We start from the raw sequence: 115,343 nt of genomic DNA on the forward strand, positions 1-115,343 counted from the left end.
CAGCGCCGATGGTAGTTGGGGGTCTCCCCCTGTGAGAGTAGGACGTCGCTGGGCACACAAAAAAAAGTCGTTACCGAGTAATCGGTAGCGGCTTTTTTGTTATGTAGAGTAGTTTAAACTATGGGAGGAACAATCCCATTGGAGTACTATTAAGATTAAGAATAAGATCAGTTGTGAAAAAATCTAATTTGGTTGCTCTTATGGACAAATTGGTTGCGTTCGACGAGGAATGGTTGCTCTCATGCTAAAATTGGTTGTCCTCGCAGAGCAACTGGTTGCGTTAAGCCATTTATTTCAAAATTATTGTCTCTTTTATTGGAAGAATTTTATCTCTAGTAGGCAACCCAGTTTTATTTGGTTGCATTGAGGACTAAATTGGTTGCCTTTGAAGTGTAATTGATTATGCTATTGCATTCCAAGTGGAATCTTCTTTAATTGACATCCTTGATAAAGTAAGCAGTCCAATCTAATTGGTTGCTCTCACAGGGAAACTGGTTGCTTTGGGAGAGAATTTGGTTGCTTTGAGGAATAAACTGGTTGCCCCTCGCAGAACAACTGGTTGCGTTAAGCTATTTATTTCCAAATAACAGCTTCGTTTATTGGACAATTGTTCTACTAGAAAGCAACCTAATTTCAATTAGGTGCTTTCCCAGTAATATTGGTTGCCCTCGTAGTGCAATTGATTGCGTTAAGCCATATATCCCCAGAACATTGCTTCTTTAATCAGACGTTTGTTCAATGTATAAGAACCGTAATTACCTAGCTTTCATTATCAAAAATTACAAACCAGAATGAGTAGGGTGAGGAAAGTGATACAGTCGCTTCCTCACCCTTTTATCATTTTTGGCATAAAGAATCGTGGGAATATATAGACATTCTAATCAATTTACTATATACTACATTACAACACTAATGTACTGGTTTTCGTGAAAGGAGAATAACCAATTGAATTTAAATGCAGATAGCACGAAACCCATCTATATTCAAATAGCAAATTGGATAGAGAATGAAATACTGGCAGATCGTTTTCAGAGCGATGAAAAAGTACATTCTCAATATCAACTAGCGGATCTATTCAATATTAATCCTGCCACTGCTGCGAAAGGTTTAACGATACTTGTGGAAGAACAAATTTTATATAAGAAAAGAGGCCTTGGAATGTTCGTAGCTTTGGAAGCTAAAAATATGATTTTACATAAGCGACGTAACGAAACACTTACAAATATGGCGATGGAACTCGTTTTAGAGGCAAGAAGACTTGCTGTTACCGAGGAGGAACTTATTCAGCTAATCAAAAAATGTGAGGAGGAACAAAAGTGACCGTTATTGATTGCCAGAATCTGCGAAAAAAATATAAGAGTGTAGCTGCACTTGATGGAATAACCTTTCAATTAGAAGGCCAAAAGATTACTGGTCTGATTGGACGTAATAGTGCTGGAAAAACGACATTATTGAAAATATTAGCTGGTTTTATACGAGAAAACTCAGGAGACGTTAAAGTATTTTCAAATAAACCGTTTAATAATCTGCGTGCATCAGCAAACAGTATTTTAATAGACGATCAAATGAGTTTTCCTGATTCATTGAAATTAGCGGATATATTAGAGGCGGCACCGAACTTTTATAAGAGATGGGATGCAGAGTATGCAACTAAATTATTTCAATACTTTGGGTTAAATCCTAAACAGGTGCATTCAAAACTATCAAAAGGTACAAAAGCAACGTTTAATATGATTTTTGGCTTAGCAACACGATGCGAGTTAACAATGTTTGATGAACCTACAAATGGGATGGATGAAGCGGTTCGAACGGATTTTTATCGGGCATTATTAAAAGACTATATAGCGTACCCTCGTACAATTTTGATTTCAAGTCATCATTTAGCCGAAATGGAACATTTGTTGGAAGATATTTTACTGATCAATAAAGGGAAGGTTGTTTTTCATCAATCATTAGAGGTAGTAAAAGAGTATGCAATCGCTCTCCAGGGTCCAAATGACTTAGTAGAAAAAATGACTGCTGGAAAAGAAATTCTACATAAGAAGCAATTGGATAGCTTGCGGACTCAGGTAATAATTAGAAAGGAAAACGTCTCGCTAATAGATGGAGTTACGATGCACCCGGTGTCAGCTAGTGATGTGTGTATGTTTGTAACGAGCGATGGAAATGGGGGAATCGATGATGTTTTTAAGTAACAACACATTAGGAGAGATTGTTAGGACGCAAGTGAAATTTAAGATGAGTGCATATTCGGGAGCAATTGTATCACTTATTTTTGTTCAGTTACTTGGGCTATTATTCTCGATGAATGGGTTTAGCACGATGAGTACTGGTGTTAATAATGCGACGGTTCACATCATTACAATTACGTCGGATACTGTTTTTGCCTTTGTAGCTATTTGGGCACTATTTGTTGGAAAGTTGATGACGACAAAAGCGTATCGTTATGATGATTTTTCTTATGTAGCAAGTCGGTTAAGTAGTAATTTGGCAAATATTTCAGTTCTTTGCTTGATGAGCATTTTTGCAGGGGTAACAGCGTTTTTATCCAACTATCTTTTACGTGTAGTGCTGCTTCTTTTCGGTGAATCAGACTATGTGAAAAGCTCCAATGTTTTAGAAAATCCGCTTGGTTCAATAGTTACTATCGGAGTAATGATCGTTCTTCTAATAGTAATCTCAGCTGGAGGATATCTATGGGGAATGCTTGTTGAGATTCATAAAGCATTTACATTTCTTTTGTTATTATTAATTGTCATAATGCTGGCTACAAAGACTGGTCAGACGATTCTTCAATACGTATTTATGGAAAATGAATCTATAGTAATTTTGGCAATCAAATTCATTGGTATATCCATTGTATTCTTTACATTAGCAATTTTATGTTCGAATCGATTGGAGGTTAGACAATGAATATGAGTACTTGGGCAGTTGCTATTATTCCCCTAATTATTTTGCTATTTCTCATATGGTTATTTCTTCGATTTGGCAGAAAAGCAACGAAACATATTAATTGGACAAAGCGAGCAAATAAATGGATCGTGTATATTTACGTATCAGTTCTGTTGCTAGCTGTAATTGCATATGTATTTATCCCAACAAAGGGGAATGAAATTGTGACCCCAAAAGAATATACGAAGCTTAAAAAAGAAAATGAAGTATTTCAACAAGCATTTGGAAACAAGGAGGAAAGTAAACTTGATCCGAAATTTCTAGTAAAAGAATGGACACAACAATTAAAAGGAGATACGTTAGAAATAATATCAAAGGGCTCTAATTTCCCGTCAGAAATGATGAGCATAGAATGGACGGATTCAAAAGAGCAATTGGTGGATATCAAGATGTACAGGACATATTCATACATGGATGGACTTAACTTGGATGGTGAAATTCCATTATCAACGATTGAAATGAAAGATGATCAAATAATATTGACAGCCCCTCCTCTAGCAGAGCTGACATATTACCGTTTTTCCAATGAGTTAGCTTCGATTTCAATGATGGAAAGCATGGATGATTGGAAACAAAGAGGCATTTTAGGAAACACCTATATATATTTAAAAGTTCCAAAGAATATAAACGTGATAGATAAAGACGGATTACAATTCTATTGAGTAAAAGTGCCTTTTCCCATGAGGCACTTTTATTTTAGTTTTACATCAAACAAAAACTTCAAACGCCAGAGTAGCAGTTTGGAAGGAATGAAGGGGAATAGAAAATCACGAGTACTAGCAAGTGCTTTTGAGCGAAGTTGTGCAGTTAGACCAATTTGTCTAGACAAATTAATAACTTTTGCGGTGCGTGCTACGCGTTTTTCTTCATAGAAAGCGAGTACCTTAGGTAAATCTTCAAATTGATGAAATCCATTACCGAGCACAATAGCATCTTCTATCGCTTGCCCAGCCCCTTGTCCCATGTTGGGGGTAGTAGCATGAGCTGCATCGCCTAATAAGATAATTCGACCAAAAGAAAATTGCTTAAGTGGCTGTATATCCAAGATATCATGATGGAGTATTAACTTTGTTGGTGTATCTCGGATGATTTGTGTCACTATTTCGGGGAAATCATTAAAAAGATTAGCTATTTCTTTCCGCTCAAGCTTTTGGTAAAACGGATCCTGTTCACGAGCATTTATACAGGCAAACCAGTAAACTTGTCCATTTTTCATCGGCGCCATGCCAAAGCGACCGGCAGTGGACCATATCTCTGTGGAAGTAAATTGGTCTACTCGTCCGTTATTTTCTGTAATTCCTCGCCAACAAGTATAGCCGGAATAACGAGGCAGAGAATTGGTAACTAGCTTTTTTCGGATAGACGAATGGATGCCATCAGCAGCAATTAGTAAATCAGCATTCACAACCATTCCATCATCGAAATATGCAGTAACTTTTTCTCCTAGTTGTTCGACATTCATGCATCTTTTATTGTAAGAAACTGTATTTGGTTTTAATGCTTCTAAAAAAGTACGATGCAAATCGGCGCGATGAATCGTAATATTTTCTTGTCCAAATCGTTCTTTGAGGATGGAGAAGTCAATTGTATTCAGTGTTTTACCTTGTGCATTTTGAAAGACTTGTGCTTGCAAAATATGCCCTTCTTGAAAAATCTTCTCCCCAACACCTATTTTCATGAGCGCTTGCATCGCGTTTGATCCAATCCCAATACCGGCTCCTACAGGTTGAAATGTCGAAGAAGATTCATATACTTTTACGGAAAATCCTTGTTTTTGTAAAGCTACAGCAGCACAAAGTCCTCCGATTCCACCACCAATAATTGCGATATCCATATCACTCATCACCTTTCTTATCATTAGTTTAACAAAACAGGTAGAAATTTTTGTGTTATGCTAATAAAAAATAAATTACTGGAGGAAATATTGTGATAGAACTTGTAATTTACGAAGATAAGTATCAAGCAGCATTAGAGGATTACCCACTGTCGGAAGGGGATTTGGCGTTTACTGGGCACCCACTCGAATTGTTGGAACGAAGTAAAATACATTCTACTTATAAACCGGTTGTTATATTAAAAGATAATCAAGTTGCAGGATTCTTCGTACTGGATGAGGGCGATGATAAATTTAATTATACAGACCATCAAGAGAGCATTTTACTTCGAGGGTATTCCATTCACCCATCTTTTCAAAGGCGCGGTATAGCGAAAGGTTCTTTAACTTTATTGCCATCATACATAATGAAACATTTTTCATATATAGACCAAGTTGTGCTTGGGGTGAATGAGGCGAATAAAGCAGCACACTCATTATACATAAAAACGGGCTTTATAGACGAGGGTAAGCGATTTAATGGAAAGTCAGGACAACAAATCGCAATGTGCCTGAAACTGAGAAAGTAATTTTGATAAGTTTTTCTGATGGCAATTCATAAAAACTATTAAATTTACTTATGAAATGGAGGAGAGTATGCTTGATTTAAAGTTAATATAATAGAAAGAAGGCTTGACTATGGAATTCATCCTCTTTTTTATTGTGGGAATCGTGGGAAATATCGTAGGTACTTTAGTTGGAGGAGGAGGACTAATCAGCTTACCTACCATGCTGCTAATGGGCCTGCCTGTTCACTCGGCGATAGGTGCAAACAAAGTATCCAATACAGTCAGTTCGCTATCTGGTTTTCTCGTTATTTTCAAAGGAAAAGAAATTTCAGGGAAAGAAGCATTAGCGGTCATTGGTTTTTGCCTAGGGGGTGGGGCCATTGGAGGACTTATTGCTTCGTTTTTAAGCGGAGAGGTGTTAACAATTATCGCAATTTTATTGTTAAGCTTTGCATTTATAACGTCATTCATGAATAAAGGAAATTTTGATGGAACAGAACCATTACGATTGAATAAAAAAATAGGTCCTGCATTGCTGGGAATTGGAATATACGATGGCATGTTCGGACCGGGGAGCAGTACACTTGCACTCTATTTATATGCTAGTCAAAAAATAGCTTATATTCGAGCTGTTGGCTTAGCAAGAATCGGTGTATTTGCAAGCTGTTTTGGAGCATCCATCACGTACATCTCCACTGGGAAAATCATTTGGCCAATTACTATTGCATTAATGCTTGGAGCAGTTGTTGGAGCTCAACTTGGAGTGCGACTGGCACGCAAATTGAAGTCTGAACATATCAAGCCGCTTCTGAGATTGGTTACAGTATTATTGATTGTTCAAATAGTAGTGGATTATTTGAAGTAATAGGGAGGGGACTTTGCATGAAACTTCGTTGTGCAGTATTAGATGATTATCAAAATGTAGCATTAAAAAAGGCTGATTGGTCAAGTATTTTAGATAAAGTGGAGGTAAAAACCTTTCATCACCACTTTGAGCGCGAAGAGGAGTTAATAGAAGCGATTGGTGATTTTGAAATAGTAGTCATTATGCGAGAGCGAACACCTTTTACTGCTTCAATCTTTGAGAAAATACCAAAACTTAAATTACTCATAACCTCAGGAATGAGAAATGCTTCGATTGATCTTGCTGCGGCAACAATTCATGGTGTAACTGTTTGTGGTACAGCCAGTATGTCAGAACCGCCAACTGAGTTAACCTGGGCTTTATTACTAAACATAGCTCGTCATGTCACAAAAGAGAACAAAGAACTACGAGAAAATGGTATGTGGCAAAATACTGTGGGTATGGATTTATATGGTAAACGACTTGGACTACTGGGCCTCGGTAAGATTGGAAGTCGTATGGCGGTAATAGCAAAAGCATTTGGCATGGAAGTTATGGCATGGAGTCAAAATTTAACGAAAGAGCAAGCGGATGAACATGGCGTATGTTTAGCATCATCCAAAGAAGAATTATTAGAAATGGCCGACTTCGTTTCCATTCATCTTGTACTCAGTGGAAGAACAAGAGAGTTAATTGGTACAAAAGAATTGCGGCTTATGAAAACTTCTGCCTATCTTATTAATACATCACGTGCAGCGATTGTAGACCAAGAGGCGTTAATCGAAGCACTACATGAGAATTGGATTGCTGGAGCTGCGATAGATGTATTCGAGGTCGAGCCGCTTCCAAAGAATCACCCATTCCGCACTCTTTCTAATGTCCTCGCGACACCGCATTTAGGCTATGTGAGTGAACAAAACTATAGTACGTATTATCGAGAAACGGTAGAAGACATTCAAGCATTTCTGAATGGGAAGATTATGCGCCAGTTAAATAGCTAATGACAACTGAAAAATCGATGGTCACTAAAGAGTAGGGGAGCTCCACCTAAAGAAAGGTGAGTTTCACCCAAGAGAGATGGGTTTAACCCAAAGAGAGGTGAGTTTCACCCAAGAGAGACGGGTTTAACCCAAAGAGAGGTGAGGTTCACCCAAGAGCGACGGGTTCCACCTAAAGAGAGGTGAGGTTCACCTAAGAGAGACGGGTTCCACCTAAAGAGAGGTGAGGTTCACCCAAAGAGAGGTGAGTTTCACCCAAGAGAGACGGGTTTAACCCAAAGAGAGGTGAGCTTCACCCAGGAGCGACGGGTTCCACCTAAAGAGCATGGAGCTTTATCGCATACCAAATTTCGCTAAATAAAAAAGCTGTTCCCTAAGCCGCATAAACGCCTGAGAGAACAGCTTTTCTCAATTATTTCAATTCATCTAACATTTTTCCTAGTTCTTGAATACTTGATATCTCATCTGATACTGTCGTTTTTAATAGTTCTTTTTGTCTTTCTAGGGCACTATTCAATGTTTCAATTTCTGTAGAAACATCGGCATTGGCATCTTCTCTTTTTTCCTTCAATGAATGAATCGTGTCAAATAAATCTTCATGATCAACGATTCTGCCAGCACCCCACATAAGTTTTTCTTTTGGCGCTTCTAACACATAATTCGTGAAGTAATTGTATACATCTTTCTCGAAGGCATAAGCATACCAATTGTTGTCGATTGCGTATAAGTACTCGTCCAATGGGGCAGCAATATTTCCTTCGTTTAATGCATCAATTGATGAAGCTAAATTTTGAATATTATTTTGTGGGTGCTCGTGAGGGAATATTGGTTCATCTTCCCATGTCAAACGGACAAATTGATCTTCTGCATATTTAAATGCAGCAAGTAATCCACTATTCAATTCTCGGCTTTCTTTATACAGTTTCTTAGCTAAATCAGAATCATCTTTCGAAAGTGCAGCTAAATAATCATTATTTACTTTCGAAACTTTCTTATTTAAGGATTCAGCGATCGCAGTCACTTCATCTATTTCGGCTACAAGCTCATCCGAAGACATACCAGCTTTTTCAAATGCTTCTAAATTCAAATTTTCTTTTAAGGCATGTAATCGATTTGTAAAATCCAAAGGAACGACAGCTGTTTCATCGTAGTGCATTGCAAGTAATCCATATAAATTCAAGTGGAATTTTAATGCATCTGAATTGAATGCTTCTTCACTATCAAATTGGGAATGATAGTGAGAATGCATAAACTCGCTATCTTGGAAATCATTGCGAAGTGAAGGAACACCAGCAATACCAAAAGAGAAGTCATCGGACCATGTACGTAGTGGTGAGACAACTGAAATGCCATCTTTATAAACACCAGTAACGCTTGGCACCGCCTCTGCGAAATTTGTTAAAAATGTATTCAATTCATAAACGGAACGGATTTCGTCCTGTGTTGTATGTTCATATGCGGGAAGTTCAAAGTTCATATTGGCAAATGCTTTTCCAACCCACTCAGGATGGATATTAAAGATTTGGTTGTAAGCCCCGGTTGACCAGTCGTAGCGAGAGTTCGAAACTCCCCACTCTTCTGCAGCCAGTGCATTGAAAATGATTGTTTTTTCTGGTTGATATCCGCTATCTATTAATCCTTTAGCAACACCCATCATTAGAGCGATTGCAGCGTTATCATCTTGGAATCCAGCAAAATAAGAATCATAATGTGCAGATAGAATGATATAGGATTCAGGATCTTTTCCGATAATTTTACCGTAATAATTATACGATTTGCCATCCATTTTCACAGTAGATTTTGCATCAAACTTTACGGTAAGCGAACCTTTTTCACTAGCTTCTAATGCTTTCTTCAGCTTCTCTGCATCTGTTTGGGACATAGAAAATGCAGGGGCATCATCCGGTCCACAAATATCCTGTGCATTTAAAGCATCTGGATCAACTTCCCCATAACCTGCTTCTTGGACAGCAATTACTGCAGCGGCCCCTTTTAAATGTGCTTGATAAGCTGGGTAGTTAATCCACCATTCTTCGCGTTGATTGATATCTATTAAAACAAGTTTGCCTTCGATATCAAGTCCATCCAAGTCTTCCGCAGTCCCTTTTCCAGCATAGACAACGTCCAGTTCCTTTACACCATTTGTGTCGAAGTTAACTTGATATCCTCCTAAGACAGCGAGATGTTCTTTGCCTTCTGTGTCAGTGAAGGTTAAATCTGCTTTTTCGAACTCCCATGTATCCACTTTGAACTCATCTTTTGTCACTTCTTCAAGTCCAATTTTTTTCATTTCGTTCCCAATTTTCTCTCCAGTTTTCAATTCTGCTTTCGAGCCAGCAGTACGATAACCTAGTTTCTCATTGGTCTTATATTCTTCTAGACTTTTAGCAAATTGAAAAGCATAATCCACATCAACTGCTGATAAGTAGTTATTCTTTGTATCTTTAACAGAAGCTTTTTTCCCATCTTGAACTGTTTCCTCAGTTCCTTTTTTTGTTTCTTCTTTTGGAGTACATGCCACTAATGTCATGCCCACTAACATTGACAAAGTCAGATAGCTTACGAACTTTTTCATTCATCACATTCCTTTTCAAAAATTATTTGAACTAGATAATTAAACGACAATTATAGAATATTAGCAATACAAATTATTAATAAATACTTGATAATTTTATAGTTCCACAAAATTAAGCAATTAAACTATAATTAAAAGAGGTTAAAAAGGAAGAAAAGGACATGTTAAAAAAGCTAGCTTCAGATGCACTAGGACTATCAGATATAGGAATGGTTATTCCAAAATCGGATTTTGACAAGACAGAATCGGATGATTTTGTTATGCACGAATCGGGGGAAGTTATCTATTTACTCATTAAAACAAAAGCAGACGAGTATTGCTTTACAAATCAAGCACTTATCCATGTGGATGGTCAAAATGCAATAAGCAAGAAAAGATTGCTTAGAAGATATGATTATGCCTATTTTCCGATTACAGATGTTGCCCTTGAAACAGCAGGTACTATCGATTTAGATGTAGAAATAAAATTCACAATTGGGAATACACCGTTATCCATTGATATACACAAAAAGTTTGCCACTGAAATAAAAGACCTATACAAAGTAATTCATGCAATGTCAATCGAAATGAAAGAAAATACAAAGAAATATGAAATAGCACAAAACAGCTTAAATTATGCTGCACAATCCATAGGAAAAATCGAAAGCCGTGAAGTCACACCTGCAAGTTCCTTCGAAGCGATTACTCGCTTTGCGAAGGATTGGATGATTGATCAAAAAGACAAATACAATAAGAAAGATTTTACGGATTTATTTGAACTATATATCAATCAGTAAGACTAGATGAGCTCTTCACACGATTTTAATCGTAGAATTTAATTAGAAAATAGTTTTATAAAATATGAAAAGGATGCATTCAGTCAAATTAAATTGACTAAGTGCATCCTATTGTATTAGGTAAATTTTTTAAAAAAAAGGTATAGCCTATGTAGGTCAGAATTCCAAATGTTATCACCATATTGCAGTACTTATCGTTGAATGACGCTTTGTGACACCTATAGTTATTTCAATAAAAGCAATAAGATGAGTCCCGAAATTAGTTTTAATACGAACCTTAGTTACATTGAATCAAACTCTACTTTAAAGCAATTCCAGTTCCTCATTCAATTTCTTCATTTGTCGTTTAAAATACAGATAAAATGAGGTCCAGAAGATCAGGTAAAAGCAGATGAAAAACCCTACCGCAAACAAGAAACTAATCAAGTTAAAAGGGATCCACCCGATCACAAATGCTAAAACAAAATATAAAATAATGACCGTCACAAAATGCAAGGCAGTTTGCTGGGAAAGGCGTAAATTTGGATTTTCAAAATAGAGGGCACTTACTGTGAAAAACCAGCCACAAAAGATAGAGCCAAGTGAATTTTTCAGAAATAATGTTCCGTCTAGCATTATATGTTCATTTGAAAGTACATACAGATTTGTAATAATAACAGAAAGAAATGCCCCGAAGAATATACCGATCATGCTTCTAAATAAAAAGGTTTTCACTCGCTTTTCCTCCTATTCATTTTCAGTGCCTCTTTTATAGAATTTACATAAGTCCGAGAGACGTATTCTTTTGCCCCTGATTTGAAATATACACAAAGAGTCCCATTGAATGATGCTTCAAATCGACTTAACTCATGGAGATTGGCAATAACCGATTTGGAGAGTCGAATAAATTTATGGGAAGGAAGGATTTGTTCTAGTTCATAAAGTTTCTCTTTTAATCTATAAGAACCGGTGGAAGTGATTGCAATTACAGCTTCTTTTTCAGTATGAAAGTAGTGGATATCAACAGGTTTTAAAATATGCTGCATTTCACCGTTCTTTCCGACCAGAAACTCTGTTTCTTGGCCCTTGATAAAATCAAGTAACTCTTGCACCGAATCGTCTAATGTTGGAGTTTCAATGCTTACTTTCGTTTCTTTAAAATCACTATCAATATTCAAAGATACTTTCAATTCTTTACACCTCTCTCCATTTAAGTGTAAGTGTTTTGGAGCAATTGGGCTATCCCATTTTACGTGTATTCTGTTTACGTAGAATGATAACTGATACAATAACAAGTGCAAAAATGTAACTAATTGAAAATAAAACCTTATTGTCAAAGATAAGCTGTCCGTTCCACACAGCAATAAATAAATTATTCATATGATACAGAGGATTGAAATCCGCAATAATCTGAATAAATCTAGGCATCATACTGATTGGCATTGCAAAGCCGCCCGTGAACATTGCCACTTGGAAGATAACGATTGAGAACACTAATGCACTATTCATGTTGTTAAAAAATGAATAAATAGCAGATGCAATGATTAGTAAGACTGCATTTAGTATGATGAAAAATCCGTAAGAAGTTAAGAAAACAAATAATTGAAACCGCAAGTCGTACATTAAAAGTCCAATGATAAAAATAAATCCATATCCTAAACTTGTAATAATTATGGAGCGGATAATGCTCGAAAATAAAAGTATATGTTTAGGGACAGGGGATAGGTAAATTCGTTTCTCTACTCCTGTCGTACGTTGTGTGACTTGATCAAAACCAAAAGCAAAAAATATAACTGCAAATGTGATAAGCAAGATGAAGGATGGTGTATACGTTTGTGCATAGCTTAGGTTTCCAGCGTACGTTTGCTCCCCAAATAATTGTCCCATAAAAATATACGTTGCTGGCGGTACAAAAACTGTGAAAACTAAATAAAATATTTCTCTAGTAAACATTAATAAATCATATTTTAACTGTGTCGCTATCATTATTGTTCCCCCTCAAATAGATACTTTTGCAAGATAAAAATCGTTTATGGACTTGTATCCTGATGCCAAAATGCTTTCCGTTGTATCAAATACTTCATTGACGCCATTATTGATGAGCATTACTTTGTCACAATACAGTTCAATTTCATCCATATTATGTGTCGTTAAAATAACAGTGCCGCCTGTTCTCTTGTTGTAATCGGTGATGTAGGACCAGAGCATATTGCGCATATGTGGATCGAGTCCTGTTGTTGGTTCATCCAATATGAGTAGTTTAGGCTCTGCTAAAAATGCAATAGCCAAACTTACAATTTGCTTCCACCCCCCTGAAAGCTTATCGAAATATTTTTTTCGATGCGGTTCTAATTTGAAATCGGTCATGACTTTTTTTAAATCAACAGATGATTGGTAATATGTTTTGAACAATTTAAGCAATTCTTCTACTTTTAATGTTTTATAAAATTGAGTTGGTTGAAGGACGACCGAAATTTGTTTGCGAATTTGTTCGAGTTGATTCGTAGAAAGTGATCCAATATTTTCATCTAAGACTATAACGTTACCAGCATCGTATTGTTTAATCGTCATTAAAATTTCTAGGAAAGTTGATTTGCCTGCACCATTTTTTCCAATGACACCAATGATTTCTCCAGACTCGGCCTGAAAGTTTATCCCCCGTAATACATGGTTCGTTCCATATGACTTTTTTAAATTACTAATGTTTACTACATTCATTGTTATCCCTCCGCTCATGTTGTTTGTAAGGATATTGTATGACGGATCTACCAACAAGTAAGCCGTTTTTCTGTGACTGGTAGGACAGCGAAAGTAACATGCAAAAAACAAGTGGTAAGTTGCAAGGGTCTAGAGAAAAAAACATTATTTTTCTTTAGATGTTTGTGTTAGTTTCCTTATCTACGAGTCCTTTTTTCCTTAATATTGATATGGCAGAAAATTATAAAAAGTGGGATAATACTTGGTGGTAAGTATTTTAAAAGGATAAGGAGTGACCAATGTATGATTTATTTGAGTATGGTATTTTTTCAAGTGGTCGCCCCGATTTTAATAATGCTAGGTATTGGAGCGGCGTTACAGCTGAAATTTAAATTTAATTTAAAAGCATTATCGAATCTGATTACCTATTGTTTAATGCCGGCAGCAGTATTTATCAACATCTATGAAACAAAGGTGAATGCAGGGGTATTGGGACAAATTGTGTTCTATCTAGTTATTTTTAGTATTTGTTTAATGTTAATAGGAACAATCGTTAGCAAACTATTAAAACTTAATAGGAATCAGTCTGCTATTTATAAAAACAGTATTGTTTTGATCAATTCTGGGAATTATGGAATTCCTGTTAGTCAGATGCTGTTCTTTGCCAATCCCCTCGGTACATCCATTCAAATTATTATTGTGATTTTCCAAAATATTATTACATATACATATGGTCTTTATAATTTAATATCTTCTACGAAATCCGGATTAGATATACTGCGTAGTTTACTCCGCTTACCGATTGTGCATGCACTTATAGTAGGAGCATTGATGAATGTTTTCCATATTGGGATTCCTACTTTTTTAAGAATTCCGATTGATTATTTATCGAATGCATTTATTTCGATTGCGTTAATCACTCTCGGAGCACAATTAGCACAGTTGGATATTAAAACTATTTTCAATAAAGTCATACTGACAAGTACGATTGGCCGATTAGTGTTAGGTCCTATTCTTGCATTTGGTTTAATCACGTTGATGGGATTTGATGGAGTGGTCGCACAGTCATTATTTATAGCAAGCGCTTTTCCGACGTCTAGAAATAGCTCGACGCTCGCTTTAGAATACGATGTAGAATCGAATTTAGCTGCGCAAATCGTACTGTTCTCAACGGTCGTTAGCTGTATCACCGTAACAGCGGTTATTTATTTGTCGAATATACTATGGGGTTAGTGAGTGAATGATATGAAAAAAGAGAGAGCTTCTCTGCAATCGCGAATTTTTTCTTTTGGTGCAGCTTTTGTTTCATTGGTAGCAATTATTATAGGGATTTCTTTTTACTTTATCGTTTCAGATGCAATTGAACGACAAATTGGAGAAAGAGCGCTTAATATTGCAGTCACGACAGCAGGACGCCCCGATATTATAGCCGGTTTTCATGCAGATAATCCTTCTGATGCTTTACAGCCGATTGCAACGGACATTCAGTCAAGCACAGGAGCAGAATACGTAGTAATTGGCAATAAAGAAGGAATTCGATATGCACATCCGGTAATAGAACGGATTGGAGAGAAGATGGTCGGAGATGACAACGAACAGGCGCTTATATACGGCCATTCCTATATTTCGGAGGCTACTGGAACGCTTGGTACAGCTTTAAGAGGGAAGGCCCCTGTTATAGATGAGACCGGTGAGATTATTGGCATTATTTCTGTAGGATTTCTAAAAGAGGATATGACAACAATATTCATCCAATATGTGGACAATATTGCGTTTATAGTAGTCATTGCAATTTTAATAGGAATAATTGGATCTAGCATTTTGGCGCGTAATATTAAAAAAGAGCTTTTTAATCTGGAGCCCATTGAAATAGCCAATTTATTTACAGAACGGAACGCATTAATAGAGTCCGTACGTGAAGGAATCATTATGGTAGATGCAAAAGGAACGATTACTACCGCCAATGTGGCCGCACATGAAATATTATCATTGCCTGCCCAAACGGAGTTAGTTGGTCGCAACATTTGGGATGTCATACCGAACACCTATCTTCCACAAGTACTGGAATCAGGTATAGAACATTTAGATCGTCCGATGGAAATACGCGGTAAAAAGGCGATCGTCAATCGCATACCGATTCGCGTAGGAGATAAAATTGTTGGAGCGGTGTCCAGCTTTCGTTCCCAATCAGATATAGACCGTTTGGCAGAGGAATTGTCGCAAGTAAAGCAGTATACAGAAGCATTGCGTGCACAAACCCATGAATACCATAACTTTTTGTATACGATATCAGGTTTGATTCAATTGAACTCATATGACGAAGCGATTAACTTGATACATGTGGAAACAGCGGAACATCAATCACTTATTCAATTTATGACCAAGCGTTTACAGGATCCCTTTCTCGGGGGGATTGTTATAGGTTTTCTTAATCGTGCAAAGGAGTTAAAGGTACGTTTTATTTTGGATGAAGATAGTTATTTAGAAAAATTGCCGAAACATCTTCAGAAGCATCTCCTAGTTTCCATCATAGGCAATTTAGTGACGAATGCATTTGAGGCAGTGGAAAGTTTGCAAGAAGAGATGCGTATGGTCCGTATTTTAATAGTGGATAACAGAGACGAGATATTGATTGAAGTGGAAGATTCGGGAACAGGAGTGTCAGAGGAAGTACTCGATATTGTTTGGAAAGAGAAAGTGTCTACCAAAAGCGATAAAAATCGAGGGTTTGGCTTAGTGAAGGTGAAGGAAAATATTAATGACTTAGGAGGCACTATAGCCTTGGAAAAAGGGGATCTAGGGGGAGCGCTATTTATCGTTTCCATTCCAAAAGGGGGGTATTTGCATGATAAAACAAATTGAGATTTTAATAATAGAGGATGATAAGCGCATTTCAGATATACATCGTCGATTCATCGAAAAACTGGAAGGCTTCAAAGTTATTGGATCTGCCTATACAGGTGAGGAGGCAACGGACTGGATTATATCGTATAAACCGGATTTAGTATTACTAGATGTATATCTGCCAGATACACTTGGCACAGACTTATTAGCGGTTATACAAGAGTATAGTCCGGACACTGATATTATTTTCATTACAGCTGCTGCAGAGGCGAATATTGTGAAAAAGGCATTCCGAAGTGGTGTAGCAGATTATATTTTAAAACCATTAACGTTTGAGAAGTTTAAAGAAAGTTTACTATCTTACAAAACAAAAAGAGATATTCTAACAGGAAACGGGGAGGTGCAAGAAAATCTAATCGAATCTCTATGGAATAAAACAACTGTACAAGTATCTAGTTCAGGTGATAATCCTCCGAAAGGTATCGATCCTATTACAAAGTCAAAAGTAGTAAATTATATAAAGAATATAAATGATGGTATCACAGCAGAAGCGCTAGGATTAGAAGTTGGCGTGAGTCGCTCCACTGCTCGACGCTATTTAGAATATCTTGCTTCGGAAAAGCTTGTATATGCCGAACTTATTTATGGAACGGTTGGTCGTCCAGAACGGCGATATTTCATCCAGCCATCGTGAACAATATGAACAAAATGAACGTAATTTTCATTATCCAACTTATCATCAGAAACATTGAATTAGTAAAATCTTCTGATAAATTAATAACAGGCGAATGAAAACGCTGTCATTACATTTAGATGAGGGGGATTTTATGTTAACTTGGAAGAAAATAACTGGAGTTGCTTTAACGGCCGCTTTAGCTATAAGTTTGGCTGCTTGTTCGTCGGACGATAGTGAAGGGAAAGCATCGGCACCGGATTATCCGAAGAATAATATTACGCTTGTTGCTCCATCGGGTGCAGGCGGGGGGTGGGATTTAACTGCGCGATCCATCGCCAAAACGATGAATGATACGAAGTTAATCGAAAAACCAATCACTGTGGAAAATAAACCTGGAGGTGGCGGAGCAGTTTACATGGCGGAGTTTGCTACAAAAGAAGCAAAAAATGACTATGTATTGATGGTGAAGTCCCCTCCAATTCTGATTAACAATGACAAAGCAGAAGGAAATAGCCCATATGGTTACAAAGATACAACTCCACTGGCACAACTAACACGTGACTACGGAGCGATTGTTGTGAAAAGTGATTCTGAATATAAAACATTACAAGATATATTAGATGCCATTAAAAAAGATCCAAAAACAGTAACACTAGCTGGTGGTTCAGCACCGGGTTCAATGGATCATCTAGTAGGTATCTTACCAGCATTTGAAGCAGGTATTGATCCAAAAGCAGTTAAATACGTTTCTTACGATGGTGGAGGAGAGGCAGTTGCAGCTTTACTAGGTGGTAATGCAGACGTTATTGCAACAGATGCTTCAACAATTGCAACGTATGTAAAATCCGGAGATGTACGTGTATTAGCAGTTAGCTCTTCTGAACGTTTAGAAGGAGAATTAGCGGATGTACCAACTTATAAAGAATCCGGAATTGATGCAGAGTTTACTATTTGGCGCGGTATATTTGGACCGAAAGAAATGTCCGAGGGTGCTGTAAACTATTGGTCTGAAAAACTTGAAAAAATGGTAGAAACAGATGAGTGGAAAGCAGAACTAGAGAAAAATGGATGGGCAAGTGAATATCGAGATGCAAAAGATTTTGCTTCCTATTTAGAGGACCAAGATAAAGTGATTGTTGAGTTATTAACAGCACTTGGCATGCAAAAGTAAAAGTATGTAGGCGGCTGCAGAGTCGCCTTTTTAAGTTAGGAGGGAATAAAAAATATGAATAAAAATTTCGATCGAGTTGCGGGAATTGCCTTTTTGATGGTCGGCATTATTTTCCTTGTGGAAAGCCAAAAGATATCTGATAGTGCTTATGGTTCATCCGTCGGACCAAAAATATTTCCTATGTGGCTTGGTATTATTCTAATTGCATTAAGCATTCGACTTTTATACGAAACATTTAAATATAAAACGGACAAATTAAAGAAAGAGCAATTGCAATATACAAAATTCCTAATCATTTTTGTGAGTGCGATTCTTTATGCATTTTTCTTGGAGAAAATAGGATATGTTGTTTCTACATTTCTATTCTTACTTATTGCATTTCAAACGATGGAACGGGGAAAAATTGTTTATTCCATCATCATCTCAGCTTTCTTTTCGTTTGGTGTTTATTATTTCTTTTCGGAGCTACTTGGCGGTTCTTTGCCAGGGTTTCCGCTTTTGTAAGGGGGAAGGGGTTTAGCTATGGATACATTACAATTTTTAGCAGACGGATTTGGTATTGCTTTTCAATGGCATAATTTATTGTTTGCTTTAGTAGGCGTAATCATTGGGACTGCGGTAGGCGTATTGCCAGGTATCGGCCCAATGAGTGGTGTTGCCTTACTTATTCCAGTAACAGCAACAATTACTTCGGGAATGCCGACTAGTGCGGCGGCAGCGAGTTCGATTATTTTACTGGCAGGGGTATACTATGGAGCGATGTATGGTGGCTCGACTACTTCTATTTTATTGAATACTCCGGGAGAATCTTCTTCTGTTGTAACGACATTAGATGGTTATCAAATGGCAAAACAGGGTCGTGCTGGAGCAGCGTTGGCCATCTCCGCGATTGGTTCGTTTTGTGCAGGAATTGTATCACTGATTGGACTGGTGCTTTTAGCTGAACCGTTGTCCAATGTTGCGATAAAATTTGGGCCAGCGGAATATTTTTCGTTGATGCTATTAGGGTTGGCTGCAGTAAGTGGCCTTGCAGGAAAATCAATGACAAAAGCTTTAATCATGACTGTTTTTGGACTTATGTTAGGAACGATTGGAATCGACGCTGTTTCTGGTATTGCCCGTTTTACATATAATCAGCCTATTTTGTATTCAGGACTTGAATTTTTAACAATCGCAGTAGGATTATTTGCACTCGGCGAAGTGTTTAAAACAGTTTTAGAGCGTGATGATGAATCGGGAGCAATTGCTAAAATCCATCGTATACTACCGACAAAGCAAGACATGAAAGATAGTGCAATACCAATTACGCGTGGTTCTTTACTTGGATTCTTTATTGGCGTTTTACCTGGGGCGGGAGCGACCCTTGCTTCGTTTTTTTCTTATATGACTGAGAAAAAGTTTAGTAAAAAACCAGAGACGTTCGGTAAAGGAAATATTGCTGGTGTAGCTGGCCCAGAGTCGGCAAATAACGCCGCGTCAGGGGGAGCAATGATTCCCCTTCTAACATTAGGAATACCTGGTTCAGGTACAACTGCAATATTGATGGGCGCATTAATCATGTATAATATTCAACCAGGTCCGCTTCTATTTGATGAACACCCAGAAGTTGCATGGGGACTAATCGCAAGTATGTTCATAGGAAACTTGATGTTACTAATACTGAATATGCCATTGGTCCGTGTGTTTGCAAAAATTATTCAAACACCGAAAAAATACTTGTTACCGATGATTGTGGCCATCTCATTCTTCGGAGTGTATGCAGTGCAGTACACGACATTCGATTTGTTTTTATTATTAGGTTGCGGCATTTTAGGTTATGTATTGTCCAAAAATGATTATCCAGTGGCCCCTCTAGTATTGGCACTTGTGTTAGGACCGATGATTGAAAATAATATGAGACGGGCTTTAACAATTTCTAATGGTGACTTTAGCATTTTCGTGACGAAACCATTATCTTTAGTGTTTATCATAGTAGCTGCTGCTTGGTTATTAGTTCCTTTACTGTTGAAAATGAAGGGACGTCAAGTAATTGTAAATGAAGAAGAATAATAGAGAAGCGGACTCCGTGTAAACGAGGGTCTGCTTTTTTATGAGAAGTATATGTCTTTTAATGAAGTAGTAATATTAATCATTTTTATCTGACTAGATAAGCGTGTATGATGGAAGAAAGGGAGATGGTGATGTATCAAAGCATATATTTTAAAACTATCATTTGAACATATTCATCCAACAATTTGGAGACGTGTGATTTTACCTGCAGGAGCAACATTCAATCGTTTACATGAAACAATCCAATATACAACAAATTTCCAAAGTTATTTTGAGCCCTATCATTTCTTTGCAATCCAAACAGAAGAATTCTTTAGCACAAATAACGAAGCTCTTATAGAAGAATACAAAGGACGGAAGTTTGCTGGAAAAACGTTGAAATCTCCTACCCATATGAAAATAGATAAGTACCTAGAACAGCATGGCCACCTTCTTTACGAATATGACTTCGGTGATGATTGGCGCATTCGAGTCGAGCTAGAGGATACGGTAGAGGATTATTATTTTGGTTATCCAACCTTACTAGATGGTGATGGGACAGCGCCGCCGGAGGATGTAGGGGGTCCACCTGGGTATGAGAAGTTTTTAAGCGTATACCATGATCCAACGCATCCGAATTATTTGAGAATGTATGCCTGGGCAGAGAGACAGGACTATTTACCATTAGATATGGATAAGATAAATGATCGTTTGAAGTTTGTAAAATACAAAAAGACAGAATGGCAACATATCGTTCATGACAAGTACTTTGTGTTATCAGACAAATATCGTGGTGCAGACTACATAGATATTGATGCACTGCCAAACAAAGACCTTATCATTCAATATGCAGAAGCATGTGCTCGCTTATATGGGGTGATTGAGTATCCAAAGTTTTTAGAAATTTATAACTCCCAAAACAAACCCACTATTTCCAGTGGAGAGTTACACGCAATCTTAAAGGACCATCATTATGCAAATTTACTTCAACAAAAACATGTATATGTGCATAGTAAAGCATTGGTCCACGAGACAATTGAATGGTTTGAGGGACATGAGAAATTTTTACCAGAAGTCGCTGGGAAGCCATATTATGTACCCGAAAGAGAAGAGTTATTGCACTACTCAGAAGATCTCTATTATGAAAAGACAGTTTACCAAGAAAAGCTAGCTAAAATGTTAGCGAGAGACTTCTTTGGTAGTAATAAAGACAAATTACAACAAGAAATGGACGATCTTATAGACTACTTACAAGTTGTTCATGTCAATGTCCAGAAAGTCATCCAGGATTTTCTGAAAGGTTTTGAATTTAAAGATATGAAACAGCTAAATGAATACGTACAAGCAATTTCAATGATTGCTAATACAACACGCCTTTGGGAAAACAGAGGACATACATCAGACGAGTTGTTTCGAATGGAGCGGCATCATTTGAAGCCGATACCAGTAACCCCTTTCAATGTAATTGATGGAGGCAAAGTAGGGAGAAATGATTCTTGCCCATGTGGCAGTGGGAAAAAGTATAAAAAGTGTTGTGGGAAATAATACAAGGATTGAAAATAGGTACACATGGTCAACAGGACATGCGTACCTATTTTCATATTAGGAGGAATGTATATGTATGATCCAACTATTTTCGAGAATTTAAAAGTGGCATTTGAAAATCATGTGTATGATTTAGACAATATCGAACAGAAGGTACATATCGTGAACCGATTGGACCGTATGGATTTTTCTATCCTTGCTCGAGAATTTGCAATTAAATTTACAATGGTAGAACAAAAAAGTGTTATAGCAGAAATTGTATTGGAAGCCTCCTTAGAAGATTTAGCAGGGGAGATTCTAGAAACTTCTATTAACCATTTGGGCTGCTCTTTATTATTGCGCTTCTACAAACACGTGCAAAATGTGAATCTACAATGTAAAGAGGTTGAGCGTACCATAAGTAGTATTTGGGAAAATGAAATTCAGGTAACACAAACACTAAGTTATATATATGAACAGAAGGATTCCAGTTATCTAGATACAATTGAAGTGAAATTTATTAACAAAATCAACGAGGAGCATATGGGTGAAATTGAGGACTTTCTTAAGCATGTTCTAAAGACGATGGAAGTTTTACAAGAGCTATAAGAATTAAAAAAGTAAATCAGGGGAAGGTTCGAATTGATAACCGACCTTGGCTAGCGGGAGAATGAGTTGAATAAACCCCCTCTCCCGTATATAATAGAACTATAGACATACAATATAAAGACTGGATACGGGAATATCCAGTCCTACAACTGCAAACCGCAGAAAGAGCGGTTGGCCCGGGTTGACTTAGAAATAATCGTCCACGCCTTACCATTGGGGGACGGTTATTTCTTTTTTGCAAAGAAAATAATTAATGTGACTACAATCGTAAAAGCAGCTACCATGACAGAACATACCTGTATAAGTAAACTTATCGTCTCATAAGTCGACATTGAGATCACCTCCACTAGGAAGTGACCAACCGCCCACCCTGCTATGCAATTGTAACATTATTATAACATAAAGTAGAATATATGTTCTTATTTTATCAATAAAATTTTGAAGGTGACATGATGCTAGAAGTTAGCGAAAGTAAATTAGCGCAGTATGTTGTCCACCATATAAGTGATGAACTTGTGTTAGGACAGGAAGCGTCCGAACAGCCGGAAATTATGCTAGAGGCAGCCTTTACACAACTGGCGTTCCATAAACTCGATTTAGATCAACAATACGAATTTTTTCATGAAACCAATATTGGATTAAACGAAACCTATACGTATGTAACAAGTATTTTTGATAATCCTAGTAGTTTCCTTGAACAATCAAATCATATTGCCAAGCACTTACATAGTGTATCGCAACATCCAAACATAAAAAGCGGTGAATTATTCATTGGCTTATTTGAAAACTGCTTGTTCCATGATGAAGTAAGACAAGCAATAGCTATTGTGAAAATAGAGGAAAAAGAAATGTTTTTGAATGTGAAGAATGAGCACAATAAAGTGATTGTGAACGGCATAGATGGTATTAATGTAAAGAAAATCAATAATATGGCCGTCATTATTAATATGGGTCAAGACGAAAACCCTGCAGTATTCTTGAAAACAAAAAGGAAAGAAGATGTCGTGTACTGGCAAGAACGATTCTTAAAGCTCAAAGTAGCGGACGAAAACTTTCATAAAACGAATTTAGCCTTAACAGAATGTAAAAAATATATTCTAAAAGAAGAGACTTTTACAAATACCGATAAGCTGGGATTTTTAAACAAAACGTTAGACTACTTCCGAAACGAAGATGAATTTCAAGTAGATGGCTATATTGAAACTGTATTTGAGACTGCGGATACTATACAAAAAGACGTCCTTATCAATACGGTAAAACCTTTTGAGACAGAAATTTCCGAGAGTGCAATTGTGAAGGCGGAAAAGAATTATAAGCGTAAAATTAAACTGGATGACAATATTGAGATACAAGTAAACGTACGTGATATACTGGAAGTAAATGAACTGATTGAAGTCGGCTATGACGAAGCGACAAAACGTAAGTTTTATAAGATTTACTTTGAGGAAGAAGTTTAGACAGGACGAATCTACCCTGCTTCTCTTAGAAGGGAAGCAGGATTAATAGCAATGGAAGACTGCCTTAACGGAGCAATCAAATAAAATAAAAGTATAAATAATTCATTTTATTGGCTAAATATTTAAATTTGGTGTATAGTAAGGATAATAATTAAATTGCTTATATAGAAACAATGAATTCGCATATTACAAAGAGTAATCGCGTTCGTTCGGTACTTTTTGTAATATGTGAATTTTTTATTCACTACAATTTTTGGAGGTCTTTTAAATGACACAAGGTACAGTAAAATGGTTTAACGCAGAAAAAGGTTTTGGATTTATCGAAGTTGAAGGCGGAAACGACGTATTCGCTCACTTCTCAGCTATCCAAGGTGAAGGCTTCAAATCACTTGACGAAGGTCAAAAAGTGGAATTTGATATCGAAGATGGTCAACGTGGACCACAAGCAGTTAACATCGTAAAACTTTAATTTGACGAAAAAAGAGACACTCATTTTTATGGGTGTCTTTTTTTTGATTTATTTTAGATATAATTGAAAAGTATTCGCTAACCAAACAAAATGGTAACATAAGGCGATAGAAAACCATCAGATGGGAATGAATCAAAATGAGTAATACACATATATTTTCAAAGCGTGAAGAGATGGCAAATGCAATTATTCATGGAATTGGGGTACTTTTAAGTATAGCAGCTCTTGTCATTTTGATTGTGTCAGCTGTGACACGAGGAACTACTTGGCATGTGGTGAGTTTTACACTATTTGGAGTGACGATGGTGCTATTATATACATCATCCACTCTCGTCCATGGATTTCCGGCAGGTCGAGCGAAAGATGTTTTTGAGATAATGGATCACTCGGCCATCTACTTTTTTATTGCAGGAACATATACTCCTTTTTTGTTCCTTGCCGTAAAAGGGACAATGGGATGGACGCTTTTTGGGATTGTGTGGGGACTTGCAATAGCTGGAACGGTGTTTAAAGCATATTTTGTAAAGCGCTTTTTACATACGTCGACGTTATTGTATGTAGTGATGGGCTGGTTGATGGTGCTTGCATGGAAACCATTATTGGAAAATGTATCAACTCATGGTTTGCTTTATCTAGCAATAGGTGGCGTGCTCTACACAGTAGGGGCGGTTTTTTACGTGTGGCGCGGATTTATATATCATCATGCAGTCTGGCATATTTTTGTACTAGCAGCATCCATATTGCATTTCTTTGCAGTGATGACGTTATTGGCGTAAACTTACTAATATATTTACGGGGAGATTTAGAAAGTGGAAGGAGATCTTATTAATGATAAAAACGTCGGTATTTGAACAATTAAAACGAGCAATGAAAGAGAAGGATGTATTAGCAAAAGGGGTATTAACGCTTTTAAAATCAGCATTAGATAGCGCGGAAAAGGAAAAAGGTTCAAGCCTTTCATCAGAAGAAGAAATTGCTATCGTGAATCGTGAAGTAAAGCAAACGAACCAAGCATTAGAAGGAGCCCAAAAAGCTAATCGAGATGATTTAGTGGAAAAAGAAGAGGCAAAACTAGTATTACTAAAAAGCTTCCTACCAAAACAGTTAAACGAAGAAGAAATAGCAACGATATTAACAGAGGCTGGAATTGTAAAAGGAACTAGTATGGGCGAAGCAATGAAAATCGCAAAACCATTACTAACTGGAAAAGCAGATGGGGCGATGATGTCCAAAGTCGTAAAAAGTTTGATATAAAAAGGAGAGTGCCTAGCGCTCTCCTTTTTCCTCCTCGGTCAATGTTAAATCTATAACAAAACCACTTTCCGGTAAAAAGGTAACTACTATTTTTTTCCCTTTATAGTATTGTTCGTATTCTTCTTCTGTGATTGCCATATTTTCCACTGTGTAGGTTTTTCCATTTATGTCAAATTGCCATAAATAATCGTTAGGATCATGCTTAGGAGAACTATATGTAACATTTTTGGCAACACCTACAATTGTGTTGAAGTTCCCTTTGCTGTATTGATCTTGGTCTTGATAGAGTGAGATTGCTGTTATAAATGAGGTTAGAACCACTAAAGTAAATATAAGTGCTAAAATAGAACCAAACACTTTTTGGGAAATATTACCGATTAAACTTTTTGCCCTATTGCTTATAAGCGCAACAGCTCCGAGTATAACTAACAACCCAAAGAAGCCCATTGTGAGTTTGATTAGTATTTGCTGCCACAAAAAGTCTTTAATGAAGATAGCAAGAATCAGTGATATTAGGAACAACGGGATATCGACTATTAAAAAATAGCCCAAAAAGAGTTCTACTGTGTCCTCATGTTTATTATTTTTCTTCTTCTTTTTTTTCACATATGCACTTCCAGACTGAAATAAATGATTTACTATTATAAAATATCATTTTTTGTGAGAGAAATGTTTAAAAAATGTTAGAAGTGAACTTTTTAGGGAAGAGAAGTATTAATAGAACATGAGGAAGGTGAATGCGATGAAAAAAGAGTTGAACCATGAAAAGGAAACTTCCAATACCGAAGACCTATCTGTTGAGCAAGGAAAGTCCAATGAGTTAAGCGACCAACAGAAAGAAGAACTCCAAGTGAAAGATGGACAAAATGATCATCATGTGGATGAACGCGGTGGAAATTAAGTAAAGAACAAGACAAAAACACCTTTCGTTAGGAGTGGGTAGACAATACCTAACTCAATTAATGTAAAGGTGTTTTTTCGCGGAATTAAACTTTAAAAGATTCAATTGTGTTAGTACTTGGTACCTTATAATCACACCAAACGATTATTTTAGATGGTGTAGTTTGGGCGGGGATACTTCTTGTGGTAGGTCCATAAATAACTATTAGATTACGATTTACGAGGTTTCTTGTAAAGGCCTGCCCATTTGTTAATAATATTTGTGTATACGGTGAAATATTTAATCTTAATTGACCGTCACTACTCTCCAGCTGGCTATTAAAATAGTCTATTTTTACGTTTTGATAGGGACTATCTTTTACTATAACAAGTGCTCCATACTGTGGAGGAAAAATCATTGGCACGGGTGCATCTCCATCAAAATACCCAGTTACCTGATCTCCAACTGTTACCATAACATGGTCTACAAAGTAAGTAGTAGGGGACACTACGAAATTTGCTATATCTCCGTTTCCGTTAGCTACAGACATAAGAGTATAACAACCATCACTCTGCCCATTTTGTCCAATCATAAAATCACTAATCATGGTGACAGTACCATGAAAAGACTGAAAGTTCACCATCCAACAATCTTCCTTTCCATTTCATTAGAAACATTAGAAGAAATACAAGTCGTTTCGATTCCTTTTAATTTATGTGAAATGATCTGTAGTTGTGAATACTTTATACAGAGGTTTCAAATTCACTTACTTTGCATTCACATGGGAAAAGAGTATTACTTAGCAATTTGAAAGGTTCGGAGTACTTTATTGGCAGGACTTTAATATTGAAGATCAATGTAGTATGTTAGTAGAAAATAACTGTTCAGTAACTGATATTTTAGTGAAAGGGATGTTTAGGTCAATGAAGATTGAACTACTTCTATATGAAGTATCTAATATCACGAAGAAGCATGAGTTTGTTCAACAAAAAACAGGTGGTTTTTTTAATATTTTTGAAATCACGAATATTGCTTATGACGAAGTACGTATTTGTCGTTTTCTTTATGAGTTGTTAAATCCAAAGGGAAGTCATTATCAAGGTGATCTTTATTTAAAGTTGTTTGTCGAACATGTACTCCAATTAGAGCTGCCTTTAATAGAATGGAAGCAAGTTAAAGTACACCGGGAGTTTTTAATAGAAGATAATCGTAGAATTGACTTGGTCATCCAGACACCAAATTATTTAGTTCCGATTGAAGTGAAAATATTTGCTAGAGATCAGGAAAATCAGTGTGCGGACTACTTAAAAGTTGCTCAAAATGCCAATGTATATTATTTAACTCGTTTTGGCATTTTACCACCTGATTCTAGTAGTGTAGATAAAGCGCTTATTACACCGATTTCTTTTTCACAAGATATTATTAAATGGCTTGATAAATGTCTTGAGCAACGTGAGACGATGAAGGTTGCACCAATTCGCGAGGTCCTATTGCAGTTTATAGCAGCAATAAAAAATTTCACAGATCAATTGGAGGATGAGCAAGAGATGGAGATTAAAAACATATTAACGGCATCACCTACATCAATGAAAAGTGCTTTTGCTATTGAGAAGAGCTTAAAAGGGGCAAAATCGGATTTATTGCAACGTGTGTTTAAAGAATTAGAAGTACGTATAGGTTTAGAAAAACTACATAACGAATATGATTATGCGTTTAATGATCAAAAGAAAGTCAGCACCTATTATGATTTTAAAAGCTCTACATATCCAGGTAATAGTTATTTATATAAAGAAGGTATAAAACCAGGTGTAGATATTTGGTTCCGTATAGAGATTGATTGGTGCTTATATGCTGGATTTGTAGTAGCCATGAATGGTGAAGCAGGTCAGCAGGTTTTAAGTGAAAAAGAAATAGGAGAATATATTCCGCATATAGAACCATGTATAGATAATTGGTGGGCTTATTGGGAACTTCTACCGCATGATGATGAAACACTAGTACCGAATTTCAAACGTCCAAATGATGAGGATTTATATTTTAAGCTTTTTGACGAAGTCTATTTTAAAGAATTCATTGATAAGACAATGGAACGAATTGAAGTGATTTTCCGATAGAAAGAGCTTGTTTTCGAAGAAAGAACAAGATCTGGTTAGATTCTCATTAGGAGCTAGTGGGATCAAACAGTGGAAGGCTTTCTAATGAGCGGTGGTCAGCTTAAGGAGTAATTTAACCGATGATTCTATAAATACTAAAATATACATAGAAATCTAAGGTTGAAGCAAGCTTTTTAAAAACTTGATATATACTTTCATGAAAGCTGTCGAAGATACAATATCGGCCGCTTTTTGACTTTATCTCCAGCTAATAAAGAAAGTCCAATGAAATAGTTAAATATTGTGATAAAATTAAGGTAATTATAATGGTAGATATTAATGTTCTTTTAATTGAAGTAATTAATAATTGAAATAACGTTTTTGAGGAGAGATTATAGTGCCGGGATTTGCTAAAAAGTCATTTTTAGAAAGAATGAAATTAGCATTAAAGGATAAAGAAGAACTACGAGTACCTGTTCTTATCAAAGAGGGTAGTACTGCGAAAAAAATGATTGTTAAAATTCAGGGTGACTTAGAAATAGAGAAGATGCCAGAGTCTCAAAAAGACCTTCAAAGTAAAATGAAAATCCTTGAATTGGGGTTACACGGTGAAAAAAGTGTTCAATTTGAGCTAATGAACTCATTTACTCCTCTCCATGTTTTACACGATCTCCATTTGCAACATGGTGAATGGAAAGCTCAAATTGATTTTGTTGTTATAACGCGAAAATTTATACTCGTTATCGAAGTGAAAAATTATTATGGAAATATTCATGTAACAGAACAAGGGGATTTTATACGGAATATCATGAAAGGCAGGAAAGTAGTTTTTCAAGAAGGATTCTACAGCCCGATACGCCAGATAGAAAGACAGACAGAAGTATTACGAAACTTACTGCAAGCGAACGGAATAGTAGGGAATAAAACACCTATTAAACAAGTAGTTGTTTTCACCAATAACAAAACGATACTAGACTTGAAAAAAGCAAAAAAGGATATACAAGATAGAATCGTACGTGTAGATGGATTAGTTGGCTACATATCAAAGGAATTAAAAAAATCTTCACCTGTTCAAGTTTTAGATAATCGTATGTCTGATATAAGTAATTTTCTAATGGAGTCTCACACGGAAAATGAAATAGAAAAGACAGAAGATACAGTAGAATTGAAACTATTAGGTGAAACAGTAGAAGCTATGGCAAACCCGGTAGTAGAACAGTCTCCAACTGTACTAGGGTTGGAAGAGGATTTAAGAAGATTTAGAAAAGATAAAGCGGCAGCTTTAGGTAATAAAGCGTTTCATATTTTTTCAAATCAGACTCTAGACGAAATTGTTTCAAAACAACCTACAACTTTGACAGAACTATCAACAATACGAGGTATTGGTGAGAAAAAGATAGAGGAGTTCGGGCTCGAAATAATTGGAATTATTCAGGGACAAAATTCGAAAGATTAAAAGGTAAATGAAAAGTGGAGAATAATGAAACGTATGAAATGGAAAAAAAGAGGATTTAAAGTGTCTCCAGCGTATTTAAGAAAGTATATACGAAAGGGAGTGAGCTTTTGTTTAAAAAAATAATCAGCCGTGTAGAAGATTTTTTTAACCTTTCTGCAGCAAGTAAACTCGCAGACAAACCCAAGCAAAAGTCAGTCATTTCTACCTATAAGGAACAGACTGGAAATGGACTATTCTCCACTATGTTCAATAAAGGTCATTACGGTGAATTCTCATCCTACGGTAAATTGGCAAAATTACCTGGGTACCATAAAGCATTGTTCAATATTTACATTCCCAATGGCAAAGAACAAACGACTGAAATCGATTTGGTCTACCTTCATGAAACCGGCATCTACGTGATCGAGTCGAAAAACTACGGTGGCTGGATTTTTGGAGATATGAAGTCACAAAATTGGATGCAAACCTTTCAGAATGGACAGAAGTTTTCCTTTTACAATCCCATCAAGCAAAATCTAGGTCACATAAAAGCGCTGAAAGCTCTGTTGCCATCTATTGAAACTGCACAATTTACATCTGTCATTGTCTTCAGCGAAAGATGCGAGTTGAAGAAAGTTACTTGCGAGGTAAAAGATACATATGTTATCAAACGCAATCACCTATCTAAATTAATGGAGCAACAAATTCAAGATTCCCCTAACACTCTGGAAGCCACTTACATCGACAAAATTTATGATTTTCTTTCACAGTATCAAAAGGTAGATAAATCGGTGAAAGAGCAACATACTGAAAAGATTAAGGCAAAGTTTTCTCGCTAGCAGTAAAAACATTTGGAACATTGGAGATGTTCTCTATGTTAGATATAGCTCCGGAAAAAATCTGAATAGTTTTTAAGTTGTGGCTAACCGCATATTTACTTAGGAATGGAGACATTATAAGTGCTTACCTTTAATGAAACTATAAAAATATTTCAATCATACTCAGAATTAGAAGAAAAGATTCTAGGAGGTATACATCATTTTCGAGTATCCCAAAGTCTTCAAAGAGGTAAAGAGCTTGCACGAGAAATTAAGTGTAACCAAGATGGTTCTTACAACGGCTATATTCTTGCAAGATATATGAGTGTTAAAACAAAACAAAAATATGCACACATAACTGATTCTAGAAAGATGATTAGTATCAAGGGACTTACTGCACTTCAATTAAATGAGGTGATACAAGATGGAATTCAATCGATGACTTGTGAAAAAGAAGATGCAGTTGAAGTAGCATCTCTTAAAAACCATCAGGAAGAAATTCATTATACTCCATTCACCAAAATACAAATTCAAACGGATTCTTCTATTGAAAAACTAGTACCTTCTTGTCTTTATAACTGGCTAGGCTATGGTAATCTTAAAGGAAAAGTATGGTTTATAGGTACGGAAGAAGGCGGAGCTGAAATATGGAGACAACAAACAAAAACTCTAGAGGAAAGCTTAAGTATACGATCTCATTTCAATTTACAGATGGATTTTTTAGATGTATGGGAAAAGCAATATGACATTTCACTATCAACCTTCAGTGGCGCTAACGTTTGGAACTTTATGGCTGCTTTTCTATTAAGTTTTAATGCCAAAGAAGTAAACCCTAACACTATAAGGGATTTCGTCTTTAATAATAAATTACTTGGGAGAACAAATGGAAATCACTTTCTCTGTGAACTATTCCCACTACCAAAACCAACCAAAAATAGTATTCGGCCCTATGAAAAAATATGGAGCTCAGTTAAAAAATATCATGATGAAGTATTAGAGAAACGATTCGGACTTATCAAAAACACTATTATTAATCATCCACAAGTTCAAATTATTATCTCCTATGAAAAAGGATTAGTGGAGTTGATGAAACAAAACTTTTCTTGCTCTCTGGAAAAATTAAGTATTTGGAAATATGAGAACCAACAATATTCTCTATTTCAATTAAAGCTAGATGCAGGAAGAACGGTCCTCTTTCTTGCAACACCATTCTTTGGACAAGGCCAGATTAGTTATAACGGAATTAAAGATTGTGTTCGACATTTAATTTCACAATATTAAAGACACCCAGTGTTAGACACAGGGAGCTTATTTAAACTCCGTCCAATAATCCGTGTTGATATTAGCAATTGGTTCAATATCTCTAATTTTAGATAATCGTATGTCGGATATAAGTAGTTTTCTAATGAACTCTTACATTGAAGAAGAAATAGAAAAGACAGTGGATACAGTAGATTTGAAACTATTAGGTGAAACAGTAGAAGCTATGGCAAACTCATTTGTAGAATAGTTTCAAAGATACTAGGATTGGAAGAAGCTATAAGAAAATATAGTAAAGATTAAGTAGCAGCTTTAGGTATGGAAGCATTTTATATTTCTTGAGTTCTATTCACAATTTTAAACAAATAATCCTTTGGATGGAAGGAGATACCGCTACTTTTATGTATTCGAATTTCTGCTCCAGGTAGTTCCTGCAACAGCAATTCCAGTGCTTGGGGTTGCGTGATATATAAGTAATCCCCAACTAATATCTTAAGTTAGGTATTTCTATCCAGTGCTTCATGCAATTGAGGTAGCACTAGCTTAACACCAGATTTCATAGCAAATGCAGTTATCCAGTAAATGCTAGATGCATCGGCAGCCAGCTTTGTTAAATCTTGAATGAGGTTCGACGTAATAAGCCGTAATTTACTTATCCTCAACCTCTATCAAATAAATCCCTTCCTTAAACCCACCACGCTTTTCTTTCTTATTTATGCGGATTTTCTCTAGATCTTCAAATGTTGCATCATGAATTGGAAGCGCAGCATGAATGAGCTCCAAAATGTCTGCAAGTTCTTCAAGGGCATCTTGGTGGTTCATCGTTTCTTGAAATTCCTGTACTTCTTCATATAATTTTTTCTTTATTTCAGTTAAGTGTTCAGATTGATCTAGTATGTGTGTAGTGAATTTGCTTCCTGATTTTTCGATGACTTGTGGAATTTTGTCGCGGACAAGTTTATTGTAGATCGGCATTGGACATCTCCCTTTTTCTATTATTATAAAGAAAATTGTTGCTGCTGTCCCTGTGTAAGAAACATTCATGTTTGTTTGCAGCACAGGGACGAAGCAAAAACATAGTGGAAATTGGTAGCGCTTTCATGTAAGCTATAAATATATAAACTATCAAATAATTCAGATAAATATGGATTTGTAAATGGTAATAGCTAGACACTTAGTCGCATAGGATGTGGGGGATACAAGTACTTTGCTGAGGATGTACAAGCTTTAAACTATACAAAACAAAAGGGGATCGATTCAAATGATGCAAACACCTTTACTATTGTCGTCTTTCATTAAAAGGGCTGAGCAGTTCTTTCCGAACAAATTGATTGTTTCACGTACTGGAGTGGATACAATTCACCGTATTACCTATTGTGAATGGGCGAAGAGAACACGTAAGCTATCAAATGCTTTGACGAAGCTTGGGATGAAGCAGGGCACAAAAGTAGGTACGTTCGGTTGGAATCATCATCGTCATCTGGAAGCATACTTCGGAGTACCGAGTACGGGAGCACTTCTTCATATGGTGAATATCCGTTTGTCACCGGAGCATTTGGCATATGTCATCAATCATGCCGAAGATGAAATTATGCTTGTGGATGATAATCTTTTTCCACATTTTGAAAAGCTAGCACCTCTGTTGAAGACTGTGAAGCATTTCGTCATTATGGGTGATAGTATGGATGTTCCAGAAACGACTCTGGAAAATGTCTACTCTTATGAAGCTTTGTTAGCAGAGGCTTCTGATGAATATGACTATCCTGAAGACTTGGATGAAAACACGCCCGCTGGTATGTGCTATACTTCCGCAACAACGGGCAATCCTAAAGGCGTCGTCTATACGCATCGAGGTATTGTCCTTCATAGCTACGCGCTCGGACTAGCGGATGCAATGGGCTTGCACGAGAAAGATGTTGTCATGCCGGTTGTTCCGATGTTCCACGTAAATGCGTGGGGCATGCCGTTCGCTTCCGTCTTCTTTGGTGCGACTCAGGTGTTACCGGGCCCAGGTTTTAATCCGCAGCTTTTGCTTGATTTGATTGAGCAGGAAAAGGTGACGATTACTGCGGGAGTGCCGACGATTTGGCTGGCGGTGTTGAAGGAGCAGGAACAAAATCCACGGAAACTTTCCTCTTTGCGCGGTATTGTCAGTGGAGGTTCTGCATCACCGAAAGGGTTGATTCGCGCGTTTGAAGAGAAACTAGGGGTTCCTTTCTACGTCGGATATGGCATGACGGAAACATCACCACTTGTTAGCTTGTCAGTCTACACTTCCGGCATGGAAGATCTGCCGATGGATGAGCGGATAGATATCCGCGCTTTGCAGGGGTTGGTCATGCCAGGGCTTGAAGTAAAGATTGTTAATGAAAACGGTGAGGTGCCGTGGGATGGCAAGACGATGGGAGAGCTTGCCGTGCGCGGACCTTGGATTGCGAGCGAATATTACAAAGACGAACGGACGAAAGAGGCGTTCAAAGAAGGCTGGCTTTATACGGGTGACATCGCAGTCATGACTGATATCGGCTACTTGAAATTGATGGACCGCACAAAGGATCTGATTAAGAGTGGCGGTGAATGGATTTCATCCGTCGATTTGGAAAATGCTTTGATGACACATGAGGATGTATTCGAATCTGCTGTTATCGCAGTACCGCATGAAAAATGGCAGGAACGTCCGCTTGCATGCGTCGTGCTAAAAGATGGAAGAGTTGCGGATGAAGCGATGAAAGCCAAATTAATTTCCTATATGGAAAGCCAGTTCGCTAAGTGGTGGGTTCCAGACGATGTCATTTTCTTAGACGAAATTCCCAAAACGTCTGTTGGAAAGTTCTTGAAAGCTTCCTTGCGCGAACAACTAAAGGGGCATAAAGTAAAAGTTTGATGAAAAGATTGGATACGCTAATATCCAGTGTTGCAACTGCTATCTGCTGAAATAATCATTCATACCTTAACACTGGGGGACGGTCATTTCTTTTTACGAAGAAAATAACACTTACCTGATGTGGTATCCATTTTCATAATTTCTCACTTTTAAGACAAGCTATATAAAAGGAGAAAGGTGCTCGAATGGATATGAACTATGGAATAGGTAGGTCCCAGTATGAATAAACCCTTCACACCCCAGCTTGTTTATTTTGAACCCAATGCACTTGATTATCCACTTGGAAGAGAACTGAAGGAAAAGTTCGAGAAAATGGGGATTGAAACACGCTTTACGACTTCCCATAATCAAATTCGAGATTTGCCAGGGGACACAGATGCTCAGAAATATCGTATTGCAAAATCCACTTTAGTTGTGGGCATTCGAAAAACGTTAAAGTTTGATACGTCCAAGCCTTCAGCAGAATATGCAATCCCACTTGCGACGGGGTGTATGGGGCATTGTCATTATTGTTATCTGCAAACGACGATGGGCAGTAAACCATATATTCGAACTTACGTAAATGTAGAAGAGATATTCGAAGCAGCAGATCACTACATTGAAGAACGCGCTCCGGAGATTACTCGGTTTGAAGCTGCGTGCACATCAGATATTGTGGGAATTGACCATTTGACGCATTCATTAAAAAGAGCAATTGAACATATCGGCAAAACAGAACTAGGTAGACTTCGTTTTGTGACGAAGTTCCATTTTGTCGACCATTTATTAGATGCCAAGCATAATGGGAATACGCGATTCAGATTTAGTGTAAACGCTGATTATGTCATTAAAAACTTTGAGCCCGGCACTTCGCCTCTCAACAAAAGAATTGAAGCCGCTGGGAAAGTGGCAAGAGCTGGTTACCCACTTGGCTTTATAATTGCCTCCATCTATCTTCATGAAGGGTGGAAAGAAGGTTATCGTCACTTGTTTGAACGACTGGACGAGGAATTGCCACAAGATGCAAGAGATGATATAACGTTTGAATTCATCCAACATCGATTTACGAAGCCTGCGAAAAAAGTGATTGAGAAGAACTACCCAAAGACAAAATTGGAGTTAGATGAAGAGAAAAGACGGTATAAATGGGGCAAATATGGAATTGGAAAGTATATTTATCAAAAGGATGAAGAGGATGAAATAAAGTCCCATCTATATGGCTATATGGAAAAATACTTCCCGAATGCGAAGTTAGAGTATTTTACTTAAACAAAAAGGCGTAAGGACTAGGAAAACTAGTCTTTACGCTTTTTCTCTTCGGATAGTCGTAGTTCGCTACACAGAGACAAATAACAATTTATATATTATAAAGGCGTCCGACTTTTCTGCGAAAGTATCCTTATTTGGATTCCTCTATTGTAAAGTTATCGAGAAACGCACGCACCTCTTCGGTTGAACTTGTGCGCATCAATTGTTCTCTCAATTCACTTGACCCAGAGAATCCACGGACATATATCTTAAAAAAGCGATGAAGAGGTTTAAAAGGACGGGGCTCAAGTTCTTTTGAATATTTTTCAAGGAGATCCAGATGCAATCTTAGAAGATCAAGCAACTCTTTGCTACTATGGTCTTTTGGTTCTTTTTCAAACGCAAATGGGTTATTAAAAATACCTCGACCGATCATGACACCATCAACACCATATCGCTGAGCGAGTTCCATACCAGTTTGTCGATCAGGAATATCCCCATTGATCGTCAATAGTGTATTAGGTGCTATACGATCACGAAGTTTCTTAATCTCGGGGATTAGCTCCCAGTGGGCATCTACTTTACTCATTTCTTTTTTAGTTCGCAAATGAATGGACAGATTGGCAATGTCTTGTTTCAATAAGTGGGTTAGCCAGTCATGCCATTCGTCTACATCTGTATAACCGAGCCTTGTCTTCACACTTACAGGCAAACCGCCAGCTTTTGAAGCTTGTATTAGTTCTGCTGCAACTTCTGGCCGGCGGATTAGGCCACATCCTCTTCCTTTAGACGCCACATTATGGGCAGGGCATCCCATATTAATATCCACACCTCGAAAACCTTGTTTTGCTAAGCCAATACTCATTTGTCGAAAGTATTCAGGGGTATCTCCCCATATATGAGCCACCATTGGTTGTTCATCTTCTGTAAAGGTCAAGCGTCCTCGAACACTATAAATCCCTTCCGGGTGGCAATAGCTCTCTGTGTTTGTAAACTCCGTGAAAAATACATCCGGTCTAGCTGCTGCACTCACCACATGTCGGAAAACAACATCCGTCACGTCTTCCATGGGTGCCAGTATAAAGAACGGGCGTGGTAAATCGCGCCAAAAATTTTCTGTCATATACAAAACCTCTCATTAGGGCATCGGGACAAGACCTTGTCCCAAAAAATAAAAAGCAAAAAGGTGCTTGCTTCTTTTACATTTATACCATGCTTGACCTCTTATTATCAAACTATAGAAAGTTTTGCATGCTCACAGAAAGGAAACTTAAACTGCAAGAATGGGGGCTTTTGGAAAATTAATGCCAACTTGTTCTATCTTCCCACATATAAAAAGCGACAGCCGTTATTTATCTGGGGCCACCATTCCATACATCCTCTTTAAAACTTCATAACGCGCGGCATCAAAATCCTTCTGCCCGCGTATAAATTTTTCTTTTAGATTGAAATAACATATCTCCAAATACTCATCGTTATGGTGATTATGGAAAGGATGTTCAATCTTTTCAAAAGGTTCATCTCCAAAGTATCGCTCCATTTTATCTACCGTGCGAATAGTAATATTGCGTTCACGCATCTCACTTAGAACAAGCTGTGTGTAGGAAAATAAATCATCCTTCGAATAATCATAAATGTAATTTATCAAAATATGACGGTCTTCCTTGGCAAAGATGCTGTTTAACTCACGCCATTGTGCCAATAGTTGGGATTTCGGTAAAATACTTAGTAAGTTCTGGTGCCATAAGCGCAAAAGAAATCATCTCCAATTCAACTTTTTCAGTCTTTATCATTTAGTCAATGAATCATCATAACCCTCTATTATAATAAAATTATTACCATAGAGGGTTACTTTATCCAAAGTAAAGATATTCACAATGGCAAGGTCATTGGAATTTTGAAAAGTAAATCTTTCTATTTATACCTGTCTTTGCGTAAGAAACATACATATTTTAATTATCCAGGGAAGAAACAATTCATTAATGTTTCTTTTCTGTTTTTATTATGTTGCGAACAAATGAATTCATTAATGAAACAATTACAGGTTCCAGTCGTATAGAAATTAGTAGCGATAAAAGGAGGAATTCAATGTTTAAAAAAATTATTCCAGCAGCATTACTCATATTGTTTATCTCTGGCTGTAATGACAGTGAAGAAGCAGAGGTTAAAAAGCTTAAGGATACAGCAGCAGAGGAAAAACATACAAAGAAAAATAGCAAAGAAAAAGCTGACGTTAGTGCAATGGACCAAGTGATAATTCCCACAACATTAGAAGAATGGATGAATACGGAGCCAGGAGTATTCGCGCTTGACTACACCTTAGATCATGAAACTTCTAGCTGGCCGCAGGATTCTAGAGAGCTAAGCACTGAGGAAAAGAAGGAGCTAGAAAGTGTAATAACAGCAACCGATGATACTGATACAATGTTCAAGATAATACGCTATTACTTTGGAACTAAGGTATATAAGAATTTATTAGACCAGCAGGTGAACTATGCGGCAGTGATGAACGAGCCATATTTGCCAAAGCCAACTAAAGAGATTGAAAAAAATGGAAACAGTGAAGGGGCTGTTCGGGCAAAAGCGTTTATATTAATGGATGCTAGTTCAAGCATGTTACTGCCGGTAGATGGTAAGCAAAAAATGGGGATTGCTAAAATTGCAGTTAAGCGATTTGCGAAAACACTTGGAGAGAAAAATGAAGTGTCACTCTACGCATATGGACACGCTGGAACACAGGAAAACAAGGATAAAGAGCTGTCATGTACTCAAATAGATGAAGTATATCCGCTGCAAAACTATAACGAAAAAGAATTCAATAGCACGGTAGATGAGGTAGCTGCTAAAGGGTGGACACCACTAGCTGCTGCTATTCAGACGGCCAATGGCGCTAGCAAGGAAGTGGAAGGACCATTAACAGTTTATATTGTTAGTGATGGAGCAGAAACCTGTGATGGAGATCCAGTAAAAGCTGCGAAAGAATTTGCACAGAATAACGAAAATCGCAGAGTAAATATTATTGGATTTAATGTAGATCAAAAAGGAGAAGACCAATTAAAAGCGGTAGCAGAAGCAGGAAATGGTGAGTATATTTCTGCTGAGAACAGTGAAGAGTTAAATAATAGTATCGCAGAAAAGTGGGTTATTCCAAGTGTAATAGATACACTATATATTAAACTATCAGGACCTGATGGCTTTGCGATTTCTAACGCAAAATATTCTATAGGACAGTTATCCATGAAACTTAGTAATGCAGTCAATATAGAAAGTAATCGCTTTAAGAGAATGATTAAAGTTCTAGTTGATGAAGAACTAATTACCTCGGAGCAGGAAGAAGAACTCATCGATAAGGTCAATCAGTATATAGAACAACTAAAAGCTATAAATACACAACTAAAAGATGAAAAAAACAAGGAAGTTGATGATGAGTATAATCGTATACATCAAAGCATCGATGAGTGGGTAAAGGAAATAGAAAAAATTAGATCGGAACAATAAAACAAAACCTATGTGCATACTATAATTGGAATAGTGTGTAACATAGGTTTTTTGATGGTTGGTGGGAGAAAGTTCAAGCAGAGGAGGAAAATACGTAAAACTCTTTCTAATCCATTATGGGAGTGATTAATGAATGTAAAAGGCTGGTTATCAACCGAGAAAAGTGATAATTACTTCTCGTGGCTTAAACACATTTTTATCCTCTTTAACGAAAGTAATCATTTCATATAAATTTCCACTAATTCATAACATCGTTCTTTCGTTACCCTTGCCTGCGTGTCCGCAAATTGAAACGGCTCTAATGTACCACCTTTAAATTCGGAGGATTCTTCTGTTGCTATCTTATTTCTATGTTTTATCCACTCTCTTTGCTCTTCTCTCAATTTCTCCATTTCAGAAGCAGAAAGTTGTTTTTGAAGCACGCTATATATTTCATTCAATGCATCATCCCATCTTTTAAACGTTTCTGCTTTTGCTTGATTCATATCTGTTTGTGTACCGTTTTTATACACTTCATCGAATTCAGATAACCCTTTTTCTATAGCATTAAGTTTTTCAAGATACTCATTTTTTTTATTTTCGACTTTATTACTTTCTGTGTTTTCATTGGAGGCAATGCCATTCTCTGCGTTTTCCTTTTCAACTGATTGTTCCTCAGTATGGTTACATCCAGCTAAAAAAATGAATGGTATGATAAAAAGGACTAATAGTTTCTTCATATTTACCTCCTAGAGTATATTTTTATACATTTTTCAAAAGTAAATAGATAAAATATGGAGCGCCCAATATGGATACTACGATTCCAACGGGTAATTCCATTGGTGCAAAAATCACACGTCCCAATGTATCTGCTAATAGTAATAATAATGCACCTAACAAAGCGGTTAACGGCAATAATTTGGCATGTCTTGCTCCTACTAAGCGTCTAGCAATATGCGGAGTGATTAAACCTAAAAAAGTAATACCCCCACCTACAGATACACATGCACCTGCTAATGCTACTGAGATAATTAGGAGTAGCCTTCTTTCTCTTTCAATATTCGCCCCAACTGCGATGGCGATTGAATCCCCTAATTTTAAAACGTCTAACACTCGTGATTTATAGATGGCTATTGGTATAAGGATCATAAGCCACAACAGTAAAGTCCACACAAAAGTCCAATTGGTGCCCCAAATAGTTCCGGAGAGCCATACAATTGCTTTCATAAAGTTAATAGGCTCCATCTTCATTTGAAATATGATTAATCCAGCCCCAAATGCAGCATTAATACCTATCCCAACTAGCAAAAGACGTGTGGGGGTAATGCGTCCCCGTTTCCAAGACAATGTATAAATGAGAAATGCGGCCAAAAATGCACCGACCAAGGCAGCAAGGGGCATGATAAATATCGATAGCCATCCTGTAAAAAAAGCCGTTCCTTCAAAAAAGAACATATAAAGCACGATGGCAAATCCTGCACCAGAGTTAATGCCTAATATACCTGGATCAGCAAGTGGATTTTGGGAAATTCCTTGCAAAATAGCACCTGAGATGGCAATTCCCATACCTACTAACAAAGCCATAATTATTCTAGGTAAGCGAAAGTTAAAAATAGTAAGTTCATTATTTGGAGTTCCATTTCCCAATAAGGTAGAGACCACCTCACCCAACGGAATTTTAATATAACCTGCATTTATACTGATTAGAATTGCTACTAAGATTAATAGGAATGTAGAAATAAGGAGTGATTTATATTTTTTCTCCTTTTTGGAGATTGTGTTGGGCATTATAATCCTCTCCCTTCTTTACGAGCTAAGTAGAGAAAGAAAGGGACTCCAATAATAGCCGTAATAGCGCCAACTGGTGTTTCAAATGGTGCATTTATCATGCGACCGATAATATCCGCTACTATTAACAAAAGTCCTCCAAAAATAGCGGAACAGGGAATAATCCATCTGTAATCTACCCCTACTATAAATCTCGTGATATGAGGTATAACCAGTCCCACGAATCCAATCATCCCAGCTATAGATACTGCAGCACCGGTTAGTAGTAACACAACAATTGTTCCCAATAAACGAATAATGCCAGTACGTTGTCCAAGCCCTTTCGCAATTTCTTCACCTAAACTAAGAATAGAAATAGAACGGGAAAGAACTAACGCTAAAATAATCCCCCCAATTATAAACGGAAGTGCAAATAGGATATGTTGAGGCTGTACACTAGAAACTCCACCTGCATACCAGTAGCTGATATCTTTCGAAACATTAAATTTTATCCCGATTGCAGTAGAGAGGGAACTAAGAAAGGAGGTAATGGCAGAACCTGCTAGCGCTAGCTTAACAGTTGTAACGCCACCTTTGGCCATTGCAGTAATGCCAAACACCAAAGCGGCACCTAACCCTGCACCGACAAATGAAAACATCATTAACCCAAAATATGTGATGCTTGGAACAACTGCAAGAGCTATTGCGATTAAAAATGAAGATCCCGCCGTTACTCCCATTATTGAAGGCGATGCGAGTGGATTCTGTGTCATTCCTTGCATAATAGCACCCGAGATTGCTAACGCGGCACCGACGAAAATAGCTGCAACAGCACGAGGGAGTCTTAACTCTCGAATGATGATATGCGCAGAATTTGCATTATCAAAATGAAATAAGGCATCCCAAACGATTTGATAGTTTAAATTGGATGCCCCGAAGTTAATAGAAATAATAATACTTAAAAACAATAAAACAATGCCTATTGTAATAATTGACGTATTTATAAAAGAGTTTTTATTATCTCTAGAAGATTTTTGCTTTGAATTCATATTCATATGTAGTATGCTCTCCATCTAAAAAATAATAGTTGACAATTCCGCGTTTATGTATTGTAATTGAAATCGAGAATCATTATCAACCAATAAATTATACCATACCTTTAGGAGGATATAAATGTTCAATTTATTAAAGAATAAAAGATCAATGCAACTAGTAGGAGTAAGTTTATTGGCTCTATCCTTAGCAGCTTGTGGTGGGGAGAAAGCTAGCAATGAACAAGCTGAAAAACAAACAACAAATACAGAACAAGCGGATGCAACTACTCGTACGTTAACAGATGCAATGGGAAACGAAGTAGCTATTCCTGCTGAACCTAAGCGTGTTCTTGCAACATATCTCGAAGATAATTTAGTTGCGTTAGGCATTAAACCAATCGCACAATGGAGTGTAAAAGACGGGGCTAGTATACAAGGCTACTTACAAGGGGAATTAGAAGGTATTCCTACCATTCCTCATGATTTACCATTCGAGGCTGTTCAAGAAGCAGCACCAGACTTGATCATTATGGACTCTGCAAGTATGGTGGAAGGTGGAAAATACGATCAATATAGCAAAATTGCTCCGACTTACGTAATTGGTAAAGAAGTAAATAATGACTGGCGTGATGAATTATTACGAGTAGGAGAAATATTTGATAAAAAGGAAGAAGCTCAGAAAGTACTTGACCAGTATGATACGAAAGCTTTAGAAGCAAAAAATACGATTGAAAAAGAGGTTGGTAACCCTTCTGTAGCTGCCATTTGGTTAGTAGGGGGTAAATTCTTTATCGTAAGTGAAACACTTTCTAGTGGAGCGGTAATGTACGGTGATTTGGGATTAAAAGTACCGGATGTGGTAAAAGAAATCTCGGCAAGTGCTACTGGAAACTGGAGTGCCATCTCGTTAGAAAAACTTGTAGAGTTGGACTCAGACTATTTATTCTTAATCGATAGCGATAAAGAAAGTGGTTCGACCGCTTTAAGCGATGCTTTATGGAATATTGTTCCTGCCGTAAAAGCTGGAAATGTGTATGAGTTCTCCCCAGATGAAAGTTGGTTATATACAGGGGCGATCGCAAACAGTCAAATGATCGACAATATTTTAAAAAGTATTGTTAAATAACTAATAATTAGATGAACAGTATATTTGTTTGAACATAATAGATTTGTTCGCCGTATAAAACTCTAGATCAGAATTCCTTCTGATCTAGAGTTTTTTTAGATAATTGGCTAATAGAAGAAGTAAATTCCAACCCATATGTTCTCTATGACTTTCTCAATTAGAATAAAAACTGGTTGCGTTCAAACTGGGATTGGTTGCTCTCGTACCGGATTTAGTTGCTTTGGATGTAAAAATGGTTGCCCTCATCGAAGCATTGGTCTCCTTAAGCCATTAATTGGCTAATAAAAGAAGTTAATTCCAGCCTACATATCCTCTCTATGACTTTCCTCTAACTAACCATGTAATTTCCCTTACATTTGTACATTAGTATAATGAAATTTTTCATAAAATAGGGCCATTTTTCAAAACAGATTTTCATTGTTTTGGAGGGTGGTTTCTTTTTATTTAAATAGAATGTTTGTTTTTTGAAGTTTTGGGGCAATACTGTGGCGAAATAAAAATGTTTTGCAGATTACTTGTAAAGGAGGAGTTTATATTGAAATTTAGAACATTTTTTTTCATTATACTTTTAGTATTTTCCATGAATTCAGTGACCCAAGCGGCTAATATCTCTGAGGAAGGTATTAATGAATTTAATATTGCGTATGATTATCCACAAGATGAAGATTTACTTTTCCAGTATGCCCTAGAGCTGGGATTGGTCAATTATCCACCGACTGATATGAAAAAAGAACCCGAAATGTATACAGTCATTGAAGGGGATAACTTGTATCGAATAGCACTAAAACATGATATTTCATTAGAGTCACTGATAGTTTGGAATAATCTTATGGGCGATTTAATACATCCGGGAGATGAATTGATTGTAGGTGATGGCATGGAAATGGAAGTAGTTCATACAAAGCCGGATAGAAAGGTGGCTGCCGTATCCACGCCTATTGTGACGCCGCCTTCTGTTTCTTCTAAGCCAGTAGTTGTATCTTCACCTACGGAAATAGAAGAAGTGGAAGTGACAGAAGAAATTCTTGTTACCGCAACTGCCTATACAGCATATTGTGCAGGTTGTTCGGGGACCACAGCTTATGGAATTGATTTGCGCTCCAATCCTAACCAAAAGGTAATTGCCGTGGATCCAAGGGTTATTCCACTAGGTACTAAGGTTTGGGTGGAAGGATATGGGGAAGCGATTGCTGGTGATACTGGAGGAGCTATTAAGGGAAATAAAATCGATGTATTCATTCCATCTTATGAGAATGCGATGGAATGGGGAGTAAAAAAGGTTAAACTTAAAGTGCTCAATTAATAAGGAATCCTGTGCAGAATATTCATCGCACAGGATTTTTTCAGTATCTTCTAGAGATGCGTCTTTAATCTAAAAAAAATAACCTCTTCCACAGCAGGAAGAGGTCGTATTTATATATGAACTGGTTTTTTTGCACGGATATCTCCAAGAAAAAATTTTCCATAGGGGATAAGTTTCTGAATAAGGATCGAAATTAGTATTGGGACAATTAATCCTAAAGTAGTAAATCCGATTAATCCGTATTGAAAATAGTCGTTCATGATGATATCTGTAAAGATATGCAGGTACATAATAGCGATCGAGTGTTTTTCCACTTTCGCCAACCATTCTAGCGGTAGGGCAATCGTAAGCCTCTGGAAAACTCCAATAATAACAATAATAAAAGCTATCGGTATTATTAAATCAAGCAAAAAATGATCGTAACGTAAAAACTTCATGCTTAAATGATAATCGATGAACCCTTTATAGTCCGCTACTAATGAGCTTATAACAACAAGTAGCGAACCTATTAACCATGGAAGGGTGATATTCATCCAAAGAGATTTTGCATAATATCCAAGAGAAAAATAGACGATTGCCATTAACACAACATCTAAATTCCATACCATTGGAATCGTTTGAGCTGCTTTTGCCGGAGAACCACTTAAAACATGCATGGCAATAATACTTTCTAAATGAGCCAATACATAAAAGAATACTAATAATAAGATTTGTTTTACAAGGTTTAAGTATTTAGTCATCCAAGTGAATAATAAATATGTAAAAAATAATGTCGTTACAAACCAAAAGACACCGTAAGCCCCGCGTGCAAAACGCCCTGCTATAACAAGTTTCCATAAATCTTGTAAATACCAGGATAACTCAAAGTTACCTAAAGCTAGTTCCAGACCGTAACGAATAAAAGTAATAACAAATAGGAAAAATAAATAAGGTACCATTAGCTGCATAAATCTTTTCTTTATTGTAGTTTTAGGGTTTTGACCCTCTTTTATTTCCTTAAAAAATATACCACTTAATAAGAAAAAAGCTGGCATATGAAACCAGTAAATATATTTGATAACTGGGAAATCTAGTTCTCCGGGATAATGACCGATCACAACTAAAATCATTAAAAATCCCTTTGTAACATCCACCCATGTCAATCTTTTTTGTGACATAAATCTTCCTCCAAAGCATTATACTATATGTTTATTTAACCTATTTTAAGTGAATATAAACATATATTATATTTCAATACTATTACAAATTGAATGGAGTAGATTAAATGATTAGAGTAGTATGTTTCGGCGATAGTATTACAGCACGAAAGGAAGGCTATCCTTCCCCCATATTGACATATTTACTTTCTGAGAGGACGAAAGGCTATCATTTTATTAACGCGGGAGTTTCAGGAAATACGACTGATCAAGCAAAATTACGCTTTAAAAAAGATGTGCTGACAAAAAAGCCTGATGCAGTGACGATTCTTTTCGGAGCGAATGATTCCGCTACACATAAGCTAGTTGACCTAGAAATGTTTAAACAGAATATATATGAGTTTACGAAGCAAGTCGGTCCCAAGAAAACGATACTTATAACCCCAGCTCCTGTAGATGAATCGCTCCAATCGAATAGAACGAATGTAAGGATGCAGCAATATGCTCTAGCGGTGAAGGAAGTGGCGGAAGTAACAGGTAGTTATTTTATCGATTTTTTCTCTGAGTTATACTCGAAGCCAAATTGTAAAGCATTGCTAAAAGGAGAAAAAGATGACGGTCTTCATTTTGGAAAAGCAGGGTATGAAATACTTTCCGATTTAATTGTCCATAAGTTGAAGGAAATGAAAGAGACAGGGAAGAGACAAGGAAAATAAAAATATTGGCGGCAGAAGCCTGCAAGACAGCAGTAGGACAGGGATTTTTTCTTTCCTTATTAGTCTTTTACATTCCTTCTGTATTGAATCCTCCTTTCTGGAGAAGATAAAAGAAAGTATTTCAAGAGGAGTGTATAATTATGTTACAGCTTCAAACAGACTTAGATGGAAAAACGGCGTATTTTGGACAACTGCAAAATAGCATTCAAAGTTTAGGCTATAGTATCGGTGGGAATTGGGATTATCATAAAGGAAGTTTCGATAATGTGTTATGGCGTGAAGCAGGAGAAACGATTTATTTAAGACTCCCATTTGAGGTGCTAGAAGGAGACTTAGATCATCACGAAGCTTATATTAGATTTCAAACTCCCTATGTTATTAAACATGTCGTGAACGTCGGTTTAGATAACGATGAAAGCTCATTATTAACTACTGCGGGGTTCAATCAGTTTCAAGATCCAGTCGACCCGGATGGTAAAATTGAAAATAAAAATAGATGGGTTCATGCTGGAGAACAAGCAGTTGAACAAATTGTACGACTAGTACACTAATTTATGAAAATCATTTCGCCCTTTCGCGGAGTGATTTTTTTATGGATAAAAAATAAGTAAAAGTCTGTCTACTTACATTCTTTCCCCTATTTCTTTATAATAGAAGCAAATAGAAACGTACTTGAAAGGATAACGAACGATGATATACGAGCGAATAATTAATTCGGAGCAAGAAACGGAGACACTTGCTTACTCGATTGCTGAAAAGCTGAAAGCTGGTGATGTGCTTACTTTAGAAGGAGACTTAGGAGCAGGCAAAACAACTTTTACGAAAAGCATTGCTAAAGGGTTGGGGATAACGCGAAATGTGAATAGCCCGACATTTACGATATTGAAACAATACGAAGGACGTATCCCGATGAATCATCTAGATGTATATCGCTTGGCTGATAGCGATGAGGATTTAGGGTGGGACGAGTTGTTTTACGGAGATGCAGTGAGCATTATCGAATGGGCTCATTTAATAAAAGAAGATTTACCACCGGATCGGTTGGCGATTCAAATCGAGCATCTTGAAAATAATAAGCGAAAACTTTCATTTACTCCGTTTGGGAAACGTTATGAACAATTATGTGAGGAGCTTTTTAAATGATTTGGTTAGGAATAGATACATCACATACACCGCTATCTGTTGCGGTCATGAAAGATGAACAAGTACTTGCTTCGTTCCAATCTTCCGTTAAAATTACCCATTCTATAGGGGCGATGCCAGCAATAGAGGAATTGTTGAAAAAAGTAGATATACAACCCAACGAAATAGATGCGATTGCTGTGGCGAAAGGACCTGGTTCTTATACAGGTGTACGAATTGGCGTAACAATTGGAAAAACACTAGCGTGGACTTTGAATATACCTATTTTTTCAGTATCAAGTTTACAAGTGTTGGCTGGAAATGTGCCATATTTTCCAGGAATCGTTTGTGCAATAATGGATGCACGGCGGGGGAATGTATTTGCAGGAATTTATGTAAATGGAGAAGTGGTGAAGGAATCCCATATGTCACTTGTAGAGCTACTAGCAACCGTGGATGAGATGGATCAACCAGTTATATTCGTGGGGATGGATGTAGATATACATTGGGACCCTATTAAAGAGGTGCTAGGAGATAAAGTACACCGAACAAATGGGGCTTTCGCTTTGCCAAATGCAGCTGTTTTGATCGAACTTGCGAAAAAGCAAGAATCTTCAGAGGTGCATACGACTGTGCCAGAGTATTTACGCATAACGGAAGCAGAAGCAAACTGGATGAAAGAGCAGAAGAAAAATGATAACTAATCAAACCATCACCTACCGAAAAATGACATTGGAAGATATAGATCATGTACTTTTAATAGAGGAAGAAGCATTTGCAACACCTTGGACAAGAGAAGCATTCGAGCATGAAATGACAACAAACTTATATTCCTACTACATAGTTGCAGAAACAGAAGAAAAAGAAATCATTGGATATTGTGGTATGTGGGTTGTCATGGATGAAAGTCACATAACGAATGTAGCTGTTTCGGAACGTATGCGTGGTTTTAAAATAGGAGAAGGCTTGATGCGCGAAGCGATTCGTGTGGTGCTAGAACAAAAGGTTGTACTTATGACGCTAGAAGTACGAGTAACAAATGATATAGCAAAAAACTTATACTATAAGCTCGGCTTCCAAGACGGAGGCATACGTAAAAACTATTATACAGATACACAAGAGGATGCTCTTGTAATGTGGGTGGAATTTAAATGACAAAAGATCAATATATATTAGGAATAGAAACAAGTTGTGATGAAACGGCAGCCTCCATTGTAAAAAATGGTTGTGAGATTATTTCCAATGTGGTTGCTTCTCAAATTGATAGCCATAAGCGTTTTGGCGGCGTAGTACCCGAAATTGCATCGAGACACCATGTGGAGCAAATCACAATTGTCATCGAAGAGGCGTTGAATCAGGCTGGAATGACACCAAAAGATTTGGACGCGGTAGCAGTGACAGAAGGACCAGGATTAGTAGGTGCACTTTTGATAGGCATAAACGCAGCGAAAGCTTTTGCCTTTGCAAACGGTCTACCATTAGTCGGCGTACATCATATTGCCGGTCACATTTATGCGAATGCGCTTGTGCAGCCGATGGAGTTTCCACTTTTGGCATTAGTCGTTTCAGGAGGCCATACGGAACTTGTATTGATGAAAGAAGATGGACAGTTCGAGCTAATCGGAGAAACGCGTGACGATGCGGCAGGAGAAGCTTATGACAAAGTAGCTCGAGTATTAAATCTTCCCTATCCAGGTGGCCCGCATATCGATCGATTGGCAAATGAAAGTGACGGTGCAGTAACATTTCCAAGAGCTTGGCTCGAAGAGGGATCGTATGACTTCAGCTTTAGTGGCTTAAAATCTGCAGTTATTAACTATCAACATAATGCGGAACAACGAGGAGAAGAAATCAATCCCAATCATCTTGCAGCGGGCTTCCAGGAAAGTGTTATTGAAGTGTTAACGGCAAAAACATTAAGGGCGGCGCGAGAATTTAATGTGAAGCAAGTAATTGCAGCAGGTGGTGTGGCCGCAAACAAAGGACTTCGCAAATCACTCGAAGAAACATTTGAAAAGGAAAATATCCCATTTTATATGCCCCCAATCTCCTTATGCACCGATAATGCAGCAATGATCGCAGCCGCAGGAAATTCTAAATTCTCTGCAGGAAAAACAGGTGATATGTCGATGAATGGTCGACCAGGAATGGAATTAAATAGTTGGAATTAAACGAAATCCTCTTTTCTTCGACAAGAAAAGGGGATTTTTTAACAGGTATTATTCCAGTTGTCAATAGAGAACATCCGTACTTATGCACAGTTTGGGGATAATTTGTGCATAAGTTTAGTGTTTTCTATATATTGTGTATTATTTACACACAACTTTGTGGAAAACTACCTTTAAAATCTGTGGATAATGTGTATAAGTCTGTTGATATGTTGGTATTACTTCGTTTTTCTTGTGAATAAATTTGTGGAAAAGGTATTCGTGAAAAAAAGTACTTGACCAACATATATGGGCAAAAATCGACAAAATTTTAGCAGAGATTTCGAGTGACTTTCATCCCACATCATTGGGTTGCACTCACAGACCGCTGAGTTCCACTATGCATCATTAAGTTTCACTCAAACATTCTTTAATTTCACTAAAACAAAAAAGACACCCGATTCGGGGTGTCCTTTTTATGTTAGAGCGAGTTCTTCTAACTGCTCTTGTAGTTCTAGCCATTCATTTGAAAGCATGTCCTGTTTTTCTTTCCAAATATCTAACTCTAGTTGTAAGCGTTGCACTGCTTCGTGATTCTGAAATATTTCAGGATCACAAAGTTTCTCTTCAATAGAAGCTATTTCGGCATCTACAGTTGGAATTTGACTCTCTAATTCTTCTAATTGTCGTCTGAGCTGACGTTCCTTTTTCTTCGCTTCCTTATCAATTGTTGAAGTACTAGTTTTTATGACAACCGTTTTTTCAACAACGGCATTTTCTTGAGCGAGTTCCTCGAGTTCTTGCTTCTTTTCTAAGTAGTAATCATAATCACCTAAGAAAAGGACTGCATTGTCAGCAGATAACTCAATTACTTTTGTGGCAATTCGGTTTATAAAGTAACGATCATGAGACACGAATATTATCGTACCTGGGAAGTCGAGTAATGCATTTTCCAATACTTCTTTGCTGTCTAGGTCCAAGTGATTTGTCGGCTCATCGAGGACTAATGTATTTGCTTTTAATAGCATTAGTTTTGCTAATGCCAGTCTTGCTTTCTCTCCGCCTGATAATGTAGCGATTGTTTTTTGTACATCATCACCGGTAAATAAGAAACGTCCTAATACGGTGCGGACATCCTTTTCATTCATCAGTGGCCATTCGTCCCAAAGTTCTTGCAAGGCAGTTTTATTGCCAGTAAGAGCAGCTTGTTCTTGGTCGTAGTATCCAAATTGCACATTCGTTCCGTATTGAATCTTCCCAGCCGCACTTTCTAGTTGTTTCATAAGTGTTTTCAGTAAGGTAGATTTACCAACCCCGTTTGGCCCTACAAGAGCAATTCTATCTTGTTTATAAACGGAAAACGAGATATTCGATGAAACCGTTTTGTTTGGATATCCAACAGAAACTTCTTCTAGACGTAATACGTCATTTCCACTTGGTCGATCAATCGTAAAACCAAAAGAAGCTGACTTTTCATCGCCATCCGGTGCATCCATCCAATCTGTTTTCTCGATGACCTTACGTCTGGACTGAGCCATTTTCGTCGTAGATGCTCGTGCTAAATTTTTGTTAACAAAGTCTTCTAATTTTGCCTTTTCCTCTTGCTGTTTTTCGTACTTCTTTTTATCAAGCTCATAATTTTTCGCTTTTTGCTCGAGATACGAACTATAATTTCCAACATATCTAGAAACATTGTGGCGAGAGACCTCATAGACAAAGTTCACCACTTGATCTAAAAAGTACCGATCATGGGAAACGATTAAAATGGCACCATCGTAATTTTTTAAGTAGTTTTCCAAAAAGCTTAGGGTTTGAATATCTAAATGGTTTGTAGGCTCATCGAGAATAAGCAAGTCTGGTTTACTTAAGAGCATTTTTGCGAGAGCGAGTCTCGTTTTTTGCCCACCTGATAAAGCTTGAACAGGCTTGTCATAGTCTTCGGGAAAAAACTGCATGCCATGTAAAATAGAACGAATGTCCGATTCGAATCGGTAGCCCCCAGCTTCATTAAAAGCCAGCTGCAGTTCATCGTAAGCAGCTGTTACACGTGCATAGGCTTCAGAATTTTCATAAACAGTTGGGTCGGCCATTTGCGCCTCTAGGGATCGTAGCTCTTTTTCAGAGTCGATTAAATGACTAAAGATGGATTTCATTTCTTCCCATATCGTTAGTTTCGATTCGAGTCCCGCATGCTGTTCTAAATAGCCTAAGCGAACGTTCTTCGGCATAATAATATCACCCGAATCATAAGACATTTCTCCGGCAATTATTTTAAGTAAAGTAGACTTACCTGCGCCATTACGTCCGACTAATGCAACACGGTCGCGGTCTTGCACTTCTAGCTTTACACTTGTTAATATATCTTCACCATTAAAGGATTTAGTTACTTGATTGACTTGTAAAACAATCACGATTATTGCACCTCAATTCTATCCTAAGTGTAATAGATAGGGCTGTACGTTGCAACGCTCTAGCTTTACAATGGAAGAAATGTCTAGTAATATAAAATCGATTTGTTCCAATGAAATTAGGAGGGTTTTTAATGAAACCTGAACTACCAAGAATTCCTCAAGCAACAACGAAAAGACTTCCATTATACTATAGATTTCTCCAAAGCTTTCATAATGCAGGGCATAAAAGGGTGTCTTCACAAGAACTGAGTGATGCGATGAAAATCGATTCTGCAACCATTCGAAGAGATTTCTCTCATTTTGGTGCACTCGGTAAAAAAGGCTACGGCTATGATGTCCCGACTCTACTGGAATTCTTCCGGAAAACACTAGACCAAGATGAAGCAGCTTATGTAGCGCTAATCGGCGTAGGTAGTCTAGGAACCGCTTTTCTCAAATACAATTTCCAGAAAAACCACAACACGAAAATTGTTGTCGCCTTTGATACGAAAGCTCCAGTAGAAGGAATGATGAAAAGCGATATTCCTGTTTTCCATCCAAGTGTCATGGAAGAAAAATTGAAAGAGCACGGTATTGAATTAGTAATATGTACTGTTCCAAGTCGCTCCGCCCAAGAAGTTGCTGATCGGTTGGCGAAAACGGATATAAAAGGCATATTGAACTTTACCCCGGTAAGGTTAAATGTCCCAGATTCAATTCGAGTGCATACGATTGATTTATCAGTCGAAGTACAAACACTAATCTATTTAATCCGAAATGAGCATACAGATGAATGAACAAAAGCCTTCCGCTAATTTAGTGGAAGGCTTTTCTTTATGGCGTTTGAGAATATTTTTCAAGAAACTGTTGAATGGCACCACCATAAAACTGAATGAGCACAACAAAACCGTTTAATAGCATATGGGAAATCATAGATGCGATAATGCGTTTCGTCTTATAATAAATAAAAGCAAATATAAAACCAGATACCGCATAAAGTAGGATATGTGTAAATTCAAAGTGAATAATCCCAAAAGCAATGGCACTGACGGATGCAGCTACAAAGAAATTTGTTTTTGGAAGTAATGAACCGAAGATGATGCGACGGAAAATTAGTTCTTCTAAGATTGGTGCAAATAGAACGATTGAGAATATAGCCCATGGTACAGCATGTGCAATTTCTATGAAATCTGCAGTATTTTGAGAGCCCTGTTCTACTCCTAATTTTAATTCAATATTAGCTGCGATACCTTGACCAAGCAAAACTAAGAAAAACCCAAGAATACCCCATCCGATTGTCGGCAACAGAGGAGATGGATTTCCTTTTAATGGACGTAAAAAAGAATTATCTTTTTTAACTAGGAGGAGAGTCAGGAGAGTAGCTAAGCACATGCTTATAAACACCCACCATCCTGATGCTAAAAGAGCTGGATCTTTTGCGTCCTTGGTTTGAAAAAGTTTATAAAGAAGCGGTGCAAAAACAGCTCCTGAAAGTTGCATGACACAGTATATTATTAATACATACAAGCCTGTTTTTTGTTGTTTCATCTTATTTAATTCCTTTCTGAATAACACTTCTCTTTCCATTGTAAAGGAAAAACGAAAATAAACAAAAAGATAATCTTCTCACTTGCAAAATGTTCTGTAATTAATTATTATAATAAGTGTGTTAGCACTCGATGAGTAAGAGTGCTAATAATATTGAATTTTACTATTTTAGGGAGGTAGTTTCACTTGTTAAGACCATTAGGTGATCGTATCGTAATCGAATTAATCGAAGTAGAAGAAAAAACAGCATTCGGCATCGTTCTTCCAGACTCTGCTAAAGAGAAGCCACAGGAAGGGAAAGTAGTTGCTGTAAGTTCTGGACGAGTACTTGATAACGGCACTCGCGTAGAATTGGACGTAAAAGAAGGAGACCGCATTATCTTCTCTAAATATGCAGGCACAGAAGTAAAATATGAAGGCAATGAATATTTAATATTACGCGAAAGCGATGTATTAGCTGTAATAGGCTAATTAGAAATGTGCAAACGCCTATGTCTGTCCCGACAGGCAAGGCGCTGGAGTTGGATCAAATAAAAAACGAGACAATAATTGGGAGGTAAATAAACATGGCAAAAGAAATTAAATTCAGTGAAGACGCTCGTAGTGCAATGTTACGTGGGGTTGATAAACTTGCAGACGCTGTAAAAGTAACGCTTGGACCAAAAGGACGTAATGTCGTTCTAGAAAAGAAATTCGGTTCACCACTTATTACGAATGACGGTGTAACAATTGCAAAAGATATTGAATTAGATGATGCATTTGAAAACATGGGTGCAAAATTAGTTGCAGAAGTTGCATCTAAAACAAATGATATTGCTGGTGACGGTACAACGACTGCTACTGTTTTAGCACAATCAATGATTCGTGAAGGCTTGAAAAACGTAACGGCTGGAGCTAATCCTGTCGGAATCCGTAAAGGAATTGACCTTGCAGTTGCTGCGGCAATTACAGAGTTAAAAACAATTTCAAAACAAATCGAAGGTAAAGACTCAATTGCACAAGTTGCTGCTATCTCTTCTGGGGATTCAGAAGTTGGCGAATTGATCGCTGAGGCTATGGAACGCGTTGGAAACGACGGAGTTATTACAATCGAAGAGTCTAAAGGTTTTACAACAGAGCTTGATGTAGTAGAAGGTATGCAATTCGATCGTGGATATGCATCTCCTTATATGGTAACAGACTCTGATAAAATGGAAGCTATTTTAGACAATCCATATATCTTAATCACAGATAAAAAGATTTCAAGCATCCAAGAAATCCTTCCAGTGCTTGAACAGGTTGTACAACAAAGCAAACCACTTTTACTAATTTCTGAAGATGTAGAAGGGGAAGCATTAGCTACGCTAGTTTTAAATAAACTTCGCGGAACATTCAATGCTGTAGCTGTTAAAGCTCCAGGATTCGGAGACCGTCGTAAAGCTATGCTAGAAGATATTGCCATCTTAACAGGTGCAACAGTAATTACAGAAGATTTAGGATTAGAGCTAAAATCTACTGACATTACACAACTTGGTCGCGCTACAAAAGTTGTTGTAACAAAAGACAATACAACAATTGTAGAAGGTAACGGAGATTCAGAACGCATTGCAAGCCGTGTCGGCCAAATCCGTGTTCAATTAGAAGATACAACTTCTGAATTTGACAAAGAAAAACTACAAGAACGCTTAGCTAAACTAGCAGGTGGTGTCGCAGTAGTTAAAGTTGGAGCGGCAACAGAAACAGAACTAAAAGAACGCAAACTTCGCATTGAAGATGCACTTAACGCAACTCGTGCAGCGGTTGAAGAAGGTATTGTATCTGGTGGTGGTACTGCATTAGTAAACGTATACAACAAAGTAGCAGAAGTTGCAGCTACACAAGAAGGCGACGTAGCAACAGGTCTAAAAATTGTACTTCGTGCATTGGAAGAGCCAGTTCGTCAAATCGCTAACAACGCTGGTTTAGAAGGCTCAATCGTAGTTGACCGTCTAAAACGCGAAGAAATCGGTACTGGTTTCAACGCAGCAAACGGCGAATGGGTAAACATGATCGACGCTGGTATCGTAGATCCAACTAAAGTAACTCGTTCAGCTCTTCAAAACGCTGCATCTGTAGCTGCATTATTCTTAACGACAGAAGCAGTAGTAGCAGACCTTCCAGAAAAAGGCGGCGCACCAATGGGCGGTATGCCTGATATGGGTGGAATGGGCGGCATGATGTAAACAACAGCTTAAAACCCTATACAGTTTGGGGTTAAAGACTTTTATCTACTTAGAAAATAACCGTTGGGTAACAAAAGAGTAACATTTTCTTGAATATAGGTCTGAATTAGAGGTTTTCCATGAGTTCTTTGAACTTTTGGGAAGCCTCTTTTTTCATCTCTTTTGTCACATGCAAATATACTTTTTTTGTCGTGTCTTCATCTTTGTGACTTAATCGTTCCATTATCTGTGGGAGACTGACACCTGCCTCAGCAAATCATGTAAGCCCAACTAGCTCCACATTTACATTTTGGTTTATAAAAATAAGGGGAGAATTAAGGCAGATGCAAAGAAACGGTTAGAAATAATTCAAACATCTCCAACTACTTAAAATGCCATGCGCTCTAATAGTTTTGTCTTAGGGTTACATAATTATTTTAATAGAGCTACTCACGTCAACTTAGCGTTCTCACGACTAGCCTACGAAATAGGTGCATCTATGTACAATCGTCTTAAACCTATCGGTAAATATGAACACCCTAACAACACGCCACCTAAGGCGAATACACTCATTAAAACTTTGGGCATCACGGAATCGATGTTAGAAACAATCAAATAACCCAAATCAATAAGAGTCACTTGTAACTTATAATTGGAATAAGGGAAAAGCTGAAGATAACTTCAAATGCTTACCTATTACTAACGTTTAGTACAAAACTTTTTATGATATTATAAGAAATAAATCTGCAAATTGAGGTTAGGGATGATTAATTTTGCTGCAGAATTTGTTAAGTTGAGAATTAGTGAAAACATGGATGAATACATGAGAGCTGCTAACGGAAAACTCTAGCTGAATAGCCGTTTAAAATCTCTTAATAGAATCAAACTATTATTAAATGCTCTAATAGGAGGTTGTACTATGATTTTAAGCGAACTTTGGCATTTTTATGGGGCAGACAAATGATTCCAAGGATTTATCCCGAATACATTGCGAAGCGGAATCTCTTTTAGAGATCTACCCGCTGCTATTCTACTATTGGGCAGGCACTATGATTGAATTAATACATTTTTGAATGCTGAGATTGTGGAGGAAAGAAAAAATGAACAAAACTGAGCGGCAGCTTGCAATCACGCTTGAATTACAGCGAAGCAAAACGCTGAGGGCAGAAGATTTAGCTTCTCAATTTGAGGCAAGTGTGCGTACGATATATCGGGATATTCAAGCACTAAGTGAGGCTGGGGTTCCAATTTTAGGCTCCCCAGGCCGGGGTTATTCCTTAATGGAAGGATATTTTCTGCCCCCGGTTAGTTTCACAGCAGAAGAGGCCGTATCCCTGCTCATGGGAGCTGATTTTATAGAACAAAAGTTGGATACAGATTACGGTATTTATGCAAAGTCTGCTAAACGCAAAATCGAGGCTACTTTGTCGGAATCAGTGCGTAAAGAGTCAACACTTGTTCGAGAAACAATGCGACTGCTTCATGTAAGTGAGCCATCAACTGGAGAGATGGTAAAAACGTATCTTAATCAAGTTCGTGACGCAATTTTAAAACAGTGCAAAATCAGTTTTATGTATATCAAAAAAATGCCAGAAACAGATGGGAATCGGAAAAATAGGCGTGTGGTCTCTCCATATGGATTAACACTGGTCCATGAAAATTGGGTTTTAATCGCACACTGCGATATGAGGCAAGACATACGTCATTTTCGCTTGTCCCGGATGACTGAACTGTCTGTGTTGGAGGATCAATTTCTTCTACCAAATGATTTTGACCTAAGTAGCTATCGGCCTCCTGACAATCGAGACGAAAGAATCTTAATTAGGGCAAATCCCAAAATTGTCGACAAGATCATAGAGGAAGTTAATTTTTATATTGAATCCATTGAAGAGCGTAAGGAGGATGTATTCTTTCAATTTCGTGTTCGGTATCCGGAGGAACTAATGCATTATTTACTTGGCTGGGGCGGAGATATCGAGGTGATTGAACCGAAGTCTTTACGCTTCAAGATTCGAGAAGTAGCGAAAAATATTTTAGAACACTACTGACATACACCTGTCAGTAGTGTTTTTGTATACTGTGACTATACCAAGATGAAGAGGAGTTGCTTGAAGGATGAGAAGTACAATGGAAGTATTGAAGTCATTTGAATTTACAGTAGAAAGATATTTGGCAGAACTGAAAAAACTCAATATGGAGAAATTACATAGAAAGGTGAACGAGGAAGAATGGTCCATTGGACAGATGTATGTACATTTAATTCAATCAGCTTTCATGCATCTGCATAATGTCGAGCAATGTTTAGTTGGCAGCGAATCGACATTGAATCCAGCGAAGGAAAAAACTGAGCAGGGTAAGGTTGTTTTTAATCTACAACAATTTCCTGCCGTTCGTATTAAGGTCCCTGCTTCGCCGAATTATACTCCGCAACCACCCGAGAGCATGGAGCATTTGATAGAAGGACTTCACAGTGTAGTGGAACGGATGAGGAATATGGAGTCAGTTCTACATCAAGCAACCGTAAGTAACAAGATACTTCATCCGGCGTTCGGTGCATTAAACGGGCAGGAGTGGTTTTTGTTGATTGAAATGCATTACAGACATCATTTTTTACAATTGGATCGGTTGAAAACGAGTTTAGAATTTGAAAAGTAAAGGGATGCGTCATGTCGAATATAACAATTCAGAACAGCAGATATTGGATTGGCATTGTATCCGCTTCTCATGTAAATTTAGCCATAGAAGGTGGGTTTGCACAGCTGTGTCACGGTAAGGCATCGCCTTTGCGTCAAATGTCTCCAGGTGATTGGTTGATATACTATTCTCCTCGCACAGAGATGTCTAAAGGCAAGCCACACCAAGCATTTACTGCTATTGGTCAGGTCACGGACAACGGTGCCTACAAACATCAGGTATCGGAGTCGTTTGTACAATTTCGAAGAGATATTCGTTATATTCCTTGTAGAGAAGTTAAGATTGCATTGTTGTTAAACCAGCTCACTTTTACGCGTGGAAATAGCAATTGGGGGTTTACATTCCGAAGAGGTCATTTTGAAATTGGAGCTGAAGATTTTATGACAATAGTTACCTTGATGTTAGATGGTAAGGAACAGGCGTTATCCGATTTAAGCAAAACTTAAACCACTGTTTATAATTTGTGAACAGTTCCACTTAAACAAACTAGTGCTTTAGTAAAAAAAGACAGCAAAAGATTAGCTTGGAAATACTTTTCCAAGCTCATCTTTTTGTACAAATCAACTATTAACTAAAAGATATAGTATTGTAATCATGTAGCCGATTTAAGTATTAATAAATAACAAAATAATAGCGGAATAAATAAAAGTTAGATAGACATTTTTTGTGATTTGATCATCGAAATGTCCGAGTCTGTCCATAATTTGTTCGAGTGAAACACCAGCTTCGGCAAGCAGTGAAGTATGCGTATGCCTTAATGAATGTGGTGTTAACTCTGGGTTTAGGTTTGCAATCCTAAGCAACCTTGCCATTCTGTTTTGTACTGTCTTAATAATAATGGGATAACCACATTGACGTTCCAATTTTACAAAGATAAAGCCTTTATTATGATAAGCTTCCCCCTAACTGCTTGATAAAAAGAAAAATTCCTTCTTTCAATATAAAAGTAGGAATTTTTGTCGTTTTAATATACTTATGGTTGCTCAATAGTCTAGTCTAGTTCAGCATAGTGAACATAAAAAGAGAGATCTCGATATAAATTCCCGTTTACTATGCGTTAGACAGACACTTTTGATTGATTGCTTAAAGGATTCGAGCGCAGAACCAATGTAAACCAGACGGCAAATCCAAGATAAACTACTGTCAAAATAACGGATATGAAATGAAACTGCTCCGCCAACTGCCGGAATAGGGCAAAAAAGACAACGATGCAATGTATCAGATTTCCCAATACGACAGGTTTGTTATAGATGCCGCCGATCAGGGCAGAGCGTGTAAACCAATTCAACATTGCGAACCCTAAATATAGTCCTCCGATTATTTGCAGAAAAATCGGAACGATAGGTGAAGAGTCAATCTCTAATATTTTTGAAATTTCTTCAGGAATAAAGGTTCCTGCCAACCCCAACAAACCCATCACCACAGCACTACTACTCAAAAGCCATTTTGTTTTCATTTTTTTCCTCTTTTCACCTAATACTTAAATTCTATAAATATCAACTAGGAAACTCCAAACAAGGCATATGTTAGTTTCAAACAGCAATAAACGACGAATACAGTCCTAAGTAATTTGGCAAACTATCGTTAAAAGGCATCCTAGAAACATAAAATTGCCTCCCTTTAGGATGGCTAATTTATTATATTCGACGAGACACCACTTGTTACCTTTAAGCAAGAGGGAACTTCAACAAATTTTGAAGTTCTCTGATTTTGAGCATTTCAGATAATGGAATATTACATTTAAACTGACGGACAGGTTAGTGGAAAATATAAAAACTCAATTAACATTAATTATTAAAAGACTAAAAAACTTGTTTTTTATTATCAGAATCAAGACAAGTTTCAGTTATTATAGTTAAGTTTTCCGTCAATATATATAAAATATAGTACAAAAGAACTTCAAATTAATAATGCTAAAGACTTGGAAAATCAAGTATAATTAATATGAAAGATTTACTGCAAAGTATAAATTTATGTATGGAAGGAATATATTAATGGTAAAAAATGAAACGAAAGCAAACTTGTTTTCTTGGGTAAAAAATAGTATTTCCATAAAAGTAGCTGTTACTCTTTTTATAGCTATCATCATTGTATTTTCAATTACAGGGTTTTTAATAAACTCATATACAAAATCAATATTAGTTCAAAGTGTAGAAGAAAATGTATCAACAAAAAGTGAAGCAATCGCTGATCAAGTTAATAGTATGTTTGCAGATAAAGGAACGATTGTAAAGCAAGTTGCAACAAACCAGGAAATCCTAAAATACTTGAATACAGCTAAATCAAGGGATGAAGCAACAACAAATCCCTATTATGAAGGGGTTTTAAAATCACTTGATGAGATTGTTAAAATAGATGATGCTATAGCAATGGTTTGGATTGCGAGTGACAAGTCCAATTTTCTGGTTGGAAGTAATAATGTAGTATCGGATCCAAGCTTCGATATAAAAAGCAGGCCATGGTATGAACAGGCCGTAAAGGAAGATGATGTATATTTTACTGAGCCATATATGGATGAAGTATTTGGCAAAATGATTTTAAGCGCTATGAAACCAATTAAAGAAGGCGGAAATACAGTTGGTATCGTTGCGATAGACATATTTTTAGATGAATTACCGCAATTAATGCAGTCTTATAAAATGGGCGAAAATGGATACTCATTTTTACTCTCTCATGACGGGACCGTACTATATCATCCAAACAGTGAGTTAATACTGGAACAAAAACTTCAATCACTTTCTGGCGAGATAGGAAATGTAGGTCAGAAAATGGTTGAGGGTAAAAAAGGGTTAGAATTAACACAAGTAAATGGTGAATTAGAATATATCGGGTATTCACCAGTTCCAACAACTAATTGGTCAGTTGGAACATCTATAAAGCAAGACGAAGCATTAAGTAGTCTTAAAACTTTTACATCCATGATGGGTTTATATTTTAGTATTGCTTGTTTAATCCTTATTATTTTAGTATTTATCCTATTAAAACGTATGTTAAGAGAAATTCCTCATGTTACAAAAGTAATGGAGCAACTGGCTCTAGGTAATCTCAGTCAAGAAGAATTACAATCAACGTCTAAAGATGAAATAGGTCAATTAGTGACATCTACAAACCAATTAAATCAGAATTTGCGAGATATAGTAAGTCAAATTAATACAGTTTCTGCAACAGTAAGTACTCAAAGTGAAGAACTGACCCAATCCGCAAAAGAGGTAAGAATGGGATCGGAACAAGTTGCAATTACCATGCAGGAATTAGCAACTGGATCAGAAACTCAAGCCAATAATGCGAGTGATTTATCGCATGGTATGAATAATTTTGCCGATAAAGTTCAAGAAGCAAATGAAAATGGTTACCGTATAGAAGCAAATTCAAAAGTAGTTTTAAATATGACGAAAGATGGTTCTGAGTTAATGAAAAACTCCATTATTCAGATGGAAAAAATCGATAAAATTGTGCGGGATTCAGTCGATAAAGTTCAGGGGTTAGACAAACAGTCACAAGAAATTTCCAATTTAGTAACCGTGATTAAGAATGTTAGTGACCAAACTAATCTTCTAGCCCTAAATGCTGCAATCGAAGCTGCAAGGGCTGGTGAACATGGTAAGGGGTTCGCAGTAGTAGCTGATGAAGTAAGAAAGCTTGCAGAACAAGTATCTGATTCTGTAGCAGATATAACTGATATAGTAGGGAATATTCAAAAAGAATCGAGTCTTGTATCTGAATCGTTACAAGGTGGGTACAAGGAAGTGGAACAAGGAAAGGCACAAGTCGAATCAACTGGTGAGACTTTCCGAAGAATTAGCGAAGCTGTTTCAGAAATGGTAAATAGTATTACGACTATTGCTGAAAACTTAGCTGAAAATGCAGCAAATGCACAGGAGATGAGTGGAACAATTCAAGAAATTGCCTCCGTTTCTGAAGAATCTGCAGCAGGTGTTGAACAAACGTCTGCATCTTCCCAACAAATAAGCAGCATTATGGAAGAAGTATCTGGAAGATCGGATCAATTAGCAAAATTAGCTGAAGAGCTAAATGAATTAGTAAAACATTTTAAATTATAAAAAACGAGGTTTGATAAAATAAAGGAAAGAGGGTTTTCCGCTAAAAGAAGCGGAAAGCCCTCTTTCCTTTTATATTAGCTTTCTTATTGAAGATGCTTTCCTAGAAATTGAATGACCTCGTCAAATGCATGTTGCACATCCGCATTTTTCCAATCGTCGTCAAATACATGTTTGCCGTTTGGAATAGTGATCAATTGGTTTTCTACTCCAGCTTTCGTTAATGCTTCAGACATGGATACGGATTGTTCGTATGGGACATCTTCATCTTTTGTCCCGTGTAATAGAAGTGTTGGTGGATAATTCGTATCGACAGAATTAATTGGACAAAGCGACAGAAGTTGTTGCTTGTCCATATCGCTAATTTTATTAATCCATTCCCCATTTTGTCTAGCATACATATAGATGGCATAACGTTTTTGAATCGGTCCAACAGTAATTACTTCATTTGATACGAGCATGTCGGCAAGTTCTTTTGGAACTGCTGTCATTTTTTTGTAGTGAGGGCTTGGCTTCGATGCCCAGTCCCCAGTAATATCACCGTAACCATAGAAAGAGACAATTGCTTGCGGTTTAAGATCGAATGTTCCAGATAAAAGTGCAAGGTAGCCACCAGCTGAACCACCAACAACTGCTATTTTTTCAGGATTATAGTCAAACTGTTTTATACCCTCATCCTTTAGCCAGGAAAGTGCATCGGCAATATCTGTTTTTATATCAGGAAGCTTTGTTTCAGGCGCAAGACGATAATCGATCGAAAATACATTAAATCCTGCCTGCAAATAAAGTTCAACCTGCTCCACTTTCATATCTTCTTTTGATCCCCAAAATAGACCACCACCATGAATATAAACAATGATAGGAGCGGCTTGGATAGAAGTGGGGTAAAAATCCGCTTTTATTTCAAATTGTTCACCTATTTTATAAACAATAGTTGTTTTCATCTTGTTGTAACACACACTTTCTATAAAGTAATTTATGTTGTTCATTATGATTAACGAGTCTTTGGGACTAGTTCATTTATTGTTTTTAAATTATATCATAAAAGTAAATTGACCTAAAAAAAGCAGTAAATTGGGAATAACTTTTGTCTCTTTTTGCTAAAAGCACATAGTCGTTTTTATCTGAATCGGCAAATGTATCTCCTTTTTTCTCTATATATAATTAACTGTGTCTTCTTCTTATAGAAGAATAACAAGTAAAATATTTATTGAAAGCGCTTGCTAGACGTTTCCTATCTTTAAAAGAGTGGAATTAGGGAATAACTAATTGTTAGGAAATGATAATTCTTCTATTATAAAAATATTGAGGAGTGTGTTTTAGAATGGCCAAAATTTTAGTTGCCGGAGAAATTCCGCAAAAGGGATTAGACTTGTTAATAGAAAAGCATGAGGTAGAAGTATTTCCTGGTGAAACATTAATTTCTGAAGAAGAATTAAAAGAACGCATTCAAGATAAGGATGCCCTATTAAGTTTATTATCAACACCTGTCACAAAAGACATTATTGATATAGCTCCCAACTTGAAAATTATCGCAAATTATGGTGCGGGATTTAATAATATTGATTTTGACTATGCAGCATCTAAAGGAATCCCCACTACAAATACACCGATTGCCTCCACTGCTGCAACTGCAGATCTAACGATAGCTTTATTGTTGGCGGTTGCAAGAAGGGTAGTAGAGGGTGATGAAGTATGCAGAACAGTGGGATTCAACGGCTGGGCACCACTTTATTTCCGAGGACGAGAAGTGACTGGAAAAACAATTGGTATTGTTGGTTTTGGACAAATAGGACAAGCCGTTGCAAAAAGAGCAGCAGCTTTTGACATGAAGGTTTTATACTATAGTCCACATCGAAAAAGTGAGGAAATAGAGAAATCAGTAAATGCAACATACGTTTCGCTTGATGAATTATTAACTCAAGCAGATTTTATTACACTAAATTGTTCCTATAACCCTAGCATGAAACACATGTTTAGCGCGAAACAATTTAACATGATGAAAAGTACCGCGTATTTAATAAACTGTGCACGTGGTCCTATTGTAGATGAAGCAGCTCTTATAGAGGCTTTAAATGATAAAGCAATTGAAGGTGCAGCCCTAGATGTATTCGAATTTGAACCTGTAATCGGAGAAGGATTGAAAAAACTAAACAATGTTGTTTTAACACCTCATATCGGCAACGCCACATTTGAAGCACGAGATGCGATGGCAGTAATGGCTGCAGAAAACATTGTAAAAGTATTAAATAACGAGGATCCGCGTTTTGTAGTGAACGGTGTCATTTAGAACGAATAACAAGTTTGCGGAAAACAATTGAATTTGGTTAAGGTATTGTGATGCAACAACTGTTGTCATTTGCCTGTTCTCTGGGAAATGCACTAGTTGCTTTTATGTTTGCGCTACTTCTTTTTAGGGAAATTTTATCTATATGCGAGCATTCACAGATGTAATCTGAGGGGCCATAGTTACTAAGAAAGGGGAGCAATAATCATGAAAAATTACGATTTAATAATTAGAAACGGGTATATTGTAACCTCGGAATCAGTTGTCAAAGGAGATGTTGCGGTTAAGGATGGCAGAATTACCGAAATATCAGATGACGAAGGAATTAATGCAAAAGCTACAAAAGAAATAAACGCAAAAGGACTTCATGTTTTCCCAGGCTTAATAGATTCCCATGTACATTTTAATGAACCTGGAAGAACAGAATGGGAAGGCGCTGAAACAGGCAGCAAAAGTTTGGCTGCTGGTGGAGTAACTACTTATTTTGATATGCCTTTAAACAGTACACCACCTACAATAAATAAAGAAAGCTTAGACTTAAAAAGAAAATTATCTGAAGAAAAGGCTGTTATAAATCCGAACTTTTGGGGCGGGTTAGTACCAGAGAATATTGAAAATTTAAAGGAACTTCATAACAATGGTGTTATCGGCTTTAAAGCCTTTATGTCGCCAAGTGGTATAGAAGATTTTCATCATGCTGATGATGTGACTCTTTATAAAGGAATGAAAGAAATTGCCTCTCTTGGTTCCCTACTTGCTGTTCATGCGGAAAGCACCGTAATTTGTGAACAGCTAGCAACGAAGAAACTGCAAGAAGGGAAGACATCAGCACGTGATTATGTTGAATCGAGACCGATTATTTCTGAAATAGAAGCTGTGCGAAGAATTATTTCTTATGCTGAAGCAACAGGATGTAGATTGCATATCGTCCATGCAAGTAGCAGAAAAGTAGTTCAAGTAGTGGAGGAGGCAAAACGAAGAGGCGTAGATGTGACCGTCGAAACATGCGGACATTATTTATCCTTAACTGTTAAAGACTTAGAAGAAAAAGGTGGTCTGGCAAAATGCGCCCCTCCTTTACGGGATGAAGATGAGTTAGAGGATTTATGGGTGGCAGTTGCTAATGGTGAAATTGATGTAATTTCCTCAGACCATTCACCGGCGCCCGCTTCCATGAAAACTATTACAGATAACTATTTCGAAGGGTGGGGCGGTATTTCTGGAGCACAATCTACATTTAATGTTATGCTGACAGAAGGCTATGCAAAGCGTAATTTACCTTTGGAAAAGATTGTTACTTTAATGGCAAAAAATCCTGCGAAAATCTTTGGTTTATCTAATAAAGGAGATATTGCCGTTGGTTATGATGCAGATTTCGCAATTGTTAATTTAGATGCAAGCTTTAGATTAGAAAATGAAGACTTGTTCTATCGTCATCAACATTCTCCTTATGTAGGGATGCAATTCAAAGGCAAAGTAATGACCACTATTGTAAACGGGGAGATAGTTTATGAAAATGGCAATTTTCCAAGAGCATAAAAAAATTATATAATATGAGTAAGTGGCAAGAAAGGATTACAAAGAGCTGAGACATTTCTCTGCACTTATTCTAGGAGAGGGGAGGGAGTTATATGGAAATTCGTGTTAAAGATGTTTTGAAATTATCTTCCCTCCAAAAGGCAGTTGTTTTAAGTGGGGAACAATATTTGCATAAAGTTGTAAAAGGTTCTACTATAATGGAAGCTCCGGATATTACGGATTGGTTAAAAGGTGGAGAACTAATTTTAACAAGTTTATATCCTATCCGTTTCTTTAACGAACAGGAGCAAAAGCAATTTATTGTGAAGTTAGCTGAAAAAGAAGTTAGTGCCTTAGTGATTAAAAATCATCGTTTTGTAAAAGAAATTCCACAGTCCATAATCGACGAAGCGGAAAAGTGTAAGTTGCCGATCATACAAATTCCCAAAGAAGTTCCTTATGTTGATATAATGTATCCTGTAATGGAAGAGATTTTGAATACTCAAGTAAAAAAGCTTCAATATTATAAAGAAATCCATGACCAGTTTACAGCACTATCGTTGGCTGACGAAAGTCAGGAAAAAATTATTGAGACATTAGAAAAACTAATTGGAAATCCTGTAGCCTTATTTGACCGAAATTTCTTTTGTTTAGCTTCCACATTTCCTGCTCTAACTAATTTCGAAATCGTTGAAAAAAATTATCACTTTGTCAAAACTGAAGAGATGAAGTTTCCTCATTACCGTCAAATCGTAAAGTACCTTGAACCAAATGAGAAAATCGGACATCAAATAGTCGTTCCCATTGAGACCATTAATCATATAAAAACATACCTATTAATTGGAGAAATGAATAAACCCTTGGAAGAGCTTGATTTTATTGCAGTTGAAAATGCTGCAACCTCGCTTTCACTTGAATTAGTTAAAAAATTTGCTGTAGCAGAAGTAGACAAGCGATTTAAAAATGATTTACTGGAGCAGTTAATAGAAGGGAAATTACCTTCCAATATTCTATACCAGGATGCCAACTTAATTGGTTGGGATATAGAAGGAGCATTTGCAGTTGTCTTATTCAAAATTAGCAAAAGTAATGAATCTACCTCGTCGAAACAAGTAAAACGAGGAATTTCTAATGGTAAAGAAGAGACATTGCTTCACGAAGCTATTTATCAGTATCTGCCCAATGCGATTATAGGTAGTAAAAGTGGTCTAAAAGTAGTTCTTTGGAGAGCTGATATAAAAGATGTTGAATGGTTGATCAAGATAAAAGAAAGAATATCAATTATCTTAGATTTGGTGAAAAAACAAGATAGCGAAATAAATATCCAAGTTGGGATTGGAACTTTATCAGAACATATAAATAACATTTCGGAAAGTTATATTAAGGCTCAAGATGCGTTGGAATTTGGTGAGGTTTTAAATGGTAAAGAATTCATCACTTCTTTTTCTGAATTAGGGGTCTTTAGAATGCTGGGTCATTTCACTAATTCCGAATTGTTAAAGACTTTTATTCCACCGTCTTTACAAAACCTGTTAAATTATCAACAAGCAAATAAAACAGATTTGTTAACTACATTAAAAGTTTTTTTACAATGCAATCAGAATGCAACAAAAGCAGCTCAACTTCTTTTTATCCACCATAAAACAGCTGTCTATCGTATTGAACGCATCAAGGAAATAACAGGAATGAATTTTGATGATGCAGAGGAAATGTTATTAGTCCAAATTGGATTAAAGATTACCGAACTCCTTGAACGAGAAAAAATTCATAAGTATTAAGTATTACTATTTAAAAAAGATTAGGAGTGTTATAACATGGCTAGAAAGACATATAGTGCAAAAAATGTAACAGAATCAGGTCCATATTCACATGCGGTAGAAGCAGATAACTTTATTTTTTTATCGGGTCAGACGGCAATGAATGCGGCAGTAGGAGAAAACTTGCGAGGAGATATTGCCGCGCAAACAAAACAATGCTTTGCCAATTTATTTGAAGTTTTAGAAGCGGCAAATCTAACACATGAAGATGTAGTGAAAGTGAATGTATATCTAACCGATATGGATAATTTTTCTGCTATGAATGAGGTATATAAAACTTTCTTTAATAATCCTTTCCCATCTAGGACTTGTGTGGCAGTATTAGCATTGCCACTAGGTGCGGAAGTGGAGATTGAATTGATTGCTAAGAGAAATGGATAACTATTTAAGAGAGTTTTGATAGAATCAGCCTCTCTATTCAAAAAGCACTGGTAAAAAATCCAGTGCTTTTCTTTTAAGAAAAAAATGAAGACACTATACTTTTTGGAATTATCAACTTTCCACTTTTTATATTTTATTTTTATATGAGTATAGGAAAAAAATATTGTTCAAAGTGTACAAACAATTGTTCAAATAAGCTACTGCGTGAACAATTGTTATGCACTGTATATAGCGAAGGGTTGTACATTTTGTTCAATAGACATAAAGACCTCTTTAAGTAAGCTATGTATAATAAGAAATGTTCATCGTGAAAACGTTTTCGAGAGGATATAGTAAAGTTGATCCAATGTGACTCGAGATTATTTAACTAATTAAAGTGAAGCTGCCTTATGCGGAAAATAATTTATCATTCCAAATGCAAACACTAGGTATAGTGTAATAATTATATAGTAACAGGTTAAACTATTATTTATCGTCAAAAATTAAACGTAGCTTAAAATAAATCATGCAATAAAAAGGAGGATGACATATGTCTGCAAATGAAAGTTTTGATACAAAAGAGACACAGATTCAACATATCACGAAATTGGATGAATCGTTACATCCGAAATCGGATAAGGATAGAACCGTTAAACCACGAGATTATGTTTTCATGTGGATGGGCGACGGGGTCAACATTGGGAATATGACGTTAGGGGCTAGTGTAATTGTAGCTGGAATCGCAACGTTAAATATATTCCAAACAATATTAGCGGCACTAATTTCAATTGGGATCATTTCAACTATTTTCGCGTTAAATGACCGTCTAGGTTATAAAAAAGGTGTGCCATACGTTGTACAACTTAGAATGTCATTCGGAACAAAAGGTACAGTAATTTCTTCATTATTACGTGGGATACCTGCCATTGTTTGGTACGGAATTCAAAGCTGGATTGGCGGTACAGCCTTAAATGAAATAGCGAAGATCGTTACAGATGGATCATTTGATAACATATTTATTTGTTTCGTCGTACTTCAATTAATTCAAATCGTTATATCGCTATTTGGTTTCCATGCAATTAAATGGGTAGAGACATTCGCTTCTATTGTTTTCATGATAGGACTTATTTACGTGTTTGGTCTTCTTGTAGCAAATCATAGCACGGAAATATCTCAAACTTGGATTCATGCTAAAGGTTCATGGGGATTACCGTTCTTCGGTCTTATCATGGTCTTTTTAGGGAATTATGCAGGTATTTTTGTTAGTGCCGCAGACTATTCTAGAGAATTGAAAACAGGTATAAGTAATAAGAAACGTGGATTATTATATTTTACACCAATCACGCTTGCATATGGCTTTGTTATCGTAATTGGAGCGATGTTGGCTTCCGCAACAGGTGTAACGAATCCTGCTATGGCACTTCCGATCGTTATTGATAATCCTTATATTTCTGTAGGTGTATCAGCATTTATCGTATTAACAGTAATTGCAACAAATATGGTAGCGAACGTTGTACCACCAGCATACGTAATTACATTGCTAACAAAACTTAAATATAAAGCTTCAGTAACTATAACAGGATTGCTTGCTCTAATTGCATTCCCTTGGGTGCTTATTCAAGAGTCATCGGCTACAGGTCTGAATATGTTTGTTCTTATCTATTCAGCGTTTTTAGGACCGGTGATTTCCATACTCTTAGTCGAATATTATATTCTAAGAAAACAGCGAGTAGATGTTAATGACTTATACAATGAAGAAGGTCCTTATGCTGGGTATAATCCAGCAGGTTTGCTTGCGATGTTTATCGGAGCGGCAGCTGCGTTTATAGAGGTAGAGCTGGCATGGATAATTGGTGTAGTAGTAGCTGGAATAGCTTACTACCTTCTATCGAAGTATGCGTTTAAGGGTTCAAGTTTCAAAAAAGGAACAATTTTTGAAAAATAAATATTTATTCTGGAAATACCTTATAGAGGATATATCTCTATGAGGTATTTTTGTTATTCAAATCGAACAACACTTTGTGCATATTGCATATATTTAATTGTTTCCTTATTTACAATAGATAATAAAAGTTGATTGTTTTGGTTAACTAACCTAAAGAAGTATAGTTATTTATTTTGTATAATGGTGTTGTCCACTATTATAGTAATAAAATTTATAAAGGTTAAAACAGTATTCTTTGGGTGCTACTACGAACTCAATTGTATTTCCTTGTTTGCAAGGATCATTATAGCTTTTATCCTTTACGCAGTGCTTAATATTGTACGGTCAAAAGGATACTTATAAGAAAAACTTCATAATTAAAGGAGGAGAATATTTAGCTAAAGAAGTGGTCAAACTAGTGTTTGGTAAAATAATCAGTTTAATAATTTTAATAGATGAGAGGGGAATTCTTATGTTTGATATAGTTATTAAAGGTGGAAATGTTGTATTACGTGACGGTGTTTACAAAGTTGATATTGGGATTAAAGATGAAAAGATTTCCTGTATTGCCGAACATATTACAGAAGATGCGAAAGAGGTTATTGATGCTACTGGGCAATACGTTATGCCAGGAATGATCGACACACATGTTCACATTAGCGAACCTGGACGTACAGAGTGGGAAGGTTTTGAAACAGGTTCAAAATCACTAGCTGCCGGAGGAACGACTAGCTATGTAGAAATGCCTCTTAACGCCCTGCCAGCCACCATCAATAAAAAGGCGTTAGATCTTAAGTTGGAAGCGGCTATTGACCAAAACTATGTTGACTACGCATTTTACGGCGGACTCGTTCCTGAGAATCTAGACAATCTTAAAGAATTAGCTGATGCAGGTGTTCTTGCTTTCAAATGCTTTTTATCAGACATTACAAGTGACATTCCGGAAGATTTCGTAAACGTGGATGATTTTACATTATACAAAGGGATGCAAAAGTTAGCTGAGTTAGATCAGATTCTATGTATCCATGCAGAAAACGCATCCGTTACATCTGGACTTTCAAAAGAGTTTGCGAGAGAAGGCAAAAATTCTGGGGTAGAATATGCTGAATCACGTCCTATATTTACAGAAGTAGAAGCCGTTCAACGAGCACTCCTTTTTGCTAAAGAAACTGGTTGTAAGTTACATCTTGTTCATATTAGTACGTCAGAGGCAATTCAGACAATCCTGAAAGCGCGTGAAGAAGGAGTAAATGTAACGGTTGAATCTTGCCCACATTATTTTGCCTTTACTGCCGATCAAGTGGATGAAATAGGTCCTAGAGCAAAATGTCAGCCTCCAATTAGAAAAGCGGAGGATCAAGCAAAATTATGGGAAGAGCTTTTAAATGGAAATATTGACTGGATAACGTCCGACCATTCACCTTGTACAGAGGACTTAAAACAAGGCAATATCTGGGAAGCATGGGGTGGAATTAGTGGTGCGCAAAACAATGTAGATCTTATGTTTGATTTGGCTGTTAAACAACGTGGATTAGCCGTTCATAAATTCGTTGACTTAATTGCCACACATCCTGCTGCACGTTTCAATATTCCTCATAAAGGAGAAATTGCAGTTTCAAAGGATGCGGATATCATTTTAGTAGACCCTAACCAATCATATACAGTTAAAAGGGAAGATCTTTACTACAAAAACAAACATAGTGCCTATGAAGGTAGAAAAATTGACTGTCGAGTAACTAAAACAATTGTCCGTGGAAATATTGTGTTCGATTTGGAAAGTGGAATCATCGGAGACCCAATTGGGAAGTTAATTTCTGCAAAATAATTGATTTATTCTATCCCTTTGTCATGTTAGAATCTGACAATGGCAAAGGGACTTAATACTTGGAGGAATGAAAGATGGCTACATATGATTTAATCATTAAAAACGGAAAGATTGTCACAGCGGAAACGATTGTTCAAGGAGATATTGCAATTAAAGACGGCAAAATCATAGAGGTTGGCCAATCTCTTCAAGGTTCGCCCGCTCGTGTAATTGACGCCGAGGGTCTTCATATTTTTCCCGGATTAATTGATACGCATGTTCACTTTAATGAGCCTGGAAGAACAGAATGGGAAGGACTTGAAACAGGTAGTAGAAGTCTAGCTGCTGGTGGTGTTACAACCTTTTTTGATATGCCATTAAACAGCACACCACCAACGATCAACAAAGAGAACTTAGATCTGAAAAAAGCTTGTGCCAATGAAAAAGCGATTGTAAATCCACGTTACTGGGGTGGACTTGTTCCTGAAAACATTGAAAATCTAAAGGAACTTCATGAAAATGGTGTCATCGGATTTAAAGCATTCATGTCACCAAGTGGAATCGCTGATTTCAATCATGTAGACGATGAAACGATTTTCAAAGGGATGAAAGAAATTGCATCCCTTGGCTCTCTTCTTGCTGTTCACGCTGAGAGCACAGTGATTTGTGATCAGCTTGCTGAAGAGAAGCAAAAACAAGGAAAAACAACTGCAAGAGATTTTGTAGAATCAAGACCTATTATCTCTGAAATTGAGGCTGTACGAAGAATTATTTCATATGCAGAAGCGACTGGCTGTAAAGTGCATATTGTCCATGCGAGCAGCAGAAAAGTAGTTGAAGTTATTCAAGCAGCAAAAGATAGAGGTGTCGATATTACAGTTGAAACTTGCCCTCATTATTTAGCTTTAACTGTAAAAGACCTTGAAGAAAAAGGTGGATTGGCGAAATGCTGCCCTCCATTACGAGATGAAGATGAAGTCGAAGATCTATGGGTTGCTGTTGCAAATGGGGAAATTAACGTTATTGGCTCTGACCATTCTCCGGCTCCGGCATCTATGAAAACAATTACTGACAACTATTTCGAAGGATGGGGCGGGATTTCAGGTGCTCAGTCAACATTGAACATCCTGTTAACAGAAGGGTATTTCAAACGAAGCCTTCCATTAGAGAGAATTGTTGCCCTAACAGCGACAAACCCAGCGAAATTATTCGGACTTGATAGTAAAGGGACAATTGCAGAGGGATATGATGCCGATCTGGCGATTGTAAATTTAGAAGAAAGCTTTGAACTTAAAACGGAAGATTTGTTCTATCGTCACCAACACTCTCCATATGTGGGTATGACATTTAAAGGGAACGTCAAATCAACGATCGTCAATGGTGAAGTTGTATTTGAAAATGGAGAAATAATTGCTCCACAAAAAGTGAACGCATAAATAATAAAATCCCAAACCATTTCAGGTTTGGGATTTTTGCTGTCCAACGCTAGGCGCTTCTGCTTTTCAGTTTGTACACAGTACTTCTAAAACGATAGCTACAGGCTTTGTCTACAAAGGGTACTCGCATTTTTTAACTAAATGTTTCTTCATCTTCTGTTAGAATAGAGCCGATGATGAGGGCTACGCGTATCCGTAAGGAGTCAACTGGATCGCGGAGAGAACAGTTTAACAATTCCTCTGTTTTTTCTATTCGATATTTCACAGTGTTTCGATGGACAAATAATTTTCTAGACGTTTCCGAAAACTCACATTGGGCATCTAAATATACTTGAATCGTTTTTACTAGTTCCTGCTCTTCCTTTGTTTTTGGATAAGCTAATGATTTTAATGTATTTTCATAAAGAGCTTTTAAGTCTTTACGGGGAAGGGATTTTAACAATTCCTCCAGATCCTTTGTTTTGTAATACTTTACAAACCCTTTTAGATGTTGCTCATATCCTGACACTATCGCTTCCACAGCTTCATTATAAGCTGTCGGTATTTCTTTAAGAGATGGCACTGAGTTGCTTACTCCAAAGGAAAGGGTGAAATCACCATTAAAGTTTGCTTGAACATTTTCTATAAACTGGGTAATTGTATTAATTTCTTCATCTCCATATTTAGGGAATTGTAAAATCATAGCAAAGTACTTTCCTTTTGTGAATAAAGTAGCTTTTAAGCTTTGATGTATGATTTCATCTTCAAGTTGGTCATAGACGCTATTATGCAGCTCTCCAACTTTTTTTTCATAAAGCTGCAACGTTTCATAAATATTACCTTGGGCATCAATTGTACATACTACACAAACATTCTCCATGCCTCTTTGAAGACCGTAATAGTTCGAACGGCTAAATATTTCTTCATCGGAATGGATTTTCATTTCGATTAGATCAGCGAAAAAGTTGTTTTTTAACAATCTAGAGTTTTCTTCGATTGCTTGCTCTTTTACGATTGTAAAGGAAATGACGTTACCTGCCTGTTCGATTGCCATTTGCGAAGAAGGATACGGCAAAGTGAGTGAATCAAAAATGACGAGCATGCTTGGGTATTGGCGTTTAGTTTGAACGGGAAATGTTGAAACGCTTTGATGTTCCCTTGACGGTATCGAAAATGTTGTGCCTTCTCGTGAGACAGCCAAGTCTTCTGTTACCTTCTCAAGGATTTCTTGTTTAATCTCCTTCATTGATTCCTTCAAAAAGTCATGACTTTGAGCAATGCTTTCTCCCCTGTGATTCAATAAAAGGGCTGGTCGTGCCAAAAGGTGACCTAGTTGTTCTATTAAAGCACTTAAACTATATCCTTTAATGAGCATATTGGAGAATTCTTTTTGTACATGCAAGGCGTAATACAATTGCTCTGCCTCATGGTCATTCAAGTAATTCAGAATATGACGGGAAACTTCACCCAATGTGTGCTTTGTTGGTAAATCAATAATTGGAAAAGCAAGATCATCAGCCAGTAATTTTACTTCAGGTGGCAGTTGGTGAAAGAAACGGTTAATTTTAATAACAAGACCTGAGCAATTTAAGTCATGCATTTGTTTAATTAACTCGCAGAATTTCTCTGTGTCATCTTTAAATGCATATCCCGTTGAAAGGAGAAGATGGTTTTCTGCCAAAAAGTTAATCACGTCAGGCGTATCAGATATATTTACAGATTGTACATTTCTAGTTAGACCACGATGGCCTGCAAGTACAATACCTTCTTTCATACCTTCCAATATAAATAAATCATTTATGGTTTTCATACGAATACCCTCTCTATTAAAATTTTTCATAAGAAAAATCACGGCTGTTGTAATCACAATTTTCCCAAATCATACAACATATTTAGGTTAATATGCAACGCTCTACTATAGGGATAATGCGTCTTAGAGTGACCGCTATGATTTTCTCAGCTTGCGGACGCTTTCCTCCGGGTGAGCGATGAGCCACCCCCGCCGCTTAGGCGTCGTTGGGCTGTCTCATTTGCCCATAGCGGAACAAAGGCTAAGATCGCCACATCGTGTGGCAACGCCTTCGTGACCAACATCTTGTTGGCCTCGACTGGAATAGCCTCCAGCAGAGAAAATCAAAGAAAATTACTTCCGCTTCGAGCAAAGAATGTTGCTATGCGAGCATAAAAGTTCGATCCGTCACAAATGTTGCGAGTAACGACTGATATGTTGCTCAATATTGATTGGAACATCTTCTCCATGTTGATTTAGAGGATACTATAAGGTAGGTGCATGTCCACAAGCCTTTACTTGAAGAATTGGTTGCGCTCGTTGTCAATTTGGTTACTTTCAAGCCCAAACTGGTTGCGTTTCCTGTGGAATTGGTTGCTTTCACGAGCTATTTGGTCTCGCTAAGCCAGTTCCTAACTTTTAATGGCTAATATATACAGATAAAAGCGTCTATTTTGATGGATTGGAGTTGCAGACGGCGACTCCAGTGGGATTAAGTGAGTAAGATGAGAATTCACAACGAACGCCTAAGCGGACGGTGAAGGCTCCTCACTCACCCCACGGAAAGCGTCCGTCCTTCAGCGGAAATCCAAGCGGACACTTCCTTAAGACGGACTATCTCTATTAAACGAACCGAAACATAAAGTAGAAAGCTCCTTCTTTTTTACTCCAAGGAATGAGATGGAGAATCAACAGAAGTGAAAGAAAAGTAAATCTTGTTCCCTATATCGTTCATATTACGTTAAAAGTAAACAAAAATCAAAGTACAAATTGGTCATAGTAAACAATGACAATTTCAAACGTTAGCTGTAGACTAGAAGAGTTAAAAGCTATAAATTAGGGAATACTAAATTAGTCAAACTTATGATGCAGAAATATTAGTAGATATTCTAATAGGTATCAAATAGACAGTTATTCATAAAAGAAAAGGTGATTGTTATTAATGAATTATTAAAATCAAGCAATTGGATTTCGGGCTTACAATGGCTCTTTTTTATTTTTACGAACATAGTTGTCATACCGATTACTGTCGGAACAGCTTTTGAACTTCCTTCGGGCACAATTGTCAATATGCTTCAGCTTTCTTTCATCGTGACAGGTCTGGCATGTATTGTTCAAGCCTTTTTGGGACATAAACGCGCCATTATGGAAGGGCAATCGGGATTATGGTGGGGTGTAATTTTAGCGCTTTGTTCCACGGCTATATCTCAAGGGATGCCTTTATCTATTTTGGGGGGCAGTTTAACGGTTGGAATTATTATTACTTCAATTTTGACATTTTTGATTGGTGTAACAGGCATGGGACCTCGCTTAGCTAATTTATTTAAACCTGCCGTCATGGGAGTGTTTATGTTTTTGTTTGGATGTCAATTAATTGGGATATTTTTGAAGGGGATGCTAGGCATTCCGTTTGGCAACCAGGCAAAGGATGCGCATATAGACGTTTCCATTTCTTTATTATCGATAGTGATAGCAATAATTGTAATCGTAATTAGTGTGAAGGCACCTTCAAGTATTCGACGCTATGGTTTGCTTATCGGAATTATTGGTGGGTGGATAGCTTATGTGCTTATTTTCAAACCGGAAAACTCTGTAAGTGAAGCTACCTCGTTTGGTCTTGAACTATTTCCGTTAGGGAAGCCTGCATGGGATATTGGAATAATCATTACGACCGTTATCGCTGGTTTGTTAAACTCGGCAAATACAGTTGGTTCATTAAAAGGAACGGAAAGTATGTATGGGGTGGAAACTACTAAAGCAGAATACCGAGCTTCCTTCACGATTACTGGTGTTTTCACTCTTATCGCAGGATTTTTTGGACTTGTTCCAAATTCTCCATTCGTTTCATCGATAGGGTTTTTGAGCCAAACCGGGATAATTAAAAGAATTCCATTTGTGCTTGGTGGATTTATGTTTCTCGTAATGGGACTTATTCCTCCTATTGGACACTTTTTCTCACAACTTCCATTAAGTGTTGGAAGTGCAGCTTTATTTGTTTCTTATTTACTTCTGTTAAATTCTTCCTTGAATTTCTTTAAACAGATTGAATTCAATACAGTCAATATTTATCGTTCAGCTATTCCATTGTTTGTAGGTGTGGTGATTATGACCCTTCCTGCTTCTTATTTTGTCACAATTCCAAACGTAATCCGTCCTGTTCTTAGCAGTGGATTATTAGTGGGAATCATTCTAGCTCTAATCCTAGAAAACCTTTTCAAATGGGATGATTACGGAAATGAGCAGAAGGGTAAGCAAGAGAATATAGGAAGCAATCTCACTGATTAAACTAATTTACAAATAGAAGAATGAATGTGTTGATTTAGCGCTATAAATGAAATAGTAAAATAAGATAAATAAATTATAAATATTTGTCTTTACATGCTAAAGACTAATTTTATAGCAAGGTTTACAATGAATAGTGTAGTTAAAGATTATACATGAATGAAAGACAATTTAGTGCATACTATCCGCATGTATTACAAACAATAGAAGCGTTACATAGCAAAGAGAAGGATGGTGAAATAGATGAACGATATGAAAGATATTGTACAACAGCTTGATCATCTAGCAGATGAAACAGCAGGTAAGCTAGAATGGTTAGCTGAATTCGGAAAAGATCCTGAAGGTGGGGTTTCTCGTTTACTCTATACAAAAGAGTGGGTTGAAGGTCAACATGCATTAAAAGAATGGATGGAGAACGAAGGCCTAGAAGCTCGATTTGATGAAATTGGGAATTTATATGGAACTTTAAAAGGAAAAAACACAAGTGAAACAGTTTTGACTGGCTCCCATGTGGATACTGTGAAGAATGGTGGCCGTTTTGACGGCGCATATGGGGTTGTTGCTGGAATTATTGCATTAAAATATTTGAAACAACATTTTGGTCAACCAGTAAGAAATATTGAAGTTGTTTCGATGGCCGAAGAGGAAGGAAGCCGTTTTCCTTATTCATTTTGGGGCTCTAAAAATATTGTAGGCTTGGCAAAACGTGAAGATGTGGAAAATATTAAAGACTTTGAAGGTATCCCATTTACAGAAGCTATGAAAAATGCGGGCTTTGACTTCGGGAATGAACAAATAGGTCCACGTAAGGATCTGAAAGCTTTCGTAGAAGTTCATGTTGAGCAAGGAAGCGTTTTGGAAACGGAACAAATCGCAATCGGTGTAGTAAACAATATTGTTGGTCAAAGACGTTATACAGTAGAAATAACAGGTGAAGCCAATCATGCGGGTACAACGCCGATGGGTTATCGAAAAGATGCAGTATACGCAGCAAGTCAAATGATCCATGAAATTATTTCGATGGCTAGAGAAACCGGTGATCCACTTGTGACGACGGTAGGGAAATTTGAAGCCTATCCTAATGTCGTAAATGTAGTACCTGGAAAAGTTATCTTCACCATCGATGTTCGTCATACTGACAAAGAAGCTATTATTTCTTTTACAGAAAAAATGACAGCAAGAATGCAAGAAATTGCAAAAACACATGAAATTGAAATGAACATTGATCTATGGATGGATGAAGATCCAGTTCCGATGGATCAAAAAGTAGTTGATCTTATCGAAAAGCAATGTAAGGAAAACGGTCTTAATTATAAGTTAATGCACAGCGGTGCGGGGCATGACTCACAAATCTTTGCTCCAGTGGTACCGACAGCAATGTTATTTGTTCCGAGTCTGAAAGGGATCAGTCACAATCCGGCTGAATTTACAGAGCCGACAGATTTGGCAGAAGGTGTAAAAGCACTTATTGGCGCACTTTACGAATTGGGCTATAAAGAATAACACATAGAATTACTGATGAAAATATAAGCAAACAGAGGAGAATGTAAAAATGGGTTATCCAAAAGACTTACTTTCAAGCAGATCTATCATCAAACCAGGGCAATATGCACTAATCGCTCCAGAAGGTTTAGTGAATAATGTCATTCCTGGTTTTGAAAATTGCAGAATTTCTATCTTAGGTTCACCAAAACTTGGTGCTAGCTTTGTCGACTATGTAGTTACAATGAACGAGGGTGGAAAGAATAGCAAAGGTTACTGCGGTGAAGCAGATGTACAATGCTTTGTTTACGTTATTAGCGGAAAAGTAAAAGCAAAAGCGGATGATCAAGAATTCATTCTTGAAGAAAGCGGCTATTTATATTGCCCACCAGGTGTAAAAATGTATTTAGAAAATATGGAATCAGGTGATTCTCGTCTATTCCTTTATAAACAAAAACACAATCCACTAGAAGGTCAGAAGCCTTGGGTTGTTTCGGGTCATGCGAATGCTATCGACTATATGGATTACGATGATATGCACAACGTTCATCTAAAAGATCTTCTACCATTAGATCAAGCTTTTGATATGAACTTCCACATTCTTTCATTCGATCCAGCAGCTAGCCATCCATTTGTCGAAACACATTATCAAGGGCATGGTGCATATTTGTTATCTGGTGAGGGTATGTATAACCTTGACAATGAATGGATTCCGGTTAAAAAAGACGATTACATTTTTATGGCGCCATATGTGCATCAAGCGGCGTATGCAGTTGGCAGAGAGCCATTGACATATGTTTATTCTAAAGATTGCAATCGGGATGCAACATTATAAAATCCCAGTAAAGAGGTGTAATGATGAGAGTAAGTAGAGATGACTTAAAGAGTCTAATACAAACAAAGCTACAAAAGGCTGGCCTGAAACAGGAACATGCTGATGTCGCGGCAGATGTGCTAACGTTTGCCGACGAGAGAGGCATTCACTCCCATGGTGCTATGCGTGTGGAATATTATGCAGAAAGAATAGCAAAAGGCGGAATGAATACCAATCCGGACTTTAAATTCGAAAAAACGGGTCCAGCTTCCGGCGTATTTCATGGTGATGGCGGTAATGGACATACGGCTGCAAAATTAGCTATGGACGAGGCAATCAAAATGGCTCAAGAGAGTGGCGTTGCCATTATTGGTGTAAGAGATATCTCTCATAGTGGAGCAATTTCCTATTTCACAGAACAAGCGGCGAGCGAAGGTATGATTGGCATTTCGATGTGTCAATCAGATCCGATGGTTGTTCCATTTGGCGGAGCCGAGCCTTATTACGGAACAAATCCGATTGCCTTTGCTGCACCAAGCAGTGATGGCAGAACAATCACATTGGATATGGCAACTACAGTACAAGCTTGGGGAAAAATTCTTCATGCTCGTTCAAAAAATGAATCCATTCCTAATACATGGGCAGTTGACAGTAATGGAGAGCCAACAACGGATCCGTTAAATGTGAATGCATTACTGCCAATTGCAGGTCCAAAGGGATATGGTCTTGCAATGATGGTTGATGTTCTATCTGGAATCCTTCTTGGACTTCCATTCGGTAATAAAGTTTCTTCTATGTATGAAAATCTATCTGAGTATAGAAAATTAGGCCAGCTTCATATTGTCATTAACCCGGCATTCTTTACTGGTCTAATCGATTTCAAAAATAGTATCACTGAAACAATGGGTGATTTAAACCAAATCAAACCTGCACCAGGCTTTTCAAAAGTCCTTTATCCTGGTCAAAATAATGATGTTGTTATCGAAGATTATAAGGAAAATGGAATTGAGATTGTGAATGACATTTATGAGTATTTAAAATCAGATGTTATCCATAATAATCAATATGATCATAAAAATCCATTTGCAGAATAATTTTTGATAAGTCGATATTGAACAATAGGAGGGGCAAGTGGAATGAGGTTAAATAGCGAGCAATTGAATGAGTTGATTACTACAAAGCTGCATAAGGCAGGATTAACTGAGGATCATGCGCGAGGTGTTGCTGACGTTCTAGTCCATGCAGATGCAAGGGGAGTCCATTCTCATGGAGCAATGAGAGTGGAGTACTATGCTGAAAGAATTGCTAAAGGTGGAATTAATGCAAACCCTGATTTCAAATTTGAAAAAACCGGTCCTGCCACAGCTGTTTTTGATGGTGATAATGGTGCGGGGCATGTTGCAGCTAAACTAGCAATGGACGAAGCGATTCAAATGGCAAAAGAAAATGGTATCGCAGTTGTTGGTGTACGAAGAATCAGTCACAGCGGTGCGCTTTCTTATTTCGTTCAACAAGCTGCAAATGAGAATTTGATCGGTATTTCTGTTTGCCAATCGGATCCGATGGTTGTTCCATTTGGCGGATCTGAGCCCTATTACGGTACCAATCCGATTGCCTTTGCTGCACCTGGCAAAAATGGTCAGAATATCACGTTTGATATGGCAACTACCGTTCAAGCTTGGGGAAAAATTCTTCACGCTCGTTCAAAAAACGAACCTATTCCTGATACATGGGCGGTTGATAGCGAAGGAAATCCTACAACCGATCCATTTAAGGTAAATGCTTTAGTTCCGATTGCTGGACCAAAAGGTTATGGTCTTATGATGATGGTAGACGTTTTATCTGGAATCCTTCTTGGCCTTCCATTTGGAAACAAAGTATCTTCTATGTACCATGATCTCACTGAATATCGAAATCTTGGTCAACTACACATTGTGATTAACCCGGAATTTTTTACAGCATTAAACTTATTCCAGGAAAGCATTGCGACAACGATGCAAGACTTGAATAATAGTAAACCTGCTCCTGGTTTTGATCATGTTTCTTACCCTGGACAAAGAAGTGCTGAAAGGGAAAAGAAATACGAAGAAAACGGAATCGAAATTGTTGATCATATTTATGAATATTTAATTTCAGACGTAGTTCACAACAATTCTTACGATAATAAAAGCCCTTTTGCTAAGTGATTGATAAAGGGTGGTCCGCTTGTGGCCACCCCATTTTCTGTGCTTATTTACCGGAGCGTTATCGATTTTCTTTAAAAAATATAAGTAAAAATCTAATAAAGAGGTGCATTCAAACATGCTTTATACAATTGTTAAACAGAATTCCTATCAGGATTCAGTTAATTTAATGCTTCTTACAAACAAAATATCAACAATGGAAGGCATTAACAAAGTTCAAATTATGATGGGAACTCCAGCTAATAAAGATATTTTAAAAGCTGCTGAATTATATACAGATGAGCTTGAAGGTGCTGCGTCTAATGATATGTGTATAGTTGTAGATACTGACTCAGAAGAGAAGATCCAAGAGGTTCTTGATGAAACAGACAACTATTTAAATAACCAATCAATCGCTAGCGGTAAAGAAGCGTTCGAAAGCGTTCGTTCTTGGGATAAGGCAACAAATGCATTACCAGGTGCGAATCTAGCAATTATCTCTACTCCAGGTCAATATGCAGCTGAAGAAGCTGAAAAAGCACTTGATAGAGATATGCACGTTCTTATTTTCAGTGACAACGTAACGGTTGAAGATGAGCGTCGTATTAAAGAAAAAGCACATGAAAAAGGTCTTCTTGTAATGGGTCCTGACTGTGGTACAGCAGTAGTTTCTGGCGTGCCTCTTGCATTCGCAAACGTTATAAAAACTGGGAAAATTGGTGTAATCGGAGCTTCTGGTACAGGTATCCAAGAAGTTACAACAGAAATTGATCGTTTAGGCGCTGGAATTAGTCATGCGATCGGTACTGGTGGCCGTGACCTTTCTGAAAAAATTGGTGCTATTACAATGTTAGATGGTATTAAAGCATTAGCGCAACATAGTCAAACAGAAGTGATTACATTAATCTCTAAACCACCTGCTAAAGAAGTTCGTGACGAGGTTGTTCAATTACTACAAAGTATTTCTAAACCAGTAGTTGCTATCTTCCTTGGTGAAGAACCACATAATCACGAAGGCAATGTTTATTATGCTAACACACTTGAAGAAACGGCTGCGATTGCTGTGGATCTTGTTAAAGGAAACCCTATTAAGCCAAACTACAACAAATTGCAAAGTGAAGTTCCAGCTGTAAACTTAAAGCCAGAACAAAAAACGATCAAAGGTTTATACTCAGGTGGTACATTAGGTTACGAAGCAGCTACTTTAATTAGTAGTGGTCTTAACTATGATAATAGTGGTGCTCACGAGGAAGGATACCTTCTAAATGCAAATGGATTTGAAGTAATCGACCTTGGTGATGATATTTATACACAAGGTAAACCACACCCAATGATCGACCCAGATACAAGAATTCAATACTTCCAAAAAGCAGCACAAGATGAGTCAACTGCAATTATCCTATTTGACCTAGTTCTTGGATATGGTTCTCATGAAGATATGGCGGGCGCACTTATCCCTGGTATCGAAAAAATTCAAAAAGATGCACAAGCAAAAGGTAAAGAAATTTACTTCGTAGCATCTGTATGTGGTACTGACCAAGATCCACAAAGCATTGACGAGCAAAAAGAAAAATTAGAAAAAGCTGGTGTTATTTTACGTGATAGTAATAACCAAGCGGTTCTTACTTCATTAGCTATGCTTGATATTCAAATCGAAGAAGTACAAAAAGAAGTAGTTCCTGCATCAGAAACTGCAACAATCGAAATTACAGTTTCAGAAGCTATTCAAAAATTATTAACTGAAAAACCAAACGTTGTAAACGTGGGATTAAAGAAATTTACAGAAGCAATTACTGCTAATGGTGGTAGAGTTGTTCAGTTTGACTGGCGTCCAGTTGCTGGTGGTAACGCAAGATTGCGTAAAGTTTTAAGCGTACTTCGTTAATCAAAATAATTTATTCAAACTTCAGGTCATTGAATTATAAGACCAATGAATATTCGGGAGGAAAGCATAATGTACGGACAATTTAAAACAATTGATGAAGCAAATAGAGCCGTTATCGATAAAATTGTATCAGGAGCACCATTTTTAGTGGATGTGGTTCAAGCTAAATCTGTTATTAAAGAATTAAATGATAAAGTATTACTTCACGCAGGTCCACCTATTAAATGGGAGAACATGACAAGCCCAATGCAAGGTTCTTGTGTAGGAGCTACATTATTTGAAGGTTGGGCATCTAACGCTGATGAAGCATTTAAAATGCTTGAAAATGGAGAAATAGAATTCATTCCATGTCACCATGTGAACGCGGTTGGACCTATGGGCGGAATTACGTCTGGAAGCATGCCAGTTCTTGTGGTAGAAAATCGCGATGGCGGAAACCGTGCTTATTGTACAATGAATGAAGGTATTGGTGCAGTACTACGCTTTGGTGCGTATTCTGAAGAAGTAATCAACCGCTTAGGATGGTTCAGAGATGTACTTGGACCAACACTTTCTAAAGCTCTAAAAGTTAAAGGTGACGGACTAAACGTTAACGTAATGATTGCCAAAGCAATTACAATGGGGGATGAGTTCCACCAACGTAATATTGCAGGTTCACTTATCTTCTTAAAAGATCTTGTGCCATACATTTTACAAACAGATGCAAACGATAAAGAAAAACAAGATGTTATTCAATTCTTAGCTGATACAGACCAGTTCTTCTTGAATATTGCAATGGCAACTACTAAAGCAGTAATGGATACAGCACGTGAAATCCAACATGGTACAGTTGTAACTGCAATGTGCCGTAACGGTCATGAATTCGGAGTACGTATTGCTGGTATGGGTGACCAATGGTTTACAGCACCAGTTAATACACCTCAAGGTTTATTCTTTACTGGCTATGATCAAGACATGGCTTGTCCGGACATGGGTGACAGTGCAATTACTGAAACATATGGTGTGGGCGGTATGGCAATGATCGCTGCTCCTGGTGTTACACGCTTCGTAGGTGCTGGAGGTATGGACGATGCAGTTAATACTAGTAATGATATGATGGAAATTTGTATTGATCATAACCCTAACTTCTCTATTCCAACGTGGGACTTCAAAGGTTCTTGTCTTGGAATCGATGCAAGAAAAGTAGTTGAAACAGGTATCGAGCCAGTTATCAACACAGGTATTGCACATAAAGAAGCTGGAGTTGGTCAAATTGGTGCAGGTACAGTTCGTGCTCCATTAGCTTGCTTTGAAAAAGCAATTGATGCTTACGCTGTTAAACTTGGTCTAATTGACCCACAATAAATGAATAATTGCACTCTTTTTGGAGAGGACTATAGTTATCTAGTTCCTCTCCTTCTTTATAACAATAAAGTTGGACACGTTCATAGTCGTTTTGCCAATGGCTTTAATATTAAAATGGGGGATTCGCTCGTTTTTATTGGAAATAATAAAAATGGGTTCCTACCATTTGGAATACATCTTCGAGAAGAAGATACATTAAACGCTGTATCCTTTGTAAATAACGGTGATCCAGTCACTTGGAATAATAGAACAAATTCTATTGAATTACCTAGGGTAACAATCAGTGTCGAAAAAGGTAAAACTTTTAAAAATGAATTAGCTAATTTAAAAAGCGTATCTATTTTTAAGGATAGTTTTGAAAAATTTAGTTTGCAGTTAATGGAAATAGAAGACCGAACTGGGTTGGATATTTCGTTCAAAGAACTTTTATATAAGATACATGCAACAAATGAGCAAAACTGGGTTGGTGCTGAACCGTATTTGATTATGTTGATTGAAGCGGCTACGTCGTGCGATGAATCTTTAATTGAGAAAGTTCTTAGATATTTTCTTGGAAGAGGACAAGGCTTGACCCCTTCAGGGGATGATATGATTGTCGGGCTGCTAGCCTTTGATGCAATTTCCCCTATCCTTTCCACTTGCTTTTATGAAAAAGTTTCAGAACTTATTGAAGGCGAATCGATTACGACAGATGTGGCAAGAGAATATTTACGGTATGCCCTTAAACAGGAATATAGCTCGACTGTCTCTAACATGGTCAATGTACTTGCAGAAGGTAATGCTTCTCATTTTGAGAAAGCCTTTCATGACTTAATAGGAGTTGGGCACAGCTCAGGCATGGATACGATATTAGGTATTCTTATCGGAATGCTGGTTTTTAGAAACCTAAAAATAGAAACAGAAACAAATTAAAAAGTTGGAGTGTGTTTATATGAGTAAAGTCGTTCTAGCGATTGGCGGGAATGCAATCATTAAAGAAGGTCAAATTGGTACGATTGAAGAACAACAGCAAAATATCATGGAAAGCTCTGTTCCTGTTCTTGAATTAATGGAGCAAGGTCATACAGTTGTTATCACTCACGGAAATGGTCCTCAAGTTGGTAATACGTTAATAAGAGGAGAAATGGCTAAATCTGTGGTTCCTGAATATCCTCTAGATGTGCTTGATGCGGAAACTCAAGGGAACTTGGGTTATTTAATCCAACAAGCTTTTAAAAATAAAATGGTTGAACGAAATATTAATAAAACAATTGCTACTGTAGTAACACAGTCAGTAGTTTCTAAAGATGACCCTGCATTTGAAAATCCTACAAAACCAATCGGACCTTTTTATTCGAAAGAAGAAATGGAAAAAATTGTAGAGGAACGCAATCTAACATTTGTGGAAGACAGCGGTAGAGGATATAGACGCGTTGTTGCTTCTCCAAAACCTGTAAAAATCGTGGAAAAAGAAGCGATTGAAGCATTGCTTGAAAAAGATATTACTGTTATTACCGCAGGCGGAGGCGGAATTCCTGTAACTGAAAATAACGGGAAGTTTGAAGGCGTTGAAGCTGTTATTGATAAAGATTTCGCGAGTGCATTACTTGCAGCTGACATTAATGCGGATTACTTATTCATTTTAACTGGAGTAGAACAAGTTGCTATTAACTTCGGTACGCCAAACCAACAAAATTTGTTAGAAGTGACAGTGGAAGATGCACTTCGTTATATGGAAGAAGGTCAATTTCCAAAAGGAAGTATGGGACCAAAAATTGAAGCAGCTATTCTTTTCTTACAAAAAGGCGGAAAGAATGTTATCATTACTTCAATTGATAAGCTTCAAGATGCACTTGCTGGAAAAACAGGTACACGTATCGTAATGTAAAATTAAATATATAAAATGAGTCTGTCTACCACTACTTTCTATAAGAACGTAGTGGTAGACAGAACTTTTTTATTTTCAAAATAATTATCCTCGCCAGTTTCTTTTACTATATAATTGTAATTAGCCGTTTGAAAATGTTTTATAGATTATCACATTTGTTGATTATCCATCTTATAAAAAATAAGAGGGCTTACTGTTTGATGTTTTGATTTTTTATTAGGGATACTGTGTCTTAAATCAGTTGCCCATGCTCCGAGAAAAGGGTGCTGTTATGCGGGCATAAAAAGGAGTTATCCGAACATAACGAGTCAGCGCCTAAGCATAAAGTTCCGCCCATTCATAATGTTGCGAGTAACGACTGATATGTTGCGCAAATTTTAATGGACGATCTAATCCATGTAAATTAAGCGGAGACTTCAAGTAAAGTGCATGGCAATCAGTGTCCGCTAGCCTTTGCGCGGAGAATTGGTTGCGCTCGTTGTCAATTTGGTTGCTTACAAGCCCAAACTGGTTGCGTTTCCTGTTGAATTGGTTGCTTTCACGAGCTATTTGGTCTCGCTAAGCCATTTCCTAACTTTTAATGGATATTAAATACAGATAAAAGCGTCTATTTGGATGGATTGGAGCGAAAAGGACGGCGACTCCAGTGGGATCAAGTGAGTAAGATGAGACTTCACAACGAACGCCAAAGCGGACGGTGAAGGCTCATCACTCACCCCATGGAAAGCGTCCGTCCTGCAGCGGAAATCCTAGCGGACACTTTCTTAAGACACATTATTCCTAAAGTAAGCCGTTGCACATTAATCTAAGGATATTGCTCGATTTTCAAAATTTATAATAATCAACAGCTGTGATAGATTATAAAAGAATAGCCAATTATACTTCCATTCTTAATGTTTAACATATTTTGATAACCAGAATCTACGAGGGGGAGGCAGGAGATATCTATATGGATAGCAAGCAAAGATATGAAATACTGTTTAATAAAATCAATCAATATAACTCAGGCACTAAAGGAATGACCAGAGTTGCATATACAAACGAAGAACAAGCCTGTACACAAGCATTTATGCGTATGTGCAAAGCAGAAGGATTAGATATCCGAATGGATCAGTGCGGAAATGCGATTGGCAGAAGAGAAGGTAAAATAAAGGGACTTCCACCAGTATTAATGGGATCTCATTTGGATACAGTTTACCAAGGTGGTAAGTATGACGGAGTTGTTGGTGTTACGGCTGCATTGGAAGTGGTGAAACGACTTAATGAAAAAGGAATTGAAACAGATCATCCAATTGAAATTATTTCATTTGCTTGTGAAGAGTCGTCTCGATTCAACATTTCAACTTTAGGAAGTAAAGCGATGGCAGGTATATTTGATAAGGAGAAAGTTAGGTATTTAAAAGACCGGAATGGAGTTACATTGGAAGAAGCACTTTCTTTATGTGCACTTGAAATTGATAGTGTTGATTCTGCGAGTAGGGCGGATGAAGATATAAAGGCTTTTTTTGAATTGCATGTAGAGCAAGGACCTGTATTAATAAATGAAAATAAAAAGATCGGTATTGTTACAGGAATTGCAGCTCCAGTTAGATTTTCCATAAGAATAATAGGAACTCCCTCACATTCTGGTACAACACCGATGAATATGAGAAATGACGCTCTACTTGGTGCCTCCCAAATTGCACTGGAGCTAGAAAAAATTGCAATAAATGAACAAGTTTACGGTACGGTTGCTACTGTTGGACTCTTAAATATCCAATCGGGTGCGATGAACGTGGTGCCGGGTGAAGTAGAAATTAAAGTGGATATACGAGGGACTTCACTAGAATCGAGACAGCGAGTGGTAGACCATCTAAATCGAACGATTGAATTACTGAAAAGAATGAGACAGCTAGAAATCCATAGTCAAGAAATAATTTCGGAGGAACCAGTATTACTATCCACTGATATTACTAATACAATAGAAGCTATTTGTAACGAACAGGATATTTCTTATAAGGTGATGCCAAGTGGAGCGGGCCATGATGCTATGAACATGGTAAGACTATGCCCTACTGGACTTATCTTTGTACCATCTGTCAAAGGACTTAGTCACCATCCAGATGAATATACCGATCATGATGATATATTAACAGGTATTGATGTTCTGGAGAAAGTTGTCATTCATTACGCTAAAAAGGATTCAAGAATATAGAGAAACAAAATATTAATGCCTCTCATCAAATCACTAAAATGATGAGGAGCATTTTTTGTTCTGGAAAAAGAAGAAGCTTCTTTCGTTAAAATACTGAAATGGAGAGAGTAAAGTGACTCAGTTTGAAACAAACTAAACGGAGAGAATGAAACATTACGAGCAAGGAGTTATATAACATGATGCTTTCTTATTATAATAAGTTAGAGGAAGTCAGACAGGCGCTCAATTCAAATTTCTTTGAAAGAGAAAATGAGGTGGAGGGCATCCTTGTTGCATTGCTTTCTAGGCAACATATGCTGATGATTGGCCCTGCAGGAACTGCCAAGTCTGCATTATCGAGTGAATTAGCGAAAATCATACAGAGAACAGAATATTTTCAATGGTTGCTGACAAAGTTCAGTACTCCGGAAGAAGTATTTGGTCCATTGTCGTTAAAAGAGTTAGAACAGGGTGTATACAAACGTATTACTACATCTAAGATGCCAGAGGCGCATATAGTTTTCTTGGATGAAATTTTTAAAGCGAACTCTGCCATTTTGAACAGCTTACTGACGCTTATTAATGAAAGACTATTCTACAATAACGGTACCCCAATTCAAGTACCTTTAATGTCGGTTATAGCTGCTTCTAATGAATATCCTGAGGAGGAAGGGCTTGATGCTCTGTTTGATCGTTTCCTTTTGCGATTTGAGATTGACTTAATTGCAGACGCAGCAAACTTTATTTCTATGCTGAAGGAAGCGGGACAAAATCAGCGAATGCCATCCTTAACTATGGAGGAATTGGTCCATCTACAGTATTTAACGGATAGAGTAGTTATTCCTGAAGAGGTATATAACGCTCTGTCAAAGATTCGTATGGAATTGCGGAAGGAAGGGATTCGTCCATCAGATCGTAGGTTCAAGCAGTCCTTAAGTGTTCTACAAGCGAAAGCATTGCTTAACCAAAGACAAATCGTCCAAGTAGATGATATTTCGATTCTTGAACATGTCCTTTGGGAAAAAGTAGATCAGAAAGTTATCGTGTCTTCCATTATTCACAACCACGCACATGACATTGTTACAAAAGCCCTCTTTTCGTTACAGAATGAAGCAAATGAAATATACTACACCTTACTACAGGACCGTTCCCAAGAGGCTGGAATGGAAGCTACTCAAAAAATGAAGATAATAGCGGATGACTTAAATAAGCTGAAAAGTCACTATCAAAGTCGAAAGGCAGATATCGATGTATTACTAGACAAAGTGACCTCGATGCAACACGAAATCTTGGATAGTATTTTAGATCCGTGTTTTTTGGATACTGCTAATGAAAAAAGATGGTCCACCAGTATCTTTTTTAAAATGTAAAAAGAGGTGTCTTCTGTGAAGGAAAATTTTTCAGTATTGAATACGGACTCATTCGATAAAAGACGCTTCAAAGAAATTTTCATGATGTCACCAGGTTTGCAAAAGGTTAGACGTGACGGAACATTACCCATGTTCGAACCTTTACTTACGGACATTTGGGCTTCTTTATATAAGATGAAACCTGAAATTACGTTAGGGGATGTTGATGGCCCTTTAAAGGTCAATAAATCACTCATGGAAAGAATAATGATGGATGAAGGCTTTGTAAACTACCGAAGGCTCACCAGGTTGGATGACCTGTCGTCAGCTATCGGGACAATGAAGTTCGGCGAGATGACGAACCAATGGCTGGCTGCCCAGGAAGATGAAAGCTTTCAAAGACAGTTGCAGGAACTTCATGCAATTCAAAGGAAATTTCAAAAACAGGAACAGATAGAAGATGGGAATCCGAAATTAGAAGAGGACTTTCCCGAAGCGATGACAAAATTTAATGAAAAACTACAACAGATGCTTCAAAACAACAGTCACGGTTTCTCGCTAGCATTAGCCCAGGCGATGCAGGAAACAAAACAAGTAAAAGATGGTTTGAAATCGTTGTTTGGTGGCTGCGGTGCAGGAAGTAGTGAAACAGAACTGAAAAAGATTCCTTTGCGTGACCAAATTTCTTTGGCTGAAAAAATTGCATCTAATAAAAAGATGAAAGAAATTGCCGATTGGGCCGGTAAGTTTAAACAGATAGCACATAAAAAGCAAAAGTTTAAGCAAAGTGATTCAATAGAAAGTAGTGGGATTACATTAGGAAGCGACGTGGAAAGTCTGTTGCCGATAGAACTAAGCTTATACATACATCCATTAACAAGATTAGACTTTCTCCGTCGTTTTGTGGAAGGTCAGTCGATGCAGTATGAGCGAAAAGGGAAAGAGGTATTGGGAAAAGGGCCAATCATATTATGTCTAGATCAATCAGGCAGTATGCAAAGCCTAGATACCCAATCAAAAGGATTTGCGTTAGCTCTTCTATCGATTGCCAAAAAGCAAAGAAGGGACTTTTGTTTAATATTGTTTTCTAACAAAACGCAAATGTTAAAATTTCATAAAGGAAAAGTAAAAAGCTCCGATATGATCTATTTAGCCCAAACCTTTTTAGCTGGCGGTACGAACTTTGCACTTCCTCTTGATAAAGCATTGAATGTAATAAATGAGAGTCGTTTTAAATCAGCGGATATAGTTTTTGTGACTGACGGAGAAGATACGGTACCAAATTCTTTTATCGAAACATTTAATAAGAAGAAAAAGGATAAAGACTTTCATGTGCTAACCCTCGTTATAGGAGGTGGCATGGAAACGGTTAAACAGTTTGCCGATAAAGTAATTCAAATTAAAGATTTTAATGAAGAGGGTAGCTTTACTGCGTTTGAGATATAAATTAAAACGTAAATCGGCATTGTCTACAGGCAGTGCTTTTTTGTTTGCGGGAATAACGAATATACAGGTATCAATCGTCTCTCCTAAAATACTCATCGAACTAACAGAGGCACTTAGCCATTTTAATAGCCAATTGGTCTCTTTCGGATAATGAGTAAAACTATTTTGACCTACGAATGAAAAGAAAAATAAGAAAAGGGTGCTACTCCCATAACCCACAATAGAGTAAGGGACTAATGATAAAGATCTAAAAAGGTTTTTACCCATCATAAAATAAGCAGTAATAAGACCTGCTGCTATAAATGCCAGTACATCACCAACTAAAGCTTGGCCACTAATTTAATAAGCTTGTCATCCGATAATGATGCTACCTAAAATAGCGATATACTAGAAATGGAGATTCCATTCCAATAATCCACCTTCCAAAGAAGAGTGAATTCTCGTATTTTAAGTGCAGGATTTAGTTTCTACAATGGTTAATAAAACATAAAAAAGCACCATCTCTAAAAGAGATGATACTTTGTGGAGAAACCTTTGTTCCTAAAGGTTTCCTGCGGGTTTGGCACCCAATGGTCCCGACTGGTCTCGAACCAGCGACCCCCACCTTGTCGAGGTTAAGGATGGCACTTTTTTATATATTTTCTTCGTATCTGACCCTTTGAAAAGCCTTCTATATCAACGTTTATTCTTTCAATTACAACCAAATCCAGTTTACTAGTTTTATAGATTGCCTGTAGTTCGTCACATAAGTGTCACGCGTGACGGATTTTAAAACAACTTATCAAAAGCCTCGGTAGCTGCCGAATCATCTTCCATTGTTACATGTGAATACATATTAAGAGTAGTTTTAATATCTTTGTGGCCTAATCGCATTTGGATCAATTTAATATTGACCCCTTGGCTTAATAAGTAGGATGCGGACGAGTGCCTTAAACCATGAAAATTTACGTCTCTTAACTTTGTACGTTGGCGAAAACGCAACCAGAATTGTGTTACTGAATCAGGACGGTATGGCTTACCGTCAGGGTTCACAAATAGTAATTCAACTACTTTCCCAGCTTCATTTTTGAATGAAACATACAAGTTCCCCATTTCTTCACGTATTATACATTCATGTTCATTAAACTGCTTTATTTCTTCCATAAGCGCTAAAGGGAGGGTAACTGTTCGTTCATCCTCTGTTTTAGTGCTTTTTAGTTTTAATCCTTCTTTCTTAGTAACTTGCAAAGAGTGAGAAATGTGTATTTGGTTTTTGTCCCAATTGATCGCTTCTTTTGTTATCCCTAATATTTCTCCTCGTCTCAATCCTCCAAAAATCGCTAATTTACAAATAATACGCTGATGAGGTTGCAATGTTTCAATTAATTTGAGTAGCCCAGGTATTTCAGCGGCAGTATAAAACTGTTCCTTTTCTGTGCGCATCTTTTGTTCTTTGGGCTTTTCCACTTCATTCATTGGATTAGACTCTTTAGGGATGACTTGCCATTTCACAGCATGCTTAAAAATGGATTTTAGAGTTTTATACTTAGCATCAAGAGATCCACGGCCAATCTTTCTTTCATTGTTAAAAAACTCGACTACATGAAAGGTCTGTATTTCTCTAATTTTCTTTTTTTCAAAATATGCACTTATATGTGGCAACACCATTTGGTACTTTTCAAAAGTGGCCACATCTAAATAAGGCTCTGCAAAATGTAATAACCAGCGACCTGCAAAAGTAGCGAAGGTCGCATTTTCATCATTCAAATGAATTGTTGCTCTCATTTCATTTTCAAACTGCTTGAGTAGTTCTTCAGCTTTTCGAGGACCATTAGCCTCAACTACTCTTGTTTTTCTAATCCTCTTGCCTTTTATATCACTTCCAAGTTCAACATATAAACGATACTTTTTCTTGGGGATTAGCTCTTCGATGGATGACATGTAACCATTCCTTTCCCATTAAACCATAAGCGTACTAAATGTATATTGATAGATACTAGTTGATACATAGTCTTTTCATTGAGAACTGTTGCAACCTTTTTTTAAGTCAATTAATGACTGCTTTAAGCTTCGTTTGTATCATGTAGAATATTTTTGAAACATACAGTTTATATCAATCAGGTTTATCTGTTTAAAACATACGTTCTGTTTTGTTAGACTTTAAAAAATATGATTATTTTTGGGGAATGTATGTTCTTTTTCTGATAAAAAAATTTATGTAATAATATTCTTGTCTCTTATACCTATTATTTCATTAAGGCTATCTCTTACGAATTCAAAATTAGTTTCAGGTGTTAAATTAAAATATCTATGATGAGTATCACCTAAAATAATTTCATAAATCTTTGAAAACTTATGATGTATTAGATTTTTCATACTAGCAATGGAAAAGTCTTTAAATTCATTAACAATTACTTTAGCCTGATCTTTAGCTATTTCATGAATGTTACATAGATAATTCACCAAACGCCAAAATAGCGCCTGATCGGAAACTTGTGCTTGTCTTTTTATTTGATAAAAATGATAACCATTACTAATCATCTTATGGACTATTAGGTTGGGTAAAAGTAATTGAGATGCAAATGCATTAGCCTGCATCTCAAAAGTACTAATACTGTTATTAAGCATATCTTTAGTTCTATCAGCAAATTGTGATTTCTTATCCCGGTGTAAATAATAATGTCCAAGTTCATGGCCAATCGTAAAGTTTCTTCTTTCTTGTGATTGATTGGAATTATAAACTATAGTTTTTTCATATTCATCTAATACTAACATTCCACATAAATCCGTCGAAAAAGAGTGTGATTCTATAAAAATATCCTCGTCACTAATTATGTGCATTAATAGTAAATCGCATCTAAATTTATCTGGGTTTATTTTCGAATAGTGATATTGTTTATATATTCTTTCTGCAGTATTTGTAGCCTCTTTTATTAAATTCATAACCTCAACCACCTACTTTAACGTATATTATTTGCCATTTCTTTTTTCTAAAATTCGCTGTTTTCTTACGGCTAAATAATCTTCTATTTCGCTACCAAGTTCATCTCTTTCTGATTCAGATAAATCAGCATTCTCTTGTCTTAACCAAGTATTTAAAGTAGGGGTACTATCTATATTAGGTGTATCAATTCTTCCTAATAAATAATCTGTTGAGACATCGAAAAAATCCGCAATAATATTTACTGTATCTAAAGGTGGCATTTTAGTGCCGTTTTCGTATGCGGTATACGTCGTTCGAGCAACTCCAATTTTATTAGCCACATGTTCTTGCGTGAAAACTGGATTAACATTCTTTTTGTCTTCTCGACATTGTTTAAGTCGCTTTGCGAAAACGCTCATATAAAATCCTCCTTTTCGTATTTAATAGTATCTCTATTTTATATGTTCCTATCGGTAACTTCTATAGATGTTCCTAATAGTATATAAATATTTGGTTTTAGTTGTTGACATGTTCCTTTTAGTAACGTATTATAACTTTATAAGATGTTCCTTAAGGGAACGGAAAGGGGTTAGAGTGTGAGACATTGGTTGAAAAATGCTCGTATAAATAGAGTTAAAACTCAATATGAAGTAGCAGAGTCATCTGGCATTTCTAGAAGCTATTACACGAAAATTGAGTTAGGAATAAAGACTCCAACTGTCGATGTTGCTAAAAAAATAGCGAAAACATTGGAATTTGAGTGGTTAATTTTTTTTGATGATGATTGTTCTTTTAAAGAACAAAAACAACTAGCATAGGAGGAATAATGGTGAGTCAATTAATCACAACCCAAAACAATGAACATGGGGAAATTATCGTAAGTGGTCGTGAATTGCATGAATTTTTAAGAGTTGGAACTGAATATAGGAAGTGGTTCGGGCGAATGATTGAATACGGTTTTGTAGAAAACTTTGATTTTTTAAGGGTGACCCAAAAATGTCCTACCCTTGGGGGGATACAAGAGCAGGTCGATCACCATATCAAATTGGACATGGCCAAAGAAATCGCTATGATTCAACGAACTGAAAAAGGGAAAGAAGCCCGTCAATATTTCCTGCAAATCGAAAAAGCTTGGAACAGTCCAGAAATGATTATGAAGCGTGCACTTGAATATGCAGATGCACAAATTCAAAGGTTAACTACTACAAACTTAGTGCTAGAACAACAGGTTAATGAATTAAAACCAAAGGCTACTTATTACGATTTAATTTTACAAAACAAATCACTTATTTCTATAAGCCAAATTGCAAAAGACTATGGAATGGGTGGGCCCACAATGAATAAATTGCTTCATCGATTAGGAGTTCAATACAAGCAAAGTGATGTTTGGTTACTCTACGCAAAATACCAAGATAAAGCATACACACAAACTTACGTTCACTCAATTGATGCAGAGAGATCAAAACCTCATACCAAATGGACACAACAAGGGCGTTTGTTTATTTACGAATTATTGAAGCGTGAGGGCATTGTTCCAATGATAGAACGTGATTACAAGGAGGCAAATTAGTATGAAAGAACTTCACCGTAAGTATGAACTGATTTTAGAAGGAGTTTCATTTTCAATAACTACAAATGTTGATAATGCACTTACATTTGTTGAAATCAATAATGTTGAGACTTTTGTTGATGAGGAAAGTAATGAAAGAGCAAACGTGTCACCAGATGGAGTGGGAGTAGCACTAGATTATGAAGATCTAAACGAAATTATCACGCTACTTACCCATACAAGAGACGTATTAATACGTTCAGAAACAAAGGGTTGAGGAGGCTGTCAATGACAGCCAGAACAGGAGGGACAACATGAGAAAAGTGCGAGGAGCAAAAGCCTTATCTGATTACCTGAAATCCATCAATTGCGATATGTCAGAAACGACAATCTTCCGTTTATTGAAGACAAGAAGTATTCCATGTCGCAGACCAACTCCGAAAATACTCATTTTCGATTTAGATACGATTGACCGTTGGCTCGATGAAGGTGAAGAGGAAAAATATGCTTCTAATTAACTAACTTTATTTTAATAGATGTGACGGTATCAAAAAAGTACCAGTCAGATACAAAAGGGAGAAGTGAGAGAAATGATAAAAAATGCGGCAAACATGGGAGATGCAGTGGCACGCTTAATGGAATCAGAAGGACTTAGTGGAGATCAACTAGCATTTGATCTAAACATCAGCAGGCAATTAGGCAGCCACATGAAAACTGATAGACGAAAGATGCAACAGGAAACAGCTCTTGCTGCAATGGAGACTTACGATAATCCAGAGTTCATAGCTGACGTGTTACATGAATTTAGTGAAGGTTACACATCTCCAGTATTCAGAGGGAAACATATTGAAAAACATAGATTAGCTATTGAGTCTTATACCATTCAAGAGCTACAGGAAGCTATTTCAATGATGAAGGAAGTCAACTTAGCAAAACCACCAAGCATTATTTCTAAAGAAGAAAAGCAAGAGATAAAAGCTCTCATGGAAGAGTTGCTTGATGGGAAGGTATTTATTGATAACTTACTTATTCAATTGCAAAAGGATTACAGGATTTCGATTAAAGATTGTATTAGAGGATTAATGCCACGTTGGATGGCGAAAGGGTGGCTAGCATGAGACAAGAGCTATTCCGAAAACAAGATTACCACGAAGCACTAAGAGAACATTCAAGCATCTTAGATTGCAGTAAAGCAATTGAGGATTGTGTTAAATCAGGTGATTTAAACGAAGCTCTACTATTTGTTCGAGATATTAATAAATCGTTAGAAGCATTAAAACGATTAGCTGAGAAAAAGGTGGCAGGTGATCAAGTTAAGAGTTTACTAGACCAGTTAGTTTTAGCTGGAGTAAATGTGATGGTGGTGAAACGACATGTTTAATACACCCGAAGGAGTAATGATAACAGTTGTTATTTTAGCAGCTACATTTTACGCAGGAGTGCTTTGGAGAGAGTTTACAGGCACAAAAAAAGCTGACTAACTCGGGCAAGTTAATCAGCACTTAACAAAATATCTAATGTGATTATATCACAAAAAGGAGAATAAATCATGTCGAATAAACGAATTAGACATAAGCAATCAAAACCAAATAAATCGTTAGAGGGATATGAAAAATATTTACTAAATCAGATACATGAAAAAAGAAGTGAATTAAGAAATGGAAATCATTTAAATCCTCAGTGGAGAACAAAACAATCAGAATTACTCCATTTGAGTGACATGCATCAACATTTGAGAATTTTTCAATTGAAATAGAAGAGGAGGAAATAGAAATGGGATTAGACATTAATGCATATAGAAAATTAGAAATTGTAGATAATCCAAAACTTGATGAAGATGGTGATTTAGAAAACTGGGAAACCGAATGGCGACCAGGGGATGGTATGGAATGGTCGGAAAAACACTTTCCTGGACGTGGTGAAGGAATTTATCCTCGAAAAGTTTATACATGGAGAGAAAAATTCAGATTTCGTGCAGGTAGTTACAGTGGATACAATTGGTGGCGTTCTATGCTTGAAGAGTTTAAGGGTGATGTAGCGTTTCAAGAACTTATTGATTTTGCAGACAATGAAGGTGTAATTGGCTTTGTAGTATCAAGAAAATTAGCGAATGACTTCGCAATGCATGAGGTAGAAGCAAAGGAATATTCACAAAAGCTAGGAGAAAACGCTGAATTTTGGTTGGAATCATATAACAATTGGAAAACAGCTTTTGAAATGGCAGCCGATTATGGAGCTGTAGAATTTCGCTGAAACATATGACAGAGCTTTGGCTCTCGTCAAGAAGTCCATGAGTAATCGTTTATTAACGTAGAACTCTCCCTTCGCGCTCGTGGACTTCTTGATGGGAATCAACCGTCGGGAAGAGGTGAAAAAATGCATCAACCAAAGTTTGTATTCAAAGGCAAAGAATACCCGGTTACTACAATAGACTTTTTGGAGAGTGGCAAACTCGTTAACGTCTCGTTTATTTACCAAGGAAAACTTGTGACGGCATTCTCGATAACTTCAATGGATAAAGAAGGTTTTGATGAAGACGGTTTATTCCATGCCAATCTTTACGATTGCTTGAAGTTAGAAAACTAGGAGGGATGAAGAAAATTGAAAGAAGCTAAATCAAAGTATTGCGGTGAGTGTCACAGAGATTTTAAAGCTGGTGAGATTGTACATTTTGCTTGGATTGAAAATCGGTCATTTTGTGGTAAATGTCAGCTGAAATTACAGGATGTTATCAGGGATTGGGAGCCACGACAAGTACCTAAAAAGGAGGAGGAAACATGTTAGAAAACGGAATGGTTGCTGGTTATGGATATGCAGAGTCATTGCAAGCACCTAGAAAAATCGGCAATTGCAACTACAAGTATTGCTCAGAAGAATTGTATGAGGGCGAAGGCTTTGAGTTTGATGGTTACTTATATTGCTCAACTGGCTGTATTGGTGAACATCTTGTCGAAGAGAACGCAGCAGTGGATTTAAGCGCATGAAAAAATCCGCTATGTGGAGTAGCGGATTAAGGTCTCTCGAAATTAATATGTACTCTCATTATAGCGAGGGACCTCAAATTAATCAAGAGGAGGGTTTACATGCAAGCTCAAACATTAATTCAAACAGTAGATATGAGCCGAGAAGATTGGTTACAAGCAAGACGCCTTGGTATTGGTGGTAGTGATGTATCAGCTATAGCAGGATTAAATAAATGGAAGTCTCCTGTAGCTGTTTATTTGGACAAGGTCGGTCAATCTCCATTAGAAGATACAGCTGGTGAAGCTGCGTATTGGGGCAACGTGATGGAAGACATTGTGGCACAGGAGTTTAGTTTACGAACAGGACTAAAAGTACGACGTAGAAACGCAATATTGAAACACCCAGAACATAAATTTATGTTTGCGAATGTGGACCGTTTAATCATTGGTAAGCGAGAAGGATTGGAATGCAAGACGGCTTCTGAATACCTAAAGGGCGAATGGGAAGAAGATGAAATCCCAGCAGCATACTTGCTTCAAATACAACATTACATGGCTGTTACCGGTTATAAGGCTTGGCATATTGCGGTACTAATCGGAGGCAACAAATTCATCCATAAAAGAATTGAACGTGATGAGGAGCTTATCAGCTACTTAATCCAAATTGAAAAAGACTTTTGGGAGAATCATGTACTAAAAGAAATCCCACCTACTTTTGATGGATCCGATTCATCAGCTGATTTACTAAAAGCTCTTTATCCTGAATCAGAACCGGAAACTGAAATAAATCTTCCGAAAGATGCTGAAACACTTATTGAAGCATTGGAAGTAATCAAAGCGGATCTAAAAGAATCGGATACTAAGAAGAAAGAATACGAGAATCAGCTCAAGGCATTGATGGGAGCAAACGAAAAAGCATTTGCAGGCACTAGGAAGATTACTTGGAAGTCGAGTAACGTTACTAGAATCGATTCTAAGCGATTGAAAGCAGAACAGCCAGAACTATACAAGCAGTACTCGAATACAACGTCAGAACGCAAATTCTTAATTAAATAGGGGGATAAATAATCATGGCAAAAGCAACAGATGTTAAAAATCAATTAGCACAAAAAGCGAATGGGACAGTACAAAAACAGGTATCTCCTGAGAACACATTAAACGCATTACTAAAAAGAATGGGTCCAGAAATCCAACGAGCATTACCGAAACACATGGATGCAGACAGAATCGCCCGTATTGCTCTTACAGCAGTTCGAACAACACCTAAGTTACTAGAATGTGATCAAACATCTTTCTTAGCGGCAATCATGCAATCAGCTCAATTAGGAGTAGAACCAAACACCGGCCTAGGACAAGCTTATTTAATCCCTTACGGCAAGAACGTACAGTTCCAACTAGGTTATAAAGGGTTAATCGATTTAGCAGTACGTAGTGGTCAATACAAGGCAATTTACGCTCATGAAGTGTACGGAAATGATGAGTTTGAATTCCAGTATGGCTTGAATAAAGACTTGATCCATAAACCTTCAACTACTCCAGAAGGTGAACCTATAGGATATTACGCTGTTTATCATCTTAAAAATGGTGGATATGATTTCGTTTACTGGACGAAGGAACGCATTGATCAACATGCTCAAAAGTTCTCGCAAGCAGTTCAAAAAGGATGGACAAGCCCTTGGAAAACAAATTTCGATGCAATGGCCAAGAAAACAGTACTAAAAGAGGTACTGAAATACGCTCCAAAATCCATTGAGCTGCAGAAGACGATTGAAGCTGATTCTACTATTAAAAACGAAATTGCGGCGGATATGAGTGAAATTATCGACGTTACGGACTATAGCATTGTTGAAGAACAAGATGTGCAAAAAGAAGAAACGACAGGTCAAGTATTTGAGGACAAGCTAGTTTAATCGGAGGGGATTTCCCCTCTACCAAATAAACGCAAAGGGAAGGAGGATAGGCGATGGCAGGATGGATTAGTTTACACAGAAAAATAATGGACAACCCTATATACTCAAATGCCTTCATGCTGAAACTCTGGATCCATTGCCTAATGAAAGCTTCACATAAAGATCATGAACAATTAGTCGGAAATCAATTGGTGAAATTAACACCTGGACAATTTGTTACTGGAAGAAATGCACTAGCAGATGAGTTTAATAAGGGTGCAAAAAAGGATGAAGTCATTTCAGCGATAACGCTCTGGAGATGGTTGAAGAATTTCGAAGAATGGCAAATGTTGAACATCAAAACTACCACGAAATATAGCGTGGTTACAGTGGTTAATTGGTCTGAACACCAACAACATGAACAACAGATGAACAACAAACGAACAACAGATGAACAGCAAGTGAACACAAACAATAATGTAAATAATGTTAATAAAAAAGACATTATTAATATTAATAGCCCGGAGCTTGCAAATATCACTCAGTTCTACGAATCGAACATCGGACCACTAATTCCAAACATTGGTGAAGCAATTGTAAAAGATGTTGATGCTTACGGAGAACATTTGGTGCTTGAAGCATTAACAAGGGCTACCTTTGCGAACAAACGTAATTACGGATATGTGAATGGCATTTTAAGAAAATGGCGCGACACAAATATAAAGACAGTCGATGATGTCAAAGCGGCAGATGCAGAGTTCCAGCGAAGAAGAACTCCAAACTTACAAATAGTCCCGCAGCCCGAAAAGAAAAAAGAAAAACCAGAATACAATTATGGATTTTAGGAGGTGCAGAATATGAAAGATCTTCAAGATTTGATGGAAAATACACCTAGCCCAATGATTTTAAGTACTTATGTGTGTGAAACATGCGAAGAAATTGTCAAAGTAGCAGAAATGGCAATTGCAGGAGGTCCAGACAAAGGGAAAATGGAGCGCTTTTATATGGGGTGCAAATGTGAGGATTTAGTTTTAGCGAAAAGAGTAATCGAGAATGATAGAAAAGCTCGAATGAATCGGACGAAAGATATATTCGACCAAAACTCATTGGTAAATCAGTCTTTGTTAAAAGCGACATTCGAGAATTATATACCACCTAGCGCTGAGTTAAACACTGCTAAACAAAGTCTAGTGAGTTTTGTGAATGAGTTTAATCCAAAGAAAGGAAAAAACCTTCTGTTAGTTGGTACTTACGGAACAGGGAAAAGTCATTTGTCTTATGCAACAGCAAAGAGTCTGATAGCAAATGGACATTCAGCATTATTCCTATCGGTTCCTAAACTATTAACCAAAATCAAAGATACCTATAATCCAAACTCTAAATTCTCGGAGAACGATTTACTAGAGTACGTAGCAATGGTTGATCTACTTGTCTTGGATGATTTAGGTGCTGAATACACGAACGTTAAGAACAGCTCTGACAATTGGACGACAACTAAGCTGTTTGAGGTTATCGATAGCAGAGCTGGTAAGCACACGATTTACACAACAAACCTATCCAGTGTCGAATTGGAAAGCAAAGTAAACGCACGTAACTTCTCACGGATTATGGATAACACAGACGTTGTTCCGATGAACGGTAGGGATTACCGAAAGAAATCATTTTAGGGGGATGGAAAGTAATGAGAGAAATTAAATTTCGTGCTTGGTTTACAAAGGATAAAGCGATGGCACATGTAGATAAATTAGAGTTTAACGAAAGCTATCGTAATTCTCCGGTTCATGCAGATGTGTGGGCCAAAACTGATTTCGAAAAAGGTGGTTGGTATACCCCTTTAAGAGCGGCAACGAATAGAAAGACTGTGGTTGATGGTTCAAAAGAACAAGTACCACGTGTGGTTTTAATGCAATACACAGGAATCGACTCAGAAAATGGTGTGGAAATTTTCGAAGGTGACATCGTAAAGCAAGAAGAAACTTTATTCGGTGTTGTAGACACAGACTTAGAAATTACCGGAGTTGTAAAAATGTTAGAGGGTTGTTGGGTTATTGATAGTGGCGAAGATTCGGTTCATCTGTGGTCTGAAACAGCTTGTAATCAAATTTTAGGAAATATCTATGAAACCTCTGAGCTAATGGAGGTTGAAGCAAATGCCTGAATGGATAAAAGGGCAAGGCTTTTACTACGTGCAACCAAGCGGTCCAATAGACCATGAAGCAAATAGAAAACAAATGGAGCAAGTCGAACGTAATCTTGAGGAAGCTGAGATCAGACTTGGGATTCGAAAGGAGCTATCGGCGTGACGATAAGTGAAGCTTGGGTTTTACGATTGAAAGATGATTCAAAGGACGGTCTAACAGGCGAATGGTATTTTGCAGACGAAGAAGAATCTGATGATTTTGTTACGCAAGATTTGAATGACGCAACTATTTTTGAAGATAAAGAGAAAACTATTCAAGAAATGAAGGACCATGAATCTTACATGAAAAAACAATTCGGTGAAGATGCAATTTGCAATGCCGGTTATACAAATATGATGGAACACTTCGAATGGGTAGAAGTGGAGGTGCAGCAATGAAACCAGTAGCTGTATGTGAAAACGATCGTTGCGAGAAAACAATATTCAAAGGTGAAGAAGCTTGGCATAAGGGCCATGAGCTATATTGCTCTGGCAAATGTTTAATAGAGTCGTTTGGAAGTCCAGTTGAAGAACAGGTTGTTGGAGGTGCGAGATGAATCTTACTAAATTATTTGAAACTCAAAGAGTACTCGATGAACGAATTATGGAGAAACACCCTGAACTGAGAGGTCAGAATAATCTGGATTGGAAGATCCTCGCTTTACAAGTTGAGCTAGGTGAGTGCGCTAACGAATGGCGTGGGTTCAAGAAGTGGAGTAATAATCAGGAACCTACAACTCATTTTGTACATTTTTGCGTTGAATGCAATGGTAATGGAATAGATGGTATTGAGGGATACACATATCCATGTATGGCTTGCGGTGCTACTGGTATCGATAGAGTAAGCAATCCTTTGTTAGAAGAATACGTAGTCTGCTTGCATTTCATCCTGTCGATTGGGTTGGAGTTAGATTTTACAGATTTATGTATAAACCACAGTTCTGTAAAACGTCTACCAGAACAAAATGATTCAATGTTAAATTTCAGTACAGTATTTTCGTTTATCGACCAATTAAGAAGAGCGAAATCGTTCCATTGGTATGATTCGTTATTTGAGAGGTTCGTAGTATTAGGCTTTTCGTTAGAATTCACATGGGAACAAGTCGAAGAAGCTTACTACGCTAAAAACAAAATTAATCATGAAAGACAGGAGAGTGGTTACTAATGATCTGTAAACGTTGCAACCGACCACTTAGAACTCCCAAAAGTATCGAAGAAGGCTATGGTCCAGTTTGTAAGAAGAAACAAGCAGAAGCTGATGCTGAGTTCTTAAAAAGACAATTAACTCTCGAAGAAGTGATGGAAGAATGATGACCAGTATTCTTTTCGAAATACCAGGAAATCCAGTAGCACAAGGCAGACCAAGAGCAGGCAAATCATGGACAGGTAAAACTGTCCTTTACGATCCCGAAAAGTCCCGCGACTTTAAACAGTACGTGAGATTAGTAGGTAGCCAATACGCTCCAAAAGAGCTCATAACAGGCCCGATTGACTTAGCTATAGATATTTACAGGGCAACTCCTAAAAAGTATCAGACGAAGCCAAAACAGGCTCTAATCGAGAAGGGCGAACTAAGACCGACTACTAAGCCCGATGTAGATAATTACGTTAAAGGTGTGAAGGATGGACTCAACAAAGTGATTTGGCAGGACGATAGCCAGGTTGTGAATTTAACGGTTCGGAAATTTTATAGCATGCAGCCAAGGGTGGTTGTTCGGGTTACTTATTGATAAGTCACATTTGACACATATTGCGAAATAAAGGGAGGAAGCAAATTGCCTGATTATAAATTATCAAAATCAACAATGGAACGTTACGATATTAGGTTGCAAGGTGAAAATAGATGGCGCTGTGCTTGGGCAACTATTTCGATTAGTGATGATGGAGTATTTAATGCCCAAACCGATTGTGGAGACTTTAACTATTATTGGGGTTCTCCTGGTAAACCTTTCAAAGAATTCGTAGCCGACACTTTCAGTAAAGATCCTCATTACCTATACAACAAAATAGCTAGAAGAGAAAAAGAAGGAAATATTGATGTTGAAAAGACAATCAATAATATGAAAAAGCAGGTTATTGAGAGCCGAAGAGAAGCTGGTTTGAGATGGTTAGGGAAAAATGATTTAACGGAGTATGAAGCAAGAAATTTATGGGATGAACTAGAAAACATTAATAACTCTCATGATGAGATTACTCCAGATGCTTTTTCTTCACTTTTTTATTACGAGTTACCTAAAGAAGAAAGAAATAAAGTTTTTTCAGATGAATTTTGGCATGACGATTACTTGGTTTATACACAAGATAGAGGTGCAAAAGCATTTTGTGAAGTAGTTGCTCCTGTTTTCGCAGAAATTATATACCAAGAATTGAATGAACAAAAATCTGCAGTTTAATGAACAATTCTACCAAAACGTGAAGGAGGATTTTCAATGAATGAAATAAAGTTTCGAGGTTTAGATGCTGATGGAAATTGGTTCATAGGCAGTCATTTAAAAACAGGAACAGGAATGCACTATATTGTTCCGCAAAATGTAATTGGTAGTTTACCTCAATACTCGGTACGAGCCGAAACGGTTGGACAGTACTCAGGACTAGTAGATATAAAAGGAAATCAAATATATAATGCGGATTTAATCAAAGATGATGAAAATTTCATTTGGGAAGTTTGCTACAAACAAGGTGTATTTTATGCGAAGTGCGATGATTTACTAGCCTTACAAATACTCTCAACCGTCAATCTTTACGGAGTTGTAATAGGCAACATACATGAGCATCCAGAATTACTTACTGCATAGTTCGACCATAAAGCGTCATAAAAAAAGACGATTCATTTAGAATCGCCATAAAAATGTAATGCCATTTCAGCATCATGTTCTGATATACCAAATATGGATTGAATATAGGATGCTGATGGTAGTTCATTACGATCTTCAAGATAACCGGTAATAAAAGATTTCAGTCTAACTTTAATTGGAGCGTCTATAACTTGGATGTTGGGATTATCAAAGCCAATTTTAGTTCTAGGGTAGGTAATAAAACTTTTGTTTTTCATGGTAAACATCCTTTCATAAGGTTTTATATTATCACACGACCATCACGTTAGAAAGTGGTTGGAGGAAGGGAAAAAAATTGCAGCATAATTTTAATAAACCTGTTTCATTTTGTGGTTCATGTGCTCATTTCAATCATAATACAGGAACCTTCTCCTTCTACCTTATTCAGGACGAGGATGTATTTAAAGGGGATTATTGCGATAAGCACACCACCAACAGAAAAGTTGCTAATGAGCGGGAAAAGAAAATTACTCAGTTTATGGGAACTATATTTGATGTGGCGACGGATTAGCGAATTTTCCAGACAAAGCGAAGGAGGAAACAAAATGAATATGTTAGAACAATACATTCAAGAAATTCATAGTGTCGAGCCTCATACAGCAGACTGGACTAAAGAGTATTGCGAGAGTTTTGTTGAGGTCACAATGACTACCGAGTGTTACGGGGTGGTTGAAAATAAAAAGCGTGTATTTGGTGTAGTGGAATGGGAACGAGTAAAAGCACAGGGTTATTATATGGCGTAAACAGAAGAACAGACGTAAAGGATGGTTTAAATGGCATCCATAAACACTAGATTGAGGAGCATTCGCAAAAGAGCAAGCAAGCGAACTAATCCTAAGAACAACATGATTGAAATTGCTGGTGACGACTTCTGGTGGATCATGAATTTGATTTACCAAGCCGACAAAATCGAACGGCTTGAAACAAATCTGAAATTGCAGGAAGAATCAAAGAATTAGAAAAAGAAAGCGAAGTGAAAGAATGATTAACCGTGTCGTATTGGTTGGAAGGTTAACAAAAGATGTTGAGATTAAATATACCCCTTCTGGTGTTGCAATGGCTCGCTTTACTTTAGCGGTCAATCGAACGTTCAAAGATGCAAACGGTGAGCAACAGGCTGATTTTATAAACATCGTGGTATGGAGAAAGCAAGCTGAGAACACAGCGAACTTCTTGAAAAAAGGTAGTTTAGCAGGTGTAGAGGGAAGAATACAAACAGGTAGTTACGAGGGGCAAGATGGTAAGCGTGTTTATACGACTGATGTTGTCGCTGATAGCGTGCAATTCCTAGAACCGAAGAATGGACAGGCTAATCAAAACAACAGCTCTACAAGTCAACCTAATGACCATCAGAGAAGCCGTTCGGAATATCAGCAACCGACGGATCCATTTAATAGTGTGCCAGATGATGCTGGGGACGATCTCCCTTTCTAAGTGAGGTGCAAAATGAATTATTTTCTTTTTGAAGATGAAAAGCACAGAGTCAATATGGTTTTTGAAGAACGAGAGCTAGACGCATTCGTGTGGTACTGGAAAGAAGGATATGACATTACGAAAATAGCGAAGGAAATGAAAAGAAAGCCGATTGAGATTGCTTTACTAGTCTTAGATAGAGCTGAAATCGGAAAGATAAAACCAAGGAAACATGGGATTTTCGAATAACAAAAAAGACAGGACTCCTCCTGTCTCGCACAAGAACATTATAACATAAGGAGGGGTCTTGGTGGATGTTGAAGTAAAAGATATACCGGTCGATATAAATACTATGGAAGCCGTAATCGATGCTAGAGACAACAAAATGATTTACATTGTCGAAGATGGCAGAGTACAAGCAATTCCTCTTCCTGCTTTCGGAGTGTTGGAAATACCGTGTCAAAACTATAAGGTTGGTAATCCTTCTTACAAAATTACGTTGAAAAGAAAATAAGGTCTAGTCGGAAAAACCGAGGACATTGAACCAGCGCAAAACTGCGCTAGTTTGGTGTCCTCTTTTTTATTTCAAATTACAGGGGTGTGATTGGGATGGGAGCGTTACAAACGGAGCTAGTCGAAAAAGGGTTAAAACAGGCTACTAGGGGTGAGTTAGTCAATCCGAATACAAAGACAAGCAAGAAGGAAAAAGAAAGCTATTCTCGTAGGGAAATTGAAGAATTGATGGGGTGCAATCGACAGACGTACAAAAGAGTTGGTGGAGCGATTCGAAATAAACGATAGGAGTGGTTGATATGTTCAAAAACAGGACTTCAATAGCATCAATAATCACGGATTACCAAATGATGAAAACAGAAATAGAACGATTAGAGCGTATATTGTATGGTTACAAGATTCCAATGGACAATTGGGGTGTTGCTCAATACGGATTAGATGCAGCCATGCCGAAAGGTTCTTCAGGTAAAAGTGAAGCTGAGTTAAAAAAGATGGATATTCGAGAACGAAAACAATTAGAGCGACTTACGTATATGAGGTATTGCGTCAGCATACTAGAGAACTTCACCAATTCATTTTCGGACCTTCGAACAAACATTATCTATGATCACATTTTAGATGGTTGGACATATCGACAGATTGCTAGTGAATTAGGTGTAGGCGTGACTTATGTAAAAGAAAGAAAGCATCAAATAATCGAAATCATTGTAAGCGCACGAAACGCACAGAACGCACAAAACGCACAAGGCGACCAATATTTGCTAAAAGAAAAATCTGCGGTGTAAACTGGAAGGAGGGTCGGCTAGGTAGGTCCCCCGGGCAGAAAATAGTTTTCGTTATATGCCATCTTGCGATGGAACAAATGCAAAAAGACATCTGACTATATTAGTTTGGTGTCTTTTTTTATGTCTAAAAGAGGTGATGATATGAAAGTCGATCTAAATGAATTTAAGGCAAAGAAAAACGAAATCACTACTCCGAAAGCTCTTGTAAATAATTTATTGAACCATATTTGCACGTCCCAAGAAGTAGACGTAGTGGTTTTTATAACTCGTAGCAAAGATGGGGAAGTTGAAATTGGCTACAGTGAAGGACAACAATCAGAGATCGTTGGTTTGTTAGAAATCGGAAAGACATTGACCATCAATGATATTTTAGACCAATAAATAAAGCGATTAGCATAAAGAGGTGATACGATGTGAAAAAAAATAAAGGGGGAGCTAGAGGGAAATATGTTGAATGGTTAACGCCAGAAGGATTAATTAGGCTTGAAGGTTGGGCAAGAGATGGCTTAACGGACGAACAGATTGCTCAGAATATTGGAATTACAGCTAAAACATTATACGAATGGAAAAATAAGTATAGTGAGATAAGTGAGGCCTTAAAAAGAGGTAAGGAAGTTGTTGACCTTCAAGTGGAAAATGCTTTGCTTAAACGTGCATTAGGCTATGAATATAGCGAAAGAAAGTATGCACAAGTAGAAATGTCTGAGGAAGAGCATTATGCTTTACAAACTGTAGCCGTTAACCGTTTTAAGGTGGAGAATCCAGAAGCAACAATTGAAGAAATTCGTCTAGTAGAAATGCAAGTATCCAAATATAAAAGTATGCTTGTTGAGGAAAAGACGAAAGATGTTGCTCCAGATACGACAGCACAAATCTTCTGGCTTAAAAATCGTCGTCCTGATAAATGGAGGGATAAACAGGACGTTGAACATAGCGGCTCAATGGAGATTAACAACCCTGTAAAGGGATTAACAACAGAAGAGTTAAGGAAGCTGATAAACAAATGACGGACTTAGAAAAAATTAAACAGATGGCCAAGATAGAGCTCGCTAATCGTGAGTTCTTTTATTTTTGTCATTTGTTAGCTCCTGACTTCTATGCAGCTGATCGTCAGTATTTAATTGATCTATGTAATGACATGCAAGATTTTTATGAGTCAGACGATGATGTATTGATTATCAACGTTCCACCACGTCACGGTAAGTCTCGAACCGCTGTAATGCTAGCTCAATGGATATTTGGACAGAATCAAGAAGAAAAGATTATGACAGGATCATACAACGAGACTCTATCAACGATGTTTTCTAAAGGTGTTCGTAATGGAATATCCGAAGAAAAGGCTGATAAAGACAAAATTGTTTATCGAGACATCTTTCCTGATGTTCGCATTAAACAAGGTGATGCAGCTATGAACTTATGGAGTTTAGAGGGTGGTTACAATAACTATCTTGCTACGTCTCCTACAGGTACAGCTACAGGTTTTGGTGCATCCGTTTTAATCATTGATGACTTAATCAAAAATTCCCTTGAAGCATACAACGCACTTACGTTAGAAAAACACTGGGATTGGTTTACAAACACAATGCTCTCTCGACTTGAAGAAGGCGGTAAAATCATCTTGATTATGACGAGATGGGCAAGTAATGACTTGGCAGGTATGGCGCTTAATCATTTCAAAGATGAAAAAAAGACAGTACGCCATGTGCTTATGAAAGCACTGCAAGACGATGGATCTATGTTGTGTCCAGCAGTTCTTTCTAAAGACAGCTATGACATGAAAGTTCGTGCAATGGGAATTGATATTGCTTCAGCTAACTATCAACAAGAGCCGATTGACGTCAAAGGTCGCTTGTATAGCTCATTTAAGACATATGACGGCACGCTTCCGCAGTTTAAAGAAATTAAAAACTATACAGATACAGCTGATACGGGAGCCGATTACCTATGCTCTATCAATTATGGGGTCACATTTAATAACGAGGCTTATGTACTGGATGTTCTCTATACAAAAGATGGTATGGAAATTACAGAGCCAGCAACAGCAAAGATGTTGTTTGAAGGTAAAGTTAACAACGCGGATATTGAATCGAATAACGGCGGTCGTGGTTTTGGTCGTCAAGTTGAAAGGTTGTTAAAACAAAACCATAACAGCAACAAAACCCTTGTACATTCTTTCCATCAATCGAAGAATAAACAAGCTCGTATATTATCAAATGCTACTTGGGTGATGGATCATATCTACTTCCCTTCCAACTGGAAAGATAGGTGGCCGGAGTATTACGAAGCTATGAGCAAGTATCAAAAAGAAGGTAAAAACAAACATGATGATGCGCCAGACGCTACTACAGGTATTGCTGAGAAGATTGGTGCAGGAGATATATTCAGTTTTGACTAAAAGAGGTGATAAAGTGGAATTTTTTCCGTTTCAAGGTGCAGGAACAGACACAGACGAATTCAATAAAATTATAACTAAAGGTTCAAACTCTATTATTAGCAATACAAGGCTGCTAGAAAAAGAGATTGAAAAATTCAAAACGTCCGATAAGCGTAAATGGATGATTGAAGGTGAGCGGTACTATGAAGGTGAACAAGATATTTTATCTCATAAGCGCAAGGTAATTGGTAACGGTGGACGACTAGTAATAGCTGAGAACCTACCAAACAATCAAAGATTGGATAACCAATACGCTAAATTAGTAGATCAAAAGGTGAATTACCAACTAGGTAAGCCTCTCACATTAGAAACAGAAGATGAAACCTATTTAAAGTTATTGCAAAGGATATTCAATAAACGTTTTCACCGTACTCTACGAAATTTGGGATTAGATGCATTAAACGGAGGAATAGCTTGGCTGTATCCTTACTATAACGAACAAGGAGAATTCACCTTCAAACGCTTTCTGAACAGTGAAATCCTTCCTTTTTGGAAAGATGCTGAACATACCATACTCGACTCAGCAGTCCGCATGTATACAGAGTCAGGTTATGAGGGCGATCAAGAAGTCTTATATGACAAAGTGGAAGTATACACTGTTAATGGAGTTAAATGCTATGTGTGGTTTAATGGCAGATTGGTTGAGGATGTCGAAAACCCTCCTTTCTCATATTTAACAACTACGGATGAAGAAGGTAACGAAATACAGTTGAACTGGCAGAGAGTACCGTTGATACCTTTCAAATTCAATAGTAAAGAAATACCTCTGATTAAACGTGTAAAGTCCTTGCAGGATGGAATTAACCTCATGTTGAGTATCTTTGAGAACAACATGCAAGAGGATGCACGTTCAACTATCCTCATATTGCATAATTATGATGGACAAAACTTAGGGGAGTTTAGAAGAAATCTTTCACAATACGGAGCCGTAAAAGTTCGTAGTGCTGATGGTTCAAGGGGTGGCGTTGAGTCATTACAGATTGATGTCAATTCGGATAACTACAAAGCAATCCTATCTTTGTTTAAGAAAGCACTCATTGAAAATGGACGTGGTTATGATGCGAAAGATGAGCGCATGGCTAACAATCCGAATCAAATGAACATCCAATCCATGTATAGCGACATTGATCTTGATGCAAATGGAATCGAAACTGAGTTCCAGGCATCCTTTGAGGAACTACTTTGGTTTGTTAACATGCATTTAGTTAATACAGGAAAAGGCGATTTTGAAGATGAAGAAGTTAATGTGATTTTTAATCGTGACATTTTAATAAATGAAACAGAAAGTATAAATAATATCGTTAATTCCACTATGCTATCAACAGAAACGTTAGTATCCCAGCATCCTTGGATTAAAGATGTGCAACTTGAGCTAGATCGGATAAAGAAAGAAAAAGAAAAAGAAATAAATGATTACAGAAATGCTTTTCCGAAACGTGGTGGGGTAGTTGAGTAAAAGTAGATCGTATTGGGTCCAGCGCTTTGAAATGATGATGCAAAATCAATTTACTAATAGTGAAGAGTATGGAGAAGTTCTTCAGGAGCTATATGATCTCGTAGCAGAAGAGTTAGAGAAAGACATCGCTAAATGGTATACACGCTTTGCCAAAAACAATGAAGTGTCACTCTCAGAAGCTAAAAGGATGCTTAGAGGGGCTGAACTAGCTGAGTTTCATTGGGATGTTCAGCAATACATTGAATATGGCGAAAGAAATGCTCTAGATGGAAATTGGATGAGACAACTAGAAAATGCTTCAGCACGTGTGCATATTTCTCGCTTAGAAGCTATCAGAATCCAAACTCAACAACTAATTGAAGAATTGTATGGGAAACAACTAGAAGGCGTAGAAAGACATTTAAAAGAAGTTTACCAAGATACCTACTATCACACAGCTTTCGAAATTCAATCAGGATTTAATGTTGGTTATTCTTTGCAAGCTATCAATGCAGCTCAAGTACAACAAGCCATCTCGAAACCATGGACTGCAGATGGAGTTACTTTTAGTGAACGTATCTGGAAAAATAAAAATGAGCTAATCAATACATTACACACAGAACTAACGCAATCTATCATTCGTGGCGATTCACCAAGCAAAGTGATTGCTACAATATCTAAGAAGCTAAAAGTGAGTAAAGATAAAGCTGGCCGTTTGGTAATGACGGAATCGGCTTTTTTTGCATCCGCAGCACAAAAAGGAGCATTTGAAGCGTTAGATGTAGAGCGATATGAAATTGTAGCTACGTTAGACGGCAAAACGAGTAGTATATGCCAAGACTTAGACGGCAAGGTCTTTGATATGAAAGATTATGCAGTAGGCATTACAGCGCCTCCTTTCCATCCTTGGTGTAGGACTGTCACAGTTCCATATTTTGAAGATGACTACAGTAAGCGCATTGCTAGGGGTAAGGACGGCAAGGTTTACTACATTGATAGCAAGATTAAGTATCCTGAATGGAAAGAAAAATTTGTTGCATAGGAGAGATATACAATGCCGAAATATCGAAAGAAACCAGTAGTGATTGAAGCTATTAAAGCTGATTTAGGTACATCAGTCACAGCTATAGTTAACTTTATAGGAGTAGATGACGTTCGTATTGAGGAAGATGGTTCATTGTTTATAAAAACTCTTGAAGGAGATATGCGAGTTACACCTGGCGATTACATCATAAAAGGTATTAAGGGCGAATTCTACCCATGCAAGCCGGACATATTCGAAGCCACGTATGAACAGGTAATTGAATCAAACCTTCTATCAAGTGTAATAAAGGCTTACGGATTTACTGTTGAACAAGCTCAAACTATGCTTTCCAATAAAGAAATCAAGGAAATCCTAATAAGCAACATGCAACGAACTAAAGTATCTCCATTAAGAACTGCAACTGCAACTGTAAATGTTGACATAGATGGAGTAATTAATACTTTTTCTAAGAAGCTTGAAGAAGAATTAGCAAAGTCACTTTAACGAGTGGCTTTTTATTATGCCTTTTAATCTCGTCTTTTTGGTATTGCAGACGTAAAAGAACAAGACAAATCCGTGGACGATACCCACGCTAAAAAGCGTAATTTGAAGGAGGAAAAGAAAATGAATAAAGAACAATTAATCGCATTAGGTTTAACGGAAGAGCAAGCAAATGGTGTAATTACAGGTTTCGGGACCATGATTCCTAAAAGTCGCTTTGATGATGTGAATGATGCCAAGAAACAACTTGAATTAGATCTCGCTTCACGTGATGATCAATTGGAAGCACTGAAGAAAATAGATGCAGAGGGATTGCAAGCTGAGATTACTAGATTGCAAACAGAAAATACTGATGCGAAAAACAAATATGAAAATGAAATAAAAGAAACACGATTGTCCAGTGCCATTAAATTAGCGTTACACAGTAAGGTGCAGGACACTGATATTGTAACGA

124 protein-coding genes and 5 pseudogenes (1 of these 129 running past the window's edge) are annotated in these 115,343 nt (G+C 37.2%); 101 read left to right on the forward strand and 28 right to left on the reverse strand.

Going from position 1 to position 115,343, the window contains the following annotated elements; all coding sequences use genetic code 11:
* The first annotated feature begins 945 nt into the window (after positions 1–945).
* From FS486_RS11065 to FS486_RS11080, 4 genes are read left to right on the forward strand one after another with little or no spacing between them, the layout of a single operon-like run.
* The gene (locus FS486_RS11065; protein WP_144511403.1) at positions 946–1,320 is read left to right on the forward strand and encodes a GntR family transcriptional regulator; all 375 of its coding nucleotides are present in this window, start codon (positions 946–948) and stop codon (positions 1,318–1,320) included.
* Entirely contained in the window at positions 1,317–2,195 is an 879-nt protein-coding gene (locus tag FS486_RS11070) for an ATP-binding cassette domain-containing protein (RefSeq protein ID WP_144511404.1), read from the forward strand. Before FS486_RS11065 ends, FS486_RS11070 begins: the two co-directional genes overlap by 4 nt.
* Positions 2,179–2,913: a hypothetical protein gene (locus tag FS486_RS11075; RefSeq protein ID WP_144511405.1), complete on the forward strand. Its 735-nt coding sequence runs from the start codon at positions 2,179–2,181 to the stop codon at positions 2,911–2,913. The genes FS486_RS11070 and FS486_RS11075 overlap by 17 nt, the downstream gene beginning before the upstream one ends.
* Positions 2,910–3,614, forward strand: a complete 705-nt coding sequence (locus FS486_RS11080) for a hypothetical protein (RefSeq protein ID WP_144511406.1) — start codon at positions 2,910–2,912, stop codon at positions 3,612–3,614. The genes FS486_RS11075 and FS486_RS11080 overlap by 4 nt, the downstream gene beginning before the upstream one ends.
* Before the next feature lie 29 nt (positions 3,615–3,643).
* Here FS486_RS11080 and FS486_RS11085 read toward each other — a convergent pair whose 3' ends face one another.
* Complete coding sequence (locus tag FS486_RS11085; RefSeq protein ID WP_186321420.1) at positions 3,644–4,786, reverse strand: FAD-dependent monooxygenase; 1,143 nt, start codon at positions 4,784–4,786, stop codon at positions 3,644–3,646.
* Between the two features lie 92 nt (positions 4,787–4,878).
* Between FS486_RS11085 and FS486_RS11090 the strand changes: the two genes are divergently transcribed.
* The 3 genes from FS486_RS11090 to FS486_RS11100 all read left to right on the forward strand — a co-directional run bounded on the left by FS486_RS11090 (position 4,879) and on the right by FS486_RS11100 (position 7,179).
* Positions 4,879–5,355 carry a GNAT family N-acetyltransferase gene (locus FS486_RS11090; RefSeq protein ID WP_260858083.1) on the forward strand — a complete coding sequence of 159 codons (477 nt, stop codon included), beginning with the start codon at positions 4,879–4,881 and terminating at the stop codon, positions 5,353–5,355.
* Positions 5,356–5,464: 109 nt separating this feature from the next.
* Positions 5,465–6,199: a sulfite exporter TauE/SafE family protein gene (locus tag FS486_RS11095; protein ID WP_144511409.1), complete on the forward strand. Its 735-nt coding sequence runs from the start codon at positions 5,465–5,467 to the stop codon at positions 6,197–6,199.
* A 17-nt stretch (positions 6,200–6,216) separates the two neighbouring features.
* On the forward strand, positions 6,217–7,179 hold the full coding sequence (locus FS486_RS11100) for a D-2-hydroxyacid dehydrogenase family protein (protein WP_144511410.1): 963 nt from the start codon (positions 6,217–6,219) through the stop codon (positions 7,177–7,179).
* A gap of 409 nt (positions 7,180–7,588) precedes the next feature.
* On the opposite strand, the gene FS486_RS11105 is transcribed toward FS486_RS11100, so the two are convergent.
* Positions 7,589–9,751 (reverse strand): M28 family peptidase, encoded by a 2,163-nt coding sequence (locus tag FS486_RS11105; RefSeq protein ID WP_222122587.1) that lies wholly within the window; start codon positions 9,749–9,751, stop codon positions 7,589–7,591.
* Between the two features lie 161 nt (positions 9,752–9,912).
* Here FS486_RS11105 and FS486_RS11110 point away from each other — a divergent pair, with 161 nt between their 5' ends.
* On the forward strand, positions 9,913–10,527 hold the full coding sequence (locus tag FS486_RS11110) for a PH domain-containing protein (protein ID WP_144511411.1): 615 nt from the start codon (positions 9,913–9,915) through the stop codon (positions 10,525–10,527).
* 303 nt (positions 10,528–10,830) lie between these two features.
* Here FS486_RS11110 and FS486_RS11115 read toward each other — a convergent pair whose 3' ends face one another.
* The 4 genes from FS486_RS11115 to FS486_RS11130 are packed head-to-tail and all read right to left on the reverse strand — an operon-like array spanning position 10,831 to position 13,224.
* Positions 10,831–11,241, reverse strand: a complete 411-nt coding sequence (locus tag FS486_RS11115; RefSeq protein ID WP_144511412.1) for a DUF3021 domain-containing protein — start codon at positions 11,239–11,241, stop codon at positions 10,831–10,833.
* Positions 11,238–11,696, reverse strand: a complete 459-nt coding sequence (locus FS486_RS11120) for a LytTR family DNA-binding domain-containing protein (RefSeq protein ID WP_144511413.1) — start codon at positions 11,694–11,696, stop codon at positions 11,238–11,240. The genes FS486_RS11115 and FS486_RS11120 overlap by 4 nt, the downstream gene beginning before the upstream one ends.
* Before the next feature lie 49 nt (positions 11,697–11,745).
* Positions 11,746–12,492 (reverse strand): ABC transporter permease, encoded by a 747-nt coding sequence (locus FS486_RS11125; protein ID WP_144511414.1) that lies wholly within the window; start codon positions 12,490–12,492, stop codon positions 11,746–11,748.
* Positions 12,493–12,504: 12 nt separating this feature from the next.
* Positions 12,505–13,224 (reverse strand): ABC transporter ATP-binding protein, encoded by a 720-nt coding sequence (locus FS486_RS11130; protein WP_144511415.1) that lies wholly within the window; start codon positions 13,222–13,224, stop codon positions 12,505–12,507.
* 282 nt (positions 13,225–13,506) lie between these two features.
* Between FS486_RS11130 and FS486_RS11135 the strand changes: the two genes are divergently transcribed.
* From FS486_RS11135 to FS486_RS11170, 8 genes are all read left to right on the forward strand, one after another.
* Positions 13,507–14,436, forward strand: coding sequence for an AEC family transporter (locus tag FS486_RS11135; protein WP_144511416.1), 930 nt, complete (start codon positions 13,507–13,509; stop codon positions 14,434–14,436).
* A 12-nt stretch (positions 14,437–14,448) separates the two neighbouring features.
* Positions 14,449–16,065, forward strand: coding sequence for an ATP-binding protein (locus tag FS486_RS11140; protein WP_144511710.1), 1,617 nt, complete (start codon positions 14,449–14,451; stop codon positions 16,063–16,065).
* A complete protein-coding gene (locus tag FS486_RS11145) occupies positions 16,049–16,741 on the forward strand; it encodes a response regulator (protein WP_144511417.1) in 693 nt (230 codons plus the stop codon). The genes FS486_RS11140 and FS486_RS11145 overlap by 17 nt, the downstream gene beginning before the upstream one ends.
* A gap of 133 nt (positions 16,742–16,874) precedes the next feature.
* Entirely contained in the window at positions 16,875–17,894 is a 1,020-nt protein-coding gene (locus FS486_RS11150) for a Bug family tripartite tricarboxylate transporter substrate binding protein (RefSeq protein ID WP_144511418.1), read from the forward strand.
* A 54-nt stretch (positions 17,895–17,948) separates the two neighbouring features.
* Positions 17,949–18,398: a tripartite tricarboxylate transporter TctB family protein gene (locus FS486_RS11155; protein WP_144511419.1), complete on the forward strand. Its 450-nt coding sequence runs from the start codon at positions 17,949–17,951 to the stop codon at positions 18,396–18,398.
* An 18-nt stretch (positions 18,399–18,416) separates the two neighbouring features.
* Positions 18,417–19,943 (forward strand): tripartite tricarboxylate transporter permease, encoded by a 1,527-nt coding sequence (locus tag FS486_RS11160; RefSeq protein ID WP_144511421.1) that lies wholly within the window; start codon positions 18,417–18,419, stop codon positions 19,941–19,943.
* Between the two features lie 147 nt (positions 19,944–20,090).
* Positions 20,091–21,467 (forward strand): plasmid pRiA4b ORF-3 family protein, encoded by a 1,377-nt coding sequence (locus FS486_RS11165; protein WP_260858096.1) that lies wholly within the window; start codon positions 20,091–20,093, stop codon positions 21,465–21,467.
* 72 nt (positions 21,468–21,539) lie between these two features.
* Positions 21,540–22,055 carry a hypothetical protein gene (locus tag FS486_RS11170; RefSeq protein ID WP_144511425.1) on the forward strand — a complete coding sequence of 172 codons (516 nt, stop codon included), beginning with the start codon at positions 21,540–21,542 and terminating at the stop codon, positions 22,053–22,055.
* Positions 22,056–22,279: 224 nt separating this feature from the next.
* On the opposite strand, the gene FS486_RS20295 is transcribed toward FS486_RS11170, so the two are convergent.
* Positions 22,280–22,387: a putative holin-like toxin gene (locus tag FS486_RS20295; RefSeq protein ID WP_222122588.1), complete on the reverse strand. Its 108-nt coding sequence runs from the start codon at positions 22,385–22,387 to the stop codon at positions 22,280–22,282.
* Between the two features lie 120 nt (positions 22,388–22,507).
* On the opposite strand from FS486_RS20295, the gene FS486_RS11175 reads away from it, so the two are divergent.
* From FS486_RS11175 to FS486_RS11190, 4 genes are all read left to right on the forward strand, one after another.
* Positions 22,508–23,512: a nucleoid-associated protein gene (locus tag FS486_RS11175; RefSeq protein ID WP_144511713.1), complete on the forward strand. Its 1,005-nt coding sequence runs from the start codon at positions 22,508–22,510 to the stop codon at positions 23,510–23,512.
* 268 nt (positions 23,513–23,780) lie between these two features.
* Positions 23,781–23,981, forward strand: a complete 201-nt coding sequence (locus FS486_RS11180) for a cold-shock protein (protein WP_142539751.1) — start codon at positions 23,781–23,783, stop codon at positions 23,979–23,981.
* Between the two features lie 137 nt (positions 23,982–24,118).
* Positions 24,119–24,757 carry a PAQR family membrane homeostasis protein TrhA gene (gene trhA / locus FS486_RS11185; protein WP_144511426.1) on the forward strand — a complete coding sequence of 213 codons (639 nt, stop codon included), beginning with the start codon at positions 24,119–24,121 and terminating at the stop codon, positions 24,755–24,757.
* Between the two features lie 52 nt (positions 24,758–24,809).
* A complete protein-coding gene (locus FS486_RS11190) occupies positions 24,810–25,235 on the forward strand; it encodes a GatB/YqeY domain-containing protein (protein WP_144511428.1) in 426 nt (141 codons plus the stop codon).
* Positions 25,236–25,247: 12 nt separating this feature from the next.
* Here FS486_RS11190 and FS486_RS11195 read toward each other — a convergent pair whose 3' ends face one another.
* Entirely contained in the window at positions 25,248–25,841 is a 594-nt protein-coding gene (locus FS486_RS11195) for a hypothetical protein (protein ID WP_144511430.1), read from the reverse strand.
* A gap of 136 nt (positions 25,842–25,977) precedes the next feature.
* Between FS486_RS11195 and FS486_RS20135 the strand changes: the two genes are divergently transcribed.
* Positions 25,978–26,136: a hypothetical protein gene (locus tag FS486_RS20135; protein WP_186321421.1), complete on the forward strand. Its 159-nt coding sequence runs from the start codon at positions 25,978–25,980 to the stop codon at positions 26,134–26,136.
* A gap of 85 nt (positions 26,137–26,221) precedes the next feature.
* On the opposite strand, the gene FS486_RS11200 is transcribed toward FS486_RS20135, so the two are convergent.
* Complete coding sequence (locus FS486_RS11200; RefSeq protein WP_144511432.1) at positions 26,222–26,758, reverse strand: hypothetical protein; 537 nt, start codon at positions 26,756–26,758, stop codon at positions 26,222–26,224.
* Between the two features lie 280 nt (positions 26,759–27,038).
* On the opposite strand from FS486_RS11200, the gene FS486_RS11205 reads away from it, so the two are divergent.
* From FS486_RS11205 to FS486_RS11220, 4 genes are all read left to right on the forward strand, one after another.
* A complete protein-coding gene (locus tag FS486_RS11205; protein WP_186321422.1) occupies positions 27,039–28,229 on the forward strand; it encodes a PDDEXK-like family protein in 1,191 nt (396 codons plus the stop codon).
* A gap of 376 nt (positions 28,230–28,605) precedes the next feature.
* On the forward strand, positions 28,606–29,664 hold the full coding sequence (locus FS486_RS11210; protein ID WP_144511436.1) for an NERD domain-containing protein: 1,059 nt from the start codon (positions 28,606–28,608) through the stop codon (positions 29,662–29,664).
* 107 nt (positions 29,665–29,771) lie between these two features.
* Complete coding sequence (locus tag FS486_RS11215; RefSeq protein ID WP_144511438.1) at positions 29,772–30,482, forward strand: nuclease-related domain-containing protein; 711 nt, start codon at positions 29,772–29,774, stop codon at positions 30,480–30,482.
* A 120-nt stretch (positions 30,483–30,602) separates the two neighbouring features.
* A complete protein-coding gene (locus FS486_RS11220; protein ID WP_260858084.1) occupies positions 30,603–31,742 on the forward strand; it encodes a hypothetical protein in 1,140 nt (379 codons plus the stop codon).
* 627 nt (positions 31,743–32,369) lie between these two features.
* Here the strand turns inward: FS486_RS11220 and FS486_RS11225 are convergent.
* Entirely contained in the window at positions 32,370–32,696 is a 327-nt protein-coding gene (locus FS486_RS11225) for a nucleoside triphosphate pyrophosphohydrolase (protein ID WP_144511440.1), read from the reverse strand.
* A gap of 286 nt (positions 32,697–32,982) precedes the next feature.
* On the opposite strand from FS486_RS11225, the gene FS486_RS11230 reads away from it, so the two are divergent.
* On the forward strand, positions 32,983–34,605 hold the full coding sequence (locus FS486_RS11230; protein WP_144511442.1) for a long-chain fatty acid--CoA ligase: 1,623 nt from the start codon (positions 32,983–32,985) through the stop codon (positions 34,603–34,605).
* Positions 34,606–34,824: 219 nt separating this feature from the next.
* Complete coding sequence (gene splB / locus FS486_RS11235) at positions 34,825–35,853, forward strand: spore photoproduct lyase (RefSeq protein ID WP_144511444.1); 1,029 nt, start codon at positions 34,825–34,827, stop codon at positions 35,851–35,853.
* Between the two features lie 130 nt (positions 35,854–35,983).
* Here splB and FS486_RS11240 read toward each other — a convergent pair whose 3' ends face one another.
* The gene (locus FS486_RS11240) at positions 35,984–36,955 is read right to left on the reverse strand and encodes a tRNA dihydrouridine synthase (RefSeq protein WP_144511446.1); all 972 of its coding nucleotides are present in this window, start codon (positions 36,953–36,955) and stop codon (positions 35,984–35,986) included.
* Between the two features lie 225 nt (positions 36,956–37,180).
* Positions 37,181–37,585 (reverse strand): pyrimidine dimer DNA glycosylase/endonuclease V, encoded by a 405-nt coding sequence (locus tag FS486_RS11245; protein ID WP_144511448.1) that lies wholly within the window; start codon positions 37,583–37,585, stop codon positions 37,181–37,183.
* A gap of 335 nt (positions 37,586–37,920) precedes the next feature.
* On the opposite strand from FS486_RS11245, the gene FS486_RS11250 reads away from it, so the two are divergent.
* Positions 37,921–39,330: a VWA domain-containing protein gene (locus FS486_RS11250; RefSeq protein WP_186321423.1), complete on the forward strand. Its 1,410-nt coding sequence runs from the start codon at positions 37,921–37,923 to the stop codon at positions 39,328–39,330.
* Between the two features lie 218 nt (positions 39,331–39,548).
* Here the strand turns inward: FS486_RS11250 and FS486_RS11255 are convergent, their stop codons facing one another.
* The 3 genes from FS486_RS11255 to FS486_RS11265 are packed head-to-tail and all read right to left on the reverse strand — an operon-like array spanning position 39,549 to position 42,125.
* Complete coding sequence (locus FS486_RS11255) at positions 39,549–40,049, reverse strand: lysozyme inhibitor LprI family protein (protein WP_144511452.1); 501 nt, start codon at positions 40,047–40,049, stop codon at positions 39,549–39,551.
* 22 nt (positions 40,050–40,071) lie between these two features.
* The gene (locus FS486_RS11260; RefSeq protein WP_144511454.1) at positions 40,072–41,097 is read right to left on the reverse strand and encodes a FecCD family ABC transporter permease; all 1,026 of its coding nucleotides are present in this window, start codon (positions 41,095–41,097) and stop codon (positions 40,072–40,074) included.
* Positions 41,097–42,125: a FecCD family ABC transporter permease gene (locus tag FS486_RS11265; protein ID WP_144511717.1), complete on the reverse strand. Its 1,029-nt coding sequence runs from the start codon at positions 42,123–42,125 to the stop codon at positions 41,097–41,099. The genes FS486_RS11260 and FS486_RS11265 overlap by 1 nt, the downstream gene beginning before the upstream one ends.
* A gap of 124 nt (positions 42,126–42,249) precedes the next feature.
* On the opposite strand from FS486_RS11265, the gene FS486_RS11270 reads away from it, so the two are divergent.
* Together FS486_RS11270 and FS486_RS20580 are read left to right on the forward strand one after the other, a co-directional pair.
* A complete protein-coding gene (locus FS486_RS11270; RefSeq protein ID WP_144511456.1) occupies positions 42,250–43,236 on the forward strand; it encodes an ABC transporter substrate-binding protein in 987 nt (328 codons plus the stop codon).
* Between the two features lie 535 nt (positions 43,237–43,771).
* Positions 43,772–44,539 carry a 3D domain-containing protein gene (locus FS486_RS20580; RefSeq protein WP_313956990.1) on the forward strand — a complete coding sequence of 256 codons (768 nt, stop codon included), beginning with the start codon at positions 43,772–43,774 and terminating at the stop codon, positions 44,537–44,539.
* 110 nt (positions 44,540–44,649) lie between these two features.
* Here the strand turns inward: FS486_RS20580 and FS486_RS11280 are convergent, their stop codons facing one another.
* Complete coding sequence (locus FS486_RS11280; RefSeq protein WP_144511458.1) at positions 44,650–45,696, reverse strand: acyltransferase family protein; 1,047 nt, start codon at positions 45,694–45,696, stop codon at positions 44,650–44,652.
* A gap of 107 nt (positions 45,697–45,803) precedes the next feature.
* Between FS486_RS11280 and FS486_RS11285 the strand changes: the two genes are divergently transcribed.
* From FS486_RS11285 to tsaD, 6 genes are all read left to right on the forward strand, one after another.
* A complete protein-coding gene (locus tag FS486_RS11285; RefSeq protein ID WP_144511460.1) occupies positions 45,804–46,391 on the forward strand; it encodes a GDSL-type esterase/lipase family protein in 588 nt (195 codons plus the stop codon).
* 140 nt (positions 46,392–46,531) lie between these two features.
* Entirely contained in the window at positions 46,532–46,942 is a 411-nt protein-coding gene (locus FS486_RS11290) for a YugN family protein (protein WP_144511461.1), read from the forward strand.
* 139 nt (positions 46,943–47,081) lie between these two features.
* Positions 47,082–47,534 carry a tRNA (adenosine(37)-N6)-threonylcarbamoyltransferase complex ATPase subunit type 1 TsaE gene (tsaE, locus tag FS486_RS11295; RefSeq protein WP_144511462.1) on the forward strand — a complete coding sequence of 151 codons (453 nt, stop codon included), beginning with the start codon at positions 47,082–47,084 and terminating at the stop codon, positions 47,532–47,534.
* Positions 47,531–48,217: a tRNA (adenosine(37)-N6)-threonylcarbamoyltransferase complex dimerization subunit type 1 TsaB gene (gene tsaB, locus FS486_RS11300; RefSeq protein WP_144511463.1), complete on the forward strand. Its 687-nt coding sequence runs from the start codon at positions 47,531–47,533 to the stop codon at positions 48,215–48,217. The genes tsaE and tsaB overlap by 4 nt, the downstream gene beginning before the upstream one ends.
* Positions 48,207–48,668, forward strand: coding sequence for a ribosomal protein S18-alanine N-acetyltransferase (gene rimI / locus FS486_RS11305; RefSeq protein WP_144511465.1), 462 nt, complete (start codon positions 48,207–48,209; stop codon positions 48,666–48,668). Before tsaB ends, rimI begins: the two co-directional genes overlap by 11 nt.
* A complete protein-coding gene (tsaD, locus tag FS486_RS11310; protein ID WP_144511467.1) occupies positions 48,665–49,684 on the forward strand; it encodes a tRNA (adenosine(37)-N6)-threonylcarbamoyltransferase complex transferase subunit TsaD in 1,020 nt (339 codons plus the stop codon). The genes rimI and tsaD overlap by 4 nt, the downstream gene beginning before the upstream one ends.
* Positions 49,685–50,136: 452 nt before the next feature.
* Here the strand turns inward: tsaD and FS486_RS11315 are convergent, their stop codons facing one another.
* The gene (locus tag FS486_RS11315) at positions 50,137–52,071 is read right to left on the reverse strand and encodes an ABC-F family ATP-binding cassette domain-containing protein (protein ID WP_144511469.1); all 1,935 of its coding nucleotides are present in this window, start codon (positions 52,069–52,071) and stop codon (positions 50,137–50,139) included.
* A gap of 131 nt (positions 52,072–52,202) precedes the next feature.
* Here FS486_RS11315 and FS486_RS11320 point away from each other — a divergent pair, with 131 nt between their 5' ends.
* Positions 52,203–52,847, forward strand: a complete 645-nt coding sequence (locus FS486_RS11320) for a redox-sensing transcriptional repressor Rex (protein WP_144511471.1) — start codon at positions 52,203–52,205, stop codon at positions 52,845–52,847.
* A 37-nt stretch (positions 52,848–52,884) separates the two neighbouring features.
* Here the strand turns inward: FS486_RS11320 and FS486_RS11325 are convergent, their stop codons facing one another.
* Positions 52,885–53,598 carry a CPBP family intramembrane glutamic endopeptidase gene (locus FS486_RS11325; protein ID WP_144511473.1) on the reverse strand — a complete coding sequence of 238 codons (714 nt, stop codon included), beginning with the start codon at positions 53,596–53,598 and terminating at the stop codon, positions 52,885–52,887.
* A gap of 186 nt (positions 53,599–53,784) precedes the next feature.
* Between FS486_RS11325 and groES the strand changes: the two genes are divergently transcribed.
* Positions 53,785–54,069, forward strand: coding sequence for a co-chaperone GroES (groES, locus tag FS486_RS11330; RefSeq protein ID WP_144511475.1), 285 nt, complete (start codon positions 53,785–53,787; stop codon positions 54,067–54,069).
* Between the two features lie 95 nt (positions 54,070–54,164).
* A complete protein-coding gene (gene groL / locus FS486_RS11335; RefSeq protein WP_144511477.1) occupies positions 54,165–55,799 on the forward strand; it encodes a chaperonin GroEL in 1,635 nt (544 codons plus the stop codon).
* Positions 55,800–55,905: 106 nt separating this feature from the next.
* Here groL and FS486_RS20775 read toward each other — a convergent pair.
* Positions 55,906–56,052, reverse strand: a pseudogene (locus FS486_RS20775) (tyrosine-type recombinase/integrase); the annotation flags it as partial.
* An 826-nt stretch (positions 56,053–56,878) separates the two neighbouring features.
* Here FS486_RS20775 and FS486_RS11345 point away from each other — a divergent pair.
* From FS486_RS11345 to FS486_RS11355, 3 genes are all read left to right on the forward strand, one after another.
* Positions 56,879–57,826: a helix-turn-helix transcriptional regulator gene (locus tag FS486_RS11345; RefSeq protein WP_144511478.1), complete on the forward strand. Its 948-nt coding sequence runs from the start codon at positions 56,879–56,881 to the stop codon at positions 57,824–57,826.
* A gap of 67 nt (positions 57,827–57,893) precedes the next feature.
* Complete coding sequence (locus FS486_RS11350; RefSeq protein WP_144511480.1) at positions 57,894–58,433, forward strand: DinB family protein; 540 nt, start codon at positions 57,894–57,896, stop codon at positions 58,431–58,433.
* 11 nt (positions 58,434–58,444) lie between these two features.
* Positions 58,445–58,918: an EVE domain-containing protein gene (locus tag FS486_RS11355; RefSeq protein ID WP_144511482.1), complete on the forward strand. Its 474-nt coding sequence runs from the start codon at positions 58,445–58,447 to the stop codon at positions 58,916–58,918.
* Between the two features lie 204 nt (positions 58,919–59,122).
* Here the strand turns inward: FS486_RS11355 and FS486_RS11360 are convergent.
* A pseudogene (locus FS486_RS11360) lies at positions 59,123–59,365 on the reverse strand (tyrosine-type recombinase/integrase); the annotation flags it as partial.
* A gap of 164 nt (positions 59,366–59,529) precedes the next feature.
* The gene (locus FS486_RS11365; RefSeq protein ID WP_144511484.1) at positions 59,530–59,928 is read right to left on the reverse strand and encodes a multidrug DMT transporter permease; all 399 of its coding nucleotides are present in this window, start codon (positions 59,926–59,928) and stop codon (positions 59,530–59,532) included.
* A 538-nt stretch (positions 59,929–60,466) separates the two neighbouring features.
* Between FS486_RS11365 and FS486_RS20780 the strand changes: the two are divergent.
* Together FS486_RS20780 and FS486_RS20785 are read left to right on the forward strand one after the other, a co-directional pair.
* Positions 60,467–61,330, forward strand: a pseudogene (locus FS486_RS20780) (cache domain-containing protein); the annotation flags it as partial.
* A 564-nt stretch (positions 61,331–61,894) separates the two neighbouring features.
* Positions 61,895–62,533: pseudogene (locus FS486_RS20785) on the forward strand (methyl-accepting chemotaxis protein); the annotation flags it as partial.
* 83 nt (positions 62,534–62,616) lie between these two features.
* Here FS486_RS20785 and FS486_RS11375 read toward each other — a convergent pair.
* Positions 62,617–63,474, reverse strand: coding sequence for an alpha/beta hydrolase (locus FS486_RS11375; RefSeq protein ID WP_144511488.1), 858 nt, complete (start codon positions 63,472–63,474; stop codon positions 62,617–62,619).
* A gap of 380 nt (positions 63,475–63,854) precedes the next feature.
* Here FS486_RS11375 and FS486_RS11380 point away from each other — a divergent pair, with 380 nt between their 5' ends.
* The 7 genes from FS486_RS11380 (at position 63,855) to FS486_RS11410 (ending at position 73,676) form a co-directional block, all read left to right on the forward strand.
* Positions 63,855–64,820, forward strand: coding sequence for a 2-hydroxyacid dehydrogenase family protein (locus tag FS486_RS11380; RefSeq protein ID WP_144511490.1), 966 nt, complete (start codon positions 63,855–63,857; stop codon positions 64,818–64,820).
* Positions 64,821–65,024: 204 nt separating this feature from the next.
* Complete coding sequence (locus FS486_RS11385) at positions 65,025–66,356, forward strand: allantoinase (protein WP_144511492.1); 1,332 nt, start codon at positions 65,025–65,027, stop codon at positions 66,354–66,356.
* A 92-nt stretch (positions 66,357–66,448) separates the two neighbouring features.
* Positions 66,449–68,113 (forward strand): PucR family transcriptional regulator, encoded by a 1,665-nt coding sequence (locus FS486_RS11390; RefSeq protein ID WP_144511493.1) that lies wholly within the window; start codon positions 66,449–66,451, stop codon positions 68,111–68,113.
* A 36-nt stretch (positions 68,114–68,149) separates the two neighbouring features.
* Positions 68,150–68,533 carry a RidA family protein gene (locus FS486_RS11395; protein WP_144511494.1) on the forward strand — a complete coding sequence of 128 codons (384 nt, stop codon included), beginning with the start codon at positions 68,150–68,152 and terminating at the stop codon, positions 68,531–68,533.
* Between the two features lie 529 nt (positions 68,534–69,062).
* Positions 69,063–70,457 carry an NCS1 family transporter gene (locus FS486_RS11400; RefSeq protein WP_144511496.1) on the forward strand — a complete coding sequence of 465 codons (1,395 nt, stop codon included), beginning with the start codon at positions 69,063–69,065 and terminating at the stop codon, positions 70,455–70,457.
* 451 nt (positions 70,458–70,908) lie between these two features.
* On the forward strand, positions 70,909–72,261 hold the full coding sequence (allB, locus tag FS486_RS11405) for an allantoinase AllB (protein WP_144511498.1): 1,353 nt from the start codon (positions 70,909–70,911) through the stop codon (positions 72,259–72,261).
* A 74-nt stretch (positions 72,262–72,335) separates the two neighbouring features.
* Entirely contained in the window at positions 72,336–73,676 is a 1,341-nt protein-coding gene (locus FS486_RS11410; RefSeq protein ID WP_144511500.1) for an allantoinase, read from the forward strand.
* A 133-nt stretch (positions 73,677–73,809) separates the two neighbouring features.
* Here FS486_RS11410 and FS486_RS11415 read toward each other — a convergent pair whose 3' ends face one another.
* Entirely contained in the window at positions 73,810–75,465 is a 1,656-nt protein-coding gene (locus FS486_RS11415; RefSeq protein WP_186321425.1) for a PucR family transcriptional regulator, read from the reverse strand.
* Between the two features lie 1,128 nt (positions 75,466–76,593).
* Between FS486_RS11415 and FS486_RS11420 the strand changes: the two genes are divergently transcribed.
* The 12 genes from FS486_RS11420 (at position 76,594) to FS486_RS11475 (ending at position 92,468) form a co-directional block, all read left to right on the forward strand.
* Positions 76,594–77,949 (forward strand): uracil/xanthine transporter, encoded by a 1,356-nt coding sequence (locus FS486_RS11420; protein ID WP_260858086.1) that lies wholly within the window; start codon positions 76,594–76,596, stop codon positions 77,947–77,949.
* Positions 77,950–78,189: 240 nt separating this feature from the next.
* Entirely contained in the window at positions 78,190–79,449 is a 1,260-nt protein-coding gene (allC, locus tag FS486_RS11425) for an allantoate deiminase (protein WP_144511504.1), read from the forward strand.
* Between the two features lie 49 nt (positions 79,450–79,498).
* Complete coding sequence (gene allE, locus FS486_RS11430; protein WP_144511506.1) at positions 79,499–80,263, forward strand: (S)-ureidoglycine aminohydrolase; 765 nt, start codon at positions 79,499–79,501, stop codon at positions 80,261–80,263.
* A 23-nt stretch (positions 80,264–80,286) separates the two neighbouring features.
* Positions 80,287–81,336 carry an ureidoglycolate dehydrogenase gene (gene allD / locus FS486_RS11435; RefSeq protein WP_144511725.1) on the forward strand — a complete coding sequence of 350 codons (1,050 nt, stop codon included), beginning with the start codon at positions 80,287–80,289 and terminating at the stop codon, positions 81,334–81,336.
* A 42-nt stretch (positions 81,337–81,378) separates the two neighbouring features.
* The gene (allD, locus tag FS486_RS11440; RefSeq protein ID WP_144511508.1) at positions 81,379–82,428 is read left to right on the forward strand and encodes an ureidoglycolate dehydrogenase; all 1,050 of its coding nucleotides are present in this window, start codon (positions 81,379–81,381) and stop codon (positions 82,426–82,428) included.
* Positions 82,429–82,543: 115 nt separating this feature from the next.
* Positions 82,544–84,289 carry an acyl-CoA synthetase FdrA gene (gene fdrA / locus FS486_RS11445; RefSeq protein WP_144511510.1) on the forward strand — a complete coding sequence of 582 codons (1,746 nt, stop codon included), beginning with the start codon at positions 82,544–82,546 and terminating at the stop codon, positions 84,287–84,289.
* 69 nt (positions 84,290–84,358) lie between these two features.
* Positions 84,359–85,633, forward strand: coding sequence for a YlbE family protein (locus FS486_RS11450; protein ID WP_144511512.1), 1,275 nt, complete (start codon positions 84,359–84,361; stop codon positions 85,631–85,633).
* Positions 85,634–86,545, forward strand: coding sequence for an oxamate carbamoyltransferase subunit AllH family protein (locus FS486_RS11455; protein ID WP_144511514.1), 912 nt, complete (start codon positions 85,634–85,636; stop codon positions 86,543–86,545).
* Between the two features lie 19 nt (positions 86,546–86,564).
* A complete protein-coding gene (arcC, locus tag FS486_RS11460) occupies positions 86,565–87,500 on the forward strand; it encodes a carbamate kinase (RefSeq protein ID WP_144511516.1) in 936 nt (311 codons plus the stop codon).
* A 949-nt stretch (positions 87,501–88,449) separates the two neighbouring features.
* Positions 88,450–89,694 (forward strand): Zn-dependent hydrolase, encoded by a 1,245-nt coding sequence (locus FS486_RS11465; RefSeq protein ID WP_144511518.1) that lies wholly within the window; start codon positions 88,450–88,452, stop codon positions 89,692–89,694.
* 176 nt (positions 89,695–89,870) lie between these two features.
* On the forward strand, positions 89,871–91,043 hold the full coding sequence (locus FS486_RS11470) for an AAA family ATPase (protein ID WP_260858087.1): 1,173 nt from the start codon (positions 89,871–89,873) through the stop codon (positions 91,041–91,043).
* 15 nt (positions 91,044–91,058) lie between these two features.
* On the forward strand, positions 91,059–92,468 hold the full coding sequence (locus tag FS486_RS11475; protein WP_260858088.1) for a vWA domain-containing protein: 1,410 nt from the start codon (positions 91,059–91,061) through the stop codon (positions 92,466–92,468).
* Between the two features lie 60 nt (positions 92,469–92,528).
* On the opposite strand, the pseudogene FS486_RS20455 reads toward FS486_RS11475, so the two are convergent.
* From FS486_RS20455 to FS486_RS11490, 4 genes and pseudogenes are all read right to left on the reverse strand, one after another.
* Positions 92,529–92,807 (reverse strand): annotated as a pseudogene (locus FS486_RS20455) (EamA family transporter); the annotation flags it as partial.
* Between the two features lie 429 nt (positions 92,808–93,236).
* Complete coding sequence (locus FS486_RS11480) at positions 93,237–94,388, reverse strand: tyrosine-type recombinase/integrase (RefSeq protein ID WP_144511521.1); 1,152 nt, start codon at positions 94,386–94,388, stop codon at positions 93,237–93,239.
* Positions 94,389–94,661: 273 nt separating this feature from the next.
* Complete coding sequence (locus FS486_RS11485) at positions 94,662–95,390, reverse strand: ImmA/IrrE family metallo-endopeptidase (protein ID WP_144511522.1); 729 nt, start codon at positions 95,388–95,390, stop codon at positions 94,662–94,664.
* A 27-nt stretch (positions 95,391–95,417) separates the two neighbouring features.
* Positions 95,418–95,789: a helix-turn-helix domain-containing protein gene (locus FS486_RS11490; protein WP_144511524.1), complete on the reverse strand. Its 372-nt coding sequence runs from the start codon at positions 95,787–95,789 to the stop codon at positions 95,418–95,420.
* A 177-nt stretch (positions 95,790–95,966) separates the two neighbouring features.
* Between FS486_RS11490 and FS486_RS11495 the strand changes: the two genes are divergently transcribed.
* From FS486_RS11495 to FS486_RS11595, 24 genes are all read left to right on the forward strand, one after another.
* A complete protein-coding gene (locus FS486_RS11495) occupies positions 95,967–96,188 on the forward strand; it encodes a helix-turn-helix transcriptional regulator (protein WP_144511526.1) in 222 nt (73 codons plus the stop codon).
* Between the two features lie 11 nt (positions 96,189–96,199).
* Positions 96,200–96,940 (forward strand): phage antirepressor KilAC domain-containing protein, encoded by a 741-nt coding sequence (locus FS486_RS11500; protein WP_186321427.1) that lies wholly within the window; start codon positions 96,200–96,202, stop codon positions 96,938–96,940.
* Position 96,941: 1 nt separating this feature from the next.
* Positions 96,942–97,196, forward strand: coding sequence for a hypothetical protein (locus FS486_RS11505; protein WP_144511529.1), 255 nt, complete (start codon positions 96,942–96,944; stop codon positions 97,194–97,196).
* A gap of 37 nt (positions 97,197–97,233) precedes the next feature.
* The gene (locus FS486_RS11510; RefSeq protein ID WP_144511531.1) at positions 97,234–97,437 is read left to right on the forward strand and encodes a hypothetical protein; all 204 of its coding nucleotides are present in this window, start codon (positions 97,234–97,236) and stop codon (positions 97,435–97,437) included.
* A 72-nt stretch (positions 97,438–97,509) separates the two neighbouring features.
* Entirely contained in the window at positions 97,510–98,037 is a 528-nt protein-coding gene (locus tag FS486_RS11515; RefSeq protein WP_144511533.1) for an XRE family transcriptional regulator, read from the forward strand.
* A complete protein-coding gene (locus FS486_RS11520) occupies positions 98,034–98,300 on the forward strand; it encodes a hypothetical protein (protein ID WP_144511534.1) in 267 nt (88 codons plus the stop codon). The genes FS486_RS11515 and FS486_RS11520 overlap by 4 nt, the downstream gene beginning before the upstream one ends.
* A 168-nt stretch (positions 98,301–98,468) precedes the next feature.
* Positions 98,469–98,675: a hypothetical protein gene (locus tag FS486_RS11525; RefSeq protein WP_144511536.1), complete on the forward strand. Its 207-nt coding sequence runs from the start codon at positions 98,469–98,471 to the stop codon at positions 98,673–98,675.
* A gap of 17 nt (positions 98,676–98,692) precedes the next feature.
* The gene (locus FS486_RS11530; protein WP_144511538.1) at positions 98,693–99,172 is read left to right on the forward strand and encodes a hypothetical protein; all 480 of its coding nucleotides are present in this window, start codon (positions 98,693–98,695) and stop codon (positions 99,170–99,172) included.
* A 123-nt stretch (positions 99,173–99,295) separates the two neighbouring features.
* Positions 99,296–99,505 carry a hypothetical protein gene (locus tag FS486_RS11535; RefSeq protein WP_144511540.1) on the forward strand — a complete coding sequence of 70 codons (210 nt, stop codon included), beginning with the start codon at positions 99,296–99,298 and terminating at the stop codon, positions 99,503–99,505.
* Positions 99,506–99,520: 15 nt separating this feature from the next.
* On the forward strand, positions 99,521–99,703 hold the full coding sequence (locus tag FS486_RS11540; protein WP_144511542.1) for a hypothetical protein: 183 nt from the start codon (positions 99,521–99,523) through the stop codon (positions 99,701–99,703).
* The gene (locus FS486_RS11545; RefSeq protein WP_144511544.1) at positions 99,697–99,903 is read left to right on the forward strand and encodes a hypothetical protein; all 207 of its coding nucleotides are present in this window, start codon (positions 99,697–99,699) and stop codon (positions 99,901–99,903) included. Before FS486_RS11540 ends, FS486_RS11545 begins: the two co-directional genes overlap by 7 nt.
* A 99-nt stretch (positions 99,904–100,002) precedes the next feature.
* The gene (locus FS486_RS11550; RefSeq protein ID WP_144511546.1) at positions 100,003–100,938 is read left to right on the forward strand and encodes a YqaJ viral recombinase family nuclease; all 936 of its coding nucleotides are present in this window, start codon (positions 100,003–100,005) and stop codon (positions 100,936–100,938) included.
* Positions 100,939–100,952: 14 nt separating this feature from the next.
* Positions 100,953–101,792: a recombination protein RecT gene (recT, locus tag FS486_RS11555; RefSeq protein ID WP_144511548.1), complete on the forward strand. Its 840-nt coding sequence runs from the start codon at positions 100,953–100,955 to the stop codon at positions 101,790–101,792.
* Between the two features lie 53 nt (positions 101,793–101,845).
* Positions 101,846–102,616, forward strand: a complete 771-nt coding sequence (locus FS486_RS11560; protein ID WP_144511549.1) for a DnaD domain-containing protein — start codon at positions 101,846–101,848, stop codon at positions 102,614–102,616.
* 12 nt (positions 102,617–102,628) lie between these two features.
* Positions 102,629–103,438: an ATP-binding protein gene (locus FS486_RS11565; RefSeq protein WP_260858089.1), complete on the forward strand. Its 810-nt coding sequence runs from the start codon at positions 102,629–102,631 to the stop codon at positions 103,436–103,438.
* A gap of 14 nt (positions 103,439–103,452) precedes the next feature.
* A complete protein-coding gene (locus FS486_RS11570; RefSeq protein WP_144511552.1) occupies positions 103,453–103,929 on the forward strand; it encodes a YopX family protein in 477 nt (158 codons plus the stop codon).
* Complete coding sequence (locus FS486_RS20150; protein WP_186321428.1) at positions 103,922–104,074, forward strand: hypothetical protein; 153 nt, start codon at positions 103,922–103,924, stop codon at positions 104,072–104,074. Before FS486_RS11570 ends, FS486_RS20150 begins: the two co-directional genes overlap by 8 nt.
* Positions 104,071–104,349 (forward strand): hypothetical protein, encoded by a 279-nt coding sequence (locus FS486_RS11575; RefSeq protein WP_144511554.1) that lies wholly within the window; start codon positions 104,071–104,073, stop codon positions 104,347–104,349. Before FS486_RS20150 ends, FS486_RS11575 begins: the two co-directional genes overlap by 4 nt.
* Positions 104,346–104,507 carry a hypothetical protein gene (locus FS486_RS20155; RefSeq protein WP_186321429.1) on the forward strand — a complete coding sequence of 54 codons (162 nt, stop codon included), beginning with the start codon at positions 104,346–104,348 and terminating at the stop codon, positions 104,505–104,507. Before FS486_RS11575 ends, FS486_RS20155 begins: the two co-directional genes overlap by 4 nt.
* Positions 104,504–105,115, forward strand: coding sequence for a dUTP diphosphatase (locus FS486_RS11580; protein WP_144511556.1), 612 nt, complete (start codon positions 104,504–104,506; stop codon positions 105,113–105,115). The genes FS486_RS20155 and FS486_RS11580 overlap by 4 nt, the downstream gene beginning before the upstream one ends.
* On the forward strand, positions 105,115–105,261 hold the full coding sequence (locus FS486_RS20160) for a DUF6011 domain-containing protein (RefSeq protein WP_186321430.1): 147 nt from the start codon (positions 105,115–105,117) through the stop codon (positions 105,259–105,261). Before FS486_RS11580 ends, FS486_RS20160 begins: the two co-directional genes overlap by 1 nt.
* Positions 105,261–105,680: a RusA family crossover junction endodeoxyribonuclease gene (locus tag FS486_RS11585; protein ID WP_144511731.1), complete on the forward strand. Its 420-nt coding sequence runs from the start codon at positions 105,261–105,263 to the stop codon at positions 105,678–105,680. Before FS486_RS20160 ends, FS486_RS11585 begins: the two co-directional genes overlap by 1 nt.
* A 45-nt stretch (positions 105,681–105,725) precedes the next feature.
* Positions 105,726–106,343, forward strand: a complete 618-nt coding sequence (locus FS486_RS11590) for a phiTE_072 family protein (protein WP_144511558.1) — start codon at positions 105,726–105,728, stop codon at positions 106,341–106,343.
* Between the two features lie 36 nt (positions 106,344–106,379).
* Complete coding sequence (locus FS486_RS11595) at positions 106,380–106,745, forward strand: YopX family protein (RefSeq protein WP_144511560.1); 366 nt, start codon at positions 106,380–106,382, stop codon at positions 106,743–106,745.
* A 32-nt stretch (positions 106,746–106,777) separates the two neighbouring features.
* On the opposite strand, the gene FS486_RS11600 is transcribed toward FS486_RS11595, so the two are convergent.
* Positions 106,778–107,002, reverse strand: a complete 225-nt coding sequence (locus tag FS486_RS11600; protein WP_144511563.1) for a hypothetical protein — start codon at positions 107,000–107,002, stop codon at positions 106,778–106,780.
* A 77-nt stretch (positions 107,003–107,079) separates the two neighbouring features.
* On the opposite strand from FS486_RS11600, the gene FS486_RS11605 reads away from it, so the two are divergent.
* The 14 genes from FS486_RS11605 to FS486_RS11670 all read left to right on the forward strand — a co-directional run.
* Positions 107,080–107,295: a hypothetical protein gene (locus tag FS486_RS11605; RefSeq protein ID WP_144511565.1), complete on the forward strand. Its 216-nt coding sequence runs from the start codon at positions 107,080–107,082 to the stop codon at positions 107,293–107,295.
* Between the two features lie 34 nt (positions 107,296–107,329).
* Positions 107,330–107,527, forward strand: a complete 198-nt coding sequence (locus FS486_RS11610; RefSeq protein ID WP_144511567.1) for a hypothetical protein — start codon at positions 107,330–107,332, stop codon at positions 107,525–107,527.
* 238 nt (positions 107,528–107,765) lie between these two features.
* Positions 107,766–108,218 carry a single-stranded DNA-binding protein gene (gene ssb, locus FS486_RS11615; protein WP_144511569.1) on the forward strand — a complete coding sequence of 151 codons (453 nt, stop codon included), beginning with the start codon at positions 107,766–107,768 and terminating at the stop codon, positions 108,216–108,218.
* Positions 108,219–108,230: 12 nt separating this feature from the next.
* A complete protein-coding gene (locus tag FS486_RS11620; protein ID WP_260858090.1) occupies positions 108,231–108,446 on the forward strand; it encodes a helix-turn-helix domain containing protein in 216 nt (71 codons plus the stop codon).
* A gap of 61 nt (positions 108,447–108,507) precedes the next feature.
* The gene (locus tag FS486_RS11625; protein WP_144511571.1) at positions 108,508–108,711 is read left to right on the forward strand and encodes a hypothetical protein; all 204 of its coding nucleotides are present in this window, start codon (positions 108,508–108,510) and stop codon (positions 108,709–108,711) included.
* A 95-nt stretch (positions 108,712–108,806) separates the two neighbouring features.
* On the forward strand, positions 108,807–108,998 hold the full coding sequence (locus FS486_RS11630) for a hypothetical protein (RefSeq protein ID WP_144511573.1): 192 nt from the start codon (positions 108,807–108,809) through the stop codon (positions 108,996–108,998).
* Positions 108,999–109,009: 11 nt separating this feature from the next.
* Positions 109,010–109,495 carry a sigma-70 family RNA polymerase sigma factor gene (locus FS486_RS11635; RefSeq protein WP_144511575.1) on the forward strand — a complete coding sequence of 162 codons (486 nt, stop codon included), beginning with the start codon at positions 109,010–109,012 and terminating at the stop codon, positions 109,493–109,495.
* 141 nt (positions 109,496–109,636) lie between these two features.
* Positions 109,637–109,876: a hypothetical protein gene (locus FS486_RS11640; RefSeq protein WP_144511577.1), complete on the forward strand. Its 240-nt coding sequence runs from the start codon at positions 109,637–109,639 to the stop codon at positions 109,874–109,876.
* Between the two features lie 32 nt (positions 109,877–109,908).
* A complete protein-coding gene (locus FS486_RS11645) occupies positions 109,909–110,502 on the forward strand; it encodes a transposase (RefSeq protein WP_144511579.1) in 594 nt (197 codons plus the stop codon).
* On the forward strand, positions 110,499–111,890 hold the full coding sequence (gene terL / locus FS486_RS11650; RefSeq protein ID WP_144511581.1) for a phage terminase large subunit: 1,392 nt from the start codon (positions 110,499–110,501) through the stop codon (positions 111,888–111,890). Before FS486_RS11645 ends, terL begins: the two co-directional genes overlap by 4 nt.
* Positions 111,883–113,385, forward strand: coding sequence for a phage portal protein (locus FS486_RS11655; protein ID WP_222122589.1), 1,503 nt, complete (start codon positions 111,883–111,885; stop codon positions 113,383–113,385). Before terL ends, FS486_RS11655 begins: the two co-directional genes overlap by 8 nt.
* Positions 113,378–114,406, forward strand: a complete 1,029-nt coding sequence (locus FS486_RS11660; protein ID WP_144511583.1) for a minor capsid protein — start codon at positions 113,378–113,380, stop codon at positions 114,404–114,406. Before FS486_RS11655 ends, FS486_RS11660 begins: the two co-directional genes overlap by 8 nt.
* Positions 114,407–114,418: 12 nt before the next feature.
* Positions 114,419–114,892, forward strand: coding sequence for a hypothetical protein (locus tag FS486_RS20585; RefSeq protein ID WP_313956991.1), 474 nt, complete (start codon positions 114,419–114,421; stop codon positions 114,890–114,892).
* A gap of 120 nt (positions 114,893–115,012) precedes the next feature.
* Positions 115,013–115,343: the 5' portion of a phage scaffolding protein gene (locus FS486_RS11670; RefSeq protein ID WP_144511585.1), read on the forward strand. The gene runs 260 nt beyond the window's last position; only the first 331 of its 591 coding nucleotides appear in the window; it begins with the start codon at positions 115,013–115,015; its stop codon lies beyond the right edge, outside the window.

This window comes from Bacillus sp. FJAT-22090 (assembly GCF_007676755.1).
Lineage (GTDB): Bacteria > Bacillota > Bacilli > Bacillales_A > Planococcaceae > Psychrobacillus.

Bases quoted from the DNA above. Each gene is read 5' to 3' on its own strand.
- FS486_RS11350 (WP_144511480.1), top strand. From the start codon at position 57,894: ATGAGAAGTACAATGGAAGTATTGAAGTCATTTGAATTTACAGTAGAA.
- FS486_RS11355 (WP_144511482.1), top strand. From the start codon at position 58,445: ATGTCGAATATAACAATTCAGAACAGCAGATATTGGATTGGCATTGTA.
- allB (WP_144511498.1), top strand. From the start codon at position 70,909: ATGTTTGATATAGTTATTAAAGGTGGAAATGTTGTATTACGTGACGGT.
- FS486_RS11565 (WP_260858089.1), top strand. From the start codon at position 102,629: ATGAAAGATCTTCAAGATTTGATGGAAAATACACCTAGCCCAATGATT.
- FS486_RS11105 (WP_222122587.1), bottom strand. From the start codon at position 9,751: ATGAAAAAGTTCGTAAGCTATCTGACTTTGTCAATGTTAGTGGGCATG.
- FS486_RS11345 (WP_144511478.1), top strand. From the start codon at position 56,879: ATGAACAAAACTGAGCGGCAGCTTGCAATCACGCTTGAATTACAGCGA.
- FS486_RS11200 (WP_144511432.1), bottom strand. From the start codon at position 26,758: ATGGTGAACTTTCAGTCTTTTCATGGTACTGTCACCATGATTAGTGAT.
- FS486_RS11230 (WP_144511442.1), top strand. From the start codon at position 32,983: ATGATGCAAACACCTTTACTATTGTCGTCTTTCATTAAAAGGGCTGAG.
- FS486_RS11510 (WP_144511531.1), top strand. From the start codon at position 97,234: ATGAGAAAAGTGCGAGGAGCAAAAGCCTTATCTGATTACCTGAAATCC.
- FS486_RS11470 (WP_260858087.1), top strand. From the start codon at position 89,871: ATGATGCTTTCTTATTATAATAAGTTAGAGGAAGTCAGACAGGCGCTC.
- FS486_RS11150 (WP_144511418.1), top strand. From the start codon at position 16,875: ATGTTAACTTGGAAGAAAATAACTGGAGTTGCTTTAACGGCCGCTTTA.
- FS486_RS11515 (WP_144511533.1), top strand. From the start codon at position 97,510: ATGATAAAAAATGCGGCAAACATGGGAGATGCAGTGGCACGCTTAATG.
- FS486_RS11530 (WP_144511538.1), top strand. From the start codon at position 98,693: ATGGGATTAGACATTAATGCATATAGAAAATTAGAAATTGTAGATAAT.
- FS486_RS11505 (WP_144511529.1), top strand. From the start codon at position 96,942: ATGAAAGAACTTCACCGTAAGTATGAACTGATTTTAGAAGGAGTTTCA.
- FS486_RS11400 (WP_144511496.1), top strand. From the start codon at position 69,063: ATGTCTGCAAATGAAAGTTTTGATACAAAAGAGACACAGATTCAACAT.
- FS486_RS11395 (WP_144511494.1), top strand. From the start codon at position 68,150: ATGGCTAGAAAGACATATAGTGCAAAAAATGTAACAGAATCAGGTCCA.
- FS486_RS11620 (WP_260858090.1), top strand. From the start codon at position 108,231: ATGAATTATTTTCTTTTTGAAGATGAAAAGCACAGAGTCAATATGGTT.
- FS486_RS11545 (WP_144511544.1), top strand. From the start codon at position 99,697: ATGTTAGAAAACGGAATGGTTGCTGGTTATGGATATGCAGAGTCATTG.
- FS486_RS11375 (WP_144511488.1), bottom strand. From the start codon at position 63,474: ATGAAAACAACTATTGTTTATAAAATAGGTGAACAATTTGAAATAAAA.
- FS486_RS11290 (WP_144511461.1), top strand. From the start codon at position 46,532: ATGTTACAGCTTCAAACAGACTTAGATGGAAAAACGGCGTATTTTGGA.
- FS486_RS11205 (WP_186321422.1), top strand. From the start codon at position 27,039: ATGAAGATTGAACTACTTCTATATGAAGTATCTAATATCACGAAGAAG.
- fdrA (WP_144511510.1), top strand. From the start codon at position 82,544: ATGCTTTATACAATTGTTAAACAGAATTCCTATCAGGATTCAGTTAAT.
- recT (WP_144511548.1), top strand. From the start codon at position 100,953: ATGGCAAAAGCAACAGATGTTAAAAATCAATTAGCACAAAAAGCGAAT.
- FS486_RS11415 (WP_186321425.1), bottom strand. From the start codon at position 75,465: ATGAAAACCATAAATGATTTATTTATATTGGAAGGTATGAAAGAAGGT.
- FS486_RS11550 (WP_144511546.1), top strand. From the start codon at position 100,003: ATGCAAGCTCAAACATTAATTCAAACAGTAGATATGAGCCGAGAAGAT.
- tsaD (WP_144511467.1), top strand. From the start codon at position 48,665: ATGACAAAAGATCAATATATATTAGGAATAGAAACAAGTTGTGATGAA.
- FS486_RS11385 (WP_144511492.1), top strand. From the start codon at position 65,025: ATGAAAAATTACGATTTAATAATTAGAAACGGGTATATTGTAACCTCG.
- FS486_RS11240 (WP_144511446.1), bottom strand. From the start codon at position 36,955: ATGACAGAAAATTTTTGGCGCGATTTACCACGCCCGTTCTTTATACTG.
- FS486_RS11585 (WP_144511731.1), top strand. From the start codon at position 105,261: ATGACCAGTATTCTTTTCGAAATACCAGGAAATCCAGTAGCACAAGGC.
- FS486_RS11280 (WP_144511458.1), bottom strand. From the start codon at position 45,696: ATGTCACAAAAAAGATTGACATGGGTGGATGTTACAAAGGGATTTTTA.
- FS486_RS11485 (WP_144511522.1), bottom strand. From the start codon at position 95,390: ATGAATTTAATAAAAGAGGCTACAAATACTGCAGAAAGAATATATAAA.
- FS486_RS11110 (WP_144511411.1), top strand. From the start codon at position 9,913: ATGTTAAAAAAGCTAGCTTCAGATGCACTAGGACTATCAGATATAGGA.
- allD (WP_144511508.1), top strand. From the start codon at position 81,379: ATGAGGTTAAATAGCGAGCAATTGAATGAGTTGATTACTACAAAGCTG.
- FS486_RS11535 (WP_144511540.1), top strand. From the start codon at position 99,296: ATGCATCAACCAAAGTTTGTATTCAAAGGCAAAGAATACCCGGTTACT.
- FS486_RS11285 (WP_144511460.1), top strand. From the start codon at position 45,804: ATGATTAGAGTAGTATGTTTCGGCGATAGTATTACAGCACGAAAGGAA.
- FS486_RS11380 (WP_144511490.1), top strand. From the start codon at position 63,855: ATGGCCAAAATTTTAGTTGCCGGAGAAATTCCGCAAAAGGGATTAGAC.
- FS486_RS11465 (WP_144511518.1), top strand. From the start codon at position 88,450: ATGGATAGCAAGCAAAGATATGAAATACTGTTTAATAAAATCAATCAA.
- FS486_RS11580 (WP_144511556.1), top strand. From the start codon at position 104,504: ATGAATCTTACTAAATTATTTGAAACTCAAAGAGTACTCGATGAACGA.
- FS486_RS11630 (WP_144511573.1), top strand. From the start codon at position 108,807: ATGGGAGCGTTACAAACGGAGCTAGTCGAAAAAGGGTTAAAACAGGCT.
- FS486_RS11525 (WP_144511536.1), top strand. From the start codon at position 98,469: ATGTCGAATAAACGAATTAGACATAAGCAATCAAAACCAAATAAATCG.
- FS486_RS11125 (WP_144511414.1), bottom strand. From the start codon at position 12,492: ATGATAGCGACACAGTTAAAATATGATTTATTAATGTTTACTAGAGAA.
- FS486_RS11260 (WP_144511454.1), bottom strand. From the start codon at position 41,097: ATGCCCAACACAATCTCCAAAAAGGAGAAAAAATATAAATCACTCCTT.
- FS486_RS11390 (WP_144511493.1), top strand. From the start codon at position 66,449: ATGGAAATTCGTGTTAAAGATGTTTTGAAATTATCTTCCCTCCAAAAG.
- FS486_RS11595 (WP_144511560.1), top strand. From the start codon at position 106,380: ATGAATGAAATAAAGTTTCGAGGTTTAGATGCTGATGGAAATTGGTTC.
- FS486_RS11180 (WP_142539751.1), top strand. From the start codon at position 23,781: ATGACACAAGGTACAGTAAAATGGTTTAACGCAGAAAAAGGTTTTGGA.
- FS486_RS20585 (WP_313956991.1), top strand. From the start codon at position 114,419: ATGCCGAAATATCGAAAGAAACCAGTAGTGATTGAAGCTATTAAAGCT.
- FS486_RS11225 (WP_144511440.1), bottom strand. From the start codon at position 32,696: ATGCCGATCTACAATAAACTTGTCCGCGACAAAATTCCACAAGTCATC.
- FS486_RS11265 (WP_144511717.1), bottom strand. From the start codon at position 42,125: ATGAATTCAAAGCAAAAATCTTCTAGAGATAATAAAAACTCTTTTATA.
- FS486_RS11075 (WP_144511405.1), top strand. From the start codon at position 2,179: ATGATGTTTTTAAGTAACAACACATTAGGAGAGATTGTTAGGACGCAA.
- FS486_RS11480 (WP_144511521.1), bottom strand. From the start codon at position 94,388: ATGTCATCCATCGAAGAGCTAATCCCCAAGAAAAAGTATCGTTTATAT.
- FS486_RS11085 (WP_186321420.1), bottom strand. From the start codon at position 4,786: ATGGATATCGCAATTATTGGTGGTGGAATCGGAGGACTTTGTGCTGCT.
- FS486_RS20295 (WP_222122588.1), bottom strand. From the start codon at position 22,387: ATGTCGACTTATGAGACGATAAGTTTACTTATACAGGTATGTTCTGTC.
- FS486_RS11170 (WP_144511425.1), top strand. From the start codon at position 21,540: ATGTATGATCCAACTATTTTCGAGAATTTAAAAGTGGCATTTGAAAAT.
- groL (WP_144511477.1), top strand. From the start codon at position 54,165: ATGGCAAAAGAAATTAAATTCAGTGAAGACGCTCGTAGTGCAATGTTA.
- FS486_RS11410 (WP_144511500.1), top strand. From the start codon at position 72,336: ATGGCTACATATGATTTAATCATTAAAAACGGAAAGATTGTCACAGCG.
- splB (WP_144511444.1), top strand. From the start codon at position 34,825: ATGAATAAACCCTTCACACCCCAGCTTGTTTATTTTGAACCCAATGCA.
- FS486_RS11135 (WP_144511416.1), top strand. From the start codon at position 13,507: ATGATTTATTTGAGTATGGTATTTTTTCAAGTGGTCGCCCCGATTTTA.
- allC (WP_144511504.1), top strand. From the start codon at position 78,190: ATGAACGATATGAAAGATATTGTACAACAGCTTGATCATCTAGCAGAT.
- FS486_RS11635 (WP_144511575.1), top strand. From the start codon at position 109,010: ATGTTCAAAAACAGGACTTCAATAGCATCAATAATCACGGATTACCAA.
- FS486_RS11080 (WP_144511406.1), top strand. From the start codon at position 2,910: ATGAATATGAGTACTTGGGCAGTTGCTATTATTCCCCTAATTATTTTG.
- allE (WP_144511506.1), top strand. From the start codon at position 79,499: ATGGGTTATCCAAAAGACTTACTTTCAAGCAGATCTATCATCAAACCA.
- FS486_RS11160 (WP_144511421.1), top strand. From the start codon at position 18,417: ATGGATACATTACAATTTTTAGCAGACGGATTTGGTATTGCTTTTCAA.
- FS486_RS11600 (WP_144511563.1), bottom strand. From the start codon at position 107,002: ATGAAAAACAAAAGTTTTATTACCTACCCTAGAACTAAAATTGGCTTT.
- FS486_RS11640 (WP_144511577.1), top strand. From the start codon at position 109,637: ATGAAAGTCGATCTAAATGAATTTAAGGCAAAGAAAAACGAAATCACT.
- FS486_RS20150 (WP_186321428.1), top strand. From the start codon at position 103,922: ATGCCTGAATGGATAAAAGGGCAAGGCTTTTACTACGTGCAACCAAGC.
- FS486_RS20155 (WP_186321429.1), top strand. From the start codon at position 104,346: ATGAAACCAGTAGCTGTATGTGAAAACGATCGTTGCGAGAAAACAATA.
- FS486_RS11255 (WP_144511452.1), bottom strand. From the start codon at position 40,049: ATGAAGAAACTATTAGTCCTTTTTATCATACCATTCATTTTTTTAGCT.
- tsaB (WP_144511463.1), top strand. From the start codon at position 47,531: ATGATTTGGTTAGGAATAGATACATCACATACACCGCTATCTGTTGCG.
- FS486_RS11270 (WP_144511456.1), top strand. From the start codon at position 42,250: ATGTTCAATTTATTAAAGAATAAAAGATCAATGCAACTAGTAGGAGTA.
- FS486_RS11190 (WP_144511428.1), top strand. From the start codon at position 24,810: ATGATAAAAACGTCGGTATTTGAACAATTAAAACGAGCAATGAAAGAG.
- terL (WP_144511581.1), top strand. From the start codon at position 110,499: ATGACGGACTTAGAAAAAATTAAACAGATGGCCAAGATAGAGCTCGCT.
- FS486_RS11560 (WP_144511549.1), top strand. From the start codon at position 101,846: ATGGCAGGATGGATTAGTTTACACAGAAAAATAATGGACAACCCTATA.
- FS486_RS11095 (WP_144511409.1), top strand. From the start codon at position 5,465: ATGGAATTCATCCTCTTTTTTATTGTGGGAATCGTGGGAAATATCGTA.
- FS486_RS11520 (WP_144511534.1), top strand. From the start codon at position 98,034: ATGAGACAAGAGCTATTCCGAAAACAAGATTACCACGAAGCACTAAGA.
- FS486_RS11145 (WP_144511417.1), top strand. From the start codon at position 16,049: ATGATAAAACAAATTGAGATTTTAATAATAGAGGATGATAAGCGCATT.
- FS486_RS11570 (WP_144511552.1), top strand. From the start codon at position 103,453: ATGAGAGAAATTAAATTTCGTGCTTGGTTTACAAAGGATAAAGCGATG.
- FS486_RS11250 (WP_186321423.1), top strand. From the start codon at position 37,921: ATGTTTAAAAAAATTATTCCAGCAGCATTACTCATATTGTTTATCTCT.
- tsaE (WP_144511462.1), top strand. From the start codon at position 47,082: ATGATATACGAGCGAATAATTAATTCGGAGCAAGAAACGGAGACACTT.
- FS486_RS11365 (WP_144511484.1), bottom strand. From the start codon at position 59,928: ATGAAAACAAAATGGCTTTTGAGTAGTAGTGCTGTGGTGATGGGTTTG.
- FS486_RS11320 (WP_144511471.1), top strand. From the start codon at position 52,203: ATGAAACCTGAACTACCAAGAATTCCTCAAGCAACAACGAAAAGACTT.
- FS486_RS11100 (WP_144511410.1), top strand. From the start codon at position 6,217: ATGAAACTTCGTTGTGCAGTATTAGATGATTATCAAAATGTAGCATTA.
- FS486_RS11490 (WP_144511524.1), bottom strand. From the start codon at position 95,789: ATGAGCGTTTTCGCAAAGCGACTTAAACAATGTCGAGAAGACAAAAAG.
- FS486_RS11610 (WP_144511567.1), top strand. From the start codon at position 107,330: ATGAATATGTTAGAACAATACATTCAAGAAATTCATAGTGTCGAGCCT.
- FS486_RS11155 (WP_144511419.1), top strand. From the start codon at position 17,949: ATGAATAAAAATTTCGATCGAGTTGCGGGAATTGCCTTTTTGATGGTC.
- FS486_RS11130 (WP_144511415.1), bottom strand. From the start codon at position 13,224: ATGAATGTAGTAAACATTAGTAATTTAAAAAAGTCATATGGAACGAAC.
- ssb (WP_144511569.1), top strand. From the start codon at position 107,766: ATGATTAACCGTGTCGTATTGGTTGGAAGGTTAACAAAAGATGTTGAG.
- FS486_RS11175 (WP_144511713.1), top strand. From the start codon at position 22,508: ATGCTAGAAGTTAGCGAAAGTAAATTAGCGCAGTATGTTGTCCACCAT.
- FS486_RS11455 (WP_144511514.1), top strand. From the start codon at position 85,634: ATGAATAATTGCACTCTTTTTGGAGAGGACTATAGTTATCTAGTTCCT.
- FS486_RS20160 (WP_186321430.1), top strand. From the start codon at position 105,115: ATGATCTGTAAACGTTGCAACCGACCACTTAGAACTCCCAAAAGTATC.
- FS486_RS20135 (WP_186321421.1), top strand. From the start codon at position 25,978: ATGAAAAAAGAGTTGAACCATGAAAAGGAAACTTCCAATACCGAAGAC.
- allD (WP_144511725.1), top strand. From the start codon at position 80,287: ATGAGAGTAAGTAGAGATGACTTAAAGAGTCTAATACAAACAAAGCTA.
- FS486_RS11325 (WP_144511473.1), bottom strand. From the start codon at position 53,598: ATGAAACAACAAAAAACAGGCTTGTATGTATTAATAATATACTGTGTC.
- FS486_RS11450 (WP_144511512.1), top strand. From the start codon at position 84,359: ATGTACGGACAATTTAAAACAATTGATGAAGCAAATAGAGCCGTTATC.
- FS486_RS11140 (WP_144511710.1), top strand. From the start codon at position 14,449: ATGAAAAAAGAGAGAGCTTCTCTGCAATCGCGAATTTTTTCTTTTGGT.
- trhA (WP_144511426.1), top strand. From the start codon at position 24,119: ATGAGTAATACACATATATTTTCAAAGCGTGAAGAGATGGCAAATGCA.
- arcC (WP_144511516.1), top strand. From the start codon at position 86,565: ATGAGTAAAGTCGTTCTAGCGATTGGCGGGAATGCAATCATTAAAGAA.
- rimI (WP_144511465.1), top strand. From the start codon at position 48,207: ATGATAACTAATCAAACCATCACCTACCGAAAAATGACATTGGAAGAT.